Annotated in this window: 93 protein-coding genes, 7 tRNA genes, 1 pseudogene and 1 riboswitch; of the genes and pseudogenes, 14 read left to right on the top strand and 87 right to left on the bottom strand. The window is 49.4% G+C overall.

All coding sequences use genetic code 11. From position 1 onward, the window contains the following. Window positions 1-378: 378 nt before the first annotated feature. Window positions 379-822, bottom strand: coding sequence for a LytTR family transcriptional regulator DNA-binding domain-containing protein (locus FYJ65_RS05470; RefSeq protein ID WP_154554345.1), 444 nt, complete (start codon window positions 820-822; stop codon window positions 379-381). A gap of 177 nt (window positions 823-999) precedes the next feature. Further along, a riboswitch (THF riboswitch) is annotated at window positions 1,000-1,092 on the top strand. A gap of 91 nt (window positions 1,093-1,183) precedes the next feature. Between FYJ65_RS05470 and FYJ65_RS05465 the strand changes: the two genes are divergently transcribed. Next, window positions 1,184-1,696: a folate family ECF transporter S component gene (locus FYJ65_RS05465; RefSeq protein ID WP_154554344.1), complete on the top strand. Its 513-nt coding sequence runs from the start codon at window positions 1,184-1,186 to the stop codon at window positions 1,694-1,696. A 7-nt stretch (window positions 1,697-1,703) separates the two neighbouring features. On the opposite strand, the gene FYJ65_RS05460 is transcribed toward FYJ65_RS05465, so the two are convergent. From FYJ65_RS05460 to murC, 7 genes are read right to left on the bottom strand one after another with little or no spacing between them, the layout of a single operon-like run. Beyond that, entirely contained in the window at window positions 1,704-1,946 is a 243-nt protein-coding gene (locus FYJ65_RS05460; RefSeq protein WP_154554343.1) for an RNA-binding S4 domain-containing protein, read from the bottom strand. Between the two features lie 48 nt (window positions 1,947-1,994). Further along, window positions 1,995-3,302, bottom strand: a complete 1,308-nt coding sequence (locus tag FYJ65_RS05455) for an amidohydrolase (RefSeq protein WP_154554342.1) — start codon at window positions 3,300-3,302, stop codon at window positions 1,995-1,997. After that, a complete protein-coding gene (gene mfd / locus FYJ65_RS05450) occupies window positions 3,299-6,655 on the bottom strand; it encodes a transcription-repair coupling factor (RefSeq protein ID WP_154554341.1) in 3,357 nt (1,118 codons plus the stop codon). The genes FYJ65_RS05455 and mfd overlap by 4 nt, the downstream gene beginning before the upstream one ends. Further along, a complete protein-coding gene (pth, locus tag FYJ65_RS05445) occupies window positions 6,645-7,226 on the bottom strand; it encodes an aminoacyl-tRNA hydrolase (protein ID WP_154554340.1) in 582 nt (193 codons plus the stop codon). Before pth ends, mfd begins: the two co-directional genes overlap by 11 nt. Window positions 7,227-7,229: 3 nt before the next feature. Continuing rightward, window positions 7,230-8,180, bottom strand: coding sequence for a ribose-phosphate diphosphokinase (locus FYJ65_RS05440; protein WP_154554339.1), 951 nt, complete (start codon window positions 8,178-8,180; stop codon window positions 7,230-7,232). Between the two features lie 54 nt (window positions 8,181-8,234). After that, complete coding sequence (locus FYJ65_RS05435; protein WP_154554338.1) at window positions 8,235-8,936, bottom strand: DapH/DapD/GlmU-related protein; 702 nt, start codon at window positions 8,934-8,936, stop codon at window positions 8,235-8,237. Continuing rightward, entirely contained in the window at window positions 8,937-10,328 is a 1,392-nt protein-coding gene (gene murC, locus FYJ65_RS05430; RefSeq protein WP_154554337.1) for a UDP-N-acetylmuramate--L-alanine ligase, read from the bottom strand. It abuts the gene before it with no gap. Window positions 10,329-10,564: 236 nt separating this feature from the next. Between murC and spoVG the strand changes: the two genes are divergently transcribed. After that, entirely contained in the window at window positions 10,565-10,876 is a 312-nt protein-coding gene (gene spoVG / locus FYJ65_RS05425) for a septation regulator SpoVG (RefSeq protein WP_154554336.1), read from the top strand. A 104-nt stretch (window positions 10,877-10,980) separates the two neighbouring features. On the opposite strand, the gene FYJ65_RS05420 is transcribed toward spoVG, so the two are convergent. The 14 genes from FYJ65_RS05420 to FYJ65_RS05355 all read right to left on the bottom strand — a co-directional run bounded on the left by FYJ65_RS05420 (window position 10,981) and on the right by FYJ65_RS05355 (window position 20,723). Continuing rightward, window positions 10,981-11,604 carry a response regulator transcription factor gene (locus tag FYJ65_RS05420; RefSeq protein WP_154554335.1) on the bottom strand — a complete coding sequence of 208 codons (624 nt, stop codon included), beginning with the start codon at window positions 11,602-11,604 and terminating at the stop codon, window positions 10,981-10,983. Next, a complete protein-coding gene (locus tag FYJ65_RS05415; protein WP_154554334.1) occupies window positions 11,597-12,871 on the bottom strand; it encodes a sensor histidine kinase in 1,275 nt (424 codons plus the stop codon). The genes FYJ65_RS05420 and FYJ65_RS05415 overlap by 8 nt, the downstream gene beginning before the upstream one ends. Then, complete coding sequence (locus tag FYJ65_RS05410; RefSeq protein WP_154554333.1) at window positions 12,868-14,535, bottom strand: histidine kinase N-terminal 7TM domain-containing protein; 1,668 nt, start codon at window positions 14,533-14,535, stop codon at window positions 12,868-12,870. Before FYJ65_RS05410 ends, FYJ65_RS05415 begins: the two co-directional genes overlap by 4 nt. Before the next feature lie 38 nt (window positions 14,536-14,573). After that, the gene (locus FYJ65_RS05405) at window positions 14,574-15,914 is read right to left on the bottom strand and encodes a L,D-transpeptidase (protein ID WP_206157316.1); all 1,341 of its coding nucleotides are present in this window, start codon (window positions 15,912-15,914) and stop codon (window positions 14,574-14,576) included. A gap of 66 nt (window positions 15,915-15,980) precedes the next feature. Next, window positions 15,981-16,712 carry a DUF975 family protein gene (locus tag FYJ65_RS05400; protein WP_154554331.1) on the bottom strand — a complete coding sequence of 244 codons (732 nt, stop codon included), beginning with the start codon at window positions 16,710-16,712 and terminating at the stop codon, window positions 15,981-15,983. Between the two features lie 30 nt (window positions 16,713-16,742). Beyond that, window positions 16,743-17,855, bottom strand: coding sequence for an aminopeptidase (locus FYJ65_RS05395; protein ID WP_154554330.1), 1,113 nt, complete (start codon window positions 17,853-17,855; stop codon window positions 16,743-16,745). Between the two features lie 299 nt (window positions 17,856-18,154). After that, window positions 18,155-19,246, bottom strand: coding sequence for a redox-regulated ATPase YchF (ychF, locus tag FYJ65_RS05390; RefSeq protein ID WP_154554329.1), 1,092 nt, complete (start codon window positions 19,244-19,246; stop codon window positions 18,155-18,157). Between the two features lie 89 nt (window positions 19,247-19,335). Further along, complete coding sequence (gene lgt / locus FYJ65_RS05385) at window positions 19,336-20,082, bottom strand: prolipoprotein diacylglyceryl transferase (protein ID WP_154554328.1); 747 nt, start codon at window positions 20,080-20,082, stop codon at window positions 19,336-19,338. Window positions 20,083-20,210: 128 nt separating this feature from the next. Further along, a tRNA-Cys gene (locus FYJ65_RS05380) sits at window positions 20,211-20,284 on the bottom strand. A gap of 4 nt (window positions 20,285-20,288) precedes the next feature. Next, a tRNA-Gln gene (locus FYJ65_RS05375) sits at window positions 20,289-20,363 on the bottom strand. Between the two features lie 33 nt (window positions 20,364-20,396). Continuing rightward, window positions 20,397-20,472: transfer RNA gene (locus FYJ65_RS05370), tRNA-His, on the bottom strand. 7 nt (window positions 20,473-20,479) lie between these two features. Further along, a tRNA-Asp gene (locus FYJ65_RS05365) sits at window positions 20,480-20,556 on the bottom strand. Window positions 20,557-20,563: 7 nt separating this feature from the next. After that, window positions 20,564-20,639 (bottom strand) — tRNA-Val (locus FYJ65_RS05360). Between the two features lie 7 nt (window positions 20,640-20,646). Continuing rightward, a tRNA-Met gene (locus FYJ65_RS05355) sits at window positions 20,647-20,723 on the bottom strand. A 227-nt stretch (window positions 20,724-20,950) separates the two neighbouring features. Here FYJ65_RS05355 and FYJ65_RS05350 point away from each other — a divergent pair. Then, window positions 20,951-22,051, top strand: coding sequence for a ribonuclease H-like domain-containing protein (locus tag FYJ65_RS05350; protein ID WP_154554327.1), 1,101 nt, complete (start codon window positions 20,951-20,953; stop codon window positions 22,049-22,051). Window positions 22,052-22,084: 33 nt separating this feature from the next. On the opposite strand, the gene FYJ65_RS05345 is transcribed toward FYJ65_RS05350, so the two are convergent. The 7 genes from FYJ65_RS05345 to hslO form a co-directional block, all read right to left on the bottom strand. Then, the gene (locus FYJ65_RS05345; RefSeq protein WP_154554326.1) at window positions 22,085-22,984 is read right to left on the bottom strand and encodes a YitT family protein; all 900 of its coding nucleotides are present in this window, start codon (window positions 22,982-22,984) and stop codon (window positions 22,085-22,087) included. Continuing rightward, window positions 22,959-24,275, bottom strand: coding sequence for a DNA-methyltransferase (locus FYJ65_RS05340; RefSeq protein WP_154554325.1), 1,317 nt, complete (start codon window positions 24,273-24,275; stop codon window positions 22,959-22,961). Before FYJ65_RS05340 ends, FYJ65_RS05345 begins: the two co-directional genes overlap by 26 nt. Window positions 24,276-24,362: 87 nt before the next feature. Next, window positions 24,363-25,508 (bottom strand): bifunctional chorismate mutase/prephenate dehydratase, encoded by a 1,146-nt coding sequence (locus FYJ65_RS05335; RefSeq protein ID WP_235898206.1) that lies wholly within the window; start codon window positions 25,506-25,508, stop codon window positions 24,363-24,365. A gap of 4 nt (window positions 25,509-25,512) precedes the next feature. Further along, complete coding sequence (gene aroA, locus FYJ65_RS05330) at window positions 25,513-26,760, bottom strand: 3-phosphoshikimate 1-carboxyvinyltransferase (protein ID WP_154554324.1); 1,248 nt, start codon at window positions 26,758-26,760, stop codon at window positions 25,513-25,515. Continuing rightward, window positions 26,757-27,746: a 3-dehydroquinate synthase gene (gene aroB, locus FYJ65_RS05325; RefSeq protein WP_154554323.1), complete on the bottom strand. Its 990-nt coding sequence runs from the start codon at window positions 27,744-27,746 to the stop codon at window positions 26,757-26,759. The genes aroA and aroB overlap by 4 nt, the downstream gene beginning before the upstream one ends. A 1-nt stretch (window position 27,747) precedes the next feature. Then, window positions 27,748-28,758: a 3-deoxy-7-phosphoheptulonate synthase gene (gene aroF / locus FYJ65_RS05320; RefSeq protein ID WP_154554322.1), complete on the bottom strand. Its 1,011-nt coding sequence runs from the start codon at window positions 28,756-28,758 to the stop codon at window positions 27,748-27,750. 286 nt (window positions 28,759-29,044) lie between these two features. Next, window positions 29,045-29,932: an Hsp33 family molecular chaperone HslO gene (gene hslO, locus FYJ65_RS05315; RefSeq protein WP_154554321.1), complete on the bottom strand. Its 888-nt coding sequence runs from the start codon at window positions 29,930-29,932 to the stop codon at window positions 29,045-29,047. A 129-nt stretch (window positions 29,933-30,061) separates the two neighbouring features. On the opposite strand from hslO, the gene FYJ65_RS05310 reads away from it, so the two are divergent. Continuing rightward, the gene (locus FYJ65_RS05310; protein WP_154554320.1) at window positions 30,062-31,474 is read left to right on the top strand and encodes a UDP-N-acetylmuramoyl-L-alanyl-D-glutamate--2,6-diaminopimelate ligase; all 1,413 of its coding nucleotides are present in this window, start codon (window positions 30,062-30,064) and stop codon (window positions 31,472-31,474) included. Between the two features lie 51 nt (window positions 31,475-31,525). Next, window positions 31,526-32,356, top strand: coding sequence for a hypothetical protein (locus tag FYJ65_RS05305; RefSeq protein ID WP_154554319.1), 831 nt, complete (start codon window positions 31,526-31,528; stop codon window positions 32,354-32,356). A 149-nt stretch (window positions 32,357-32,505) separates the two neighbouring features. Here FYJ65_RS05305 and FYJ65_RS05300 read toward each other — a convergent pair whose 3' ends face one another. From FYJ65_RS05300 to serC, 26 genes are all read right to left on the bottom strand, one after another. Beyond that, window positions 32,506-32,928: a hypothetical protein gene (locus FYJ65_RS05300; RefSeq protein ID WP_154554318.1), complete on the bottom strand. Its 423-nt coding sequence runs from the start codon at window positions 32,926-32,928 to the stop codon at window positions 32,506-32,508. A 106-nt stretch (window positions 32,929-33,034) separates the two neighbouring features. Next, complete coding sequence (gene glyA / locus FYJ65_RS05295) at window positions 33,035-34,300, bottom strand: serine hydroxymethyltransferase (RefSeq protein ID WP_154554317.1); 1,266 nt, start codon at window positions 34,298-34,300, stop codon at window positions 33,035-33,037. Between the two features lie 3 nt (window positions 34,301-34,303). Beyond that, window positions 34,304-35,623 carry a bifunctional folylpolyglutamate synthase/dihydrofolate synthase gene (locus FYJ65_RS05290; protein WP_154554316.1) on the bottom strand — a complete coding sequence of 440 codons (1,320 nt, stop codon included), beginning with the start codon at window positions 35,621-35,623 and terminating at the stop codon, window positions 34,304-34,306. Next, the gene (locus tag FYJ65_RS05285) at window positions 35,610-38,297 is read right to left on the bottom strand and encodes a valine--tRNA ligase (RefSeq protein ID WP_154554315.1); all 2,688 of its coding nucleotides are present in this window, start codon (window positions 38,295-38,297) and stop codon (window positions 35,610-35,612) included. Before FYJ65_RS05285 ends, FYJ65_RS05290 begins: the two co-directional genes overlap by 14 nt. A 65-nt stretch (window positions 38,298-38,362) precedes the next feature. Beyond that, window positions 38,363-39,040, bottom strand: coding sequence for a GTP pyrophosphokinase (locus FYJ65_RS05280; protein ID WP_154554314.1), 678 nt, complete (start codon window positions 39,038-39,040; stop codon window positions 38,363-38,365). 20 nt (window positions 39,041-39,060) lie between these two features. Then, window positions 39,061-39,969: a bifunctional 5,10-methylenetetrahydrofolate dehydrogenase/5,10-methenyltetrahydrofolate cyclohydrolase gene (locus FYJ65_RS05275; RefSeq protein WP_154554313.1), complete on the bottom strand. Its 909-nt coding sequence runs from the start codon at window positions 39,967-39,969 to the stop codon at window positions 39,061-39,063. A gap of 58 nt (window positions 39,970-40,027) precedes the next feature. Then, entirely contained in the window at window positions 40,028-41,332 is a 1,305-nt protein-coding gene (locus FYJ65_RS05270; protein ID WP_154554312.1) for a ribonuclease HII, read from the bottom strand. Continuing rightward, on the bottom strand, window positions 41,325-42,188 hold the full coding sequence (gene ylqF / locus FYJ65_RS05265; protein WP_154554311.1) for a ribosome biogenesis GTPase YlqF: 864 nt from the start codon (window positions 42,186-42,188) through the stop codon (window positions 41,325-41,327). Before ylqF ends, FYJ65_RS05270 begins: the two co-directional genes overlap by 8 nt. A gap of 103 nt (window positions 42,189-42,291) precedes the next feature. Further along, the gene (rplS, locus tag FYJ65_RS05260) at window positions 42,292-42,633 is read right to left on the bottom strand and encodes a 50S ribosomal protein L19 (RefSeq protein WP_154554310.1); all 342 of its coding nucleotides are present in this window, start codon (window positions 42,631-42,633) and stop codon (window positions 42,292-42,294) included. A 171-nt stretch (window positions 42,634-42,804) separates the two neighbouring features. Beyond that, window positions 42,805-43,683, bottom strand: coding sequence for a tyrosine-type recombinase/integrase (locus FYJ65_RS05255; protein WP_154554309.1), 879 nt, complete (start codon window positions 43,681-43,683; stop codon window positions 42,805-42,807). 18 nt (window positions 43,684-43,701) lie between these two features. Further along, window positions 43,702-44,238 (bottom strand): NUDIX hydrolase, encoded by a 537-nt coding sequence (locus FYJ65_RS05250; protein ID WP_154554308.1) that lies wholly within the window; start codon window positions 44,236-44,238, stop codon window positions 43,702-43,704. 259 nt (window positions 44,239-44,497) lie between these two features. Continuing rightward, a complete protein-coding gene (locus tag FYJ65_RS05245; RefSeq protein WP_154554307.1) occupies window positions 44,498-44,881 on the bottom strand; it encodes a hypothetical protein in 384 nt (127 codons plus the stop codon). A gap of 120 nt (window positions 44,882-45,001) precedes the next feature. Continuing rightward, the gene (locus FYJ65_RS05240; protein WP_154554306.1) at window positions 45,002-46,675 is read right to left on the bottom strand and encodes an MBL fold metallo-hydrolase RNA specificity domain-containing protein; all 1,674 of its coding nucleotides are present in this window, start codon (window positions 46,673-46,675) and stop codon (window positions 45,002-45,004) included. A gap of 37 nt (window positions 46,676-46,712) precedes the next feature. Then, complete coding sequence (gene hpt / locus FYJ65_RS05235) at window positions 46,713-47,255, bottom strand: hypoxanthine phosphoribosyltransferase (protein ID WP_154554305.1); 543 nt, start codon at window positions 47,253-47,255, stop codon at window positions 46,713-46,715. Continuing rightward, complete coding sequence (yihA, locus tag FYJ65_RS05230; protein WP_154554304.1) at window positions 47,242-47,853, bottom strand: ribosome biogenesis GTP-binding protein YihA/YsxC; 612 nt, start codon at window positions 47,851-47,853, stop codon at window positions 47,242-47,244. The genes hpt and yihA overlap by 14 nt, the downstream gene beginning before the upstream one ends. 1 nt (window position 47,854) lies before the next feature. After that, a complete protein-coding gene (gene lon, locus FYJ65_RS05225; RefSeq protein ID WP_154554303.1) occupies window positions 47,855-50,194 on the bottom strand; it encodes an endopeptidase La in 2,340 nt (779 codons plus the stop codon). 85 nt (window positions 50,195-50,279) lie between these two features. Beyond that, the gene (gene clpX / locus FYJ65_RS05220) at window positions 50,280-51,518 is read right to left on the bottom strand and encodes an ATP-dependent Clp protease ATP-binding subunit ClpX (RefSeq protein ID WP_328603039.1); all 1,239 of its coding nucleotides are present in this window, start codon (window positions 51,516-51,518) and stop codon (window positions 50,280-50,282) included. Between the two features lie 13 nt (window positions 51,519-51,531). Then, complete coding sequence (gene clpP, locus FYJ65_RS05215) at window positions 51,532-52,110, bottom strand: ATP-dependent Clp endopeptidase proteolytic subunit ClpP (protein WP_154554302.1); 579 nt, start codon at window positions 52,108-52,110, stop codon at window positions 51,532-51,534. A 3-nt stretch (window positions 52,111-52,113) separates the two neighbouring features. Further along, window positions 52,114-53,421, bottom strand: coding sequence for a trigger factor (tig, locus tag FYJ65_RS05210; protein ID WP_154554301.1), 1,308 nt, complete (start codon window positions 53,419-53,421; stop codon window positions 52,114-52,116). A gap of 34 nt (window positions 53,422-53,455) precedes the next feature. Continuing rightward, window positions 53,456-54,088 (bottom strand): CYTH domain-containing protein, encoded by a 633-nt coding sequence (locus tag FYJ65_RS05205; protein WP_206157315.1) that lies wholly within the window; start codon window positions 54,086-54,088, stop codon window positions 53,456-53,458. Window positions 54,089-54,229: 141 nt separating this feature from the next. Further along, window positions 54,230-55,030 carry a glutamate racemase gene (gene murI, locus FYJ65_RS05200; RefSeq protein WP_154554299.1) on the bottom strand — a complete coding sequence of 267 codons (801 nt, stop codon included), beginning with the start codon at window positions 55,028-55,030 and terminating at the stop codon, window positions 54,230-54,232. A gap of 61 nt (window positions 55,031-55,091) precedes the next feature. Beyond that, window positions 55,092-55,177, bottom strand: a tRNA-Leu gene (locus tag FYJ65_RS05195). A gap of 131 nt (window positions 55,178-55,308) precedes the next feature. Next, window positions 55,309-55,590, bottom strand: a complete 282-nt coding sequence (locus FYJ65_RS05190) for a DUF1292 domain-containing protein (RefSeq protein WP_154554298.1) — start codon at window positions 55,588-55,590, stop codon at window positions 55,309-55,311. Between the two features lie 108 nt (window positions 55,591-55,698). Then, window positions 55,699-57,594, bottom strand: a complete 1,896-nt coding sequence (gene uvrC, locus FYJ65_RS05185) for an excinuclease ABC subunit UvrC (protein ID WP_154554297.1) — start codon at window positions 57,592-57,594, stop codon at window positions 55,699-55,701. A gap of 32 nt (window positions 57,595-57,626) precedes the next feature. Beyond that, a complete protein-coding gene (locus FYJ65_RS05180; protein WP_154554296.1) occupies window positions 57,627-58,991 on the bottom strand; it encodes a D-alanyl-D-alanine carboxypeptidase family protein in 1,365 nt (454 codons plus the stop codon). Next, window positions 58,978-60,063, bottom strand: a complete 1,086-nt coding sequence (gene serC, locus FYJ65_RS05175; protein ID WP_154554295.1) for a 3-phosphoserine/phosphohydroxythreonine transaminase — start codon at window positions 60,061-60,063, stop codon at window positions 58,978-58,980. The genes FYJ65_RS05180 and serC overlap by 14 nt, the downstream gene beginning before the upstream one ends. Before the next feature lie 164 nt (window positions 60,064-60,227). Here serC and FYJ65_RS05170 point away from each other — a divergent pair, with 164 nt between their 5' ends. Then, window positions 60,228-61,370 (top strand): 3-phosphoglycerate dehydrogenase, encoded by a 1,143-nt coding sequence (locus tag FYJ65_RS05170; protein ID WP_154554294.1) that lies wholly within the window; start codon window positions 60,228-60,230, stop codon window positions 61,368-61,370. Window positions 61,371-62,437: 1,067 nt separating this feature from the next. Here FYJ65_RS05170 and FYJ65_RS05160 read toward each other — a convergent pair. The 12 genes from FYJ65_RS05160 to nhaC all read right to left on the bottom strand — a co-directional run bounded on the left by FYJ65_RS05160 (window position 62,438) and on the right by nhaC (window position 75,102). Then, a complete protein-coding gene (locus FYJ65_RS05160) occupies window positions 62,438-63,355 on the bottom strand; it encodes a diacylglycerol/lipid kinase family protein (RefSeq protein ID WP_154554292.1) in 918 nt (305 codons plus the stop codon). Beyond that, window positions 63,348-64,421, bottom strand: a complete 1,074-nt coding sequence (locus tag FYJ65_RS05155) for a YihY/virulence factor BrkB family protein (RefSeq protein ID WP_154554291.1) — start codon at window positions 64,419-64,421, stop codon at window positions 63,348-63,350. Before FYJ65_RS05155 ends, FYJ65_RS05160 begins: the two co-directional genes overlap by 8 nt. A 25-nt stretch (window positions 64,422-64,446) precedes the next feature. Then, window positions 64,447-65,049 carry an XTP/dITP diphosphatase gene (locus FYJ65_RS05150; RefSeq protein WP_154554290.1) on the bottom strand — a complete coding sequence of 201 codons (603 nt, stop codon included), beginning with the start codon at window positions 65,047-65,049 and terminating at the stop codon, window positions 64,447-64,449. 28 nt (window positions 65,050-65,077) lie between these two features. Continuing rightward, a complete protein-coding gene (gene scfB / locus FYJ65_RS05145) occupies window positions 65,078-66,463 on the bottom strand; it encodes a thioether cross-link-forming SCIFF peptide maturase (protein WP_154554289.1) in 1,386 nt (461 codons plus the stop codon). A gap of 112 nt (window positions 66,464-66,575) precedes the next feature. Beyond that, entirely contained in the window at window positions 66,576-66,725 is a 150-nt protein-coding gene (scfA, locus tag FYJ65_RS05140) for a six-cysteine ranthipeptide SCIFF (RefSeq protein WP_154554288.1), read from the bottom strand. A 63-nt stretch (window positions 66,726-66,788) separates the two neighbouring features. After that, complete coding sequence (locus FYJ65_RS05135) at window positions 66,789-67,589, bottom strand: universal stress protein (RefSeq protein ID WP_154554287.1); 801 nt, start codon at window positions 67,587-67,589, stop codon at window positions 66,789-66,791. 21 nt (window positions 67,590-67,610) lie between these two features. Further along, window positions 67,611-68,675 carry an LURP-one-related/scramblase family protein gene (locus FYJ65_RS05130; protein WP_154554286.1) on the bottom strand — a complete coding sequence of 355 codons (1,065 nt, stop codon included), beginning with the start codon at window positions 68,673-68,675 and terminating at the stop codon, window positions 67,611-67,613. A 15-nt stretch (window positions 68,676-68,690) separates the two neighbouring features. Continuing rightward, window positions 68,691-70,142, bottom strand: a complete 1,452-nt coding sequence (locus FYJ65_RS05125) for an acetate--CoA ligase family protein (RefSeq protein WP_154554285.1) — start codon at window positions 70,140-70,142, stop codon at window positions 68,691-68,693. A gap of 39 nt (window positions 70,143-70,181) precedes the next feature. Next, complete coding sequence (gene gap, locus FYJ65_RS05120; RefSeq protein ID WP_154554284.1) at window positions 70,182-71,195, bottom strand: type I glyceraldehyde-3-phosphate dehydrogenase; 1,014 nt, start codon at window positions 71,193-71,195, stop codon at window positions 70,182-70,184. Between the two features lie 59 nt (window positions 71,196-71,254). Beyond that, on the bottom strand, window positions 71,255-72,367 hold the full coding sequence (locus tag FYJ65_RS05115) for an Ldh family oxidoreductase (RefSeq protein WP_154554283.1): 1,113 nt from the start codon (window positions 72,365-72,367) through the stop codon (window positions 71,255-71,257). Between the two features lie 12 nt (window positions 72,368-72,379). After that, a complete protein-coding gene (hydE, locus tag FYJ65_RS05110; RefSeq protein WP_330636929.1) occupies window positions 72,380-73,420 on the bottom strand; it encodes a [FeFe] hydrogenase H-cluster radical SAM maturase HydE in 1,041 nt (346 codons plus the stop codon). A gap of 200 nt (window positions 73,421-73,620) precedes the next feature. Beyond that, on the bottom strand, window positions 73,621-75,102 hold the full coding sequence (gene nhaC, locus FYJ65_RS05105) for a Na+/H+ antiporter NhaC (protein WP_154554281.1): 1,482 nt from the start codon (window positions 75,100-75,102) through the stop codon (window positions 73,621-73,623). Window positions 75,103-75,330: 228 nt separating this feature from the next. Between nhaC and FYJ65_RS05100 the strand changes: the two genes are divergently transcribed. Further along, a complete protein-coding gene (locus FYJ65_RS05100) occupies window positions 75,331-75,741 on the top strand; it encodes a helix-turn-helix transcriptional regulator (protein ID WP_154554280.1) in 411 nt (136 codons plus the stop codon). An 89-nt stretch (window positions 75,742-75,830) separates the two neighbouring features. Here the strand turns inward: FYJ65_RS05100 and FYJ65_RS05095 are convergent, their stop codons facing one another. From FYJ65_RS05095 to FYJ65_RS05070, 6 genes are read right to left on the bottom strand one after another with little or no spacing between them, the layout of a single operon-like run. Next, window positions 75,831-77,081 (bottom strand): glucose-6-phosphate isomerase, encoded by a 1,251-nt coding sequence (locus tag FYJ65_RS05095; protein ID WP_154554279.1) that lies wholly within the window; start codon window positions 77,079-77,081, stop codon window positions 75,831-75,833. A gap of 17 nt (window positions 77,082-77,098) precedes the next feature. Beyond that, window positions 77,099-78,826, bottom strand: coding sequence for a phospho-sugar mutase (locus tag FYJ65_RS05090; protein WP_154554278.1), 1,728 nt, complete (start codon window positions 78,824-78,826; stop codon window positions 77,099-77,101). A 39-nt stretch (window positions 78,827-78,865) separates the two neighbouring features. Continuing rightward, window positions 78,866-79,345 carry a YfcE family phosphodiesterase gene (locus FYJ65_RS05085; protein WP_154554277.1) on the bottom strand — a complete coding sequence of 160 codons (480 nt, stop codon included), beginning with the start codon at window positions 79,343-79,345 and terminating at the stop codon, window positions 78,866-78,868. Between the two features lie 33 nt (window positions 79,346-79,378). Further along, entirely contained in the window at window positions 79,379-79,897 is a 519-nt protein-coding gene (locus FYJ65_RS05080; protein ID WP_154554276.1) for an NUDIX hydrolase, read from the bottom strand. Between the two features lie 3 nt (window positions 79,898-79,900). Further along, window positions 79,901-80,587, bottom strand: coding sequence for a GntR family transcriptional regulator (locus FYJ65_RS05075; RefSeq protein ID WP_154554275.1), 687 nt, complete (start codon window positions 80,585-80,587; stop codon window positions 79,901-79,903). A 27-nt stretch (window positions 80,588-80,614) separates the two neighbouring features. Then, on the bottom strand, window positions 80,615-81,952 hold the full coding sequence (locus FYJ65_RS05070) for a TIGR04283 family arsenosugar biosynthesis glycosyltransferase (protein WP_154554274.1): 1,338 nt from the start codon (window positions 81,950-81,952) through the stop codon (window positions 80,615-80,617). Window positions 81,953-82,304: 352 nt separating this feature from the next. On the opposite strand from FYJ65_RS05070, the gene FYJ65_RS05065 reads away from it, so the two are divergent. Genes FYJ65_RS05065 through FYJ65_RS05055 form a run of 3 tightly spaced genes read left to right on the top strand, consistent with a single transcriptional unit; the run spans window position 82,305 to window position 85,802 of the window. Next, on the top strand, window positions 82,305-83,210 hold the full coding sequence (locus tag FYJ65_RS05065) for a nucleotidyltransferase family protein (protein ID WP_154554273.1): 906 nt from the start codon (window positions 82,305-82,307) through the stop codon (window positions 83,208-83,210). A 35-nt stretch (window positions 83,211-83,245) separates the two neighbouring features. Next, entirely contained in the window at window positions 83,246-84,718 is a 1,473-nt protein-coding gene (locus FYJ65_RS05060) for a nucleotide sugar dehydrogenase (protein ID WP_154554272.1), read from the top strand. Window positions 84,719-84,731: 13 nt separating this feature from the next. Further along, window positions 84,732-85,802, top strand: coding sequence for an NAD-dependent epimerase/dehydratase family protein (locus FYJ65_RS05055; RefSeq protein ID WP_154554271.1), 1,071 nt, complete (start codon window positions 84,732-84,734; stop codon window positions 85,800-85,802). Window positions 85,803-85,904: 102 nt separating this feature from the next. Here the strand turns inward: FYJ65_RS05055 and FYJ65_RS05050 are convergent, their stop codons facing one another. Further along, window positions 85,905-87,233 (bottom strand): ATP-binding protein, encoded by a 1,329-nt coding sequence (locus FYJ65_RS05050; protein WP_154554270.1) that lies wholly within the window; start codon window positions 87,231-87,233, stop codon window positions 85,905-85,907. A 310-nt stretch (window positions 87,234-87,543) separates the two neighbouring features. Here FYJ65_RS05050 and FYJ65_RS05045 point away from each other — a divergent pair, with 310 nt between their 5' ends. Next, a complete protein-coding gene (locus FYJ65_RS05045; RefSeq protein WP_154554269.1) occupies window positions 87,544-87,765 on the top strand; it encodes a transposase in 222 nt (73 codons plus the stop codon). A gap of 26 nt (window positions 87,766-87,791) precedes the next feature. Here the strand turns inward: FYJ65_RS05045 and FYJ65_RS09850 are convergent, their stop codons facing one another. From FYJ65_RS09850 to FYJ65_RS05025, 4 genes are all read right to left on the bottom strand, one after another. Next, on the bottom strand, window positions 87,792-88,154 hold the full coding sequence (locus FYJ65_RS09850; RefSeq protein WP_288823434.1) for an ATP-binding protein: 363 nt from the start codon (window positions 88,152-88,154) through the stop codon (window positions 87,792-87,794). Window positions 88,155-88,638: 484 nt separating this feature from the next. After that, window positions 88,639-89,853 (bottom strand): ATP-binding protein, encoded by a 1,215-nt coding sequence (locus tag FYJ65_RS09795; RefSeq protein ID WP_328603040.1) that lies wholly within the window; start codon window positions 89,851-89,853, stop codon window positions 88,639-88,641. A gap of 155 nt (window positions 89,854-90,008) precedes the next feature. After that, entirely contained in the window at window positions 90,009-91,016 is a 1,008-nt protein-coding gene (locus FYJ65_RS05030; protein ID WP_154554267.1) for a nucleotidyl transferase AbiEii/AbiGii toxin family protein, read from the bottom strand. 16 nt (window positions 91,017-91,032) lie between these two features. After that, window positions 91,033-91,638: a DUF6088 family protein gene (locus FYJ65_RS05025; RefSeq protein WP_154554266.1), complete on the bottom strand. Its 606-nt coding sequence runs from the start codon at window positions 91,636-91,638 to the stop codon at window positions 91,033-91,035. Window positions 91,639-92,209: 571 nt separating this feature from the next. On the opposite strand from FYJ65_RS05025, the gene FYJ65_RS05020 reads away from it, so the two are divergent. The 3 genes and pseudogenes from FYJ65_RS05020 to FYJ65_RS10040 all read left to right on the top strand — a co-directional run. Further along, window positions 92,210-93,088: an SMODS domain-containing nucleotidyltransferase gene (locus FYJ65_RS05020; protein WP_154554265.1), complete on the top strand. Its 879-nt coding sequence runs from the start codon at window positions 92,210-92,212 to the stop codon at window positions 93,086-93,088. Further along, the gene (locus FYJ65_RS05015) at window positions 93,066-93,647 is read left to right on the top strand and encodes an SLATT domain-containing protein (protein WP_154554346.1); all 582 of its coding nucleotides are present in this window, start codon (window positions 93,066-93,068) and stop codon (window positions 93,645-93,647) included. Before FYJ65_RS05020 ends, FYJ65_RS05015 begins: the two co-directional genes overlap by 23 nt. 36 nt (window positions 93,648-93,683) lie before the next feature. Next, window positions 93,684-93,911 (top strand): annotated as a pseudogene (locus FYJ65_RS10040) (IS1634 family transposase); the annotation flags it as partial. Between the two features lie 127 nt (window positions 93,912-94,038). Here the strand turns inward: FYJ65_RS10040 and FYJ65_RS09845 are convergent. The 9 genes from FYJ65_RS09845 to FYJ65_RS09495 form a co-directional block, all read right to left on the bottom strand. Next, entirely contained in the window at window positions 94,039-94,428 is a 390-nt protein-coding gene (locus tag FYJ65_RS09845; protein ID WP_331469433.1) for a hypothetical protein, read from the bottom strand. Between the two features lie 9 nt (window positions 94,429-94,437). Beyond that, window positions 94,438-94,812, bottom strand: a complete 375-nt coding sequence (locus tag FYJ65_RS09840; RefSeq protein ID WP_331469432.1) for a sigma factor-like helix-turn-helix DNA-binding protein — start codon at window positions 94,810-94,812, stop codon at window positions 94,438-94,440. A 369-nt stretch (window positions 94,813-95,181) separates the two neighbouring features. After that, window positions 95,182-95,454, bottom strand: a complete 273-nt coding sequence (locus tag FYJ65_RS05005) for a YdbC family protein (protein ID WP_154554264.1) — start codon at window positions 95,452-95,454, stop codon at window positions 95,182-95,184. 72 nt (window positions 95,455-95,526) lie between these two features. Continuing rightward, the gene (locus FYJ65_RS09670; RefSeq protein ID WP_154554263.1) at window positions 95,527-96,390 is read right to left on the bottom strand and encodes an SEC-C metal-binding domain-containing protein; all 864 of its coding nucleotides are present in this window, start codon (window positions 96,388-96,390) and stop codon (window positions 95,527-95,529) included. A 6-nt stretch (window positions 96,391-96,396) separates the two neighbouring features. Further along, window positions 96,397-96,861 carry a hypothetical protein gene (locus tag FYJ65_RS04995; protein WP_154554262.1) on the bottom strand — a complete coding sequence of 155 codons (465 nt, stop codon included), beginning with the start codon at window positions 96,859-96,861 and terminating at the stop codon, window positions 96,397-96,399. Between the two features lie 21 nt (window positions 96,862-96,882). Next, the gene (locus tag FYJ65_RS04990) at window positions 96,883-97,443 is read right to left on the bottom strand and encodes an SLATT domain-containing protein (RefSeq protein ID WP_154554261.1); all 561 of its coding nucleotides are present in this window, start codon (window positions 97,441-97,443) and stop codon (window positions 96,883-96,885) included. 13 nt (window positions 97,444-97,456) lie between these two features. After that, on the bottom strand, window positions 97,457-98,275 hold the full coding sequence (locus tag FYJ65_RS04985) for an SMODS domain-containing nucleotidyltransferase (protein WP_154554260.1): 819 nt from the start codon (window positions 98,273-98,275) through the stop codon (window positions 97,457-97,459). A gap of 198 nt (window positions 98,276-98,473) precedes the next feature. Further along, window positions 98,474-98,566 carry a hypothetical protein gene (locus FYJ65_RS09995; protein ID WP_416388863.1) on the bottom strand — a complete coding sequence of 31 codons (93 nt, stop codon included), beginning with the start codon at window positions 98,564-98,566 and terminating at the stop codon, window positions 98,474-98,476. Then, on the bottom strand, window positions 98,548-98,763 hold a 216-nt coding region (locus tag FYJ65_RS09495), incomplete at its 5' end, for a hypothetical protein (RefSeq protein WP_206157314.1). The genes FYJ65_RS09495 and FYJ65_RS09995, both read right to left, overlap by 19 nt.

Genomic DNA, 98,763 nt, shown 5'->3' with positions numbered 1-98,763 from the left:
CGCGTTCGCGTCTCGACTCGTTTCCGAATCATTATTGTTTGTGTTTAGAATTGTACAGGGACATCCGATTACAGTGTATGACTTAAAGTCATTTGTACATCGTTTGTCTCTTATACTGATCTTAGACAGAATCTCCATCGAAATGTGTTCCGTCTTTGACCGGTTCTGCACTATGAAGTTTTCAAGGTTCTCGCTGTCTCAAGTGAAACAGCTCATTTAGTATATCGCACCTTCAAGGCGTTGTCAAGCACTTTTTAAATTTTTTTTTAAAAAGTTTTGTTTCAGCCTTTCAGCGCTTCTCTCATGAACATTTTTCCTGAGAGCTTTTTTATTATACTGCTGCTGCAACCAAAAAGCAAGAACTTTTTTAATTTTATTTTATTCCTCCTCCATATCCTCCTCTCTACCTTGATATTCAAAGGTTTCCGCTACATTGCTCCCGTGACGTTCTTCCCTTCCCAGAAACGGCGGATACCCATACAGATAGTTTTTATATGCCCGCCGAGCCTTCAGAAAATTGTTCCGTCCGATTCCGTACGTAATTCCGGAGACGAAATTCATAGTGCTTTTACCCATGTTCTGTACATTATCAAAATTCACCACCAGCTTCTTCATCACCCGATAGAAGCTTTTCCCGGAAATAATCGGCACAATGTCCTCTATTTTTCCCCGGAAGATGTACTCCTGATGCTCAATAGTCATGATATGGAGCATGCTCTCAATCTGTTCGATGAATTCAATTTCATCCACCTTTATCTTGCAGTATCGCTCTTTCGTTATAATCGGGATTACGTCCTTGCTTCCATTACCGTCTTTTTCCATATTTCTCCCCCCTGGAATATCATCACTCTACACTCTCTTTTCCTGCTTCATGAAGTATTTTCATTCTAATACGAAAGAGGATAAAATCATATCCCTAAAAAATCGAGAAAAATCGAGATTTTCGAAAATGCAATTTTGCGGTTGTTCTATTGTACCTTTTGTGGTATATTCGAGGACGGTAGAGTAAATATCAAGCGTTAAGTTTCACAGAATGGGATGTTGTCTGTGACCGAAAACGACATGTTGCGGTTTGATATTGCATCCACTACTGCAAATATTATAGAGGAAATATAGAATCTCCTGATTATAATACCAGCAGTTTACGTTACTTCTTTTATTATAATCTTAAGGAGATTTTTTAATGGAAAGAAAAAGAACAAACACTGAAAAGCTCGTTATTACCGCCATTCTCATTGCGCTGGAAGTCATCTTGACCCGCTTCGTGGGCATCAGCACGCCGATGCTCCGAATCAGTTTCGGCTTTCTGCCGATGGTAATCGTCGCAATGTACTACGGTCCAATATGGGGCGGCGGCGCCTACGCGCTGGCCGACATTCTGGGAAGCCTCATTTTTCCAACCGGCGCCTACTTCCCGGGCTTCACGGTTTCCGCCTGCCTCACAGGCATCATCTACGGCCTTTTCCTGCACAAACGCAAGGTGACAGTGGGAACGAGTCTTGCAGCCGTCATCACAGTGGTATTGGGCATCAATCTTCTGGTGAATACCTTCTGGCTCACCATTATCCTGGGCAAAGGCTACATGGCAATGCTGCCGGCCAGATTCGTCAAAGAGCTCCTTTGCGTGCCAATCGACACCGCACTGATTCTCGTGCTGAGCAAAGCAACCCGGCAAATTTACCGACCGGCAGCTTAAAGGGCATTTAGCTGATTATTTCGTACATCCCTTCCGAGTCCTGTTTCTTGCAGGACTCGGTTAGTTTTTTGACCTGTACCGTCAATTCGCTGGTTCCAAAGGTTACCGTGATAAGGTCGTCCACCTTCACTTCCACCCCCGGCTTGGCCACTTTTCCGTTCACCTGAACGCGGCCCTGCTCGCAGGCTTCCTTCGCTACCGTTCTTCTTTTTATAATTCTAGAAATCTTCAAAAATTTATCCAGTCGCATTTTTTCTCCTATTCTTTTTCCGGTAAAAAAAGATTCGTTTGGCTCGGTCTACCGATTCAGGCTGTTCAGTATCTTTTTCCGAGCGTTATCGGTTTCCGTCATTACCTTTTCCAAGTCAATGGTGGTATATTCTCCATCCTGATACAGCACCTTTCCATCCACCATGGTGAGCCGCACATCTTTGCCGGACGCGGAGTACACAAGGTTGTTCAGCATGCTGTGCACCGGCTGCATGTTCGGCACATCCGCATCCACCACAATCAGGTCCGCCTTGAATCCTTCCTGAATCAGGCCGCAATCCTCCCGACCCTGAGACAGGGCGCCGGCTCTGGTGGCCGCATACAGCACATCTTCCGGCCGGACGATGGTATCCGCGCCGCCTTTTATTTTTTCCAGAAGGGCGAAGAGCTTCATCTCTTCGAAGAAGTCCAGATTGTTGTTGCTGGCAACGCTGTCGGTACCGAGAGCAAGCGACACCCCCGCCTTCAGGAGTTTTGGCGTGTCGCAAATTCCGCTGCCCAGTTTCAGATTGCTGGTGGCATTCACCGCAACCGTGGCTTTTCCCTCTGCCAGAATCTGCCGATCCTCGTCGTTCAGCCACACGCAATGGGCCGCCGTCACCGGAGAATCGAAGAATCCCATGTCTGACAGGTATTTTACCGGGGTGCGTCCGCCGTGGCGCTCCATGCATTCCCGCGTCTCTTTCTCCGTTTCCGACACGTGCACCTGAATCGGAACGCCGAACTCCCGGGCAACTTCCGCCACCGCCCGAACGGTCTGCTCATCGTTCGTGTATTCTGCATGAAGGCAGGCATCGGTGTGAATCCGACCATCTTCAAATCCGTCGTACATGAGAATCAAATCCTTCATGTTCTTGAAGGAAGGATTCTTTTCCGGCGCCGCTCCGGTGAAATTCGTTACGGAATGGCAGATGTTGCTCTTCATTCCGCTTTCCGAAATGCTGCGAATCATATCATCGCAGAACATATACATATCCGAGGTGGAAACGATGCCGTAACGGATGGATTCTGCCATGGTCAGGAGGGTGCTCCAATACACGCCCTTGCGGTACAACTTCGCCTCAAAAGGGAAAATCCGGTTGTTCAGCCACTCATCCAGCGGAAGGTTCTCTCCATAGCCTCGCATCAAACACATGGGGGAATGGCCGTGGGCATTGTAGAATCCCGGCAAAAGTACTTTTCCCGTTCCGTCATAGACCGGGCCGCCTTCACGGGTGATTTCCTCCGAAGGTTTTTCGGAACCGATATAGACAATCCGATTACCTTTGGTTACAACGGTCATATCCGACTGATACTGAAATGACGAATCGATCAATCCAATTTTTTCAAAAATCATCTGAGTTCCTCCTTTTGCTCTTCCGGTTCTTTTTTCTGCAGAATTCGAAGAAGCGTTAACACCTGCTTTAACACGTCGTTCGTACCCACGAACAGGCTCAGCGACGGTATTTTTCCGCTCTGAATCGTCAATTTTTTCCCCAGCGCCTGAGTGGCCATAACAAGCCCGTAGGCCGTTATGCGGTTCGTTTCGTAGAATGTGATCTGCACCCGATTACCCAGTTGTTTCAGGATTTCAATACCCAGGCGTTCCGATGCGCTTCGGATTTCCGCAATCCGAATCAGATTCACCATGACCTCCGGCATATCTCCATACCGATCCATCATCTCTTCCATTACATCATCTGCATCTTCTTCCGTCTCAATCTGGGCAATCTTTTTGTACGCCTGAAGCTTGAGGGTTTCGTCTCCGATATACTGCTTCGGAATCCGTGCCGGTACGTTGAACTCCAAGGTGCTCTCCGAACGGCTTTCGGTCACATCCTCCCCTTTCAAGCGGCTGACCGCCCGTTCGATTTCCTTGCAGTACAGCTCGTATCCGATACCTTCAATGTGACCGTGCTGCGCTTCTCCCAGCACGTTTCCGGCACCGCGAAGTTCCAGATCTCGCATGGCCAACTTGAAGCCCGCACCGAATTCCGTGAATTCCCGAATGGCCGCCAATCGTTTCCGGGCAATCTCCGTAAGGACCTTCTCCGGCTTATAAGTCAGATATGCGTACGCCAGGGTATCGGATCGGCCTACGCGGCCTCGGAGCTGATACAGCTGAGACAGACCCATTCGGTCCGCATCCAGGATGATGATGGTGTTGGCATTTGGAATGTCGATTCCCGTTTCGATAATCGTGGTGGATACCAGTACGTCCGTACGATGCTCCACGAAATCCACCATCACGTTCTCCAAGCTTCGCTCATCCAGCCGTCCGTGACCGACGCCAACCCGTGCCTGAGGCACCAATTCCTGAATGGTCTCCGCCACTTTTCGAATGCCTTTAATCCGATTGTAGATGACGAACACCTGACCGTTTCGATTCAGTTCCCGTTCGATGACTTCCTGAATCAGGGTTTCATCTTCCGGCGTCACGTAAGTCTGCACCGGAAGACGATCCTGCGGCGGTTCCTCGATGGTGCTGATATTCTTAATTCCGGTTAAAGACATGTTCAGCGTCCGCGGAATCGGTGTGGCCGACAGGGTCAGTACATCGATGTTCTTCCGCAGCATCTTGATTTTTTCCTTGTGCTTCACGCCGAAGCGCTGCTCTTCATCGATGACCAGCAATCCCAAATCCTTGTACTTCACATCATCGGACAGCACTCGGTGAGTTCCGATGACCAGATCCAAGGTTCCTTTTTTCAGCTTTTCGATAATCTTCGTCTGTTCCGCATCCGTTCGGAAACGGGAGAGCATTTCAATTTCAAAAGGGAATTTCTCAAAACGCGCCTTTAGGGTATGGTAATGCTGATCCGCCAACAAAGTGGTGGGTGCCAGCAGAACCGCCTGACGTCCTTCGGAAATGCACTTGAAAATCGCCCGAGCCGCCACTTCCGTCTTTCCGTACCCCACATCACCGCAAAGCAGGCGATCCATCGGCAGCGGTTTCTCCATATCTTCCTTGATTTCCGCAATGGCCTGCAGCTGATCTTCCGTTTCCGTGTACGGAAAATCATCCTCGAATTCCCGCTGCCACACCGTGTCTTTGGAAAAGGCATATCCACCGGCCGCTTCCCGCTCCGCATAGAGTTTCACTAGATCCTCCGCAATTTCCATGACGGATTTTCGAACCCGATCCCGGGTACGCCGCCATTCTCCGCCGGAAAGCTTCGACAGGCGCGGTGCATTTCCTTCATTTCCGATATACCGCTGAATGATATCCAGCTGCTCCGTCGGAATGTACAGCACATCCGATCCGGCGTAATGAATTTTCAGATAATCCTTCGCTTCTCCGTCCGTCTCCAGCGTCTTGATTCCTTCGAATCGACCGATTCCGTGAACCTCGTGTACCACGTAATCGCCCTTCTGAAGATCCGAGAAATCGATGGACGGAGATTTCTTTTTCTTTCGGCGAAGGGCTTTCTTCTGTCCCGGAAAAATATCATTTTCCGAAATATAACATAATCGTTCTTCTTCCAGAATTAGTCCGGCGCTTAAGTTTCCGGTATCGTATAAAAGATTTCCGTGAATGCCCCCTTCGTCCAGGTATTCCCGCAGCCGAGCTCCCCGTTCTTCCGTGGAGGACACCAGGTGCACTTCATAGCCCTTCTTCAGATACCCCTTGACAGAGGAGGCCAGCATCTGCAGCTGTCCGTTAAAGGGTGCCACCGGACGGCTTTCAATATTTTGAATTTCATCCAGCCGGTCCACGCCTTCGATACGCTCCGGAAAAGGAGTGGTAATCCGAATATTCTCACACTCCCGGTACATCCGAAGGAAGGAATCCTTGTCCTGATATTCCGGAATGGCTTCTCCGATTCGGGCCGGGTCGTACACCAGCACCAAACCGTTGTCCATATAGTTCCACATCCGGGTTTCCGGCACATCAAAATAGGATATGTATTCCGAAAAAATCGGCAGGTTGGTGCGGTTGCGGAACATCTCTCGGACGCGGCCCAACTCCTCTTCATACCGTTCGATTCGGCCGTCTTTCAGATTTTCTTTTTCCCGCTGCTCCTTCAGCTCGTCAATTCGCTTCCGGTACTCTTTTTCAATCCGCACTAAGGCTTTCTCCACCGCTTCCGGTTCCGGCATGAATTCCACCGCCGGGACGATTTGGAATTGCGAAATGGACTCTACGGATCGCTGGGAAACGGAATCGAAAGTTCGCAAGGAGTCGATTTCCGTATCGAAGAATTCGATTCGCACCGGGTTCTCCATGGAAGGGGAATATACATCAATGATATCGCCTCGTCCGCTGAATTCTCCGGGGGCGGAGGTAACGCTGTTGTACTCGTATCCGGCTTGAACCAGAAAGTTCTTCAGCTCATCCGGATCCACCTCATCCCCCAGCCGGAGCATTCGCCGATACTTCAGAAAATGCGCTTTTTCATCCACCGGCGGAAGCAAGGCGGAAATCGGCACGATAACAACATCGTGGGAAGTTCCCGCCAATGACTCCATGCCGCGAATTCGCCGCACCAATTCGTCCTTGTCTCGGGCTTCGTAGAGAAAATGAAAATCTTCTTTTTCCGGAAGTGCCTGAACCGAAATATCGGGTACAAAAAAAGAAATATCTTCCCTGAGCCTGTCCGCAACAAGGCCGGAAGATACCACGATTAATGTTGAGTTGTAATTCTTTATTTCTTTGGAAGCGAGGTAAGCGACACGACTGCCGCTTACCCCTGTGAAGTTAATGATCATCCTTTTTTTCGCTCTTTCTTGTATTATGGATGTTCATCGCATTTTCAATTCCAATGCGAATAATATCCGCTGCCGCAGATGCTGCTGCCTCTGCCGCTTCGTTCAGAATTTGCTGTTCATCCTTCCCCACTTTTCCAATGACAAATTGGATGGTGGAACCGTCACTGCTGCCAATTCCCACCCGAACCCGGGGGAATTTCCGAGATCCCAGTTCCTGAATCACGGACTTCATTCCATTATGTGTTCCGGGACCGCCGCTTTTTCGAACACGAATCGACCCGATGGGCAGATCGAAATCATCGTAAATTACGATTAAATTCTCTTCCGGGATTTTATAGAAATTCATAATCTCCCGAACCGACTGCCCGCTGAGGTTCATATAGGTCTGAGGCTTCAGTAAAATTACCTTTTCGCTTCCGATGCGTCCCTCTCCGATTAAGCCTTTGAATTTGGCCCGATTCACATCAATTCCGAATTCCGATGCCATGGCATCGATGGCCTTGAACCCCATATTGTGTCTTGTGTTCTCATACTTTGAGCCCGGATTACCTAGTCCTACAATGATATACATGGATTAGTTAAACATTGCACTGACAGAACCGTGCGTATATACTCTGGAAATCGTTTCAGCGAAAATCGGTGCAGCGGAGAGAATGGTCATCTTGTCAATTTTCTTCTCTTCCGGAATCGGCAATGTGTTCAGAATTACCAGTTCCTTAATCGCACTTTTTTCCAATCTCTCGATAGCCGGACCGGACAGTACGCCGTGGGTAGCACATGCGTATACTTCTTTTGCGCCCATGTCCTTGATGGCATTTGCCGCATTGGTGATGGTTCCTGCGGTATCGATCATATCATCGAGAATGATACAGTTCTTACCCTTGATATCTCCGATGATGTTCATGATTTCGCTCTTGTTCGGCTCCGGTCTTCTCTTGTCCACGATCGCAATCGGGCAGTTCATGCGCTCTGCCATGTTTCTTGCTCTCGGTACGCTTCCGTGGTCCGGAGATACGATAACGACGTCTTCCATCTCCTTCTTAATGAAGTATTCCGTCAGAGTCGGCAGTCCGATCATATGGTCTACCGGAATGTCGAAATATCCCTGAATCTGGTTTGCGTGAAGATCCATGGTGATCACCCGGTCCACACCGGCTGCTACCAGCAGGTCTGCCACCAGCTTTGCCGTAATCGGATCTCTGGCCTTTGCTTTTCTGTCCTGACGAGCATAACCGTAATACGGAATTACCGCATTGATGCTGCCTGCAGACGCTCTCTTCATGGCATCCACCATGATCAGGAGTTCCATCAGATTGTCGTTTACCGGATTTCCGGTAGACTGAATGATGAATACATCCTTGTCACGAACGGACTCCCAGATGCTGACAGAAATCTCACCGTCGCTGAACTTGCTAACGGTTGCCTTTCCCAGTTCTACGCCCATCAGATCTGCAATTTCCTTTGCCAACTCCGGATGCGAGTTGCATGCGAAAAGTTTCATGTTGGAAAAAGCCTTTGTTTCCATGTGTATATACCCCCTAAGCATATATTAGAAATAAAAAATTAAGTAACGATTGTCCTACTGGTCCTTCTTGAGAATCTTTCTCTTGGATACCCAGCCTTCTTTATTCTCCGCGCGAACGCGTCCAATGCAAAGCGCATCGGAAGGAACGTCTTCCGTTATGGTGGTTGCCGCTGCCACATAGACACCGTCGCCCACGTTTACCGGTGCAACCAGGTTCGAATTGCAGCCGATAAAGCTGTCATCTCCCACCTTTGAGCGATATTTCTTCGCGCCGTCGTAGTTCACGAATACCACGCCGCAACCCAGATTTACATTCTTTCCGACATCCGCATCACCGATATAGGTTAAATGAGAGGATTTGCTCCCGTCGCCGAAAGTGGAATTCTTCACTTCCACGAAGTCGCCCACCTTACATTCATTGCCGATTACGCTTCCCGGACGAATATAGGCAAAAGGTCCCACCGTGGTGTTCTCTCCCACCTTACTGTCCAGAATGTATGAGGTCTGAACCTTCGTTCCGGCACCGATTTCTGCATTCTCCAGGTAAGAGGACTGTCCGATAAATGCCTCCCGATGGATTACAGTATTTCCTTTCAGGGTAACATTGCAGGCGATAAAAGCTCCTTCTTCAATTACCACAGAGTCGTCGATATACGCGTTGTAAATATCTTGAAAAATGACTCCGTCTTCTTCCATACGTTTCCGGTTCGCCTGAATTCGCTCGCTTTCCCGGGAACGATACTCTTCAAAATTCATCTATTCTCCTTTGCTCTCATCGGTGCGCAGCATCTTTCCGATCTTGTAGACATCACCGGCACCCATCGTAATAATGATATCATCTTTTCCGGCATTTTTACCAACATATTCTGCAATGCTTTCAAAATCGCCCATGTATCGAATATCCTTATCCGGATGTTTCTCCTGCATGGCCTCCTCCAGCTTCTGAGAAGATACGTTGTAGACATCCTTCTCCCTCGCAGCGTAGATATCCGTAATAATCAGATGATCCACCATTCCGAAGGAATCCACGAAATCATCGAACAATGCTTTTGTTCTGGTGTACGTGTGAGGCTGGAAGATGCACCACAAATCGTTGTGGCGAATGTTCTTTGCCGCACTCAGTGTCGCCTTGATTTCCGTCGGGTGGTGAGCATAATCGTCGATTATTTTTGCACCGATTTCAGTATAGCCGGTAAAATCAAAACGGCGATGCGTTCCTCGATAGGAAAGCAGGGTGTCCGTAATGACCTCCGTATCCACGCCAAGGTAATGTGCCGTCGCAAAAGCGGCCATGGAATTCAGCACGTTGTGTTCGCCCGGCACGCTGAGATGCACGTGGCACAGCATCTCGCCCTTGTAGTGCAGGTCGTATTCCGGGAATCCGTTATCATCGAACTGAATGTTCACCGCGCAGTAATCACTGCTTTCCGTATATCCATAGGTGATTCGGTTTTCCATACCCTGAAGCACGTCCCGAACAAACGGATTTCCGTCAAAGGCAATTACCACGCCCTCTTTCGGAATCTGCTCCACGAACTGACGGAAGGACTTCTTGATATTATTGATGTTCTTGAAATAATCCAGATGATCGGAATCGATGTTCAGCAGCACCCCGATACGAGGACGCAGATGCAGGAAGCTGTCCATGTACTCACAGGCCTCTGTGACAAAGTACTCGTTCTCCCCGATTTCCACGTTTCCGTTAATCTCATCCAGATTTCCGCCAACCAAAATCGTCGGCTTGTACTTCGCGTTCCGCAGAATCAGGGAAGTCATGGATGTTACCGTGGTCTTTCCGTGAGTTCCACAAATCGCCACGCTGTTCTTGTAATGCTCCATAATCATTCCCAGAACCTCTGCACGGCTGAAACATGGAATGCCCAGTTCTTTCGCGCGAACCATTTCCGGCTTCTCTGCCGAAACCGCTGCGGAATACACGACGGCATCCACACCGTCCACATTGTCGGCACGATGCTCATACACCACGCGAATGCCCACGCTTTCCAAATGTCGGGTCACGTCGGTTTCATTTAAATCCGTTCCGGACACGATATGTCCGTTATTCTGTAGAATCTCGGCAACCGCAGAAAGTCCGATTCCGCCGATTCCGAGACAATGTATTCTTTTGTAATTTGAAATGCTCTCCAATCAACACACCTCCTGATGAATCATACAGAGTTATTATAGAGTATTTTTCACCGTAATACAAGAATACGGCTCCCCTTAATCCGGTCATTTTTTCAATTGTCATTTTAAAACCCCTTTTAAAAAAATGAACTGAGAAATATAACACTCTGATTAGAATTCCATTGATTTTTTTGTTCTGTCGTTATATAATATCGTTGGAAAACGTGTAGGAACAATCCATATTAGGAAGGCTATTGATGAAAATTACAGACGTACGCATACGAAAGATTACCGATGATGAGAAGATGAAGGCCGTCGTTTCCATTACAATCGACAACGAATTCGTCGTTCACGACATCAAGATCATCAACGGAAGCAATGGCGAATTTATCGCCATGCCCAATAAGAAGTTAGGAAATGGCGATTTCCGCGATATCGCTCACCCCCTCACTGCAAAGACTCGCGAAAAAATTTGCGACGCAATTTTTGAAGAATACCACCGGGTGTTGGAGGAACAGGAATCGGATCATCGATTCGAAGAATCCCTCTTGCAGGAAGATGAAAAATAATTTCATAACAAGAAACGAGAAAAGGCGCGTGCTTCCAGCTTTAAAGAGAGCTGAGGTACTCGCCTTTTATTATTCTTATAATTAATTTTTATGACGTTCTCTGTCTAAATTCCGCGAACCACAATCCCGCTCTCCAGCGCCATCACCGCAAGCTGAGTTCGGGTGGTACAGCCCGTCTTCTGAAACATGCTTTTTACGTGTTTTTTTATGGTATGTACCGACAGGTTCAACCGCTCTGCAATCATCTCATCCGTATCTCCGCTAATCAGTTCCCGAAGTACATCCAATTCCCTTTCTGTAAACTCCGAGCTAGTAGCTAGTCCCATATTGGAAGTAGGACTTTGATCCGGGTAGATGGATTCTCCCATCATAGTCCGATTCATAATATCCAGCAGTTTATTTTCAAAAGGATCTTTGTACCAGAAGCTGTCCACTCCGCCCTCTCGAGCGCGTTCTATGAAACTGCATTCCAGAAGGCTGGTGATGATAATAATCCGAATCTGCGGAAACAGCTTCTTAATCTTAATGGCTGCATCCAGTCCGCTGGCATGGAGAGCGGTGCACACATCCATCAGAATCAAATCGATGGCTTCCGTCATGCAATAGACTTCCGCAACGGAAGCACTTTCCACCGATACCGCCAAGTGATAGGACTCGTCGGAAGTTACCATAATTTCCAGAAGGCGCCTCGCCATCGGATCGTCTTCTACAATCATTACATTATACATAGTCGCGACCTCCTTTTGGCATAATAATTTCAACTTGGAAGTATTCTCCGGAAGCAACCGACATTATTCCGCCCAGTTCCTCCACCTTCTTTCGAAGCCCCGAAAGGCCGCCGCCCTCAACAACGTTGCCGGAACCGACCTTCGCTTCCTCCTTCACCTCGTTGTAGAAAAGCATTCGGTAATTCATGGGTTCATCTTCGATAATCACCCACAGTTCCCGGGCATCCGCATGGCGCACCGCATTGGTCAGCATTTGAATTCCGCTGGCGGCAATCAACTCCCGAACCGACGGTGTTTTCGGTATCGACCCATCCAGACGAACCGCAACGCCTACTTTTCGGGCCGCATCCAGGAAGTACTTCATCCCGTCATCCGGTTCCACCACATCCTCGTCGTACTGCAGCATTCTCACCGTTCTCTTCCAATTCTCGCGAATCGCTTCGCGCCGGGCCTCATCCCCCTTATCGTAGAACAGGTACTTAGTTACCATCAGATTCTGCCCGATTGTGTCATGAATCCGCATCTTCGTATCCAGCCATTCCTTTGCCGTCGCCAAAGATTCCACCGACGTTCCGTATTCCTGAAGTCTGTGATTGATTTCCTCTAATTCCCGGTTCTCATTCCTCCGCTTCTCCAGAAGCAGCTCCAGTTCCGTGGTATCGATTGCAACAATCTGCAGAATCTCTTCCCCATCGGTCTTCAACAGTTCCTTTTGAAAGCTCCATGTGCGGCCATCCGGGAATCGCAGCAAGGGAATTCCGTCTCTCTCCGTTCGGCAAATGCCCTCCCGGTTTCCCGCCTGCACCTGAGCAAAGAATTCGTTGGCATTCATCACCGGTTGATCGGCAATCCGATAGCTCAGTTCATCCATCCGGGCATTCACCAAATAGGGATGGCCATCCAGTCGGCTGAAGCACAAGCCGATTGGGAATTTATTGGTACTCTCCTGAATGGAGAACCGGCTGATTTTCTGATTCCTGGATTGGGCGGTGTAGAGATCGGTTTTCATGCTCATAAAAACCGCCAGCACAATCGGCATCAGTACCCACGCCTTGGGAAAATCCATGTCCACGCCTCCGGTAAACAGCAGCAGAAACCAGGAATCCACGGCGAAGAGCAGCAGTGCCATCAGCAAGTCCCGCATCATCCGCTTTCCCCGTGCCATCAATACACCGATTACGACGAAAAGGCTCGTCGCCCAGTTTAGAAACATGAAAATCAAATCCACCGACTGAACAATCGTGCCGAAGTCCCCGAAACCACTCATTGTTCCGTTCCTCCTGTTCCCACTTCCACTCGAATCCGAATATCCCTCTCCTGAATCTGGATATCGCAAGGCAAACCGAATTCTTCCATAAAAACAGTTTTCGCATCTCCCAGCACGTCCGGCGTTCCGTCTACGTTGAACGCCACATACCCAGCGTTGTCTTGAATTGCCACGGTAATGATAAACGCCCGAATGGTCTTCCAAACCTGTTCCAACAGCCATTCCGCCGCATCGTATAACCGCACCGCATTTTCTTTATCGATATATCCGGCACCTCGACAAATCATATTTCCCGGAACCCGACATAATTTCAAATTCTCCATGGATTCCTGCAGGGACAGTTCCAGCTCTCGGACCGGAATTTGACCCGATTCCTCTCCCAGAAGAATTAGATTGCTCCTCCGTTTAATATAGGTTCCCAGCACACAGATTTGCATCCACCCCTCAATGGAATCCACATCCATCTGTTCCAGCAGAGTCTCCAACTGACTGAGCTTTGGGTGGATTTCACTCCGAATGGAATCGTACAAACGAATCTGTTCGTTAATTCGCGCTTTTTCTTCCTGCAGTTTCACCTCGCTTTGCAACAGCCGGTTCTTCTCCCGCAACTGCTCCCGAATGCTCTGCAGTTCCTGCATCGTTTTCCGAACATCCGAAATATTCTCATTCCAGAATACGTATCCGCCTCGAATTTTCGTTCCCGCCAAACGAAATTTATCAAAGTTAATGGGACGAATCAGTGCCTGCAACAGCGTTTTTTTGTTGAGCACCCGAGCCCCTTCGGACCTGTAGATGATATTCAGCTGCGAATCCGTAATCTTGGCTCCCACCGTGGAATATCGGAACAGCATGGCGTGGTTGCTGTTGGACGGGATAATGGAGAGCGCAATGCAGAGCTCCCAAGTCGCCAGTATCATTACCGTCAATGCGGCCGTCATATCCCCCGCGAACCAATAGATGAAGCGCGCCTTCCGAATATAGAGGATGGAATATCCAATCATCACCAAAATCGGCAGGAATACAATACTGTTTCGCCATCTCAGCTTACTTCTGTGTCTCCTTAGAAATAAAATTGCAAAGAACAGTGTCACTTCCGCCAGAATCCAACCGATGACGCAGTAGTACGCCGGTCCATAGGTGTAATCCGCTAACGGATTTTCCGCTCCCGGAGGAAAGATAAACACCTTTTGATGAAAGGAATTGGTCAAAACCACAGCAATTGCGATGGTGGAAGGAATGTACAGAAGGCGATATCCCCACGGAATCCGGTAATCCTCCCTTTTGCCCAGACAACAGGCAACGAAAACCGCCATCTGAGGAATGAGTACCATCGGGATATAGAACCCGTACCAGCAGATGCAACTGCCGTTCATGCTGTGCACGTAATTGTACTTGCAGGTCCGCAATCCAAACCAGAACAGAAGCAGGAATCCGGTCATCATCAGATAGTTTCGAACCTGACTCTGACGAATCCGAAAGCGAATGGACAGCATCCACATATAGATTAGCGAAAGGTAAATTCCGGTGCGAAGCAGCGACAGGGCATTCCACACCAAGTCGCTGAGATCCTCTGTCTTAGTCAGATAACGGCAAACCATGGCCACCGCAATCATGGCCGCCGCAATTCCGAATTTCAGAATTCCGCGCCGATACTCCGACCTCATACCGCACTCCTTTCCGTCACCACCGTCACCGGGTTTTATCAGTCATACACGTATATCAGGGTTCCCGCATCGATGTATCCAAACAGCTGCTTTGCCTTTGCCGGAGGCATATTGACACAGCCATGAGATCCGCCGCTCTGATAAATGCTGCCTCCGAAGCTGCTCCGCCACGGCGCATCGTGCAGTCCGATGCCGCCGTTGAACGGCATCCAATAACTTACCTTAGACGCATAATCCGTTCCGTCTCCGTTGGATCCCTTCAGCGTTACATTGCGCTCCTTATACGCTAGCCGGAAGATTCCCCGAGGGGTCGCATGGTTCGGTCCTCCCGTTACCACCGACGTCTTCAGCTTCACCTTTCCGTTCTGAACGTAATAAACCTTCTGACCGGAGATACTCACCTCCACCCGGGTACTTAAATCTTGATTGGATGCTTTCAGATACAAAATTCCTTTTTCTTTGGACTTCGCAGCCTTCAGAATCGATTCCGCCGTTTTCTTCTCATCCACGCTGCTCTTGATTCCGTAATTGATAAGGCTCTTCGCCCCTTCTTCCGTCTCCACCGTGTACACGTCCTGGGAATAATTCTTCGCCAGTTCCTTTGCCACCTTCTGAGCGCCTTCTTCACTGTATTCCGGACCATCCTCCGTGTAAAGAATCACCTTCGACAGCTGTTTCGGTGTTATTTTCACCGTATCTCCGGAATCTGCCCGCAAAGTCAATCCATCGGCCAGATAGTATTTCGCAAACTTCAGCTCTTTCTGGAGATCGTCGAATTTCACCTTTGGCGTTGCGATGTAGTCTTTACTTTTAAATGTAAAAACAATTTCGTTCGGCGACTGTTCCCGGTTCTCTGCCACATCCTTCGTCAAGGCTTCCACATCCAGCGTATCCCCCTGAACTTCCCGTACAATCCGCATGGTCTCGTAGTCGATATAGGCATCCTTTGTTTCTACGGTTCCTTTGTGATCCGGAATCGCCTTCCGAATCCGCTTCGCCGTTTCCTTCTCTCCGCCGATCACCTTCAGGGGCACGGTATAATTTGCACCGCTGCCCATGTAATTTCTCGGATCCACCACGGACAGCGCCTGACGGTTCTTCAGCGTATCCTTGATTTCGTACTTAAATTGGGTTTTTACGGTTACCGCATCCCGATCATCTTCCTTTAATTCAACCTTATTTGCTTCCCGATTGATTTTTTCCTCTGCTTCCCGAACGGTCAATCCGCCAACGGATACCTCGTCCACCTTCGCATTGTTCGGAAATTCTTTTACCGTTGAAATTCGGTATGCGGCAAAGCCACCGATTACCAGAACGACTGCCAGAATGCCTCCGGCAATCTTCTTTTTTCGCCGGTTCTTTTTTTCGTCCTTCTTCACAGTCTCTTGTTCATTTCTCTCTGTTCGCATCACATTTACCTATCTACACACATTATTGATTGATTACTACAGTTCAAACGTATTCACATGGACATCTTCCGGCTCCTCCGAAGTGTCCCGTGTCTTGATTTCGCCGGAACGGATGGCCAGATACAGCTCTGCATCCGATGCATACTTGTACGGGTTCGCAAAGAAAATTCCCACGATGCCCAGGGTGCACATCGACAGCAGAATCCAGCCGATAAAGGAAAAGTCGTAGATGAACGCATTCAATTTGTGACCCTCCATCATTTTCTTGGAGTAATCCAACGCTTCCCTTGGTCCCAGTTCCGGCTTCTCGCTGAGAATATACGGAACCATTCGGTACTGGTAGGACATAATCACACCCGGAATGATAAAGAGAATCACTCCAAGTATCACGAACACATTCCGAAGCAGAATGGTGCCCACATTGTTTCCGTAATTGTGACTAAAGCCGTAGCCCATCTCCGAAACCGATGCCGGCTGAAGCTGATTCAGCAGGAAGAACCGGCTGCAGCCCACCTCTAATGCGCCGAACACCAGGATACCGATAGCCAGTCCCACCGCGGCGCCGCCGATAACCTTCGGCGTGGTGATGAATCCCAAGAGTGTGGCCGGGTCCATGTAATTCTCCTCAATCTGACGGGTAATTCGCTGTTCGTTGCCGCTAAGTCCGCCGCTTACCAACGTAAAAAGCAGCGATACCACGACGCAATTCCAATAATTTCTTTTGAATCCGGCTTTTCCTTTTGCTTTCACTTCAACGCGATTCCACATGTATTCTTTCCATCCTTCCGTATTTCAAAGTTATTGAAGATTTTCCGGATTCAGGCACCGTAAATCCTCCGGCAGGAAGATTCCGTCCTTCCGAATCAGCTCTCCGTCGAACCAGATCTCACCGCCGCCGTAATCCGCTCGCTGAATCAGCACCAAATCCCAGTGAACCGCCGATTCATTTCCATTGGGCGCATCCTCGTAACACATTCCGGGCGTCAGGTGGATGCTTCCGCAGATCTTTTCGTCAAACAGGGTTTCCTTCATGGGATGCAGCACGTATGGGTTGACCCCGATGGCAAATTCTCCAAAGTACCGTGCGCCCGCATCCGTATCTAGGATTCGGTTGATCCGCTCCTCATCGTTACAGGTGGCGTGAACAATCTTGCCATCTCTAATCTCAAAACGGATATTTTCAAAGGTGAATCCCTGTTCCTCCGACGGCGTATTGTAGGTAATCACGCCGTTCATGGAATCCTTTACCGGTGCGGTGTACACCTCACCGTCCGGGATATTGCACTCCCCGGCACACTTCACCGAAGGAATACCTTTAACGGAGAAGGTCACATCCGTTCCCGGTGCCACGATTCTCACTTGATCCGTCTCATCCATCCGCTTCTTCAGCGCATCCATGGCGCGATTCATTTTGGAATAATTCAGAGTGCACACGTTGTAGTAGAATTCCTCGAAAGCCTCCTGGCTCCGGTTCATGCGCTGCGCCATCGCCGGTGTCGGGTATCTCAGAATCACCCACTTTGTGTGGTCCACCCGTTCATTCAAGCTCGGTGCCGTGTATTTTTCATACAGGTGGTATTTCTCCGCCGGCACATCGCTGAACTCCGCCGCATTGGCCGCCGCCCGAATCCCGATATAGGCATCCATCTGTTTCATCAGATACAAATCCGCATCGTCCTGAATTTTCACCTGCTCCTCACTGCATCCCATCAGGAATTCACGAGTGACAATCGGATGATCGCATTTCACAAAAGGAACTCCCGCTGCAGCGTAGACTTCCCGCACAATTCTTTTTACCAGGGGAACGCACTCCTCCCCGGTGTAATCGATTAATACTTTTTCTCCCGGCTGAATCCGGACGGAATAATTCACAAGCATTTGTGCCAGTTTGTTATCCCTTGGATCGTTCATTTCCGGTCACCTCCCAGTTTTCTCTGTATACGTAAATTACCTTGTATTATACCATATCTGTTATTCCTTTTTATCAACTTGTGCTAAATTATTATTCACTTCAAGTTCACATTACGGAACGCAATAATTTCAAAAAATAAAACAGACTGCAGGGGAGCAGTCTGTTTCGTAAAAAGGGTATTGGGACTAGAGATTAAAGAGATTATTAAGGATAACCTCTACAGTCATTATACCAATCCTTTTGCAAAAATCAAGCAGTTTTGCAAATAATTTTCAGCAATCTTCTGTGTGTCGTCCGTTTACACGTTAAACAGGAAGTGGATGACGTCGCCGTCCTGTACCACATAATCCTTTCCTTCGGAGCGAATCAAGCCCTTTTCTCTGGCCTTTCCCAGATTGCCGCCGCATTCCACCAGCTGGTCGTAGGTGATGGTTTCCGCCCGAATAAATCCTTTCTCGAAATCCGTATGAATCTTTCCGGCTGCCTGTGGCGCTTTGGTGCCCCTCTTGATGGTCCACGCACGAACTTCCGGTTCGCCTGCCGTCAGGTAGGAAATGAGATCCAACAGCGAGTAGGATGCCTTGATCAGCTTGTCCAGACCGGACTCTTCGATACCAAGATCCTCCAGGAACGCCTCCCGTTCCTCATCCTCCAGCTCTGCCATTTCAGCCTCAATTTCCGCACAAATTTGTACGCAGCGTGCACCTTCTGCCGCCGCCAGTTCCGAAACCTGCTTCACATACGGATTGTCCGTATCTGCCACTTCATCCTCGGACACGTTGGCTACGTAGATGATTGGTTTCGAGGTCAGCAAATCGATTTCATCCAGCACCTCGTGATCGTCTTCATCCATTTCCATGGCACGGATATTCTTTCCGCTTTCCAGCCACTCCTTGGCCCGCTCCAGAATCGCCAGCTTGGATCCCAGCTTCTTGTCCGCCTTCATGTTCTTCTGCGTCCGGGCGATGGCTCTCTCCAGAACCTCCAGGTCTGCAAAAATCAGCTCCGTATTGATGGTATCGATATCCTCCAGCGGATCGATATGACCGTTCACATGAACGATATTGTCATTCTCAAAGCAGCGAACCACGTGCACGATTGCCGAAACCTCCCGGATATGGCCCAGGAACTTGTTTCCCAATCCTTCTCCTTTGGACGCACCTTTCACCAGACCTGCAATGTCGCAGAATTCGATGGTGGTGTAGATGGTCTTCTTCGAATTGTAAATATCGTGCAGCACCTGCAGTCTCTTATCCGGAACCGTCACCACGCCCACGTTCGGCTCGATGGTGCAGAACGGATAGTTCGCCGCTTCCGCACCGGCCTTCGTAATCGCATTGAACAGCGTACTTTTACCCACGTTTGGGAGACCCACAATACCTAATTTCATATTTCACCTCAAAATCTTTATTCGCATGTATTTCCGAAATCACTTCTCTTCCCGGCAAATACTTATTGTAACATCATACAGACTTAATTTCAATTTTCTTCTCGTCTCTTCAGGAAAACATAAAGAATGATGCTTCCCACAAAAACAAATGCGCTGAGCACCATGGCCTGCCGAAAAGGCCCAAGCATCAGGCTGTCCGTCCGCAGGGATTCCACAAAAAAACGTTCCGCCGAGTACAGGATTCCGTACAGGCACATAATCTGACCGGAAAATCGTCGATGCCGGTTATCCACATAGAGAAGGAACAGGCACAGAAGTCCGCACCAAACGGACTCGTACAAAAACGTAGGGTGCACGTGCTGCCCGTTCACCACAATCGCCCACGGCAGATTGGTGGGCCGGCCGTAGGCCTCACTGTTGAAGAAATTCCCCCAGCGGCCGATGCACTGTGCCAACGCCACTCCCGGCAGGATCAGATCCGCCATGGAGAGGAACGGAATGTTCTTTTTCCGGCAGATCGCCCAGGCGGTCACCAGGCCGAAAATCAGTCCGCCGTGAATCGCCAGTCCCCCTTCGCGGATGTTGAATGCCTCCATGGGATCGTATCGATACAGGGTATTCCACGAAAAGATCACATAATAAACCCGCGCACCGATGATTCCGATCGGCAGTGTCCACAGCACCAGATCCAGCACATCGTCCGGCTGTATCCCCCGCTTCGGCGCCCGCTTATACGCCAGCAGTGTCGCCAGCATGGCGCCTGTCGCAATCAGAATTCCATACCACCGTATCTCCATCGTGCCGATGGTAAAAGCAATTGGTCCGGGTGATTCCATACGCTTCCGTCCTTTCTTTTCATTCGTTTTTCTACATGTTATATTACGATTTCTGTTCTCGCATTTCCATACGGATTCTGTAAAAAATCGCAAAAAACAAAAGAAGCGATTTCTCGCTTCTTTTGTAGTGGAGGCGACACCCAGATTCGAACTGGGGATGAGGGTTTTGCAGACCCGAGCCTTACCACTTGGCTATGTCGCCGAATTGGCTAGGGTAGCAGGATTCGAACCTGCGCATGATGGAATCAGAATCCATTGCCTTACCACTTGGCTATACCCCAACAACACAATATTAATTTTTCATAGCCTCTATATGGGGTGGGTAGTGGGATTCGAACCCACGCATACAGGAGCCACAACCCTGGGTCTTAACCGCTTGACGATACCCACCATATTTTGGCGACCGGGAACGGGCTCGAACCGTCGACCTCCAGCGTGACAGGCTGGCATTCTAACCAACTGAACTACCCGGCCATAAAAGTGGTGGACGCTATAGGGCTCGAACCTATGACCCTCTGCTTGTAAGGCAGATGCTCTCCCAGCTGAGCTAAGCGTCCACATTAGTGGTGGCGGCGAGTGGACTCGAACCACTGACCTTTCGGGTATGAACCGAACGCTATAGCCAACTAAGCTACGCCGCCATCTCCATTGCTTTGTGAATTTCGTTCTCACTCACGTCGCCATATTATAATAGCAAAGTATCGGGCTCATGTCAATAACTTTTTCAAACTTTTTGTTTTCAAAATTTTGACCTATCCGCCCGCTGCAGATGTGTTATAATTCTCTGCAGAAAGCAACTCTGACATTATAGCACTTCATTCACCGGAAAGGAAGGGGTATTTTGAAAAAATTTTGCAGAAAATATAAAATGCCGGAACTGAGCGGTTCCCTGTACCGGCGATACTATGGTTCTCTCAAGCCCTGCATCTTCGATATCGAAACCACCGGTTTCGCCAACGGACGGAATACCAGCCGCGTCATCATGACGGCACTGCTTATTCCGTCGGGAGAAAATGAAATATCCGTAACTCAGTTTCTGGCGGAAGATCCCTATGAAGAGGACCGGGTTCTCCGGGCTACTTTGGATTTTCTGAATGAGCAGAAAACGGACTTCCTGATAACCTACAACGGTACGTCCTTCGATATTCCTTTTATGAACCGGCGACTGGAGGCCCTTCATTTTCCTTTTACACTTAAGATGTACAACCTGGATCTGTACTCCTGGATTCGGCGGAACACCGGACTTCCGGGACAGCTGTCCGCCCTCTCCCAGAAATCCGTGGAGAATTTTTTTCACATCGGAACCGACCGAATCGATGCCATCTCCGGCCGGGAAAGCGTTCGCCTTTATTACGAATACGTCACAAGCCACAGCGGGATGCTGGAGAAGGTTCTTCTCACCCACAACCGAGAGGACGTGGTGCAGCTCTACCGAATTCTGCGGCGTCTGTTTTCCGACGAAGGACAATCTCTCCTGCTTCACGGGGACTTTCATCAAGCCCAGGCCAACTACGGATTTCCGCTCCTCCCGGATGCCGGTCTGTCCCTGCGGCCGAAGATTTCCGGAAACAAACTGCAGCTGTCCGGCCTTCAGCATTGCTCCGTAGAGAAGATGACGGCGATGAATCCGGACGTGAACACCCGGGTGTATTACCGGGAAGAGGAACTGCCGTTCCCTCTGAACGCATCGATTTTCCCGGATGCCCACAATCCTCTCCAAGGGGAATTTCGGGCACGCACCGCCGACTACCGGATTACCCTGCCACTGGAATCCTACAATAATGCCCTGTATGCAGACGTCTCCGGCTTGAAGCTTCGAGACGCTCATCGGGAGGTTTTGGAACAGATGGGCGAATACGTGAACGGCTATCTAATCCTCAAAGAGGGGGACGATCTTTCCTACTCCGCTCTCAACATGCTGGCTCAGCTCACCGCCGAAGACATCGAAAAACGCATCCGTACATTCTAATCCCGTACGGATGCGTTTTTAATTCACGCTATTCTAGTTGTTGTCCACCTCGTGGATGTCGGAGAAGCCCCTTCCCAGCCCCCAGACGCTGCTCAGCTTTGTCACCGTCACAAAGGCGTGCTCATCGTGCTCCGCCAGAAAACTTTTAATCTGCAAGCTCTCCCGCGGAGAACAGATAATCTGCACCGACCTCCGTTCCGTTTTCGTATATTCTCCGGTGGAGGTATAGGTGGTCACACCGCGGTGCATCTCGTGCATCACGAAATCCACCAGCAGCTGCGGCTCATTCGTAATTACCGCTACGGACACCTGCACCCCAGAAATACCCAGAAGAATCGATTCCGTTATTTTACTGGTGATAAAAACAGTAATCAACGCATAGAAGGCCACGTTCCGGTCAAAGACGAAGGCGGACATCACGATGACCGATCCGTCCAGGAAAAGCATAATACGCCCGATTGGAACGTGTTTCATCAGCCGAAATTTGATGACCCGAGCGATAGAATCCGTGCCGCCGGAGGAAAACCCGTCGATGTAACCGATACCGGTGGCGGCGCCGTACAGCACACCCACCAGTACGGAAGCCAGGAACGGATCCTTGTGGGACAGCAGACTGAAATCCACCTGCTCCATGCCGTACATGATGACCGGATAGGCGATGGACAGGGCGATGATTTTCTGCACATCCTTCCACCCCAAGGTGAAGTACACCAATGCCACCACGGCCATGCCGAAGCAGTAGTACACCAGCGAATAGTTCCACGGCATAAAATGAGTGATGATTCGCACGATGCCCGGCAGTCCGCCGGAGGTCAGTCCGTTAGGAATCATCACGAAAATCTGGGCGGCAGAACCGGCAAAAGCGGAACATACCACCACAATCGCAGAACGCAAAAACTTCTTTCCCTTATCGCTTTTCTTTTCGTCCATCATAGAAATATTCCTTTCCGAACACGTCTACCAGAATTATTGCATAATTCCCATTTGATTGGAATTGGAATTGACTCGGAGTTTCACTGATAAGGTGTCGCCCCCGGAAGGTACCGTCGTAATCCGGATCCACCATCACATGGTCGATATATTGCTCCGGCGCTTCAATGCCTATTTTCATGGCCAAATCCCGATCCTTTAACGGAATATGACCGTAATCGATTTCCGGTCGGAACTGATTGACCTTGCACGTATACATGTTTTTGCCGTTTTCTAAAGGAACAGAATCCTCCACTTCTACCGAAAACCAACCGTATTTGTTGCCGGTCCGCTGGCGGAAGTAGTCGTATGTTCCCTCCAGAGCCTCCAGTCTTTTTCGAGTAGTGGAAATTGCCAAAGGCTCCGTATCGCAGCCCACCCAGTGGCGGTTCAGCGCCTCTGCCGTCTCCGGAAGGGTTCCGGAGCCGCAGAAGAAATCCGCACAGTAGTCTCCTTCTTCCGTGGTGGCTTCGATAATCCGCCGCAGCAGCTCCGTCGGCTTCTGGGTCGCGTACCCGTTTCGCTCCGCCGAGGTCCGCCCCACCATATCGATGGACCACACATCCTTCATGTTCACCATGGTATACCAGCCGTACTCATCTTTGTACTCCTTCACGCCTTTGAAACGGTACGGCTTCAGCCCTCGGTTGTAGGATTTTTCCTTCGGCACGTTCAAGTGGTAATAGGCGGTCTTGCTGTACACCAGGATGGTATCGTGTTTCCGAGAGAAATGCCTCTTTCCGCTGCCGCCGGATTTGTACTGCCAGATAATTTCGTTCTGAAAATTTTTCGTCCCGAACACCTCATCCATGATCAGCTTCATATAGTGGGCGGAGTGCCAATCCAGGTGCACCCAAATCAGTCCGTCCTCTGCCAGCAGCTTCCGCATGAGGATTAACCGTGCCGTCATATTCTCCACGTAGCATTCCAGGCTTCGCTCAAAGGTATCGTCGTACGCCAAATGCTTGATTTTGTGATTCTTCCCGGTTCGGTCCTTCAGGTCGATGGTGGCGTTGAATTTGCTTTTGGTAAAAAAAGGAGGATCGATGTAAATCAGACGAAACCGACCCTCATATCCATTTTCCAAAAGCCCCTGCATATAGGCCAAATTATCTCCCAGAACCAAGGCGTTTCGGCTCTCTTCATCGGGGATGGGATTGTGCTGCGCCACCCGGTCGAAGACGACATCCGCCTTCGCTCCCGCCAGCATCTTTCCCTGTTCCAGCCCATTCTGTAAATCCGTTAATATACTCATATTCTAATATCTTTCCTTAATCATTTGTTCTGTAGATATTATAAAACACCGGACTTACCTTGTCTATATATCAACTTTTTCAATTTTCTACACTTCAATGTAGCTTCCCAAATAGCGAAAATCCTTGCACACCCCTTCCAGATGATTCATCAGTCGGATGAACTGCTCTGTGTATACGGATTCTTCAAAGTCGAAATAGAAGCGGAAATCGAAATCACTTCCCGGAATCGGTCGGGACTCCAGCTTGGTGATATTGATTCCGCAGGCATTGATGGCGGAGAGCACTTTGTACAGGGAACCCGGCGTGTGCTCCGTGGTACACATGAAACTGGTCTTGTTTGCGCCCGGATAGATTTCCAGAGGTTTCGTGATACAGATAAAACGAGTGTAATTGTTATCGCTGTCCTGCACCGCCCGTTCCAGGCTTTCCAGGGAGTAATACGCTCCGTTGATTTCCGCACCCAGCGCCGCCGCATCCCTTCGGCCGGATTCCGACAGGTATTTCGCCGCCGCCGCTGTGTTTTCGCACACCGTAATCTTCGCTTCCGGGAATTCCCTCCGCAGGTACTCATCGCACTGCGACAGGGCCTGCTCCTGAGAAATGATTTCCTTGATATCCGCCTTCTGTACCCCTTTGTTCACCAGGAGGCTGTGCTCAATCTTGATTTTAATGCTCTTCACGATGTGAAAATCATAGGTCCGCATCAAATCATAGACACGGTTCACCGAACCGGCAGTGCTGTTCTCCACCGGAAGCACTCCGTATCGGCACAGACCCTCATCGATAGCCGCGAAAACCCCTTTAAAATTCTTTGTATAGATGATTTTCGGCATCTTGAAGAATCGCTCGCAGGCGTCCTGTGAATACGCGCCCTGCACGCCCTGACACGCCACTACCGCCATCTCCGGGAAAATCGGCGACGTGTCCTTCAGTGCCTGACGAATTTCTTTTACCACCCGAGACTCCGTGTGGGTCACCTGTCTCTGGTGATCCGCGCTCATCTCCATCAGCAGACTGAACAGCATCCGGTTGTAATACGCCATATCGCTGGCCGAATCCTCGGTAATCTTCTCCATCAGCGCCCGTTCCCGCAGCGGATCCACAATCTCCAGGTTGTTGGCCTGCTTGTATTTCGCAATGCCCTCCGCCACGCGCATCCGTTCATCCACCTTCTCAATCAGGGTGCGGTCAATTTCATCGATTTTCTCTCTGTACTCTTCCAAATTAGGCATCTCTCTATCTCCTCTCAAGGTTATTTCCCATTTTGTTCTCTTCCAATACGGTAAAAAAAGTCGGATAGGATTTGTTTACCGCCGCGCTGCCGGTCAGAATTACTTTATCGGTTGTAATCAGGGAGGCGATGGCCGCCATCATGACGATTCGATGGTCGTTATATCCATCCGCTCTTCCGCCAGAAAGAACGCCCCTTCCGGTAATCACCAATCCATCCGGCCGCTCTTCCACCCGGCCGCCTAAAGCGTTCAGTACTTCCGTAACAGACATCAGCCGGTCGCTTTCCTTCAGACGAAGCCGCTCCGCATGGCGGATTTCCGTTGTCCCATTTGCTGCCAATGCCACCAATGCCAGTGCCGGCACCATGTCCGGAATCTGGGACGCATCGATGACAATCCCCCGCAGAGACGGTCCGGAGGGATAGGCGGTAACCGTATCCTCTTGAACTTCTATTTTTGCGCCAAATCGGCGGAGCAGTTCCACTATTTTTCGGTCTCCCTGGGCCGAATTCGGATTCAGGCCGGTCACCTGAACCGCCTCCTCCCCCAGCACACCGGCGGTGAGCCAGAAGGCCGCATTGGACCAATCTCCTTCCACCTTGCAGGTTCCCGGGCTTCGATATTTCTGATTTCCCGGGATCCGATACACCAATTCCTCTCCCATTCGTTCTGTAATGATTTCAATACCGAATTCGCGCAATACCTGCAGGGTCAGATTCACATACCCCACAGACTGCCGTTCTCCGGTCACCCGAATGGTGCTGTCGTCCGCCAGCAGCGGCAGTGCCATCAGCAATCCGGTGATGTATTGAGAGGACACGTTTCCCGGGATGCGGAAAGCCCCCGGCTCCAGCTGCCCCTTCACATGAAATGGATTCGCACCTAAAGGTGAAAAGGTAACCCCCTTTTTCTCCAGTTCTTCCACCAGCGGCGACAGGGGGCGCTGAGAAAGTCGTCCCTCGGGATAGAATTTCGCGTCCATCCCAAGCGCCGCTACCAGTGGAATCAGAAAGCGGAAGGTGGACCCGCTCTCACCGCAGTGCAGCTGCGCTTCCTCTACCGCTTCGCCATTTCCTTCCGGCGTCGCCCCTTCCTTTCGCACCCGATGGATTTCCGCCAGGCAGTTTTCGGTGGCTTCTATATCCAGGGAACGTTCCGAAAGGATTACATCGCAGGGTTCCTCACAGAGCGCAGCGGCAATCAGCATTCGATGCGCTGCCGATTTGGACGGCAAGATATCAATTCTCTTCATAGCAGATCTTTCACCTCCCGGATGTGGAATTCCCGGATAGCGCATCTTCCCACTTCCTCCGGAATCACCATTCGGATGGTATCCCCTTGGCGCTTCTTGTCGGAACAGAGGATTCGGTAGATTTCTTCCCGATTCTCCGGCAATGTCAGATTAAAATCGTATTTCCGAAGCAGCTGCTCCAGCGCAGCCAGCGTCTCCCGACTGCACCAGCCCTGTTCTGCAGAAATTCGGGTTATCCAGTACATCCCCTTGGCCACCGCATCTCCGTGGCTCAACCGGTAACCCTCCGCCTGTTCCATGGCGTGTCCCAGGGTATGTCCGAAATTCAGCTTGTGCCGGAGACCTCGGTCGAATTCGTCCGCCTCCACGTATTCTTTTTTTATACCCACACAGGTTTCAATCACCTCGTCTAACGAATTTCGAACCTCCGTCGGATTCTCCAGCCTTTTGAACAGCTTTCGATCGTGAATCATCCCGTATTTGATGACTTCCGCCATACCCTCCCGGTAAACATCCGACGGCAAGGTGTTCAAGAGGCGACTGTCCTGTAAAACCAGTTTCGGCTGATGAAACGCTCCCGCCAGGTTCTTCCCGGAAGGAAGGTCGATGGCGGTCTTTCCGCCGACGGAAGAATCCACTGCCGCCAGCAAGGTGGTAGGCACCTGATACACGTTGATTCCCCGCATGTAGGTCGCCGCCGCGAATCCGGCCAGATCGCCCACCATGCCGCCGCCCAGCGCTACGATGCCGTCGCTTCGGGTGAAGGGCACCGCCGCCAGATATTCCAGAATCCGAAGATAATTCGTTCCGTTTTTGGAGGCTTCTCCCGGCGGAAGAACGTATTCCCACACACCATAGCCGGCCTCTTCCAGGCTCTCCCTGCAGATATCCATGTACAGCGACGCCACGTTGCGGTCGGAAATGATGCATATTTTTCCCCCTCGCTGAACCTCCGCGAGAGCGGTCCCTATTTGTCGTAACTCCATGTTAATTCTCCGTTCCCACCGCAGCACGCACCCTGCGGATTTTCTCCATCACTCCATCAAACTGATCCGGCGTGAGGGACTGGGGACCGTCACTTAAAGCATGGGCCGGGTCGTTGTGCACTTCAATCATGATGCCGTCCGCTCCGCAGGCCGCTGCCGCCGAAGCCATGGAATCCACGAAAGATGCCTTGCCCGTAGCATGGCTGGGATCCACCACCACCGGAAGGTGGGTCAGCTCGTGCAGCGCCGGAACGGCGGAGATGTCCAGTGTGTTCCGGGTATACGGTTCAAAGGTGCGGATGCCTCGCTCGCACAGGATGACGTTCTCGTTTCCTCCCGCCATGATGTATTCCGCACTCATCAGCAATTCCTTCAGGGTGTTGGCCAATCCCCGTTTCAGGAGAATCGGTTTCCGTGTCTTTCCCAATGCTTTCAGCAGTTCGAAATTCTGCATGTTCCGAGCCCCCACCTGAATCACATCGACCTCCTCAAACAGCGGGAGGTGATTCTCATTCATGATTTCCGTAACGATGGGAAGACCGGTGGCTTTCTTGGCCTTCACCAGCAGTTCGATGCCGTCGGCCTTCATTCCTTGAAACGCATAGGGGGACGTCCGGGGTTTAAAAGCACCGCCTCGCAGCATGGTGGCCCCGGCGGCTTTCACCCGTTTGGCAATTCCGATAATCTGCTCTTCGGATTCCACAGAGCAGGGTCCCGCAATTACGGAAAAATATCCCCCGCCAATTTTTGTACCGTGCACATCCACGACGGTATCCTTTGGGTGAAACAGGCGGTTGGCCTTCTTATAGGGTGCGGAAATCTTTCGCACGTTCTGCACCATGTTCAGCATTTCCACCATGCTCACATCCACTACGGATGTATCTCCAATCAGCCGCAGCAATTCATGGTCGTCCTCTTCCGATACATCAACCTCCAGTCCCCTTCCGGACAGCCAACGCATCAATTGATCTTTCTGCTCTTCCTCTGTATGAGGTTTCAGTGTGATAATCATTCATACCCTCCGTAACTAAAAAAAGCCTGCAGCAAGCTGCAGGCCATCATTCCAATTCAGAAAAAGAAACCACCTCTACCTGAATCTGCCGCAGCAAAAGACGTCTTTCTTGAAAAAGAAAAACCCAAAAAAGAAGAAAAATACTGCCGCAAAATACAGATTGTTCATGGTTTCGTATCTCCTTTCCCCAATAATTGTGAACGTGAGTATAATGATACCACCGCCCGCCGCATTTGTCCAGTATTTTTCACTAAATTCTATATTGCTTTTTGTTTATTTCAACAAACTATTTTTCTTCGTTTCGCTTTTCCAGGATTTCCTTCAACTCCTCCACCGAGAATTTATAGGTGGAATTGCAGAAGTGACACTTCACCTCGATATCTTCTCCGTCCTGAATCATTTGATCCAGCTCCCCGGTCTGAATAGTGGCCAGCGCGCCCGCCACTTTCTCCTTGGTGCATCCGCAGTGGAACCGAACCGGCACCGTCTCGAAAATTTCCGGATTCAAATCCCCCAGCAGGGCCTGAATCATATCCTCCGGTGTCATACCCGCCTCCATCATCTCGCTGACGGATTTGCTGTTCTGCAGCACCTTCTCGATGGCCGCGATGGTTTCCTCTTCCACGTCCGGCATCATCTGGATGATAAAACCGCCGGCATGGCGAACCGTGGAATCCGTATTAATCATTACGCCCAGTCCTACCGCGGACGGTGTCTGCTCCGAAGTGGTAAAATAATAGGCAAAATCGTCGCCGATTTCACCGGTCTGAAGTTCCACCTGACCATTGTACGGCTCCTTCAATCCCAAATCCATGCTTACGGTCATGGTACCGGCACCCACGGCAGCGCCTACATCCAATTTCCCCGCATATTTCAGCGGAATGTCCACACACGGATTCGCCGGAAAACCCTTTACGTTTCCGTGGCTGTCCACGGTGACGGTCATCTGGCCGATGGGACCGTCTCCTTTTATGGTCACCGTCAGCTTATCATCTTCTCCCTTCATCATGGAGCCCATCATCGCCGTTGCACCCATCAGCCGGCCCATGGCCGCAGTGACTACCGGAAAGGTATGATGCTTCTCTCTGGCGGTCGCCGTCATCTCCGTGGAATCGATGGCAAAGGCACGCACCGTTTCGTTTGCCGCAGTTGCTCGTACTATATAGTCTGACATTTTCGTCCTCCTGTATTCATTTAAATCCTTCCCCGTCCTCACAATAGAATCATGGAACAGGGGTGCATAGTGTGCTATAATACATTAGATATTGTACCATACATCTGAAATAAAGGAGTTAAAAATATTATGAATCTATGCATCGATTCCCGCAAGGTACAGGAAGGCGATATGTTTTTCTGCATCGACGGTTCTGCTCTGGACGGACACGATTTCGCAGAACAGGCGGTTGATAACGGGGCAAAAGTAATTATCTATGAACACGATATGCCGATGAAGGATCAAGAAGGTGTGATTTACATCAAGGTGCCAAGCACGCTGGATGCACTGAACGAGGCGGCGGCTTCTCTGAACGGATGGCCCAGCAAGCACCTCACCATGTTCGGCGTCACCGGAACCAACGGCAAATCTTCCATTTCCTATCTGATCAGCAAGATTTACACCAAATACAAGGGGGAGTGCGGATATCTGGGCACCATCGGCGGTCAGATGGAAGGAAAAAAATACGATGTTCCCCTAACCACGCCGGACATCATCCCACTGCAGCGGACGCTGGAGGAGATGCGCAGAGACGGAGCCGAGGCAGCGTCCATTGAGGTCAGCTCCCACGGTCTCATTCAGAAGCGCGTCGGTGCGGTGGATTTCGATTATGCCATCTTCACCAACCTCACCCGGGAGCACCTGGATTATTTCAAGAATATGGAAAACTACTTCCAGGCCAAATCCCTGTTCTTCCGGAATCTAAAGCCGACGGCCGTAGCGATGGTAAACATCGACGATCCGTACGGAAAGCGAATTGAAGAGCTGTGCACCGGCAAATTCATGTCCTATGCCATCGAACAGCCGGCGGATTACATGGCAAAAGATATCGTCTACAGTCCGGAAGGCATGTCCTTCACGCTGGTGCACGAGGGCAAGGAATATCCGGTCACTACCAACCTGCAGGTGACCTATAATCTGTACAACCTGCTGGCCGTTGCCGGCACACTGGATCAGGCCGGTCTGAATCTGGAGGATGTGATTCGGGAATTCGAGTACATCCCATCCATCCCGGGAAGAATGGACGAAATCCGTTTCGGTCAGGACTACCGGGTAATCGTGGACTACGCCCATACCGACGACAGCTACAACAAGCTGCTCCACTACGTGCGCCACGACCTGCCGGGCATTAAGCGAATTATCACCGTATCCGGTGCACCGGGAAAAAGAGATGCGGGCAACCGGGAGATTTTCGGACACTACTTCAGCCAGTACTGCGACTATTCCATCCTGACGGAGGAGGATTGCCGCGACGAAGCCCCGAAAAAGGTGGCAGATGAAATCGCCGCCGGCATGAAGGACGGATACCCTCACGAATACATCGAGAACCGCGCAGAAGCCATCCAGGCTGCCGTGGACATGGCGCAGCCGGGAGATATCGTTCTGGTGCTGGGCAAAGGTGCGGAAAAGTATCTGGACGGCACCACCGGAAAGCGCTACTGGGAAGGGGACGATGTGAGTGCCCGGAAGGCAGTGCAGAACCGCTTGGAGCGGGAGAAATAAGATAGGCAGAAAAAAAAAGGAGATGAGCCGCGGGCTCATCTCCTTTTTTGGTTGTGCGACAGCGGACTTGGTACAAGGAAACCCGCAAAGCCTTATTGTACCGTTTCGCTTGCACCAAGTTTCAGGGGCTTTTCGCCGCTGTGCGACAGCGGACTTGGTGCAAGGAAACCCGCAAAGCCTTATTGTACCGTTTCGCTTGCACCAAGTTTCAGGGGCTTTTCGCCGCTGTATGGTAGCGGACTTGGTGCAAGGAAACCTGCAAAGCCTTATTGTACCGTTTCGCTTGCACCAAGTTTCAGGGGCTTTTCGCCGCTGTGCGACAGCGGACTTGGTGCAAGGAAACCCGCAAAGCCTTATTGTACCGTTTCGCTTGCACCAAGTTTCAGGGGCTTTTCGCCGCTGTATGGTAGCGGACTTGGTGCAAGGAAACCTGCAAAGCCTTATTGTACCGTTTCGCTTGCACCAAGTTTCAGGGGCTTTTCGCCGCTGTGCGACAGCGGACTTGGTACAAGGAAACCCGCAAAGCCTTATTGTACCGTTTCGCTTGCACCAAGTTTCAGGGGCTTTTCGCCGCTGTGCACCTCTGCTATGGGCGTTTCCCCAAATTATCAAACAAAAGCAAATAAATATACAATTATTCCTGCAATTAATGAAATCAACAGTCTTATACTCACTAAGAATTTTGCAGGCACTAGTTTGCTGCTCCATATATACTGTATAAGTAGTGAAGCTAGCATACCAACTATCCAGGATAGAATAAATACAATAATCCCTGACTTATTTGTGGCATATGCAATTGCAAAAGAACATAACGTCATCACTACTACCGAGGTTATTATCTTATTTTTTTTCATTTATGCCTCCTCTATCGCTCGCTTGTAATATGACACTGCCTTTATTCTACACCAACACCATTTGAAAAAGAACCAAAAAACATCCTCTCTGCCGGTTTACCGGCAAGGAGGATGCAATCAAGTTTCCGCTATTCTATTTGAAGTTGTGAACCATCTTATTACCACAGTGCGACGATACTAGTTCAGAACCTCACACTCGTCAAAGTTGACACCAATCATCTCTTCCAGCTCTGCGCTGACACTTACAACGAAGTCGATTCCGTAATCCTTGGAAATCACTTTGATCTTCTCGATAAATTCAGGAAGTACTTCCAGAGAAATATCCGCATGCTTCATAATTCCATCCAGATAGAATTTCTCAATGTCGCTGTTGGAACTGATAATTCCGAAAATAAAACCGATGTACTCGCTTACATTTGTGATGTGAACGAAGTCCTCCATGCAGATAACACGAATGCGGTGATCCAGATCGTAAATCAGGCGGGAATTCTTGTTGATGAATACAACGCTTCCCTTGCACTCTTCCGCATCTCTATTCGCGAAATCAATCATGTTCTTTGTCTTTCCACTCCCCTTGTGTCCTACTAACAGTTTAACCATGGCAGTGTCCTCCTTAAATTTATTTTTGATGATTGAGTCATATGACAAATATGTCTTATGTTGCGTTAATTATACAACATCTTGTGTAGCGGTTCAATAACTCAAATTATTTTTCCGCTGCTTTTTCTGCATCCAGCTGCTTCACGACTTCGTCGATGCGGTGTGCCACCTTGATAAAGTCTTCTTCCTTGAATCCACGGGTTGTCATCGGTGCAGTACCTACACGAACACCACTGGTCTGCATCGGGGAACGCTTTTCGTTCGGAACGCAGTTCTTGTTCAGGGTAATGCCTACTTCATCCAGTGCGTTCTGCAGATCTCTTCCGGAGAATTCGTGATCCGACAGATCCAGCAAGAATACGTGGTTATCGGTTCCGCCGGTTACCACATTGTAACCCATCTTGATGAATTCCTCTGCAAAAGCCTTGCAGTTTACAACAACCTGATGAGCGTATTCCTTGAATTCCGGACGCAGTGCTTCTTCTGCGCAAACGGCTTTTCCGGCAATGATGTGCTCCAGCGGACCGCCCTGTGCATATGGGAATACGGCGCTGTCTACCTTCTTTGCCAGCTCTTCTCTGCAGAAAATCATTCCGCCACGAGGTCCTCTCAGGGTCTTATGAGTGGTGGTAGTGATGATGTCCGCATAACCGAATGGGCTGATGTGCTCACCACCGGCAACCAGACCGGCAATGTGTGCCATATCTACCATGAAGTATGCATCTACGCTCTTTGCGATTTCTGCGAATGCCGGGAAATCAATCGTTCTGGAATAAGCGCTGGCACCGGTGAGAATCAGCTTCGGGTGCAGCTCGTTTGCCTTCTTCTTCAGGTCTTCCATGTCGATGAATCCGTTTTCATCTACGTTATAGAAATGTACATCGTACAGCTTGCCGCTAAAGTTTACTGCGGATCCGTGAGTCAGGTGACCGCCGTTGTCCAGGTTCAGGGAAAGAATGGTGTCTCCCGGTTCCAGAACAGCCTTGTACGCTGCAAAGTTTGCCTGAGATCCACTGTGCGGCTGTACGTTTACGTGGTAGTCGGTATCAAATACCTTTCTCCACATGTCGCAGCAGTATTCTTCCAACTCATCAACGTAACGGGTTCCGCCGTAATATCTGCCCTTGTTTCCGGAATGTCTTTCAATCGGCTTTGCCGGATAACCTTCCGCATACTTCCAGGAGAGGCAGCTTCCGCATGCAGCCATTACCGCTTCAGAGCAGTAGTTCTCAGAAGCAATCAGCTCTACGTTGTTCTTCTGACGATTGTATTCCTTCTCAATCAGATCTGCGACTCTCGGGGAGGTCTTGCGGATTTCCGCAATGTTCTCCTGATTATAAGTGCTTGAATCGTTTCCGTTTCTGTCAAACATTTTTTACCATCCTTTCATTTGATACAGTATTCTCATATCTCCAATTAAGTATATCGATCCGATGAACAGTACAACATCATAGCAACCATTAACCGCTGTTGTGTATGCTTCCCTCTCATCAGGAATCGCAGTGCAATGGAACCCCTTCTCGGTCAGCTTCTCCGTCAGCACATCACACGAAAGTGCTCGCTCGCTGTGAGGCTCCGTAATGATGAAATCCGCATGAGCCGGTGCTTTTCCCAGCTCCTCTGCCATTTCATCGTATTCCTTGTCCTTGAAACATCCAAAGACAATCAAAACCTTTTTATCCTCGATTTCTTCTCCGTAATACTGCTTCAGCGCAGTAATTCCGGCCCGAATTCCGTCCGGATTGTGTCCGCCGTCGATGATGACCGCCGGGTTTTCCTTTTGAAGAAATTCAAATCTTCCCATGATTCGGGCCTTCTGCAGTCCGGCTCGAATATGCTCCTCGGAGACGGAGACCTTTCCTTCTTCACACGCTTTCAGCAGAGCCATCATCGCCGTAACCGCATTACGTACTTGATGGTCGCCCTGCATGGACAGGTGCAAATCCCGGTATTCTTTCTCTCCGATGGTCACATCGAACAGCATCTCCGGCCGCCGGGAAACAATCTTGTACTCCGAATCGGAGACGTCCAGAAATTCCGAACCTTTCTGTTCCGCCTTCCAACGGATGAATTCTTGCGTTTCCGGTTCCACACTTTCCGAAATCACCGGAATGCCAGCTTTAATAATTCCGGCCTTGTTCCAGGCAATTTCCCGAAGGGTATCTCCCAGAATGCCCGTGTGATCCCGTCCCACCTGCGTGATAACGGTGGAAACCGGATGCTCGATAGTATTGGTAGAATCGATGACGCCGCCCAGACCCACTTCGGAAATCATGTAGTCCACACCGTTGTCTGCAAAGAACAGGTAAGCAATCGCCGTCAGAATTTCGAACTCGGACAGGTATCCATATCCTTCCTGATTCAGCCATTCATTGTAGTTCAGAACCGCCTCCCCGTATCGGGTAAAGGCCTCATCGGAAATCAGGTGGTTGTTGATCATAAATCGCTCATTGTACACCATAACGTGCGGCGAAGTATGTACGCCCACCGTATATCCCGCTTCCTGCAAGATGGAAGAAAGGTACGTGGCCACGGATCCCTTTCCGTTGGTCCCGGCCACGTGAAAAATATTCAATTTTTCTTCCGGATTTCCCAGAAGGCTGAGAAGTCTTCTCATCCGGTCCAATCCCATCGGACCTTTTCGCGCAGTGCTGTCATGAATAGCATCAATAACCTTTTGACTATTCGTTGTCACTTTTCGCTCCCATAGATTCCAAACGGGCAACTACGGTTGCCAGCATTTCTTTATATTTTTCTTGTTTTTCCTTCTCCTGGTTTACGACCGCTTCCGGTGCCTTCTCCACGAAGCCCTTGTTGGACAATTTCTTCTCCACGCGGGTTACTTCGCCTTCCAGACGCTTCTTTTCTTTTTGAAGTCTTTCCAGCTCCGCCTCGAAGTCCACCAGATCTTCCAGCGGAATCAGGATTTCCGCACCGTCGATGACCGCGGACATTACATCTTTCGGCGCATCCCCGTCGGTGCCTTCCACGGTGATTTCCACCACGTTGGCAATCTTACGGATGATGTCTCCGGTACCTTCAATGGTATCCGCCAGGGAATCCGTCCGGACAATCATGTTCAGTTTCCGGCTCGGTGCCGCATCCGCTTCTACACGAATGTTACGAACCGCCTTGATGGCTGCGATTGCCGTTTCGATGCGAGCCGTCGCGTCCGGATATTCCAGATTCTCGTCGTACTGCGGCCAAGATGCCCGAATCAGCATCGCATCCGCACCGGTTTCCGATCCTTCTTTTGGAAGGAATCCCCAGATTTCCTCGGTAATGAACGGCATGAACGGATGGAGCAGCTTAATCAGATCCTTCAGCGTCTTCTGCAGGACATATCTCGCCGTCTTCTTATCCTCCTCGTCCTCCCCGTACAGTCTTCTCTTGACGATTTCGATGTACCAGTCGCAGTACTCATCCCAAATAACTTCATATACCTTCTGTCCGGCCAGGCCCAGCTCGAACTTATCCAGAGATTCGGTCACTGCTTTTGCGGCCGCATTCACTCTGGAAATCATCCACTTGTCCTCGTCCTGGAGAACGGCAGTCGCTTCATCTGCCATCGGCAGGAAATTGCCATCTTCATCCTGTAAATTCATAATGGTGAATCGGGATGCGTTCCACAGCTTATTGGCGAAGTTTCGGGAAGATTCCAGACGGCTGGTCAGGAATCGAGTATCGTTACCCGGAGAAATTCCGGTGCACAGCATGAATCTCAGTGCATCTGCACCGTACTGGTCGATGACAACCAGCGGATCGATTCCGTTGCCCAGGGATTTGCTCATCTTCCGTCCCTGTTCATCACGTACCAGACCATGCAGGAATACGTATTTGAACGGGATTTCGTGCATCGTTTCGCATGCGGAGAATACCATTCGGATAACCCAGAAGAACAGGATATCGTATCCGGTTACCATAACGGAAGTCGGATAGAAGTAATCCAGTTCCGGTGTCTTCTCCGGCCAGCCCAGTGTGGAGAATGGCCACAGAGCCGAACTGAACCAGGTATCCAGTACATCCTCGTCCTGATGGAAGTGGTGTCCGCCGCACTTCGGACATGTCTCCGGCATGTGGTCTGCCACCACCAGTTCACCGCATTCGTCGCAGTAGTATGCCGGAATCCGGTGTCCCCACCACAGCTGACGGGAAATGCACCAGTCATGAATATCGTTCAGCCAATTCAGATAGATCTTCTCAAATCTTGCCGGAATGTGCTCCAGCTCTCCGGAAGTTGCCGCCTCGATGGCCGGTTTTGCCAGCTCTTCCATCTTTACGAACCACTGATCCGACAGCATCGGTTCAATAGCGCTGTGGCAGCGGTAGCACTTACCCACCGGAATGACCATATCTTCCGTCTTAACCAGGTAACCTGCCTCTTCCAGCTCCTTTACCCACGCCTTCCGGCACTCGTACCGGTCCATACCTTCGTATTTGCCGGCCAGCTCGTTCATGGTGGCATCGTCATTCATGCAGCTCAGGATTTCAAGATCGTGACGGGCACCTACCTCGAAGTCGTTCGGGTCGTGTGCCGGCGTAATCTTCACCGCACCGGTTCCCTTTTCCGGATCCGGATACTCGTCTGCGATGACCGGAATCTCCCGGTTCAGAATCGGCAGGTATACGTTCTTGCCCACCAAATCCTTATATCTCTCATCACTCGGATGAACCGCAATGGCAATATCGCCGAACATGGTCTCCGGACGGGATGTCGCCACTACAATTCCCTCTCCGCCATCCACTGCCGGATAACGGAAATACCAATACTTTCCGTTTTCGTCCTCGTGCTCTACCTCTGCATCCGACAGGGACGTCTTGCAGCTCGGGCACCAGTTAATCAAGCGGTTTCCGCGATAAATCCAACCTTTGTTGTAAAGATCGATGAAGAATTTCGTTACGGCCTTGTTGCAGCCCTCATCCATGGTGAAGCGCTCTCTCCGCCAATCGCAGGAGTCGCCCAGCTTTCGGCACTGCTTCGTAATCCGGCTGCCGTACTCCTCTTTCCACGCCCAAGCGTACTCCAGAAACTCCTCTCGAGTGAATTCACTCTTGTGCTTGCCGGTATCTTCATAGAGCTTGTTTGCTACTTTTACCTCGGTGGCAATGCTGGCGTGATCGCTGCCCGGAAGCCACAGTGCGCTGTAGCCTTCCATACGCTTCCAACGGGTGAGCACGTCCTGAAGAGTCTGGTCCAAAGCGTGTCCCATGTGCAGCTGCCCCGTGATATTTGGCGGCGGCATTACGATGGTAAACGGTTTTTTGTCCGGATCCACTTCGGCGTTAAACGCACCGGACTCCTCCCAAGTCTCATAAATACGATCCTCAAAGTCCTTTGGATCGTATGTTTTCGCAAGATTCTTTTTCATTTAGTTCTCCTATCTTCAATCCGGCAAAAATAATTTCCGGTATTTCGCCATTTTTCGTACGGTCATCAGAAAACCTGATGCCGAATTCGCTCCATCTGTTCATCCACATCCGACAAGGTCTTCGCGCACTGGGTCAGCTGTTTCTGGATGTCCTCCGTCAGAGCACCTTTATTCTTATATTTCAATTCGTGTTCCAGGCTGGCCCAGGTATCCATGGCAATGCTTCGGAACTGGATTTCCACAGGTACGGTGGTCTTGCTGTTCACCAGGAACACCGGGATCGAAATGACCACGTGAAGGCTTCGATATCCGCTTGGTTTCGGATTCTTGCAATAATCCTTGATTTTAATCAAATCCACATCCGACTGCTTCAGGAGAAGTTCGGACATGGTGTAAATATCTTCCCGGTAGTTGCACACCACTCGGATTCCGGCGATGTCGAATACCTCCGCCCGAACCGTATCCAGGTTGTGAATCGGGTCCTCAATGCCGTAACGCTCCGCTTTATCCATCAAGCTTTCAAAGGACTTCAGCCGCGACTGCATGTGGTGAATCGGCACGTAGGAATGCTTCATCCGGAAATCATCACCCAGCACATCCAGCTTCGTGCTTACCTCGCGAATCGCCGCACTGTACAGCAGGTTGATGTCCATAATCTGCTGCTGAAGATCCTCATCTGTCTGGAGGTGTTCCGGCACGCTGGCGGACATATCGTCCGGTTTGTAATATTGGGTAAAGGTCATTGTATTTTACCTTTCCTTTTCTATTTGATATTTAAGTTTTTGATGTTCTCTTTCTTATAAAAATGCTTTGCGGCCTTCATTACATTCCGCAACAGCAGGGTGGTGGTCACCGTTCCCACGCCGCCCGGTACCGGTGTGTATGCCACATTTTCCGACCAATCGCAGGCAGTCAGTGCCTTGACATTCAGGTCCCCGGCCATCTTTCCGTCCGATCCGGTTCCCGCGCCGGCATCCACGATAATCTGTCCTTCCCGGAAAAATTCCGGTCCGTAGGATTCTATCTGTCCCGTCGCCAGAATCACGATGTCCGCCTCCTCACAGGCGGTCTTCAGGTCTTCCGGTTTCGTGCGGGTATGACACACCGTCACTGTCGCGTTGGCATTCAGCATCATCAGCATCAGCGGCTTTCCGATTCGAACGCTCCGTCCCACAATGGTCACTTTCTTTCCCTGCAGCTCCACATCATTCTTCTGCAGGATTTCCATGCAGGCCTCTGCAGTGCAGGCACAAAAATAATCATCCAAAGGTCTCTTCGCATCAAAAAGATTGGCATAGGATGCGTCCGTGATGGCATCGATATCCTTCTCCGGTGCCAGCAATCGTTTCATCCGAGCTTCATCCACAAACTTCGGGAAAGGCATCAGCATGATGATTCCGTGGATGGACGGGTCTCCGTTCAATTCCGCCAGTCCCTTCTCCAGCTCTTCCTGGGACGTTTCCTCCGTGTAGACTCGATTCACGCATTCAATACCGTATTTATCGGAGTTCTTCCGGATGGCATTCTCGTAATACACATCCCCGGAACGATCTCCCACTCGCAGGGTCGCCACCTTTGGACATACCCCATTTTCTTTTAACTTCGTCACATCACTTCGGAGCTGATCCGCGATGAGATCTCTCACCGGCGCTCCACGCAATAATTTGGCCATTTGTTCTACCCTTTCAGTGATTCTTCATAAAATAGACAGGACAATTATATCACACAGACTAAAAAAGTCCAATAGCGTCTTTTGCCAGACGGTCCGCCATCTCGTTATATTTTACCCCGGTATGGGCTTCCACCTTGATAAAAACAATCTTCATGTTTTTCCGGGCGTCCGCCACGAACTGCTTGTACTTTCGGGTCAGCGGGAGATTCGCCTTCCACTCGTCATCTCCCCACTTGCCGATTCCGTTGTAGTCGTGATAGATATACACCTCATCGATGTCGTGTTCTTGGCAATAGCGAATCGCGTTCACCGCTCCCATCACCTCGCCGGCAACGTTTCTCAGCTCCGCCGATGCCGGGTCGTCGTATCCGTGCTTCAAGGTAATTACTTCTCCTTTATACAGAATCACCACGCCGCATCCGAACTTGCCGGTGCGCACATCGAAGCTTCCGTCCACATAGATTTCCGCCGCTGTTTCCGGAATAGCCTGCACGTCCTGCTTCTTTCCCAGGTATTCCTCTGCTGCTTCCCAAGTGGTAAAGCTCTTGTACTCCGCACCGGGATATCCGGTAACCAGCCGCTGACACTCCTTCCAGGTCTGAAAGATGCCGGTCTCCCGGCCGGCCCGAACGGCATATACCTTCTTTCCGGTCATCTTCTTGGCCCCGATACGCTCCACCGCCTTGCCGCCGTGACGGCTTTCCAGATTCTTGAGAAAGCTCTTCCGATGAATCGGCGTAATGCCCTGCGCCCGAATTCCGTCGTAATGGGCAGCAGTGCCATACCCCTTGTTGCTTTCGAACGCATATCCGGGATATTTTTCTCCCATCTCCACCATGTAGGCATCTCGCGTGACCTTCGCCACGATGGATGCCGCCGCAATGGATACAGAACTGGCATCTCCGTGAACGATTCCCTCCTGAGGAACCGAAATGTCCGGCAATTCCAGGGCATCGATCAGCAAATGCTGAATTTCTGCGCCCGGAATCTTCCGGCCCAGCTTCTCATTGGCATCGTGAAAAGCCCGTACCATAGCACACTTGGTGGCCTCCAGTATGTTCATCTCATCGATTTCCTCCGGTGATGCGATGCCAATGCCGATGGCCAGCGCCCGATCTTGAATCTCTTGGTTCATGGCCAGCCGCCGCTTCTCCGTCAGTTTCTTGGAATCGTCCACCCCCGGCACGTGAAAATCCTCCGGAAGCACCACGCAAGCGGTGACCACCGGACCGGCCAACGGACCGCGGCCCACCTCGTCAATCCCCGCAACGTATTGAATTCCCTTTTCGTGCAGCACCTTTTCCTGACGGATCATCTCCTGAAAACGCTGCTCCATCTTTTCCAGGCGTTCTTGCTTAGTCATTCTCCGGCTCTCCTTCCGACGGCACCGTCTCCAGCGTAATGCGCCCCAGCTTTCCGCTCCGGAATTCGTCGATTACCGTCCGACCGGTGCGCTCGTAGTCAATTCTCTTTCCCGGCATCAGAAATCCCCGCTTAAAGGCAATGGCTTCCATATTGTCTAGTGTCTCTTCTTGTATTTCATCCAACTTATAGCGATTCTGCAATGATTCCGGATATCGCTTCTCCAGCACCTTAATCAGCTCGAATGCCAGATCCTGGGTGTCCAGAATTTCGTCCCGAATGCTTCCGCAGAAGGCCAGATACAGACCCACCCGCTGATCCTCGAACTTCGGCCACAGAATGCCCGGTGTATCCAGCAGCTGCATCCCGTTCTTCAGTGTCACCCACTGCTTACCTCGAGTCACACCTGCTTTATCTCCGGTCTTCGCACTCTTCTTTCCGATCAGCCGGTTGATGAGGGAGGATTTTCCAACGTTCGGCACGCCCACCACCATCATCCGGATGGAACGGTTCATCTGCCGCAGCTGATTCTGTTCTCGCTGCACGTCGTCCAAGATGCTGAACAGGCGATTGATATTCTCTCCGGAGCGGGCATCGATGGCCACGGTTTTATCCCCCTTCCGGCTAAAATAACGCTGCCACTTCTCGGTCTCTTCCGAATCCGCCAGATCGGATTTGCCCAGAAGTACGATTCTTCTTTTGTCCCCCACCAGTTCGTCAATAATCGGGTTCCGGCTGGAAATCGGAATCCGGCTGTCCAGCAGTTCGATGACCAGGTCCACCGCTTTGAGGTTTTCCTGAATCAGTTCCCGTGTCTTCTTCATATGCCCCGGATACCAGTTAATATTCTGAATCATTCATTTGCCTCCTTTTTCGTCGTCGCAATGGAAAATATCGGATAAAAAAGAGCATACCTTCGGCAATGCCAAGGTATGCTCTTTAATTTTCAGCAAATCGTTCTTATTTTGCAGACTTGATTCTTGCAGCCTTACCGGTTCTTTCACGCATGTAGTTCAGCTTCGCTCTTCTAACTCTTCCGCGCTTCAGCACCTCAATCTTTGCTACCTTCGGCGAATGCATTGGGAAAGTCTTCTCTACACCAATACCCTGAGCCAGTCTTCTTACTGTGAATGTTTCAGAAATTCCGCCGCTCTGCATCTTCAGGACATATCCTTCGAATACCTGAATTCTTTCTCTCTGACCCTCAACGATCTTAACGTGAACTCTTACGGTATCACCAACGTTGAATTCCGGAATATCGTTCTTCTTGTATTCCTTTGTGATCGAATCAATTACGTTCATTGTTATTCCTCCTTCCTTTCCAAGACGCTCGTGGTTTCTCTTTAAATAATAAATGTCGTTCCCGGCTTCTTAAGCCATGCTGTCAATTACCAGAGGACCGCCCGTAATAACTATCAAATTTTATCACAATGAGTGACTGATTTCAACACTTTTTTCAAAAAAATATTATTTCTATGCCCTCGGATGGGTCCGCTGGTACACGTCCCGAATCCGCACATTCAACACCGCCAGATACGCAATGCCTACGGACATATCTTCAAAGCCCATCAGTTCCTGAAGGGTCTTCAAATCCCCGCCGTTCTGAAGGATGTGTACCGCAAAGCTGTTCCGGAGAATCTGCGGTGTCATCCGCTCTTCGATATCCATCTCTTTACCGTATTCCTTCAGAATCTTCCAGATTCCCTGACGGGTCAGCGCCTGGCCTCGGAAGTTGATGAAAATGTAGTCGTCCTCTTCTCTCGGCTCGCCCTTGATTTCTTCGTAAGCTTCGTCCATATACTTCTTCATCGCGGCGTGAGCATAAGATCCAATCGGCACGATTCGGCTCTCTCCGTCGTTGTCCTTCAGCGTAACGAAGTTCATCCGCAGATTCATGTCCGAGAATCGCAGGCGCACCAGCTCCGTCACACGAGCGCCCGTTCCGTACATGAACTCCAGCAACGCCTTGTCCCGGATGCCCTTGGCAGAATCATCCGGAAGGGACAGCATATGATTCACCTCTTCCACCGTCAGAAACTCAATCTGGCGCTTATCGTTTTTCGCCGATTTGATTTTCTGAAAAGGATTGGTTTCTCGTTCCCCTTCATCGATTTTGTAATCGTAGAATGCACGCAGAGAAGAAATTTTTCGGTTAATCGTCGCCTTGGACTTACTTTCATTATTCAGTTCCAATATGTAAGCGGCTGCATCACTTTCCTTGCAGTCGTTCAAACTCTTTCCGCCGCGGCCCTCCAGGAAGACCTCGAAGGCTTTCAAATCCCGGCGATAGGCAACGAGAGTGTTTTCCGCCTTGTTTTTCGTATTCTTTAAATATTCAATGAAGGCATCCATCTTCGTCTCCTGTGTCTTCTATATTTCTCCTGCGGTTCGGGCAAAAAGAACTCCCACGATGGTCTTTGCGTCCTGAATTTCACCCTTCATAATCCGATCCACCAACTCGTCCGCCGTGTATTCATAAAGGTCCAAATCCTCTGTATCGTCGAAATGGGTCTCTCCCGGCGTCAAATCCTTGCAGAGGTAAATGTATAAAAGCTCGGTGGTGTATCCGCAGCTCGGGCTGATGGTGGTCAGATGCCGAATGCTCCCGGCCTGGTAGCCTGTTTCTTCCTTCAATTCCCGAAGTGCCGTGTCCATGGGATCCTCATCGCCGTCAATCTTTCCCGCCGGAAGTTCCAGCACCTCCCGCTCCAACGCCTTTCGAAACTGCCGCACCATGAGAATTCTGCCGTCTTCTTTTACCGCCAGAATCACCGCCCCACCGTTGTGCTCCAGAATATCCCGATAGGAGGTCTTTCCGCCCACTACCGTCACTTTATCTTTGCGAATTCGAAAAATCGGACCGTCATACACCACTTCCGATTGCAATGTTTTTTCCGGAAAAGCCATAAAACACTCCCTATATATATTAATCTCTTTACAAATAAGTTTTATCGTTTATTTAAATATTCTATCACTTTTTTATTCCGGAATAAAGCGTAAAACAAAAAAGTGGCGGCATTGCTGCCGCCGATACCCAGATGCACTCGCATCTTAAAATAATAGAAGTGAAAACAATAGAGACGTTACGTCATTCGCCAGTAATTTCGTATCGCCCTATCTGACAGCCCCATCATATCATAAAAAAAATTCCCCTTCAGTACACTTTTTACGGAATCAACCGCAGGTTTTCCGCCAGCATATAGATAAAACGCTGCTTCCATTTCTTCCAGGTATTTTCGTGGGCAGAACATGGATACCCGGTCCTTCGGGTCTGAATATTCTCGATGATCCCCTCCCTGTAAATCTCCGGAATCTCCATCAATGCCCGATGGATGCAGTCCAGTTTAAACATCGCCTCTGCCGCCACCGGACTTTCCTGCATTGCCGTATTTCCGTAGGTGAGCACATCCTCCGCCAGCATCTCCCGGCGAAATTCCATTCCGGCAATCTCTTGGAGCCGATTCATATCCTTTACCACCCATAGACACTGATAATACACTTCGCTGGGAAGAACTCGCTTCCGATCCTTCTGAATCTGATATTCCTTCATAACAAAACACCATCCTTTCGGCTCCATTGTATCGCCAAAGGATGGTGCTGTACATTCACTTGAAAAAGAAAGGACTGAAACCCTCAAAAAAAGTACTTTTTCCCGGGATTCTTAAACTTCTCATTCAGAAACTCGCCCTTCTTCCGCTTCCTCCAACAGCGTCGCTTTCAGGTTGGCTTCCGATTCCGCCAGTTCCTGAATGATGTTGTTGATTTCAATCAGCCGTTCCGGACTGATGTTCTTTCCGGTTTCCACCGCAGCGGTGTTCAGCAAATCTCCAATCGAACTGCTGAGTCCGGAAATCTTGTTCCGGAGGGCATTGATTTCATCCGCATCCAGCTGGAACGTGGATACCGGTTCCATATGAGTTCCTTCCGGCCGGCGTCCCGGAACCAGTTCAAACTCACTGTTCTGCTGTATCACAATCGGATGGATATCCAGATTCTCCCCCAGGTAAGCGGCAAAATCTTCCTTGGATTCCTTCTCGCCATGCACCAAGAATACCACCGGATGGGTAACGAAAGAGCCCACCCAATGCGCCAATCCGTCCCGATCCGCATGACCGGAGAAGCCTTCCAGATTCACGATTTCCGCATTGACCTGAATCTCCTCGCCAAAGAGGTTCACCGATTCCGCACCTTCCACCAATTTCCGGCCAAGGGTGCCTTCCGCCTGGTATCCCACGAACACGATGGAACACTTTGGGTTCCACAGGTTGTGCTTCAGGTGATGGCGAATTCGGCCGGCTTCGCACATGCCGCTGGCAGAAATGATGATCTTCGGTTTCCGATCGCTGTTCAGCGCCTGGGATTCCTCCGTGGACTGGGTAAAATGAAGATTTTTGAATTCCAGCGGATGATCGCCCTTATCCATAAACGCCTTGAAGTCATCGTCGAACACCGCCGTGTTCTTCTTAAAGACTTCCGTCGCCGCATTGGCCATCGGGCTGTCGATGTACACCGGAACGTTCTTCAGCTTTCCGTAAATCTCCGGATTCTCATCGTAAAGCATGTTCAGCTGGTAGATCATCTCCTGAGTTCGTCCTACGGCAAAGGACGGAATTACCACCGTTCCGCCCCGCTCCACCGTGCGGAGAATCACCTTTACCAATTTCTCGATGCTCATGGCGTTCTCCGGATGGAGACGGTTTCCATAGGTGCTCTCCATGATGACATAATCCGCATGGCGAATGATGGTAGGGTCCCGAAGAATCGGCCGGTGATTCACCCCCAGGTCCCCGGAGAAAACGATTTTCGTCTCCGCATCGCCCTCCTGCACCCAGAGCTCCGTTTCCGCCGATCCCAAAATATGGCCCGCATCGTTGAAGCAGACGTGAATGCCCTCACTCACCTCAATGAGCTGATCGTACAGAACCGGATGCACATAGCGAAGGGATTCCTCCGCGTCCGCCACCGTGTACAGCGGCTGAACCAGCGGCTGTCCTTTTCGTTCCGCCTTTTTGTTGGCCCACTCCGCTTCCTTCTCGTGGATATACCCGCTGTCCCGGAGCATGATCGGAAGAAGATCCGCCGTCGCTTTGGTGCAGAAGATGTTTCCGCGAAAACCTCTTTTTACCAGAAGGGGAATCCGCCCGCAGTGATCGATGTGTGCGTGACTCAGCACCAGACAATCGATTTCGGACGGTTCAAAGGGAAACTCCCGGTAGTTCAGGCGATCCTGGGCTTTCCCGCCCTGGAACTGCCCGCAATCCAACAGCACGTTTGCTTTATCCGTAATCAGAAGGTGACAGGATCCTGTAACGCCTTCGGTTGCTCCGCAAAATCTGATTTTCATTTCTCCGCCTCCTTGCAAGGTTGTCTGGAATTATTGTTTATTTTCCTTCGTTCTGAAGATAGCTGATGTACGGCAGGTTTCGGTACTTCTGGTCGTAATCCAGGCCGTAGCCGATGACGAACAGGTCTTCCACCTGGAAGCCGATGTAATCCGCATGGAAATCAGCGGTTCTCCGGGACGGCTTGTCCAGCATGGTGCATACCTTCAGGGTTTTCGGATGGCGCTCGTTCAGCTTCTCCAGCAGGTACTTGAGGGTGGTTCCCGTATCCACGATATCTTCCACCACCAGTACGTTCTTGTTGTACAGGTTCAGTTCCGTATCCATGGAAATCTTCACCACACCGGAGGTGGTGGTGCTGGAACCGTAGCTGCTGGCCTTTACAAAGTCGATGACGGTGTCCAGATCCAGGCACTTCATGAGGTCGCACAGCCACGGAATGGATCCCTTCAATGTGCCGATGACCACCAGCTCTTCGCCCTTGAATTCATTGCTGATTTCTTCACCCAGCTCTTCCGCTCTCTTCCGGATTTCCGCCTCCGTGAAGAGAATTTTTCCGATTACATGATCATTTGTGCTCATCTTCCGATCTCTCCTTGTTTAAAATCGACTCAATGACATCCAGCAGCTCCTCCTGTCCGGTGCGCTTCAGCGCCGACACCGGAATTACTGCATCTTCTTTTTTCATATTCAGCTTCTGCCGAATCTGCCGGATGGATTTCTGCTGCTGGTTCTTGGAAATCTTATCCGCCTTCGTGGCCACAACCACGCCGTCCAGACCGTAGTACCGAAGGTAATCGTACATCTGCACATCCTGCGCCGACGGCTCGTGGCGAATATCCACCAGCTGCACCACCTTCAGAAGACCCGGTCTCTTGCTGAGATACGCCTCCATCATGGCGCCCCACTTCTCCGTTTCGGAACGGGAGAGCTTGGCATACCCGTACCCCGGCAGGTCCACAATCCGGAAATCATCGTTCACCAAATAGAAGTTGATGGTACGCGTCTTTCCCGGACTTCCGCTGACCCTGGCAAGGGCCTTCCGGCCGGTGAGAAGATTCAGCAGGGAGGATTTCCCCACGTTGGACCGGCCCGCAAAGGCAATTTCATAGCGGTTCGCTTCCGGATACTGTGCCGGTTTTACCGCAACCGCTTCCAATTCTGATTTTGTGATTCTCATCCTAGTTCTCTTTCTCGCTTTCCTCCGAAATCAGCACCTCTCGGAACGCCTCCTCTGCTTTCTCCAGCAAGACGAATTCCAATCGGCTGCGCACGGATTTCGGAATTTCTTCGATGTCCGCCGCGTTATCCTTTGGCAGGAGGATTTTGCGAATCCCTTGCCGGTACGCAGCCAGCACCTTCTCCTTGATTCCGCCCACCGGAAGGATATTGCCTTGCAAGGTAATCTCTCCCGTCATGGCGATATCCCGCCGTGCCTTCTTTCCGGACAGCAGGGAGAACAGCGCCGTGCACATGGTCACGCCGGCCGACGGACCGTCCTTCGGGGTGGCACCCTCCGGAATGTGAATCTGAATATCGTTATCCTTAAAAACAGATGCGTCCAGACCGTACTTTTCCGACAGGGACTTGATGTATCCCATGGCGGTCTGCGCGGATTCCTTCATCACATCTCCCAGCTGTCCCGTGAGAATCAGATGACCGCTTCCCGGCATCCGCACGCTTTCAATCTGCAGGGTCACACCGCCCACTGCCGTCCAGGCCATGCCGGTGGTGACGCCGATTCCCGGTTCCAGATTCATCAAATCTTCCCGGAAAATCTTCGCTCCCAGATAATTTTCGAGATTCCTCTTATTTACAGTATACTTGTTTTTCTTTTCCGTTACAATTCGCTTTGCAACTTTTCTGCATACGGATGCAATCTGCCGTTCCAGATTCCGCACGCCGGACTCCCGGGTGTAGTACCGGATGATTTCCCGTATTGCGGATTCCGAGAAGGTGAGCTGGTTCTTCCGGATCGCATAGGACTTCAGAACCTTTGGAACCAAATAATCCTCAGCAATTCGAACCTTCTCCTCTTCAATATAACTGGAAAGTTCAATCACCTCCATCCGGTCCAGAAGCGGTCTCGGAATGGTCTGTGTGGTGTTGGCCGTGGTGATGAACATCACATTGGACAGATCGAACGGGATTTCCAGATAGTGATCCGTAAAGTCCTTGTTCTGTTCCGGATCCAGCACCTCCAGCAGTGCAGATGCCGGATCACCCCGGAAATCATTTCCCAGCTTATCCACCTCATCCAGCAGGAACAGCGGATTGTTGGTCCCCACCTCGCTGATGCTGTTGATGATTCGTCCGGGAATGGCACCCACGTAAGTGCGACGGTGTCCCCGAATTTCCGCTTCGTCCCGAACGCCGCCTAGGGACATTCGAATGAACTCCCGGTTGGTCGCTCTGGCGATGGAACGGGCGATGGACGTCTTTCCCACGCCCGGCGGCCCTACCAGGCAGAGAATCGGCCCCTGAATGGATTTGGTCAGGTGCATCACCGCCAAATGTTCCAGGATTCTTTCCTTCACCTTCTCCAGTCCGTAATGATCCTCGTTCAGAATCTTTTCTGCTCGTTTGATATTGATGTTGGTCTTGCTGGCCTCGTGCCACGGAAGCTCCAGAATCGTTTCGATATAGGTCCGGCTCACGTTGGCATCCGGACTCATGGCCGGCATTTTGGCAAAACGCTGGATTTCCTTTCGGATCTTCGCATCCGTCTTTTCTTCCAACTGCAGCTCATCCAGCTTCTTCAGCCACTGAGTCGCATCGTCATCCTCGCCGGTTTCCCGTCCCAGTTCGTCCTGCATTACCTTAATCTGTTCCCGAAGGTAATACTCCTGCTGGCTTCGATCCATATTCTTCATGACCTTGGTTTGAATCTTCTGAGACAACATCGCGATTCTCGTTTCGCCATTCAGAAGTTCAATCAGCTGTTCCAGCCGGCCGGGAATGTAATCGATTTCCAGCAGTGCTTGTTTTTCATCAAAGGAAACATCCAGATCCTCAGCGATGATGTTGGTGAGCACCGCCGGATCCTCCACGTCCTCTACCATGGCGCGGGCTTCCGCCGTACTTCCGGGATGAAGGACTTTGGCATACTGAATGAAGGCTTCTTTTACCGCCCGTACGTATGCTTCCAATTCCTCCTCATCATCTGCCGGCAAATCCTCCGCTTGCACGTAATCGCAGAACAGCGCACCGTTCTCCTCGTAAATATTCTCCAATCGGATCCGTTGACCGCATTCCGCCAGCACCCGAACGTAATCCGTGCGGCGAACAATCTGCTTAATTCGAATCAGCACACCGGTAAGGTAGCAATCCTCTCCGGACGGATCGTTTACTTCCGGGTTTCGCTGGGCGGACACCGCCACCAGACGCTCCCGGTTCATTGCAATTTCAATGGATTTCAGCGACTTATCCCGACCCACATCAAATCCTACCAAAGTATCCGGGAAAAAAGCCTTTCCCCGAAGTGCAATGTAAGGAATGTGCGTTCTATTTTCTCTCTCCATCTGCGCCTCCCTTTATCTATACAGAACAGGCGGCAAGAAATAACCCTGCCGCCTGATGTTTTCTTATTTCGCACCGTCTTCAGCGCTATTTTGTCTCTAATACCGGTTCCGCACCGTTCTCCACGGTATCCTTCGTGATAATGCACTTGGTCACATCATCCCGAGAAGGCAATTCGAACATGATGTCCGTCATCATCTTCTCGAAGATTCCCCGCAGACCTCTGGCTCCCGTATGCAGCTGAATGGCCTTGTTGGCAATGGCATTCACCGCATCGTCCTCGATTTCCAGCTCTACGCCGTCCATACGGAACAGCTCCTGATACTGGCGAATCAAGGAATTCTTCGGCTCCCGCATAATTCGAACCAATGCCTCTTCCGTCAGTTCCCGAAGGGATACGATCATCGGAAGACGACCGATCAGCTCCGGAATCAGTCCGAAACGGAGCAAGTCTTCCGGTTCCACCTTCAGCAGAATCTCATGGTCCTCCGTCAGGTCCACCCGATCCTCATCGGAATTGAAGCCGATGACCTTATTGCCCAACCGACGTTTGATGATGGTGGACAATCCGGTAAAAGCACCTCCGCAGATAAACAGCACATCCTTCGTATCGAAATGGATGAACTCCTGCAGCGGATGCTTCCGGCCGCCTTGCGGCGGAACGTTGGCAACGGTTCCTTCGATGATTTTCAGCAATGCCTGCTGAACGCCTTCTCCGCTAACGTCACGGGTGATGGACATGTTCTCGGATTTCCGGGCAATCTTGTCGATTTCATCCACGTAGATGATGCCCTTCTGTGCCCGTTCCAGGTCGCCGTCTGCCGCCTGGTACAGTCTCAGCAGAATGTTCTCTACGTCTTCGCCCACATATCCGGCTTCCGTCAATGCAGTGGCATCCACAATGGCAAACGGAACATCCAGAATTTTTGCCAGAGTCTGTGCCAGAAGCGTTTTACCGCTTCCCGTCGGTCCCAGCATCAGAATGTTGCTCTTCTGGATTTCCACGTTGTTCTTCTCATCGCCGGCATTCTCCTCCAAATGGCGGATTCTTTTGTAGTGATTGTACACCGCAACGGCCAGATTTTTCTTCGCCTCATCCTGTTCGATGACGTAGTCGCTCAGGAAATCCGCAATATCCTTTGGCTTCGGAAGTTCCTCCATGTGCTTCGGTTCCACGAACTCTTTCTCATCCAGAAGGGATTCGCACAGCTCGATGCACTCGTTGCAGATTGCTACATCCGGTCCCACGATAATTTTCTTGACTTGCGAGCTGGTCTTCCCGCAAAAGGAGCAGACCAGCTCATTGTTTTCGTTCTTTTTACTCACAGATTCTCCTCTATTACTTCTTCAATACCCGATCGATCAGTCCGTATTCCACCGCTTCATCTGCGTACATGAAATTATCTCTATCGGTATCCCGCTCGATAATGGAAAGATCTTTTCCCGTATTTTCAGCAAGAATATGGTTCAGACGTTCCTTGGTTTTCATCATCCAATCGGCCTGAATCTTAATATCGGAAGCTTGGCCCTGTGCGCCCCCCAGCGGCTGATGAATCATAATCTCCGCATTGGGCAGAGCATATCGTTTCCCTTTGGTTCCCGCCGAAAGCAGAACGGCCCCCATGCTGGCAGCCAGGCCCACACAGATGGTGGAAATATCCGGTTTTACGTAATTCATGGTATCCAGAATCGCCAAGCCGGCCGTCACCATTCCGCCCGGAGAGTTGATGTAGATATTAATATCCTTTTCCGGGTCTTCCGCTTCCAGGAACAAGAGCTGCGCCACCACAATGCTGGCCAGGTGCTCGTCCACCTGCTGGTCGATGAAAATGATTCGATCCTTCAGCAGTCTGGAATAAATATCGTAACTGCGCTCGCCGTTTCCGGTCTGTTCAACAACTACTGGAATTGTATTCATAGATTATTCTTCTTCCTTTGCCTTAGCAGCAACAAAATTTGCCTTCTCGAACATCATGTCGATGGCCTTCTTCATCTTAACATCCTCTTCGAAGTAGTGCAGGTCGTTTCCGATCATCTTCTTCACATCTTCTACAGACTGTCCGTACTGAGCAGCGAAATCTGCCATTTCCTTATCGATGTCCTCTTCGGTTGCTTCGATATTCTCCTGACGGATTACGGCCTTCAGCAGGATTCTGGATGCAACTCTCTTCTCTGCGTCCATACGAGCCTGGTCTCTCATTGCAGCCATATCCATTCCGGTGAACTTCTGATACTGCTCCAGAGACAGTCCCTGGTATGCCAGCTGCTGCTTCATTCCCTGAATCATGGTGTCGATTTCGGATTCTACCATGGATGCCGGAGTGTCTACGCTGTTCACGTCGATCAGCTTCTGAACCATGCTGTCCTTCATGATGCTGTCTGCTCTCTCGTCATCCTCTTTCTGCATTCTCTCACGGATGGAGTTCTTATACTCTTCCAGAGTCTCGAACTCGCTGACATCGCTTGCCAGCTCATCGTTAATTTCCGGCAGAACCTCTCTCTTAATCTCGTTAATCTTGCATTCAAAGAGCGCTTCCTTGCCTGCCAGATCCTCTGCCTGATAACCTTCCGGGAAAGTAACGTGAACGTCTACTTCCTCACCGGCTTCTTTTCCAACCAGCTGATCTTCAAAACCCGGGATGAACTGTCCGGAACCCAGCTTCAGGTCGAAGTTCTCTGCCTTGCCGCCGTCAAAGTGAACGCCGTCTACGGAACCGTCAAAGTCCAGAACAACGGTATCTCCCTCTTCCGTCTTGCGGTCGGTTACGGTTTCCATGCTGGAATGAGCCTTCTGAACTCTCTCCAGTTCTTTCTGGATATCCTCATCGGTTACTTCGTGCTCGATCTTCTCTACTTCCAGACCGAAGTAATCCTTTGCTTCAACTTCCGGGAAGCAAGCAACGGTTGCGGTGATTTCAACATCTTCGCCCTTCTTCAGCTCGCCCAGGTTCAGTTTCGGCTGATCGATAACTTCCAGCTCCAACTCGTTCAGAGCTGCCGGATAACCGCTCTGCAGCAGGTCGTTCAGCGCTTCATCGTAGAAGATATCTTCGCCATAGGTGTTCTCGATCATCTTTCTCGGAGCCTTTCCCTTACGGAAGCCCTTGATTTCGAAGCGATCCTTGTTGTTCTTATAAGCATTCACTACAGCATTTTCGAACTCTTCACCGGTAAAAACCATAGTAAACTTTGCATCGTTGCCTTCTTTTGCGATAAAAGTAGTTTTCATTAATATTCCTCCTGAAAAACGAACTTAATTTGTTTTATTTTTCCGGCTCGTCGTCCGGTAAAAATCCTCTTTGCAGCTTCGAGATGTTTTCCGGCTCCAGAGAATATTTCTCTGCCAGAGATTCTGCAATGTCCCGGAAATCTTCCGAATTTCCGTAGTACCATTCCAGCTCCATCTCCAATACGTCCTTGTCTCCGTTCAATCCGTGAATCACGCCCTCGTCGAAGGAAAGCGCACTGATGGAATTGCCGGTGTCCACCTTAATCAGCTTCCGGGTGAAATCCATTTCCACCTTCTTGTGAAGCTCCTTATGACCGGCTGCCTTCAGCAACACATCATACGCATCACTGGACTCAAATGCTTCAATGTTCGGATGCTCTGCGAAACGCTCATCCGTTATGACTAGATTAAATTCTTCTCTGGAATGACGTCCATTCTCCACGTGATTATCCCACTTAATCGTTGCTGTAATCCGATCGTTCTCATATCGAATTCGATACGCAATTCCGGATTGTCTCAAATCCATGTCGTCCGTATCAAAATACACGGCATGCATCCGAATCTTCTCCAAGGAATCCCGGTCTACATATTCATCCAGCATGGGATCGTCGATAATCTCCTGAATCAAAGATGCATCATCCAGACGATACTTGTATTCTGTTTCCATATTATCTCCCACTGGCCGCATCGCGGCAAAATATCAACAATATCAAGTAATTCTACATAAAAAAGCCATTATTGTCAATGGATAGGGCTCAATCTTGCACACATCCATTCCATAAAATGACTTTTTTGGGGATAATCCCCCTTATTCTTCCATTTTTTTCAGTTTTATCCTGGAATTTTTTCCCTCTGTCAGCCGATCCGTCATCCGGATAAAGTTATCCGACAGGTCACTGGCATAGAACCGGTCCTCCTCGGTCCGCTGCTCGGCAAACTGATCCCGAGCCGCCAGCACCTCCTCCACCTCATCGATGACCGCTTCGGAAGAGCTGATCAGATTCATGTTGGGGTAGATTCGCTTCAGATTATCCGCAATCATCGGATAATGGGTGCATCCCAGAATCAGATGATTAAATCCGTTTTCCCGAACGAAATCGTCCATGTAGTAGCGGATGGTCAAATCCATAATTTCGTTGTCGATGATGCCTTCTTCAATCAGCGGCACGAACGCCGGGCAAGCCAGGCTGCTGGTCCGAATGGACGGATCCAGGTTGTGCAGCAGCCGCGCATAGACATCACTCTGAATGGTCGCTTTGGTAGCGATGATTCCCACATTCGGACAGTGGCTCTGCACCACCTTCCGAACCGTCGGTTCGATGACGCCGATAATCGGCAGTTCCGGGTGCTGCTGCCGCAAATCATCCAACGCCAGGGAAGTCACGGTGTTGCAGGCAATCACCACCATTTTCACATCCTTGCTCACCAGATAGTCCACAATCTGGGAAGCGAACTTTCGAATTGTCTCCGGGGACTTGGATCCGTAAGGGGTTCTCGCCGTGTCCCCATAATATATCACCCGTTCTTTCGGCAGCCGGCTCTGCAGTGCAGATACGCTGGTAAGGCCGCCCAGTCCGGAGTCAAAAAAACCAATCGGTCTGTTATCCATTTATTTCTTATTTTCCTCCGATAAAAGTAAAAAGCGATATTCCGCAGAATATCGCTTTTCTTGGTGCGGATGGTGGGACTCGAACCCACATGATTTGTGGTCACACGGACCTGAACCGTGCGCGTCTGCCAATTCCGCCACATCCGCAGATTTATTTTTCTGAGTTGTTTCTTTCACAACTCACAATAGTTATTATACACACTTTAGGGTGGCTTGTAAACCCCTTTTTTAAAAAAGTTTTTTGCGCCGCTTTGAAACGGCGCAAAAGCCTTATTTCATTACTGCATCATCAGACGATCGAATTCCTCAACCGCTGCGCCGAACTCCTCTTCACTCTCGATTTCAACCAAATCGAACGTGTCGTCACCGTTGTCCTTATATCCGTAAATATATACATCATCGGTGCCATCATCCGGCTCCAGTGCAATGTATTCCTTTCCGTTCAGATCGAATACACCTGTAATGTAGCACTCCACTACTGTACCGTCATCAAATTCCAGTGTGATGAAATCATCTTCAGTTTCTTCTTCCAGCAGCTCTTTGTTCTGATCTTCCGCCATTTCGCTACTCTCCTTACCTTCAACATAAATGTAATTTCCCGATCCACCTTCCTTCCGGAGAGATAAATCGTAATTCAAAATATACCATGAATATCTTTAAATAGCAAGTTATTGCTGAAAGAATTCCAAAACACTTTCTGCCGCCTGGGAATTCATCCCTTCCGTTTCCATCAATTCTTCGTAGGAAGCCTTTCGAATCGCATCGATGCTGCGGAATTTCTCCATCAGTGCCTTCCGCCGCTTCGGCCCGATTTTCGGAATTTCTTCCAGCACGGAGTGTGTCATCTTCTTTCCTCGCGTACCTCGATGGAAGGTAATGGCGAAACGGTGCACTTCTTCCTGAATGTTTCCCGCATAGCTGAACAGCAGAGGTTCCGACTTCAAATCGATTTCACTTCCGTCGGTGAACACGACCGCGCGGGTTCGATGGGCATCGTCTTTTGCCAAGCCCACCACCGGAATCGTTAACCGGAACGCATCCATCACTGCTTTTACCGCATGCACCTGTCCCAGTCCTCCATCGATGAACATGATATCCGGATACCGGCTGAAACCCGGATCCCCTTCTCGGGCCCGCTTTAGCCTCCGGTACATCACTTCCTGCAGACTGCCGTAGTCGTCGCCCTCGGCAGTTCGAATCCGGAACTTTCGGTAATCGTTCCGCACCGGTCGGCTGCCCTCGTACACCACCATGGCGCCCACCGTATCCAGGCCGTTCATATTGGAGATATCGTAGGCTTCCACCCGATACTCCTCTTCATCGTCCTCCTCCAGCAGCCGGGGAATCGTCCCATCGATTTCCGCCGCTCGGCGAATCAGCTCCGAAATCTTCTGCCGCAGATTTTTCTTTCGTTCCTCGTCTCGATTGGCTCTCTCGTCCAGGGAACGGGCCAGCTCCACCGAGTCCGCCAGGGTCATGTCCAGGATGGCCTTTTTCTCCCCTCGCTCCGGTATGTACAGCCGGGTTTTGTGGGGCACATCCGTTCCCGCTTTCGCGTTCATCTCATCGATGTGGTTCAAAAGTTCGGAAATCAGGTCCTCTTCTTCCGGATGCACCGGCACAATCACCTCTTTGGGAATCCGGGATGTAGACAGGTAATACTGCTTCAGAAAAGCGCTGAGCAGCTCCTCCCGGGTGGATTCCGTCTCGTCGTTCATATAGATGATTTCCCGGCCGATCATCTTGCCTTCCCGCACCCGGTACTGCGCCACAATCTGATTGCGGTGGGTCCGAATCGGAATCAGGATATCGATATCGTGTTCCCGCACCATGGTGGCCCGCTGCTTCTCGCTGAGGGACCGCAGCGCCCGAATGTAGTCCCGGTATTTCGCCGCCTCCTCATACTTCAAAGCATCCGACGCTTCCATCATCTTTCTTTCCAGCTTCCGGATGACCCCCGCATCCCTTCCGCCCAGAATGCCCAGAATGTCCCGGATCATCTCCAGGTATTCCTCCCGGTCCGCTTTTCCCACGCAGATGCCCTTGCACTTTCCGATAAAATAATTCAGGCAGGGGCGGGTGTTTTCCGGAAAATGCAGGGTACTGCATTTCTTCAGGGGGTACATTTCATCAATCATTTTCAGAATTCGCCACACAGCGGTGCTATCGGAATAGGGCCCAAAATACCGATTCTCATCCCGCTTGACCTCCCGAGTGCGGATTACCCGGGGGAACTCTTCGCTCATGGTCACTTCGATGTAGGGATAGGTCTTATCATCCTTCAGGAGGATGTTGTACTTCGGCATGTATTTCTTGATCAGGTTGCATTCCAGAATCAGCGCTTCCATCTCCGTGCCGCAGGTGATATAGTCGAATTCCGCAATGTTGGACACCATGGACCGAACCTTCGGACTGTGCTGAGAAGAATTCCGGAAGTATTGCCGAACCCGGTTTCGCAGATTTACGGCTTTTCCCACATAGATTACCGTCCCCAGGCGATCCTTGTGCATATAGACGCCCGGACAGGTGGGGAGTTTTTTCAATTCTTCGTTGATGTCAAACATCTCTTTTCCCTCCTGCACACTCCCTCGGTTCTCTACCGATAGGTCCAGTTTCTTCTTTTCCGATCCTCTTCAATTTCGTATTCTCGCAGGGCAATTTCCCGGATTTTCTGCTTTCGCCGGCGTTCTGCCAGCAACCGTTTCCGTCTCCGAATTCGCCGAATGCGGAGCACGAAGTACAGCAGGCACAGCAGCACCGCAGCAATCAAAATCGTCAGCCCGTTGGAAATATACAGATAGGACGGAAACCATCCGGTTTTCACGTCTTCTTTTACCACCAGATCCACGGTGCCGGTCAGTTCATCCGCAACGTAGACCTGAAGTTCTCCCGCCTTCGTTCCGGCTTTTACCGGCGCTTCCAGCTTGTCGTAGATGATGGTCTGGGTGCGAATCAGGCTGTCGCTCCCTTCCTTTGGGACGTAGGCGTACGCTTTGCTTTTCGTATATACCGGAACCCGGGTACTTGCGCCGTGGCGAATTTTGATTTTACCCACCTTGGCCCCGGCCTTCCGAACCGCATGGCGAGCGACCTTCCCATAGCTGTAATCCAGAAGCTGTTTCTGTTGCGCATCCTTTTCTTTAGCAGCGGTTCCAAAAATCACGGAAATCAGCTTCATGCCGTCCTGCTCCGCGTACGCAAAAGAATTCACCGAATGCTTTGATGTGCCGCTCTCCACCGCTTTGGTCGCCACCAAACCGGAGTACCGGAAGGTATCGGAATGGCGCAGGGTTTTCGATGCGGTCTTGCCCACCGCCGTCGTGGTGCAGGCCTCCGTCGTAAGGTATTTCTCAATCAGGGAATACTTAAACGCCGCCTGAACCAGATATCCCATATCCTCCGTGGTGGTATACTGAAGGGTGTCATATTTGCCGGTCACCGTGGTGTAGTGGGTGTTCTCCAGCTCCAGCTCCTGCGCTTTGGTATTCATCGCTTCCACGAACGCCGGCACGTTCTCGGCAGAGTACACCGCCAGAGCCACGGCCGCCTCATCGGAATCCGCTACCAGCATAGCCGCCAGAAGATCTCGGACGGTAATTTGGTCGCCCTTCTTGAAGAGCTTCCCCTTCGATGCCACATCCCGGGTAACGGTAATCCGATTCCGAAGCTCTGCTCGGTCGTGCATGCGATCCAGCACCACCATGGCCGCCATGATTTTGGTAAAACCGCCCGGCGACAGCTTTCGGTCCGTATGCAGCCGATACACAGTCTGCCCCGTAGATGCGGACACCACAAAAGCAGAATCCGCCCCGATCTCCGGCTTAGATTCCGCAAACGTTTCATCTAAAAAGAGGGTGGTCACCCCAATCAACACCATCAGTGCCGACAAAATGACCACCATCACGCTCTTTCCGATATTATTCGATTTTTGAGTCCGGGTGTTTGCCCTATTTGTTCTCATCTTCGAATTCTTTCATGTATGCAATCAGTGCATCCACGCCTTCTTCCGGCATCGCATTATAGATGCTGGCTCTCATACCACCGGTTGTTCTGTGTCCGGCCAGGTTGAGCATGCCGCGCTCTCTTGCGCCGGCGACGAACTTCTTGTCCAGTTCCGGATCTCCGGTTACGAAGGTAACGTTCATCAGTGAACGGTCTTCCTTTGCAACGGTCGGTGTGAACATTTCGCTGTGATCCAGGTAATCATACAGCTTACCTGCCTTGCGAACGTCTCTCTCATGCATTTCCTTAACTCCGCCGATACTCTTCAGATACTTGAATACTTCGCCGGCCATGTAGATTGAATAGCAAGGAGGGGTATTGTACATAGAACCCTTCTTTGCATGAATTGCATAGTCCAAATAAATCGGAGTGTTCTCCGGTGCATGTCCTACCAGATCCTTCCGAACGATAACGATTGTTACACCTGCCGGAGCAACGTTTTTCTGTGCGCCTGCATAAATCAGACCGAACTTGGTAACGTCGATTTCTTCGGACAGAACGCAGGAAGACATATCTGCTACCAGCAGATGATCTCCTACATCCGGAACTTCGTTGTAGTGTGTTCCGTAAATGGTGTTGTTATAGCATACGTATACGTAATCTACATCTTCACGGATATCTTCCTTCTTGAACTTCGGAATGTAAGAGAAGTTCTTGTCTGCCGAACTTGCCAGTGCACGAATATCACCGAACTTCTGAGCTTCTTCATATGCTTTCTTCGCCCAGTTACCGGTAATGATATAGTCTGCCTTCTTGGAATTGGTCAGCAGGTTAATCGGAACCATGGAGAACTGCAGTGTACCGCCGCCCTGCAGGAACAGTACATAGTAGTCATCCGGAATGTTCATCAAATCTCTCAGATTCTGCTCCGCATCATCGATAATCTTCTGGAATTCCGCAGATCTGTGGCTCATCTCCATTACGGATTCGCCGGTTCCTTCATAGTTCAGCATCTCAGCAGCTGCCTTCTTCAGTACCTCTTCAGGAAGGGTAGACGGACCTGCAGAGAAATTAATTGCACGATAGCCCATTGGTATTTACCTCCAGTTAATTAAATATAGATTCATGTACAAGAATTATAACTCTTTCGCAATTGAAAGTAAAGTTCAATAATGATATACTAGCATGTAATGAGAGAGTTTTCTCATTAAATATCATAGAACACAATAATGGTTGTATCACAGGAGGTAACACAATGGCGAAGTACTCAATTGGTACTCTGAACAACATCTCTAAGGTAGGTCTGGATCGTCTTACCGATCAGTACGCACTCACTGAGGACATTAACGAAGCAAACGGAATCGTAGTCCGCAGCTACAAGATGCACGAAATGGATTTCTCCGACAATCTGCTGGCAATCGGTCGTGCCGGCGCCGGCGTTAACAACATTCCGCTGGATCGCTGTGCCGATGAAGGCATCGTTGTATTCAACACACCGGGCGCAAATTCCAACGCAGTTAAAGAGCTGGTAATCGCCGGTCTGATTATGGGTTCCAGAAACATGTACGAAGGAATCAGCTGGGCAAACACCCTGGAAGGTGATGTTTCCGGCCAGGTTGAGAAGGGCAAGAAGCAGTTCGCCGGAACCGAAATCGAAGGCAAGACTCTTGGTATCATCGGTCTGGGCGCCATCGGTGCAAAAGTTGCCAATGCAGCACACGCACTGGGCATGAACATTGTCGGCAACTCCGTAGTCGTTCACCCATTCCTGACCGCACCATGCAAAATGTATGATGACGTTGCAGAGATGGTAAAAGTATGTGACTATGTTTCCATCCACGTTCCGTCCCTGCCGGCAACAAAGGGCATGATTAACAAAGATCTGATTGCAAACATGAAGGACGGTGCCATCGTTCTGAACTACGCAAGACCGGACCTGGTTGTAGAAGAAGATATCATTGCCGCTCTGGAATCCGGCAAGCTGAGAAAGTACATGACCGACCTGGCAGACGAGAACCTGATCAACAAGCCGGGCATCGTATCCACTCCGCACCTGGGCGCATCCACCAAGGAAGCAGAAGACAACTGCGCATCCATGGCAGTAGATGAACTGATGGATTACATCGAAAACGGCAACATCAGAAACTCCGTAAACTTCCCGCCGGTATCCCTGGATGCAGAAGCCGGAACCACTCGCGTTGGTATCCTGTACAAGGGCGAAGTTGACGTAACCGCACTGCTGAACGAAGCAGTTGGCGCAGACAAGGTTGTCAAGGTTGAAATCGGCAAGAGCCGCACCGAATACGGATACGCTCTGGCACTGGTTAAAGAAGACGCTTGCAAGGATTGCCTGGCAGGCATCAAGGCAGATGGCGTAATCAAGGTTCGCGTTCTGTAATTAACCACTTTAATAATTCAAGTAGAGAAAAAGGGCTGCTCCGCTGTTGCGAAGCAGCCTTTTTGTGTAGGCGGACCGGGAACCGGACGCCTGCAGGCTAGCAGCCGCCACGGTTTGCGTACGACTCCCCGGAAACCCTTTGAATTCCGTTTTGATACGCAAACCGTGCGCCGGGCACTTTGAAAATTCCGGCCCGGCTGGCACCACGGTTTGCGTACGACTCCTCGGAAACCCTTTGATTTCGGTTTTGATGCGCAAACCGAGCGCTGGGATTTTTGAAAAAACAAGTCCGGTCGCCGCCACGGTTTGCGTACGACTCCCCGGAAACCCAATAAATTCGGTTTCCAAGCGCGAACTTCGGGCCTGGAGAAAGGGGCAAGCCGCCCCAGTCACCGCCACAGTTCGCGCTCTTCTCCCCGCAAAGCCATTATTTTCGGTTTCCGGGCGCGAACTTCGGGCCTAGATTTTTGAAAAATCATGTCCGGTCGCCGTCAGAGTTCGCGCTCGCCTCCCCACAAAGCCATTAATTTCGGTTTCCGGGCGCGAACCTCGGGCCGGGATTTTTGAAAAATCAAGTCCGGTTGCCGTCACAGTTCGCGCTCGATTCCCCGCAAAGCCATTGTTTTCGGTTTCCAAGCGCGAACCTCGGGCCGGAAGAAAGGAACAATGCGGCCCGGTCGCCGTCACAGTTCGCGCTCGATTCCCCGCAAGCCCATTGTTTTCGGTTTCCGTGCGCGAACCTCGGGCCTGGATTTTTGGAAAAGCCAGCCCGGCGGACACCAGAGTTCGCGCTCGATTCCCCGCAAACCCAATAAATTCGGTTTCCGGGCGCGAACTTCAGGGCGGAAAAAATGGGAAAGCCGGCCCGACCGCCGAGATAATGCAACACGTTCCTTCGGTTCTTCACAAATATTTGCGAAGAACTCTCTTTTTGACAAAAAAGTAACTCGCCGCGGCAGGGGCATGCCACGGCGAGTTCCCATTTTTTTCGTCAGGATTTATCAAGAAAACTATCTATCAGAGTTTTTCTCTTGATTTGCCAGGAGATCGCGAATTTCCGCGATTCTCTACACAATCAGTTCAATTGCACTCTGAAGGGTGTGAATCTCCACATGATCTGCGCCCTCCTCATATTCTCCGTCCAACGTCCAGTGAGTACCCGGCTCAATGTCCACCTCGATGTCTCGTGCACTGAAGAATTGGATGTTCGGTGCATCCAACGAGCCGTCCAGCAGCGCCCGCACCATTTCATTCAATTCGATGAGCGACGCCGGTGATTCAATCAGAAGCACCTCCATCATTCCATCGTTCATATCCACATCGAAAGTATCCAGTTTCAGCAGACCTCCCACTGAAGTAGAGTTACAAATCGCCCCGAATATATAATCCCCCTCGTGAATCTCCTCATTTGGCGTTCCATGATCCGTAACGATTTTTGCGTGGATTTTCTTGATGTTCACGATATCCCGAATGCCCTGAAGCACGTAAGCCGTATGGCCCATGATGTTCTTCAGGTTCTGGGGAACGCTGTATGACGTGCTGGTGAATGCCCCAAAAGAAGCCACGTAAGAAAAGTATCTTCCGTTAAAAGAACCCACATCGAAGGTCTGAGGTTTTCCGGTGAGAACCACTTCTGCCGCGTCCATGATGCTCTTCGGCAGACCCACGCTGGATGCGAAGTCATTGGTACTTCCCGATGGAATGTATCCGATTCGCACCGGGGTTTCCGCCGTAATCACTCCGTCAATCACTTCATTCAAGGTACCGTCTCCGCCGGAAACTACGATGGTCTCCACCTCCGACGCATACTGAATGGCAAACTCTCTCGCATCCCCGCTTGCCTGGGTCATCAGCACCGAAGTATAAAAACCGGCATCAGAATACATCTGTAACATTCCCGCTAAATACCGGAATGCCTGCATAGTTCCGGATTTCGGATTCATAATAAACAGAATCCGATCCCGCTTCTTCTCTAAATCACTCATCTAAGAATCCCCTGTCTCTTCTTTCAATATTTTGTTTCATCTCCGTGTAAAGCTCATCCGCTTTCGCATCGATGATCTGTTTTCTTCGAATCTCCTGCTGTTTCTTTTCGATTTCCTTTTCGAAACCGTCCACATACCGCTTGCTCATTTTCACCGCAACGGAATCCAGTTCCGGGTAAAGCAAATCATCCGGCCGCACGAAAAAGTTCTCATAGCTCTGACTGGATCCTTTGAGCTGTGCCTTCAGATATCCTCTCATCTTCGTCAGCGTCAGCCGATCCCGTTTCATCACTTCATCCCAGGCTTTGTTGAACATCATTCCGATGCAAAGCACCCAGGAAATCAGATAAAACCACAGCATCAACGCCACGATGTTGGCGAAGGTTCCGTACAGGATGTTGTAGTGGGCAATCTTATCGCTGTAGACAGAATATACCGCTGTCACAATCATGATGCCGATCCAGGCAAACAGCGCGCCGGGAAGCAGACAGCGAATCGGAACTTTAATTCGCGGAAGCAAATAATAATTCATGAGAATCATCAAGAAGAAAAGTCCCGCCGCAATTGGCAAACGCAATGCCACCAAATATTCGGTAAACCGGCTGTGGCGGAAGATCGTTTGAATAATATTCTCACCGTATACGTAGATTGCCAGCGAAAAGGCGATGGCCGCAATCGAAATAATCGCCGTCGGAATCGCTTTCATTCGCTCCGTCCAGAATTCAAACCGGTAGGTACCGTTGGTCAGCACATGACTCTCCAGCCGCCCCAGCGAAAACTCCAGGCTGGATGCAGACCAGAGGGCGACAATCACCATGACCGTATTGGTGAACTGCACCGACGTGGCACTGAACAAATCCATCACCAGGCTGTTCACATTGGAGCTCACATGGGTCTCCAGCCACACCTTAATGAAATCCAGCGATACGTCGAACAGACCCAGCACCTGGGACAACACGATCAGCGTCGGCATACTCGCCATGAAAAAGAAGTATGCAATCTGCGCCGCAAATCCGGTGTAATACGGGTCATCGAACTGCCGCCATACATGGAATGTGATATTCAAAAGATTCTTTTTGGTTAATCTCTCTTTAGCATGAACATTTTTCACGAATCATATCCTCAAGTTTCTCCAGCGCTCGAGCTCGATGGCTGATCCGGTTTTTCTCTTCCGGTGCCATTTCCGCAAAAGAACGATTCTCTCCTTCCGGGAGGAATAACGGGTCGTACCCGAATCCCTCCGTTCCGTGAATCTCTGTCAGAATCGTCCCTCTGCATTCCCCCCGAGCCACCAGCTTTCTCCCATCCGGGAAAAGCATGGTGATAACGGACACGAAAGCCGCTCCCCGTTTCTCCTCCGGAACACCTTCCAGTTCCTTCAGAAGCTTTCGATTGTTGTCTTCGAAAGTGCAGTTCTCCCCCGCAAAACGGGCGGAATAAACTCCGGGAGCACCCTCCAGCGCATCCACTTCCAACCCGCTGTCATCCGCAATGGTGATAGTATGGGCCTCATCCAGGATTGCCTGTGCCTTGAGAAGAGAGTTTTCTTCGAAAGTCGTTCCGGTCTCTTCCACCTCAAACTCCGGAATTCCCGCATCGTCCCGGGAAATGGTTTCCATGCCGAACTTTTCCAGGATTGCCTGAATCTCTTTCAATTTTCCTTTGTTTCTGGATGCCAGAATTACTTTTTCCATAATCTTCCCTCCTATTACGATACCTGAACTATTCCTCCAGTCCCAGCTCCTGCTCGGCCACCTTCAGCATAATCGCGCATTCGATTCTTTTACGGTGGAGTTCACACCCCAGTTCATATACTTTATCGATATCCCCGTTGGAATGATAGTTGTTGGCCGAACATCCGCCGGCACAGTACCGCTTCGCAAAGCAGTCCCGACATTTATCCCGGGTATATACGTTATTTCCCTTCAGAAACATTTCAACGATTTCCGGATGGGTGACACCTTCGTATACGTTGCCCATGAGCATCTCGTCGTTGCCTACGAACTGGTGGCACGGATACAGGTCGCCCGTCGGCGTTACCGCCTGATATTCCGTTCCTACTCCGCAGCCAGCCACTCTCTTGTAGATGCACGGACCGCCGGTGAGGTCGATGGTGTAATGGTAGAAGTTGAAGCCTTCCCCCTTCTTTTTCCGCTCCAGCATGCCTTCTGCCAGCTCTTCGTACTGCTCGCAGAGGAACGGCACATCCTCTTCGTGGAGCGCGTAGTCCACGTCCGGAGCGCTGACGACCGGCTCGATGCTGGTTTCCTTGAAGCCCATGTCCGCCATGTGAAGCACGTCCTTCGCAAAATCCTTGTTGTAAGCGGTATAAGTTCCCCGCATGTAGTAATTCTGCTGGTTCCGGGCATCCGCCAGGCGCTTGAACTTCTCGATAATTTTATCATAAGTTCCTTCCCCGGATTGTGTATGTCTCATGAAATCATGGACTTCCTTCCGGCCGTCCAGGCTCAGAACCACGTTTCCCATCTCCTTGTTGCAGAAATCGATGACTTCATCATCGATCAGCAATCCGTTTGTGGTGAGGGTAAAATTAAATTTCTTGTCGTATTTCTTTTCCAGCTCGCGACCGTACGCCACCAGCTCTTTACAGACATCCCAGTTCAGCAGCGGTTCTCCGCCAAAAAAATCCACTTCCAGATTCTTCCGGCTTCCGGACTGCTCTACCAGATAATCCAGCGCCTGCTTTCCCACTTCCAGTGGCATGATTCCCGCTTTTCCGCTGTAATCGCCCTTTCCGGCAAAGCAGTAGCGGCAATCCATGTTGCAACCGTGGGCCACGTGCAGGCAAATGGCCTTCAGCACCGATTGCTTTCTCTTAATCTTTGACGCCGCCTCTTCGAAAATATCCTCGGAGAAGAGGGTTCCCTCCTTCTGAAGCTCTTCCAGGTCATCCATCACATCCCGAATGTCCTGCTCCGTCAGATTTTCCGAAGCGTATTTCGGCAGGATTTCCTTGCAGATTTCATCAAAATCCGCATTTTCGTACATGCCGATGATGTCGTACGCCACGTCGTCCACCGAATGAACGGATCCGCTGTTGGCATCGATTACAATGTTGTATCCACCTAATTTGTACTGATGTACCATGTTCTTAATTCACTCCAATTCTATGAGTCTGCAAATAGACGAAAGCGACCTGTCAGGAGACAGACCGCCCTAAATGTCAGCAAAAAGCGCTGCGAACCGCAGCGCTTCACAATTAATTTTCCTTGCACTGTTCGCAATGCTGATTTGCTACGCTGCAAGAAGTCTTACTTGCAGACTGGCAAGAAGTCTGGCATTCGCCACAACCACCGGTAACAGATGATTTCTCTAAGTTTCTTGTGGAAATTGTCTTGATTCTTTTCATTGTCTTTTCCTCCTATAGTTTCATTTCAGAATAACAAAACATCGACGTTTTGTCAAATTTTTTTCATTCCGTCAGGTCCTCCTGAGCGGAATTACTGTCATCTTTTCGTATCTGGTAATGGAACACCGCTTCCGATTTCATGTTCCGGTTCACCACGCGAATCCGGTCAATGACATCGCCTTTTCCGGCGTTCACCGGTATTTCCATCGTCTCGCCGGTGGAGATATCGGTGACTTCTTCATCTCCGTTCTCCGGCGGAAGATCCCACTCCCGGGTCTCCGGATTGTAGGATCGATGAAGGAACCGCACCCGGCCCCGGGTTACATGAATCCGGTAGATGACATCTCCTTCTACGCTCGGGAGCAGGCATTCGCTCTGCTTCAGGCTGAGCGCACCGCGGAGATTCACCGTGCTCTCCACGTTCCGGTAAATCATTCCCCGATACTCTTCTTTCATATTTCGAGCCCGTTCCTGCACCACCAGCACGTTGCATCCGGCATGTCGGATAATATAGGAAGCGGTCATGCCGATAGTATTGCTGTGGTTCACCTTCGTGGATTTCATGATGACGATCATGCTGGCGCCGATTTCCTGAGCACACTCCACGATTCGCTGCCCCGGTTTTCCGATGGCGGTTTTTCGAACGACGGAATATCGCTCCAGATTCTTTGCGATGATTTCCAGCTGGGAATCCAGCTCATCCTGAATCTGTTGGATGGCCTCCTTATCCGTAATCATCATCAGGTTCTCGTGCACCATCATCAGCACGATTTCGAAAGCCTTCGGAGAGAAGGTGGTCTTAATGTGCTCCAGTGCAATCAGGCTCTTTGGCGATCCATCGATTGGAACAAGAATCCTATTCATGTTCTGCCTCCTAATTCTTTCCTATTTCACAAACCCGTTCAGCGCGGTGATGAGTTCCTGCAGAATCATGTACCACAGCAGGTACTCGTTATCCAAGCTGCAGATTACATCGTTTTCGATTAATCCGGTGGATTCAAAGCGAATTCGCGGTGAGGATGCCATCACCGCTTTTCGCTCTCCGTTCAGGGTCAGAATATAATTCATACCGATATTGCCCCGGCGAACCGCCCGGAAGGATTCCAGGCGGAATCGACCGTCGGGGCCATCCAAATAGAACGCATCGTTGTTCGACGACTTATCGTAATATACGGTACCGTACTTTTCTCCGGAGATTCGCACTTCGAATCCATCGGTCCGTTTCTTCTTATCTCCCGTCACCGTTGCCACTTCATTTCCGTCCATATCGTAGATGATAATGGACAGCGGTTCGAACACCACGGAGGTGCGGGCGTAGCAGTTCTCGTCCATATCCCGAACGGTGGTATCCGTACTGTTGTAATGGTACAGCGTGTACATGTCCATGGACTCCGGCATTTCACCGGATCCGGACATCTGAGCTTTCAGCAGTTCGGCCAAATCGTCCAGCAGCACGGCAGTCATCACCTTGTCGCCTGCAAAAGCCGAATACCGCTTCGGCGTAACCGCCAGATTCTCCGTATCCAGAAGCTGATCGAAACGCCACTGCTCCGATTCCGGCACAGCCAGATGATCCGTATCGGTTCCGGATACCAAACAGATTTCCTTTTCGTCGGCGGTTATCAAAATGTAATCCTTGAACAGGGCCGGTCCGAAAACAATGCATTTTTCGTTATTTTCTTTTTTTGACCCCATCCAACAAGTCCCCAGAGGTGTCTCCAAAGATCCCAGGCGCTTGCAGATTTCTTCCAAGGTCCAGCCGGCCGTGTTCTGCACCTTCTTTTCGTACAGGTTTCGATGATTAAAGTCTCCGCCTCCGGTATTCATGTGGATAGCCAGTGCCGCCAGAATGGCAATGCCGCTGTATGTCCACTTTCCTACCGAGAAAAACAGGATGGCCAGCAGGATTACCAGTGCCGTAAATATTCTGATAAGTTTGTCTTTATTCATTCTAACTCCGATATCTTACTTTTCTTCTTCTTCTGCGTGAGCCTGCTTCAGCAGCTCCTCTTTCCTGCTCATGATGTGACTGTACTCTCTCAGTGCCACCATGGCATTGACTGCCTGCTCCATGGTGGAGAAGGCCGGAATTCCGTGATCTCTCAGCTTCATGATTGCTTCACGGCACTCGTTTCCGCCCTGGCACTCCATGATGAACGGTTTGCCCAGCGTCTTGTATTGTTTGTGAATTTCGATGACCGTATCCGTAATCGCTTCCACGTCGGTAACAGCGGTCGGGCATACGGAAATCACGATTCCGTCCACATTTTCATCCCGATATGCGGTACGCAGTGCGCCGCCGTACATCTCGGATGTTGCAGTACCGCTGATGTCTACCGGATTCAGCGGAGAGCCGAAGGACGGCATGTATTTCCGGATGGCGCTGCGCAGGTTCTGAGAGATTTCTTTCAGTTCCTTCAGAGGCATTCCCAGTCGTTCAAAGTGATCGCAGGCCAGCAGTCCGGCTCCGCCGCCGTTGGTAATCATTACTACGTTGTCTCCGCGAAGCGGTGGGCACATTCCCAGCGCCAGAGAGGTGTCCAGGAATTCCTGCCAGGTTTCTTCTCTCATTACGCCGGATTCCTGAAACAGCTGATCGTATTCCGCATTGTTATGTCCGGTATTGTCGGAAGCGGTGTGGGCAAATGCTGCTTTTACACCGATTTTCGATGAGCCTACCTTGATAACGGTGATCGGCTTCTCGCACTCCAGGCATGCTTTCTTGAATGCTTCCGGGCTGTCCAGAGCTTCGATGTATACGGCGATGCACTTGGTGTGCTCTTCCTGCTCTGCATACTTAATGACTTCACTGAAGTCCACGTCTGCCTTGTTGCCCAGGCCGACGAACATACTGATGCCGAAGTGATCCAGCTGGGAAGAACCCAGTGCCGCCAGAAGGTTGGACCCGGACTGAGAAATCAGGGCAACCGGTCCCTTGTTCGGCAGATACGGTACGAAACCGCAGTTATAGTTGTGATACGGAGTTCCGATACCTACCAGGTTCGGTCCGATCAGAGGCAATCCATTCTCTCTGCAATACTCGGTAATCTCGTTCTGCAGGTTCTTATTTCCGATTTCTCCGAATCCGGAGGAAGAAACCACGGCGATTTTCACCTTCTTCTCCACACACTGTTCCAGAGCTTCGAAAACACCCGTTGCCGGAAGGGAAACAAATGCCAAATCCACGTCATCCGGAACATCCAGGATGGATTTGTATGCCGGCAAGCCGGCAACTTCCGTCGCCTTCACGTTAATCGGATAAATAATTCCTTCATACCCGCATCGACGCAGGCCCTGAATGACCTTAAAGCCAACTTTTTTCTCATTCCGGCTCGCGCCGATTACCGCTACGGACTTCGGTTTGAATGCGTAATTGAGTCGATCAATTACATATTGTCTTGCCTCTTTGATTTCCATTTCCTATATCTCCTTTCAGAAACAAGTTACAATAATGTATTAAAGAGATGCCATATAAGTCATGGTGCGAATCAGCTGACTCACATAACTCATCTCATTGTCATACCAGGAAACCACTCTAACCTCATAGATATTTGTACCGCACCGCTGCGCCAATGTCTGGGTCGCATCGAACAGAGAACCGTAACTCATGCCGATTACATCGGTGGACACAATTTCATCCTCATTATAGCCAAAAGATTCATTTTGTTCTGCCTTCATGGCCGCATTGATCCCTTCCACCGTCACGCTGTCCGTCGAATCCTTCAGTGTCGCATCCAGAATGGTGATGGAGCCGGTTGCTACCGGAACACGCTGTGCCGAACCGATTAGTTTTCCCGCCAGCTCCGGAATGACGTTTCCGATGGCCTGCGCCGCACCGGTCGTCGTCGGTACGATGTTGATTGCCGCCGCACGGGATCTCCGGAATTTGTCCCCTTTGTCCGGTGCATCCAGAATTTTTTGATTGCCGGTATACGCGTGAATCGTGGTCATGAAACCGGTTCTCACCTCACGGTAATCGTTCAATGCTTTTGCCATCGGCGCCAGGCAGTTGGTGGTGCAGGATGCACCGGAAACGATTCGGTCCTCTGCCGTCAGGGTTTCGTGATTGACCCCGTAGACAATGGTCTTCATATCATTTCCCGCAGGGGCAGAAATCAGCACCTTCCCTGCGCCGGCATCCAGATGTGCCTGAGCTTTTGCCTTCGATGTGTAGAAGCCGGTGCACTCCAGCACCAAATCGATATTCAGCTCCTTCCACGGAAGGTTCGAAGCATCCGGCTCCTTGTAAATCGTGATTTCGCTGCCGTCCACAACCAGGCTGTTCTCCGTGCTGTCCACCTGATGTCCCAAATACGCCCCCTGTACACTATCGTATTTGAGCAGGTACGCCAGCATCGACGGAGATGCCAAATCGTTAATCGCTACAACTTCAAAGTTCTCCAGTTCCATAGCTTTACGGAAAGCCAGTCGGCCGATTCGGCCAAATCCATTAATTGCTAATCGAATCATAGTGTCATCCCTTTTTAATGTAAACTATCCAAGCAATATGAATCAAATATTAAATTGTCTTATTCAAACGGGAAGGTAATGTCAATTCCGAATTCGTCCCGAACTTCGATGAATTCCTTCTGAACCGCTTCGCTCATCGGAACACCCTTGTCCGCACGGTATTCCTTCATAATCCATTCCTTCTCGCCCGCCGTATAGATGCGATCCTCGCCCGGTGCCTTCTGAGAATTTCTCAGTGCCCGAAGGATATCTCCGCAGGTCTTCTCAAAGGCTTCCCGACCCATGAATGCTTCCGGATCGATTACCACGAAGAAGTGTCCCAGATGATATGGCTTCAATCCGCCGTTTTCGTCATAGCAGGTCAGGCTCTTCAGGAAATTACCCTGTGCCAGCGCCGCCGACAGGATTTCAATGGCTGCTGCGTAGCTGTAGCCCTTATATCCGGCCATCTCCTCGCCGATGCCGCCCAAAGGTGCCAGTGCCGCATCTCCGGTGGTCAATGCCTTCAGAATGTAAGAAGTATCGGTCAGTGCGGAACCGTCTCTTCCGATAACCATGCCCGCCGGTGTATCCTTTCCGATGTGCTCGTAGTATTCCAGCTTGCCTCTCTGAGTGATGGAGGTTGCCGCATCGATCAGGAACGGATACTTCTCATCGCTGGGGAGACCGATGGTCAGCGGGTTGGTACCCATCATGTTCTCCACGCCGAACGTCGGTGCGATGGACGGACGCGCATTGGTACCGGTGATACCGATCATCCCCTGATCCGTCGCCATGGAAGCCCAATATCCGGCGATTCCGTAGTGAGAAGAATTGCGGACAGCCACGCAAGCGGTTCCGTACTTCTTCGCCTTCTCGATGGCCATATCCATAGCCTGCTTGCTGGCCACCATTCCCATTCCGTCATTGGCATCCAGCACGGCGGTGGTCGGAGATTCTCTCAGAATATCAATCTTCGTCACCGGATTCAGAATTCCCTTCTTAATGCGGTCCACATAAATCGGCTTGAATCGATTCACTCCGTGGCTCTCAATTCCCCGGCGATCGCTCTCCATCAGGACATCGGCACAGATTTTCGCATCCTCTTCCGGCACGCCCAGCTTCATGAAAGCCTGCGTCATAAAAGAACCTGCCATGTCCCAAGACATATACGGTCTTGTCTCAGTTATCATACATTCCTCCTTTTATTCTCTCGTCCATCCCGGATAATCCCCCCGGTCCGTGACTATTTGATATCCAATATATTTCATCCGATTCTCCAGGCAGGCGTGACATTCCGCTGCCTCCTCCCCGGTACAGATCTTTCCGTCGTACAGAAGGTACTTTCCCCGCACCTCCTTCGGCGAAAGGCTGGGCATGATGACATTCGCTCCGGCTTCCACGCCCAGCTCGCGCCCCCTTGGGTCAATGGTTCCAAGCGCCGTGGTGGCGGGTAAAAGCACGTTCGGAAACATCAGACGAAGTATGCTCAAGCAGTACAATGTCATCTCCAGGGTTCCGTCCGGACAATCCCGAAACGGCGTGTCCTGATGATGGATGAACGGCCCGATACCGATCATGTGCGGCTTCAGCTCCGCCAGATACAGAAAATCCTGCGCCAGATGTTCCACCGTCTGTCCCGGCGCGCCCACCATGAATCCGGCTCCCACCTGGAACCCGATATCCTTCAAGTCCCGCAAGCACCGCATCCGGTTGGCCAGCGTCAATTCTTTCGGATGGAGCTTCTCGTACAACGCCTCCGATGCCGTCTCATGACGAAGCAGATATCGCTCCGCTCCAGCCCGGTAGAACGCTTCGTAGCTTTCCCGGCTCCGTTCCCCCACCGAGAGGGTGATGGCGCAGTCCGGAAATTCCGTCCGAATGCTCTTCACGATATCGCAAATCGTCTCAGCGCTGAACCCCATATCCTCGCCGCTCTGAAGCACGAACGTCCGGAAACCGAACCCGTATCCGGCTCTGCAGCAAGCCAGAATTTCTTCCTTCGTCAGACGATACCGATCCGCCTTGGCATTGCTTCGGCGAATCCCGCAATACAAGCAATCGTTCCGACAATAATTTGAGAATTCAATCAATCCCCGCACGTAAATCCGATTGCCGAACACCTTCTGCGCCTCTTCCTGTGCCAGCTTTCTCATGAACTCCGTATCCTCCGGGTTCCGCTGTTCCAGAAGTTCCACATATTCCGTCGCCGACAAAATGTGATTCTCGTGCAATTTATCTATCAATGGCTGTAGTTTTCCCATATTTCTACCTCTACCGCTTCATTTTATCATACATGCATTCCATCTCCAATACATGGTATGAAAAATTGAACATTCGAGACAAATCGTTTATATTTTTTATGAAATATCACAACAGGTCCGGGCGCTTCCGCAATCCGAACCTGTTTTTTTATAGTCTATGAATGAGATATTTCGTAAAAATACTATACGATTTCGCCGGCATTGGCGCGCGCCTGTTCTTCCGGCGTCATCTTTGCAACGGTGATTCCGAAGAATGCCATTACGAAGCATACGAGTGGCATCATGTAGTTGAACACTGCCCATGGCAGATACTGTGCGGTGGTTACACCCAGCGTGGTGGCAATGAACATTCCGCAGGTGTTCCACGGAACGAGACAGGATGTAACCGTTCCGGCAGATTCCAGTGCGTTGGACAATGTCTTCGGGTGCAGGCCTTCCTTCCGGTATGCCGGTGCATACATTCTGCCCGGAACCAGGATGGAGATGTACTGTTCCGGCATCACGATATTGGACAGGAAGCAGGTGAGTTCCGTTACGCCCACCAGACCCGCTGCACTGTGAATTCTCTTGATAATCGCTTCGATTACTACCGCCAGCTGTCCGGTGCCTTCCATGATTCCTCCAAACATCATGGCGATGACGGTCATCAGAATGGAAGAAGCCATGTTCATCAGGCCTCCGGTGGTCAGCAGGCTGTTCAGCGCATCCACTTCCGTCTTGCAGAAGAAGCCGTTTCTGCCAACACTCAGAATATCACCAAAGGTAACGCCGGTATGCAGGTATTCCAGCGAATCACTGAAAATCTTCAGATTTCCCTGGAAAATCGGTGCCATCACCGCTGCGGAAAGCAGTCCTAACGTGATTCCCGGAATGGCCGGAATCTTCAATGCAATGGCCAGAATTACCACCAGCGGCGGCAGAAGCAATATCGGATTGATGTTGAAATTGTTTTTAAGTCCTTCCATCAGAATCTGTGCCTGGGAAGTATCAGCGGTTCCACCGGATGCAAATCGGAATCCGATAAATCCGAAGAATACCAGTGCGATTGCATAGGTGAATAGAGTGGAGCGAAGCATGAACTTCACGTGAGTGAACACGTCCGTTCCGGCCATTGCCGGTGCCAAGTTCGTGGTATCGGACAGCGGCGACATCTTATCGCCGAAATACGCTCCGGCCAGAATCGCTCCGGCAGTCGGTCCCACCGGCATTCCCAGCCCGTGACCGATTCCCATCAGTGCAAGACCCATGGTTCCCATGGTTCCCCAGGAAGTACCCGTTGCCAGAGAGGTGATGGAACAAATCAGCACCGCCGCAATCAGGAAGATGGACGGGCGGAGCAATGTCAGACCGTAATAAATCATGGTCGGAATGGTTCCGGACAACAGCCATACACCAATCATCATTCCAACGATTGCCAGAATTAAGATGGACTGCATGGCTTTGGAAATTCCATCCACCATCATATGTTCGATTTCACTCCAGCTAAATCCCAAGGAGAGGGATACAATTGCCGTAATAATCACTCCAATAAACATCGGAATATGGGGATCTACGCCAAATTTCACAATTCCTACAGACATCACAATAACGAGTCCTAGAAATGAGATAATTGCATGGTAAAGTTTCACCGGTTTTTTCTCCCGTTCAGCAGTAAATATATTCATATAATCGTTCCTCCGTTCTACGGATTGCCAGCCAGCTTCGTTTTTCTCAACTGCCAACATACACTAAAACTAATATTGCTATTATTATAACACACTGTTTCTTTTTATTATATAGATTTATTTGTAAATTTTGTGAGATTTTCTATTGCGTTTTTTTTTAAGAAAACATATAATAAGTTGAGAGTTTAACAAGCTAGTACTCTGGGGTAAACAAAAGGATGAGGACCTATGAAGACAATAGCAGACAACATTAAGGCATTAAGGAAGAATTATTCCTTAACACAAGGACAGCTCGGGGAAATTGCTGGTGTAACGGATAAGGCAGTCTCAACCTGGGAAAATGGTGTAGCCGTTCCACGGATGGCCGTAGCAAGAAGAATTTCGGAACATTTTGGTATCAGTCTTTCTGAAATTTTGGAAGAAAGCGATGAAGCAGCAAAATACGATGTTGATCCGAAGGCACTGGCCCTTGCAAAGACAATTGAGCAGAACCCGTCACTCAAGCAAGCGTTGCATGCATTGCAGAAACGACCGGAAACCATTCCGGTTGTTCAGAAAATCGGCATGCTCACTTCCGACGAAATCGTAATGCTGAACCAGCTTCTCAGCCGGTTCTACAGCGTACGCACAAAGAAGTAAACATTTCCGGTGGTAGGATTGTGAAATAGAAAAAGCAACTCGTTTTAGCGAGTTGCTTTTTTGCTTTTTGCGGCGCCGGCACACAGCACCTATTCCGCAAGTTCTCGAATGTGGGCCCGGGTCTCCCGCTTGTAGGCCTCCACGCCCGGCTGGTCGAAAGGACACACCTCCGCCAGCAGCGCCGACACGGCGCACTGCACTTCGAAGAAATACATCAGCATTCCCACGTGGTACGCATCCTGACTCGGCATGGAGATCTCGATGACCGGAATCCCCGCCTTCACGTGGGCATCGAAGACGCCCCGCTCCGCGCATTTATTGATCTGGTTCAGGGTTTTGCCCACCAGGTAATCCAGTGCCGTTTCCGGAATCGGGTAATCCATGGCCGCGCCGGTTCCCTCTTCTGAGAGGGTGAACAGCGTTTCGAAGAAGCAAGGGTGACCCTGCTGCAGGAACTGCCCCATGGAATGGAGGTCCCGGCTGAATATTAAAGTATACGGAAGTATTCCTTTTCCTTCTTTTCCTTCACTTTCCCCGAAGAGCTGTTTCAGCCACTCCCCGAAGTAATTGAAATAGGGATCGAAAGACTCAAAGACTTCCACGTTCCGTCCCCGGGCGTACAGTTCCTGCCGGGCAATGGCATAGTCCAGAGCATCTCCCTCAAAAGCCTCTGCCTTCGCCAGCGCCTTTCCACCGTTCAGGAATTCCCGAATGGAAATCCCCGCCACCGCAATCGGCAACAGCCCTACCGGCGAGAACACGGAATACCGTCCGCCGATGTTTTTCTCCAGGCTGAAGCAAGAAATGCCTTCTTCTTCCGCCTTGTTCCGGAGATAGTTGGACTCCTCCCCGGTAATCACGTAGATGCGGGAAACGGCTTCCGACCCGTACCGTTCCTTCATCCATTTTTCAAATATGCTGTACGCGGTCAGGGTTTCCATAGTGGTGCCGGATTTGGATATCACGCAAAGGGACACATCCCGGTCGCCTACCCGCCGCATGATCTCCATCACGTAGCGAGCGCTGAAATTGTATCCTGCGAAAATCACTTCCATGCCGGAATCCGGAGACTGCAGCAGATCGATCACTGCTTTTGCCCCCATAAAGGATCCGCCAGCCCCCAGAACCAGAAAAACCTCGCTGTTTCCGCGAATGCCATCCGCCGTCTCTTCCAGCCGGCGAATCTCTTCTTCGCTGCACCGCGCCGGGTAATCCACCCAACCGGTGTACTCCATTTCCCCGGACCACAGCGCCCGAAGTTTTTCTGCTGCCGCATCTCTTCCATTCTTAATTGCTTCTTCGTCGACTCCCGAATAATTCAGGTTCACGCGAATATCCATCCATTTATCCTTTCCGGTTAATTCTCTCGTTTCAGCATTTCCATTATGCCGTCTTCAATGCATCGGAGATTGGCCTCCGCCTTCTCCATGGAATCCCCCTGTGCCATCACATAGATTTTAATTTTCGGTTCCGTTCCGGATGGCCGAACCGCCAGGTTGCAGCGGTCCGCCAGCTCGTAGTAGAGCACGTTGGACGGTTCCATTCCGGTGGACACCCGTTCGCCGGTAGCCCGGTCCAGAATTTCCTGTTTCTCGTAATCCCGAATTCGAAGAACAGGAAGTCCGATTTCCGTCGGGACTTCTTCGCGGATTCGATCCATCCGGGCGCGCATCTTCTCGCCGGCATCAAATCCCTCGTACTGAACGGAAGAGGTATGTTCCCGATAGAACCCGTATTTTTCGTAGAGTGCCTGCAATGCCTGCACCAGATTCATATTCCGGTTTCGGTAGTAGCAAGCCATCTCCGCCACCAGCATGGAGGCCACCACCGCGTCCTTGTCCCGGGCATAGGTACCCGCCAGGAAGCCGATGCTCTCCTCGAATCCAAAGATGAAATTGTATTCGCCGGTCTCCCGGAACTCCTTGATTTTCTCCCCGATAAATTTAAATCCGGTGAAAACCTCGTGAATGGAGACGTCGTTCATTTCGCAGATTCGGTTCGCCATCGGCGTGGTGACAATGCTTTTCACCGCCGCCGCATTCTCCGGCAGAATCCCCTTGGCTTTGCGGACCGTAATCAGGTAGTCCAGCAAGAGCACACCGATCTGGTTCCCGGTGAGTGCCTGATACTCCTCGCCGTTCCGAACCACCACGCCGCAACGGTCCGCATCCGGATCCGTTCCGATGATCAGCTCCGAATCCTTCTCCTTCGCCAGAGCGATGGCCATCTTAAAGCCCTCCACATTCTCCGGGTTCGGCGACGCCACGGTGGGGAAGTTCCCGTCCACCACCATCTGCTCCGGCACCGGAATGATGTGCTTCATTCCGATTCGATGCAGTACCTCCGGCACCAGCCGATATCCGGCCCCGTGGAATGGGGTAAAAACAATTTCAAAATCATCCGGCGCCGCGGCCACGAACTCCCGGCCCACGGACTGAGCCAGCACCGCGCTCATGTATTTTTCGTCCATCTCCGCACCGATAATGGTGAGCAGCCCTCCGGAGGCCGCTTCCTCCAGGTCGATGAGCTGAATATCATCGAAAATATCGATGCGTGCCATCTCCTGAGACACCTTCTCGGCATGCTCCGGCGGCATCTGCGCCCCATCCGCCCAGTACGCCTTGTAACCATTGAATTCTTTGGTATTGTGGCTGGCGGTAATGTTGATGCCCGCAATGGAATCGGTCTCCCGGATGGCAAAAGACAGCTCCGGTGTCGGTCTCAGATCCTCGAAAAGATTCACGTGAATTCCGTTGGCCATCAACACGGACGCCGCTTCGCAGGCGAAGACCCTGGAATTGTTCCGGCAGTCGTGGGCGATGGTCACGCCGTCTCCGATGCTCTCTCCGCAATTCCGAATGATGTTGGCGAATGCCTGAGTGGCATGGCGCACCGTGTACACGTTCATGCCGTTCAATCCGGCCTGCATCACGCCTCGCAGTCCCGCCGTACCGAACTCCAGCATGGAAGTGAACCGGCTCTCGATTTCCTCCGGATTCCCCTGGATTTCCCGTAATTCTTTTTTTGTGTCCTCATCCACCGCGTCGCTTTCAAGCCAGCGGTAATAATTGTCCAAATAATTCATTCGTTCCAGATCTCCTTACTCTGCCTGATCCGGGCAGTTCTAATAGTTCACAATGGTGGCGGTCAGGTTTTTTTCCGTCGCCACAATCAAGGCGCAGGAAGGTTTGCTCCCGCCCCGTGGATTCGTCAGGCTCCCGGGATTCAACAGGTGAATGCCCGCCACAGTCTCGTTCACCGGCACGTGGGTGTGGCCAAAACAAACACACCGGCAATTGTACTCTTCCGCCAGATAGCACAGGTTCTGAAGGTGCCACTTGACGTTCTCCGTGTGCCCGTGAGTCACCGCGATTCGGCCGGCAGGGGTTTCCAGTACCTGTACCTCCCGCGTCATCTGACCATCGCAGTTTCCATGGACGCAGGTTACCGGTAGACCCAGCCGTTCCCCCAGTTTCAGGGCATCCGTGTAGTGGTCCCCGCAGTGAATCAGGGCATCGACAGTCATCCCTTCACTCAGCCGCCGGTACATCTCCTCTGCCCGGTCAATCGCGCCGTGCGTATCGCTTACAACTAAAATATTCATCAATCCGTCCCATCCTTCGGAAACTCCGCCGCGCTAGATTCGGTGCGTCTCCAGATATTCTTCATAATCCATTTCTTCTCCGTCCAGCGCTGCGTACTCCAAGGTGTCGTCCAAAGCGTACTGCAGCTTTAGAGAAAAGAACTCTTCCCGTTCGCACAGGAGGCTCAGAAAAATCCGGTCTCCCGTCCATAGCTCCAGCGTTCCGATTTCGTCCATGGGAACCCATTCCAGCACCCCTTCGTCGCAGGGAATTCCCTCGCCGTCAAAAGCCGTCGCGGTGAACAGGTGCATGTATTCCGTCACTTCATCGCCGTAGCAGAAGGTCACCAGCCCCCGGAATCGGTACTCCCGCAAGGTGTACCCCGTCTCCTCCCGGGTCTCCCGGAGAATGCATTCCTCCGGACTCTCTCCTTTTTCGAAATGACCTCCCACGCCGATCCACTTGTCGTGGTTGATATCGTTCTTCTTCGTCACCCGGTGCAGCATCAGGTAGGATTCCCGTCCCCGGACCTCCTGCTGAATGTAGCACAGAGTGCTCATCGCCGTCTTCATGGGTTACTCTTCCGCCTCCTCCGACTCTTCAAGCACGTCGAAGAGGTTGTTCATCCGCTGTTTGGACAGTTCGTTTCCCACAAAAAGAATCACGTCGTTCTCATGAATTCGTTCGTACGGTCCCGGGGAAATCACGTAATCCGTGCTTCTTTTGATCGCTACGATTGTGGCCCCGGTCTGCTGCCAAATATTCAGCTCGCCGATGGATTTGCCCAGATACGCACAGTGCTCATCGATGCGGATATCGTACGGTACGAAAGAAGCGGTGGAATGGCTTCGCTTCGTCTGTCCCACCAGGGTTTTCAGCAGCTTGGACAGATGGTCCAGCTCCTCCTGCTGCCGGTTCACGCAATCCGATATCTCCCGTCGAATCTCCTGCATGGATACCGTATTCTTATACCGCTCCACGAAGAGGTGGGCCTTCTCCCGGGAAGCCACATAGGTTCCGCTTCCCTGACGAATGGTCACGATGCCCAGATCCACCAGAATATTCACCGCTTTCCGCGCCGTCTCCGGAGAGACGTTGTAGTTGCTGGCCAGGGTGGAGCGAGCGCTGATTTTCTCCCCGACGGTGTACCAGCCGTCCGCGATTTTCTGCGCCAGCTCCACAGCAATCTGCTGATATCTGGATTCATAGATGTATTTTCGTTTTTTTCCGTTTGCGTCCACTTTGTTGTTCTTCACATCCATTACGGTCACCTCGTTTCTTCATCCCGACTAGCGGATATCCGGATATTCTTCAAACAGTTTCACCGGGTCTTCGCCCGCCCGGTAACGTTTCCGCAGGTCCGCCATATGCTTCATCACCATCAGTTTGCGGATGGTGCTTCCCCGGTAGCGCCGATCGGACACCAGCAAGGTGTTCTCCGTCATGGCCGTGGCAACGCCCATCTCCCGCAGCGTCAGGGCGAACTGATAATCTTCCATAATCGGGATCTCCGGGAACATGCCCGCTTCGTAGAACACCTCCCGCTTGATAAAGAGTCCCTGATCGCCGAAAATAATGCCTTTCGCCGCCCGCCGGTTGGAAATCACCCGGTTGGTCCACATGAAGAAGTTCCGGCTGCGGAAACGGATTCCGAAGCAGCCCGCGTCCACCTTCTCCATCACCGAAAGGATCTCTTCCACCGGATGTTCCGGCAGCTCCGCATCGATGTGCAAGAAGAACAGGATGTCCCCGTTGGCCGCCTCCGCACCGATATTCATCTGCATTCCCCGGCCCTTTGAACTTTCCAGGAAACGAATCTTTCCGCCGCTCTCGGCTTCCGCTTCTCGGAGCACCGCCCGGGTTCCGTCACTGCTGCCGCCGTCCACGAAGATGATCTCGCACCGGCCCTCCAGCCGCTCCAGATTCTTCACAAAAGGCTGCACCAGCGCCACCTCGTTGTACACGGGAACGATGACGGAAATGACATGGTGTTTTTTCAAGTACTCCCCGGAATGGCCTTTCGCACTTTCCCGGAACAGGAGCAAATCCTCGATGGTGTCGATATCCCACTTCTCCTCCAGAAGGCCGTAACCCTTCCAGCTTGGAATCATCTCCAGTGTATCCTGAAGCACTTCCGAATGGCTGTACTCGCCCAGGGAAAAAAGCGGCTTCATCATGCGCTCTTCTCCGGCCCGGGCTCCGATCAGCCAATATCCGCCGTCTTCCGTGGGTCCCAGCACGTAATCCTTCTCCCGAAGAATGGTGAAGGCACGGTTGAAATCCACTTTGTCCGCGTACGGGACATCCGTTCCGATGAGGATGCACCGCTCATATCCCACGGACATAGCCCGGCTCAGCGCATTGTACATCCGCTCCCCCAGACCGTCTCCTTCCTGTTCGAAGAACTGCGCCCCCGGGAACAGTTCTCGGAATGCCCCTTCGTTGGGTCCGCCACCGGTATATGCCACGAACACGTCTGCGATGGTGTCCGTCAAGGCCTCCGAAAGGTCCTGCAAGAACGCCATGTGCAGTCCGGCACACTCCTCCGGCTTCAAATAGGGCATCAATCTCGTTTTGGTTCTTCCCGCTTCCGGGATTCTGGTAAAAACAACTACTGCCTGATTCATACTAATCCGATTATCCTATTTCCTATCTGCTGTTCTTATCTCAAAAAAGATATAAAAAGTCATAATGTTTCATATTATTTTATCATAAACATTGCTTAATTTATATCGATTATTTGTTTTCTCGGTGACCGGCAAATTCATTTTTTGTATTTGCCACAGAATCGACACGTTGCCGAGTGCTATTATACCACAGTTTGCATTATTATTAATAGCATAATTTAATATTTTTTGTCAAAAACCGTTCGCTTTGTGCTATAATATATATACTTCGTGTGATATTAATAATATCCTTTGTGGTATTCTGAATATCATTTCTACTTATTTATGCAACACAAAGAACAGGAAAAAGACTATGAAAACATCACTCGTAATTATGGCGGCGGGTATCGGTTCTCGCTTCGGGGGCGGCATTAAACAGCTGGAACCGGTAGATACCAACGGCCACATCATTATGGATTATTCCATCCACGATGCCGTCGAAGCCGGCTTTAACAAAATTATTTTTATCATCCGAAAGGATATCGAAGCGGATTTCCGAGAAGTGATCGGAAACCGAATCGAAACCGTCTGCCGAAAGTGCGGCGTGGAAGTGCACTACGCCTTCCAGGATATCCGCGATATCCCGGGAGAGCTGCCGGAAGGCCGCACCAAACCTTGGGGCACCGGACAGGCGGTGCTGGCGGCCAAAGATCTGATTCGGGAACCTTTCATCGTGATCAATGCCGATGACTACTACGGCAAAGAGGGATTCCGCCGGATTCACGAGGCCCTCACCTCGGAGAACGGGGAGCACTGCATGGCGGGCTTCGTGCTGAAGAACACCCTGTCGGACAACGGGGGCGTCACCCGGGGCATCTGCCACATAAAGGATCACTATCTCACCCGGATCAAGGAAACCAAGAACATCCGAAAGACGCCGGAGGGCGCGGAAGCGGACGGCACCGCCATCGACATCGACTCTCCGGTCTCTATGAACATGTGGGGATTCCAGCCGGAGTACCTGCAGCAGCTGGAGCAGGGCTTCCGGGATTTCTTCCGCAAGGAAGTTCCCGAGAACCCGCTGAAATCCGAGTTCCTGATTCCCATCCACGTGGGCAATCTTCTGGAGGCGGACGGTATTACCGTCAAAGTTCTCCCCACCGACGACACGTGGTACGGCATGACCTATAAAGAAGACGTGCCGGAAGTCCGGAAGAGCTTCGCCAAGCTGATCCAAGGCGGAATCTATACGGAAGAGTTGTTCGACGATTTGGTGTAAAATATTTTTATGATTGATATATGAAAGGAATCGATATGAAGAAATTATCCATGGACAAGCTCATTTCCACCGTTCAGGCCCGGCGGGAGGCTTTGGGGATGACGAAGAAGGATCTGGCGGAGAAGTGCGGCATGAACCGAACCATGATCAGCCATATGGAGAACCACAACTACGTGCCTTCCATCAAGCAGCTGCAGAATCTGGCGGAGGCGCTGGAGTTCGACCCGACGGATGTTTTTGCGGAGGATCATGGGGCTCATGTAAAAGCAGACCGGAAGTACAAGATTGCCGTTGCGGGCACGGGTTACGTGGGGCTCAGCATAGCCACCCTGCTGGCGCAGCACAATCCGGTCACCTGCGTGGACATTTTGGAGGAACGGGTGGACAAAATCAACCGCCGGGAATCCACCATTCAGGACGATTACATCGAGGATTACCTGGCCCACAAAGACCTGGATATCACCGCCACCCTGGACGGAGAGGAGGCGTACCGAAACGCGGAATACGTCATCATCGCCACCCCGACCAACTACGACAGCAAGAAGAATTTCTTCGACTGCTCCGCCGTGGAAGCGGTCATCGAGCTGGTTCTGAAGGTGAACCCGGATGCCACGATGATCATCAAGTCCACCATTCCGGTGGGATTCACCGCCTCCGTTCGGGAGAAGTACCACACCAAAAACATCATTTTCAGCCCGGAGTTCCTGCGAGAATCCAAGGCGCTGTACGACAATCTGTACCCTTCCCGCATCATCGTTTCCTGCGATGAGGACAGCAAGGAGAAGGCCCGGACCTTTGCCACCCTCCTGCAGCAGGGCGCCATTAAGGAGAACATCGATACCCTGTTCATGGGCTTTACGGAGGCAGAGGCGGTAAAACTCTTCGCCAACACCTACCTGGCCCTGCGGGTTTCCTACTTCAACGAACTGGACACCTACGCGGAGATGAAGGGCCTGAGCACTCAGGAAATCATCAAGGGTGTGTGCCTCGATCCCCGCATCGGCGACCACTACAACAACCCGTCCTTCGGCTACGGCGGCTACTGCCTGCCAAAGGACACCAAGCAGCTGCTGGCCAACTACGCGGATGTGCCCCAGGAAATGATGACGGCCATCGTGGAATCCAACCGGACCCGGAAGGATTTCATCGCGGACCAGGTGCTGGAGATGGCGGGTGCATACGGTGCGAACAGCGAATACGATGCGGAACACGATGCAGAGAAGAACGTCACCATCGGTGTGTACCGCCTGACCATGAAGAGCAACTCGGATAACTTCCGGCAGTCTTCCATTCAGGGCGTTATGAAGCGAATCAAGGCCAAGGGCGCCAACGTGATTATCTACGAGCCAACCCTGGAAGACGGAACCACTTTCTACGGAAGCAAGGTGGTGAACAACCTGAAACGGTTCAAAAACAAGTCCCACGCCATCATCGCCAACCGGTACGATGAATGCCTGGACGATGTCGTGGAGAAGGTATATACTCGAGATATTTTCCAGAGAGACTAAGGGGGGGGCGAACATGCAGAATATCGATCTTACCGGAAAAACAATTCTCGTGACCGGTTCCGCCGGTTTCATCGGTTCGAACCTGGTGCTGGAGCTGCTGAAGTCCGAGTCGGAAGCCACCATCATCGGGCTGGATAACGTAAACGATTATTACGATGTAAGCATCAAGGAGTGGCGGCTTTCGGAAATTGAAAAAGCCGCTGCCGAGAGCAGCTGTTCCTATCATTTTATCAAGGGAGATCTGGCGGACCGCGCTGTAATCGATTGCCTCTTTGCGGATTACAAGCCGACGGTCGTTGTAAACCTCGCAGCGCAGGCGGGCGTAAGATATTCCATCACCAATCCGGATGCATACATTCAGAGTAACTTGATTGGTTTCTATAATATTCTGGAAGCCTGCCGGCATGCCGAACCGGCGGTGGAACATCTGGTATACGCCTCCTCTTCTTCGGTATACGGCTCCAACAAAAAAGTGCCGTACAGCACCGAAGACAAGGTGGACAACCCGGTTTCCCTCTACGCGGCTACAAAGAAGAGCAATGAACTGCTGGCTCATGCCTACAGCAAGCTGTATAATATTCCGTCTACCGGTCTCCGGTTCTTCACCGTATACGGACCGGCCGGACGACCGGACATGGCGTATTTTGGTTTTACCAATAAGCTGCGGAAGGGCGAAACCATTCAGATTTTCAACTACGGAAACTGCAAGCGGGACTTCACTTTCGTGGACGATATCGTGGAAGGCGTGAAGCGCGTGATGAAGGGTGCGCCGGAGAAAGCTGTCGGTGAGGACGGGCTTCCGATTCCGCCATATGCCGTATACAACATCGGAAACAGCAATCCGGAAAACCTGTTGGATTTCGTGACCATCCTTCAGGAGGAACTGATTCGCGCAGAGGTTCTTCCGGCCGACTATGATTTCGAGGCTCATAAAAAGCTGGTGCCGATGCAGCCGGGAGATGTTCCGGTGACCTATGCGGACACCGGTGCGCTGGAACGGGACTACGGCTTCAAGCCGAACACCGACCTGAGAGACGGACTGAGAAAGTTCGCCGAGTGGTATAAAGAATTCTATAAGGTATAAAATAACGAAACGCCCCGAGGGTTCGTCCGACGACGGATCCCGGGGCGTTTTGCGTAGGTGCAGCTTTTTCAAAGGAGTTTTGAGGGCAATGAAGGATTGCAGTTATTCCAACGCCAACCCAATCAATCGATCTGTCTGGTCGGCCATGAACAGCGGAATGTTCAGCACATCATCATCCAATTTGAGATTATTAAGAGAGAACCGGATGCGAAGTTTTACTTTGTCCGGGAACAACTCTTTAAATTTCTTCAGGCTCTTGCTGGATGTGTTGGCTTCCGATTTGACCTCAACAGGGAAAATATCATTTTCCCGTTGAATGAGGAAATCCACTTCATACGGCGGATTACTTTGGCTCCAGTACCGAGGAACTACCTCAAACTGTGTGATTAAGGTTTGAAGCACAAAGTTCTCGGTCAATGCCCCCTTAAATTCAGTGAATAGACGGTTTCCCTCCCCGAAAGCAGTCGGTGCCAACTGTGCAAGACGGCGAAGAAGACCGACATCTACCAAGTAGATCTTAAAGGCAGACAAGTCATCATAAGCTGACACCGGAAGACCGGGCGCTGAGCTGCGGTAAATCTTATGCACCAAGCGGGCATCTACCAACCACTGCAGAGCGTCTTCGTATTCACGGGCCCTGGCTCCTTCTTTGACAACCCTGTAAATGAACTTCTTGTTCTCCCTTGCCAGCTGAGAGGGAATGGATTTCCAGATCATCGAAATCTTTGGGAACTCGTTGATGTTGGGATGTTTTGCAAAATCACGTTCATAGGCTCCGATGATACCGGCCAATGCCTCCTGCATGGCAGCAACATCTCGCGCTTCTGTCCACATCTTAACAGATTCCGGCATTCCTCCGGTGACATAGTACATCTTTAATTTCTCATACAGCGGATTGAAGAATGCATCGGGGATTGGTTCAAGGGTATCTACCATTTCCAGATACTTAACCAAATTCTCATCCCCGTTCGCCAATAAGAACTCTGTAAAGGTCATCGGATCAATCTGCATGAAGTTAACCTTTCCCACCGGGAAAGAAGATGGCTTTGCCAGAGCAATACCCAGCAATGAACCCGCGCAAGCAATATGATACTGCGGTGCATTCTCGCAGAAATACTTCATGGAGTTGATAACCTTAGGGCAGTCCTGCACCTCATCGAAGATGATGAGGGTCTTTTCCGGCACAAGCTTCTGCCCGCTGGCCAGCATTAGGTTCTGCAGGATGCGATCAACATCTTTAGTGGTCTCGAAGAATTGTTTGTATTCTTCATTTTCATCAAAGTTAAAATAGGCGGTATTTTCATAATACCGCTTGCCGAATTCCTTCAAAACCCAAGTTTTTCCCACCTGCCGGACACCTTTCAAGATTAAAGGTTTGCGGTAGGGAGAGTTCTTCCAGTCCAGCAGTTTTTTTATAATCAATCGTTCCATAGATGCGCCTCTTCACACTTTTATTGGTAATTTCGTGTTATAAATCACACTTTTATTATATTTAAAAGACTGAAAAATGCAATACAAATCACAAAAGTATGCATATATCAATGAAAGAAGTCTGTAGAGCCCGCAGTCCCTCATATACACTTTATGAATAATCCGTGCCCAAATGAGCCACCTGTCCGGTGCGAGTGAGCCACAATTCCGTTTTACTATGAGCCATAATTCCGGTCACAATGAGCCACTTGTTTTATAATAGAATTATGCACAATTATTGTGTAAATCTATTATACAGGAGGTCACCATTATGACCAAATATCGTGAAATCCTAAGATTATCAAGCTTGGGATTTAGTAACCGGAACATAGCATTGAGTGTTCCGTGTTCAAGAAATACCGTAGCAAAGGTCTTAAAACGAGCGCAAGAATTAGATATCTCTTGGCCATTGGAAGACAATCAAACGGTTGAAGTTCTTGAAGGTTTATTTTATCCAAAGCAACGCGACCGCTCTCAAAAGCGTATGCCCTGAAATGATATGCTCTATAAATTTGTTGATTACAGTTTCAGACTGTTTTCGTCCAGCAGAAAATTCCTCAGTCCGATTGTAATAATTCCGTTTTCATCTCGGCGCACTTTAATATTATCCCCAACAACAACAATTTTTCTGAAGAAATCTGAAATCCGCAAAAGCCCTCGTTGTTCCTGATTTACTTTATCTGCGGTCGGAAGTGCAAAAGCAGATTGAATATAATACTTCTCGCTTCCTTTTGTGGCAACGAAATCCACCTCCAACTGCTTCTTTCCACGTTTTCCGTCGGCCTTGGTTTCATAATATTCCACCACACCGACATCCACATGATATCCTCGAACCCTTAGTTCATTGTAGATAATATTCTCCATCAAATGCGTTTCTTCAATCTGACGGAAGCCTAGTCTCGCATTTCTTAGTCCTACATCTTCAAAATAGTACTTTGCCAGCGCTCAACGATATCTGAGATATAAACCTTCTGAAATAGTGAATTAAGATATTCTGCCTTGTCCTCGGCTTCTTCCATTGTTAAGATGAGCGGCAGACCACCATAAACAAGATAGTCATCCCACGCTTCATCCTGTGAGCCCTGGTATACAGAAACGTATTCGGAAAAGCTTAAAGGATAGACGCGAATCTCGTCTCCTCGTCCACGGAACACAGATGATCATGAAAAAGATGAAACAGCAGATATGATTTCCCGCATCTTTTTACACCCGTCACTACTTTTATCAGTCCATTTTTCTTTTTCCGGATCAACTTATCCAGATAAACATCACGTTTAATTTCCATAAGGCACCCTCCATTCCGAAAACCGGTGCACTTGCACCTGGTATCGGAATAGACACATCACGAAGCAAAATCTGGATAAATCTATACTTCTGTAAGAAGAAATGCCATGTAGAGCGGAAGGGTAAGAATTTCACCGCTCTTGCCAACATTATAATCGCCCAACTTAATGGCCGAATTTACATGATATTTTTCCGGATGCGCCAGGATTGTCTTCGTGCTTTTCGTATTTCCGGAGGAAGCTTTTACTTCCACCAACGTGCACGCCCCTTTATATCGAATTACAAAATCCACTTCCAATCCGGAATTCTTGTGAAAATAGTACAGCTTTCGCCCCATCTTGGTGAACATATCTGCAATGAGGTTTTCAAAAATCGCCCCTTTATATCGAGCGAGGTTCCCTTGCAGGACATCAAATTGAGTTCCATCTTCCAACATGCTGATGAAAAGTCCGCAGTCCCTCATATACACTTTAAAGACATCGTCCTGCGCATTGCCATCCAGAGGCAACTCAGTAGCAGTGAGGTTGTAGCATCGAGATATAATTCCCGCATCTTCAATCCACTGCAGACTTCCGGCATATTTGGATGCGGTAGAACCTTTTTTTACGACGGAATATTGAAACTTCTTGTTTTCCTTGCTCAACTGTTTCGGGATGGATTGAAAACACTCGAGTATGTGGGACTTGTCCTTTTGATTCGCATACTTTATCATATCGTCTTCGTAGGAGCGAACAATGTCCCGCTGCATGTTCAGCACTTCATCCAATCGCTTGGTGTCAACAAAGGTCTGCACCACTTCCGGCATACCGCCCACAACCGTATATTGCAAAAGCAGCTGACGCATTTTTTTATGAAGCGCCGCCGGAACCGGAGTGACTCCGCGAATATTCTTTCGCAGCGAGTCAATGACAACTTCCGAGATTCCATTCGCCCACAAAAATTCTTCAAAATCCAACGGGCTCATGTCTATGGTTGTTTCGTATCCTACCGGGATTGACTTTGGTTCTTTTCCGTAACCTCTTACCCCTAACAGAGACCCTGTTCCGATTACATCGTAGCGACCATCCAAATGGAAGAACTTCAATGCAGTTCTTGCGTCCGGGCATTCCTGAATCTCATCCAATACAAGAATGGTGTTCCCCGGTTCAAATACCGCTTCACTCCCAAGCAACGCAGAGAGGAGCATCGTAATATTATCGATTTCCAACGATCCTTCAAAAACGGAACAGTAATCCGGGTTCTCGAAGAAGTTCAAATATACGACATGCTTGTAATTCTTTTTCGCAAAATCGCGAATTGAGCAACTTTTTCAAGGGAGTTTTTATGGAAGTCGCAACTTTTTCAAGGGAGTTTTTTGCGTTTTCGCAACTTTTTCAAGCGAGTTTGCATTTTTCAAAGGAGCACAAGTGGCTCAAAATCAAACGAGCACGTGGCTCACTTTCTAGTTGACATTCATAACTTGGTCAGCGAATTGATTTCTTTCTCTAAGTTACCTATGAATTTCATAAGTGTTTGGAAATCCGGATACTCGCCAAACAGCATATTTTTCATACTATTGTAGTCTTTCTGTAAATCCTCCATACGATACTCCGGCGGCAAGAGTTTCAGCGTACCTGGTACTGCAAGCTCATAATGCGCCCATTTCCGCGGATAAAATTTCATTTTGAAATCCGTCACACGCTTCAAAAGCGCAATATTGCTATACGCAGATTCTTTGATGTCAGAATGTGCAATGCAATAAAGGTCATAATAATGACGGGAGTATCTTCCCGGCATGGACAGATTCTCAGGGCGATTTGCCTCATGATGCAGGATGGTCGCTTTTTCCCAGAAAGTTCTCTCCGCGGAAGCAGTAAGGATTGTCGTATCAGGCCTTGAAAAAATCTTCGGATACGCTTCCGCAACATAAGGAGCAATTGTCTTGGCAACGGATGGCGTCCATGCTGCCAATGCCCCTATTTCAAGCCTGATGGTTTGCATCGTATTACTATCTTCAAATATCTTCGGATACTGGAAACATATCGTCTGAGGGTCTTCCGGGAGAATATAGAAGCTCGCTTCTTTCCCCAAAATTTTGCTCATATCCTCTTTCAGTACCGGAAGAAGCTGTTCAGACAGAAAGGTCTTTGCACGACTATTGGCTTCTTTGTTGAAAGCGTCCTGCTTTGTATTAGATCGCTGCTTCCAAGGCTCATTTAATCCATATCCCAATACACGCCAATCTAATATCAGGTCAATATCCTCGGAAAATCGCTTAATCAGACCGTAACATTTTGAGAGGCTCGTCCCGCCCTTGAATGTAAATGCTTCCTTCCAAGGGCAACTGTGAAAAAGATAGTCCAAGGTAAGGCAGACCCAAAAATCCTTCTCAACAATAGCCTCGTGCAAGCCAGTTTTCTGGGCTGTATTTCTAAACAGAATCCGAAGCTGATCCTCCGGCTGTTTTATCAGCTGGTACATTCATTTACACCTTCCTTTATTCACATATCTGTTTGATTAAGTCGTATACCCATACAGTAACTTGATGAGCCTCTTTCAGCATCGTAGCCTTATCTTCATCCGAAAGTCGACGTCTGATAATGTCCATCTGTGCATCGGTGACATTGTTCTTGCCGATGGCTTTCAATGCCTGGATAACAGTAGCTGTCTGCCTGGAGATTCCTGATATCTCGCGGTTGTTTCTATGCCTGAACTCTATCGTAAAGGCTCCGATTTGAAACTCATGATAGGGACCATCGCTGATATAACTCCATTTAGCTGTAACCTGCGTTGACAAACCAAGCTGATTAAGTGCAGTATCTGCACACGGGGCAATCGTCCAGCCAAACTTTCTCGCCAGTGTATCCGCAACCTTGCCCGGTGACGGAGCTTCGTATTCATCAATCAATTCACTGTATCGTGGGTAATAGTAAACGCCCCTCATGATTTTCTGAATTTTTCCAGCTTCATCTAACCGCAACAGCGCCTTGCGTACTGCATGATATTCACCCAAATCCAGAAAATCGCCGACAATGTAAATCTCGTCATGGCCAACTTCTTTGATTCGCTCATAAATTTGAGTGGTAATGCTATCCCTTTGCAAGTAATCACCTCCTTATTTTGTCTCAAATATTATATATTTTTTGAGACAAAATATCAAGACAAGGTTTGGACAACTTTCCTGGATTCCTGAAGGCTAGTGTGGGTTATTCGGGAATCCAGGTTTCAAGCGGAGCTGAATCAAAATTTTCTCGTCGTAAGAAAGATGTTTCCCTTTTGGTGTTCAGTTGTGGTAGAATGTACATGGTTCATAGTGATGACTCCTTTGGCGATTGTTGATATAGCACCTACATTCTACCACAGAAGCATGGCTATGGATTTTTTATTTTATTGTTCAACTTGATTATACAATCAACCAGTTTAAAGGATTTGATAGTATTGATGAGAAAATGAAAAGATGTCCAAATAATTTAAATGATACAAATGTTAGAATTGAGTACATTGAAAATCATATACAATGCTTTTTAAAAAATCATCTGGATGCTATTACAGAGTTTTTAGAGAAAGTAAAACAAAAATATTTAACAAAAATGATTGAAACTGGTCAAATATGGATTTTTTGATCAATATGGAATTACAATATAATAATTTTATTTGAAAGGAAGAGGTAGAGTATGTCAGTAAGTGATTATTTTTCAACATTTTGTTCGAATCTGAGAATGAGTTCTGATACCGTATCAACAATTCAATATAGGTATCATCAGATAACGAAAAGAATAAATCTGGACTATTGGAGTAGTTCATCGGAAACAACACACAGTTTATATGTAGGTTCATATGGGCGTGGAACGGAAATATGTACGAGCGATATAGATATTATTGTTCAGTTGCCATATTCTACCTATGAAAAATTTAATGCATACAAAAGTAATGGACAGTCAGCACTGTTACAGGAAGTTAAGGGAGTTTTGCAAAAGACTTATAGTACATCATATGTAAAGGGTGATGGACAGGTACTAGGGATTAACTTTTCGGATGGAATCAATTTTGAAATTGTACCTGCTTTTATAAATACAGATGGAAGTTATACTTATCCTGACTCTAATAATGGAGGAAGTTGGAGAACAACGGATCCAAAAAAAGAGATTGATGCAATGAATAGTAGAAATACGGATACAAACAAAAACTTGAAGCGTCTTTGTAGAATGGCGAGAGCATGGAAAGGGAAATGTAATGTACCGATGAGTGGAATACTTATAGATACGTTAGCTTATAAATTTATAAATGATTGGGAATATAAAGATAAATCGTATCTTTATTATGATTTTATGAGTAGAGATTTTTTCAAATATCTTGAAGAATTGGATGAAAATCAGAATTACTGGCTTGCACCAGGAAGTCAACGCTATGTATGGAAAAACGGAGAGTTTCATGCAAAAGCAAAAACAGCATATAATAATGCAGTTTCTGCAATATCATATGAAAACAGTAATTATTCATATTCAGCAAAACAGAAATGGAGAGAGATTTATGGAACGAAATTCCCGGAATAGTCAAGGGTATAAATTGGAATCACAAATTCGGGAGGCATATGGAAGAGTTACATATTCACAAACATGCCATGATAAGTTTATAAATCGGACGGTAAAATTAGAGGATAGAATAAAAGTAGCACAAATTGTATTGTCTGCACTCACCACAAGTGGCTTTGTAGTAGCAATATTTTCTGATGATAAGATTGCTAGTATTTTAGGAGCAATAGTTTCTTTAGCATTGTTTATACTAAACACATATATTAAAAATTCTGACCTTTCTGGAATAGCACAAGAACATAAAAAGGCTTCTGATTTATTATGGAAAATAAGAGAAGAGTATGTGTCGTTATTAACAGATTTTGAAATGCTGGATGCAAATGAAATTCGAAATAAGCGAGATGATCTGCAAGAAAGAACATCAGAAGTATACAGCAATTCGCCTAGAACGGATGCTAAGAGCTATACAGCAGCACAAAAAGCATTGAAAACAGAAGAGGAACAGACTTTTTCAGAAGAAGAGATAGATATAATGTTGCCTAATTCTATTCGACGATGTAATCGACAAATGGTAGAGTGATAAGAAGAAACATTTATGGAGGGATTTTAAAATACATACAAGCAGATACTCTCGATAGCATATTATTTGATCCTCGAAGATGAGAAACCCCTGTACAGGTTCAGCAAGTGAGCCGGGCTCCACAGACATCCGTATGGCAAAGATATCTCTTCCCAGAGGTCCAGTGAATTATTCCAAAGCATCACCGAGGAACAGAAGATGAAGTTCTTCCGCCTTCAGGGTGAACGCAAATCCGAGAAGGAATACTGGGCATACGACACGACATGGCGCAAGTAATGGCTTTTCATGTTCAAGGAATAATTCCAGCCGGCTGCCCTCTTTCTTTTAAAAGAGCCTTCGATTGAACTGTTCATTCCGAGAAGCGCTACTGTTATCCAGGTGGAAATATTTCTTACCGTTCCTTCAGCATTCGGCTTATCCTTTGATGTCCTGATACGGGCAGGGATGATAGCTGTGCCATAGTGTTCAGCCATTTCCTGATAGGTTTCATTGATCTGCTGGTCTTTCCATCCACCATTGTGGACAACTGCTGTCTTGCAGTTATCCGGTACAAGTATTCTGGCAACACCGCCAAAAACTCATACATATGGACATGGGCAGTAATCCAGGATTTCTGCTTCATATCCAGAAAGGCTTCTACAAATGCATACTGGCTGTAAGTCATTACACCTACAAATATGTAAGCCTTTAAAATTTCACCGGTATCCGGGTCAATAATTGTTGCAGGATCACCTTCCCAGTCAACTTCAACCTGCTCACCGGGTTTGCGATTGATGTGCATGGTAGCACGTCATTTCTGCTCATCCTGCTGGATGTGATAGCAGAATTGAGAATACATGAGCGGCTCGTCGCCGTTGGCTCGACAGTCCTCCATGTATTCAGTCCACAGGAGCTTTTTACTGACTCCATTGCGGAGCAACTCCTTACGAATGTAAGCGTAGTCAGGCATCCTCTTATTGGATGTGATTTGATTTACAGAAGGGAAAAACTTTTCTGCAAGTACAGCATCGGTATCGCTTTCATCAAGCGGCCAGGAAATATCTAATTCCTTAGCTCGCCTTAAAACGCGATTGACCGTCTTCTTGGAGACATTGCAGCTGTCGGCAATGCTCTGCTGACTGAGTCCCAGACTACTAAGTCTGAGAATCTCTCGATACTTGGTCATAGTCATGACCTCCTTTGAATGTATTTACACCTTGGTGCATAATTACATTCTAAAGGATTTATGATAAAGGTTTCCACTACCGGAATGGTGGTTTCCTTAAAAACGGATTTGCGGTTTCCTATCCCCGGACAGCAGGGACACGGAGGCCGGATTATTCAGATAATCGAGTGCTGATGCTCCGCCAATGTTCCTTGACCACCACATCCACTTGCCATTTGAGATTTTAAGAATGTCGTGCTCCCGAGTGCAGTAGACATTCCCATGCACTTTAACGAGATTTTCTGGCTCATAAAGTCTCAGATAGGTAAGCAAATCCATCTCTCTGGCCCTTGCAACTAATTCATCTGAATAGTAAATGACGAACACCTCCTATCGTTCATAGTCATTGACTCTAGGTGCGTTCATGTCATTCAGAAGTCCGACTGCATCTTTTGCCTGAACTGCATCGATAAATCTCTTTGTCTCATCTGCAGTCAGAGTGACACCTCTAGACATGTGCTCATGATCTTCAGACCAGTCACGAACATCTACCTTAGCTGCAGCACCATTCCAGGAAATGATATTGACTTCCTTCGTCCAGCCAGTAGGATACTTTGCAATCGTTCCTACATTAGCAAGAATCTTATGACTGATTTCGCTCATAATGTTTACCTCCTTGTTTCTGGGTATAAGAAAAGCCCCAGGCGTTATTGCCTGAGGCATGTAAAATCACTATTATAAGCTAAACAGTTTAATTCTCCCCGTAGGGCTAACAATATTATGTTCATTTCTATAGAACAAATTTCTTCCACAACATTTCTTATACTTTATACCACTACCACAAGGGCAAGTATCATTCCGACCTGCTTTTACATCTTTTTTCTTTAATTGAATGGTTGAAGAAATGTTAAAGCCATCCAGGAAATGCAAATTATAACCCAAAAACGTATTTAGCATTTTATACTTTTCTTCCTCATCAACATCATCCTGCACCTCCAAAACACATCGTTTATCTTCTGGATGCTTCACTAAACATATAGCTTGTAGTTCTTTAATTTCATCAACACACATAATCGCCGGTTCTCCCCAGTACAGATTCCCCTTTATATGTCTGCATTCTAGGCTTTGCATTGATTTCCCACATATACTACAATGGGATTTTTTAATTATAAACTCGCTACTCGAAAATAATCTATACGGATAAAGAGTTTCGTACTTCTTTAAGTGTACTACAATAGCATCCAAATCATATCTCTCATCTGAATACCTATTGATGAATTTTGCGATATCCAAGCAGTCTTGTAAAACATCCCAAGACTCTCTATATCTTCGCTCTTCTAGTAAGTGGAAATAATTGGCAAGCTTTAAGAAAAAAAGGAAGTACTCTCTAAATACATATTGTGCATTTGCCAAGCATTCATCTGTATTTGAAACAGCAATTTCTCTAACCTCTTTAAACAACTGGCTTACATCATTCATTGTAATTATTTCATTCAAATAATCGCCGCTAGAAATGCATCCTTTTATATCATTGAGTTTTTTACATATAGTGCGAATCTGATGGAGGTTCTCTTTGTGATTTAAAAATACATTAAGCATACTAATCTACAATTCATTAATATCGATTTTCTCGAAAGTTTCCTTAAAAGTGTCAGCGTCGCCTTTGTAATTCAATACTTTTTCTCCTTCAGCCGTTCTTACAACAAACGAGACTTCCACTTGAGCCTTCTCATCTTCTCGACCTTTTTTCTGTTCACTAATATAATTCGATACCATATTAATTGCGAAAGGTAGCAAAACATTTGATGCTACCCAAACAATCGGCAGCCAAATATCAAACGAATGCAATGAACGCACTTCGATATCATTCTGTTCCGCTATTGTCACCGAACAATCCTTTTGATATTGAGTACAGTATTTAACAAATTCAATCGTTTCCTTTGCATAGTAGTATTCGTTTTCTGAATACTTTTGGGGTAAAGCCACTATCTCTTTACCTAGAAAGATCTCATCATTTATCGCGCTATAATTTTCATAATACTTTTTCATATCGAAACTATTAGTTTCCATACAATCCTCCATTATATTTTATTATTCCTTTCTAAGATGGGCTGGCAGCATCTGCTCAGCCTCCCCTTCGTTAAAGAACTGTTCCTCTTCTTTTTTCAAAGCCTTTTGTGCTTTTTTATAACCCCTTCGTGAAGTTCCCTTGTACCTTTTATTAATATCCGAAATCAGATTTTGTATAGCCTCTCGCCTTTTTATAATCTCAGCATTGTCCAACACATTCAAATCAGTTATCAACGATATGTATTGTTCCCTAACAAGCCATAACTCGTCTGCAGCCGACTTGTGTTCCTGTGCATCTAAATGTGGCTTAAAGTCCTTTGTATATAGATTCAGTCCCAATGATACTGCTGCAGCAAGGCCTGCGATGATACACAGATACGCTTGATTGCCTATAATTGTAGCGAAGAAACCACTTGCGGATATAGCTGTTAAAATAATCTGAGAAATACGAAGAACATTATCTTTCGCTATTAAGTAATCTGCATCTTTGTGGTGAGCCGTGTATGTGTAAACAACTCTTGCATGCGCTTCAACTAACTGATGTTTAACGTCTGTTTTATAGTCATTTTCGGTTATATCCATTACTGTTTCCCCTTTATACCATTTTCCTTAGGATTTTGCCTAACACTTCCCAACCTTTCGAAGCATCGACCGGCATACCACTACCCGGTGCCAAAATATTCGGTGTAATTAACCCATTAAACGACACTCTATTATATTCATTTAACAGATGTTCTTCGAATGTATTTATGCTCCTTGTGGCATCTTCACCTTGTCTAGTAAAGTGCCATCCACCAATATGGTTATAGACAAACGAATCTATCAAAATCCCCGATAAATGATAGCTACTAAAATATTTATCCCTAATATATCTGATATGCTGACAAGTAGCTGTAAGTAACTTGTTAGTGCTATTTTCAGCATCCTTTTTATTCATGGCATCTATTTCAGCACGAGGATTAGTTGATAACCAGTTCCCACCCATATGCGTATCCGGATAAATATATGTTCCGTCCCAGCCCCATAAGCTCATTCTTTTAAACGCCGGGAGGATTTCAAACCTAATACCATCTGAAAAATCAACAGACACTATTTGCCCATCACCTTTTATTTTAGTTAGTGGATATGTAGCAAGTAATGCATCCTTAACAGCTTGTAACAATCTCGAAGGACCATTTCCGTTCAATGAATTAAAATGATTATACTCACTTTCAGGCAAGATAAACAAAACATCCAAGTCACTAGTATTTATAGCTGTTCCTCTTCCATACGATCCAACATACATACTGTGTTCTGTTTCACTCTCGCTATTCCAAAAGCTTCTATTAATTGCCCTCGTTATTCTTTTGTAACGACCAGAAATAACGCTTCTAGTTTCTTTATCAATACTGTGTTTTGTTACTTTAATGCTCATATAACCTCCTAAATTTATATATATTATACCATTACCATAATTGTTCAACAATGCAAACGAATGGGCAGTAGTGTGGCAATGTATCGGCACCTCATTACGAGATGCCATTGCAGTGAATATATGCAACAATGAAGATTGTTGTGAACTGAATTGTCAGTTCTATCGCTTTCGACATGAATATGTGAAGCATTATCTTTCCTAGTCTTTCCGGTGAAACGATGGCATCATTCCTTCTGATTTCATGCTGAACATATCGCCGGTTTCACCAGCAACTATAATATGATCCAGCATCTTAATGTCCAAGAATTCACCGCAGCCCCTAAATATGCATAATTACATTCTAAAGGATTTATGATAAAGGTGAAGATTCCTGCCAGAATTGCACCACTGTTCCAGTAAACGGGTACCGCAATTCCTGAGATATGGTACCGTTGTTCCTGCAACTGGATACCACATATATAAATCCTTAAAATGAATGTATGCATCTT

Origin of the sequence: Mogibacterium kristiansenii (assembly GCF_009695905.1) — a bacterium.
GTDB classification, from domain to species: domain Bacteria; phylum Bacillota; class Clostridia; order Peptostreptococcales; family Anaerovoracaceae; genus Mogibacterium_A; species Mogibacterium_A kristiansenii.
This window is presented reverse-complemented; position numbering and strand designations above follow the sequence as displayed.

What these genes read in the sequence shown, in the direction of transcription:
- FYJ65_RS05335 (WP_235898206.1), bottom strand. Translation starts at nt 25,508, where the DNA reads ATGCCTAATTTGGAAGAGTACAGAGAGAAAATCGATGAAATTGACCGC.
- lgt (WP_154554328.1), bottom strand. Translation starts at nt 20,082, where the DNA reads ATGGAATCACCCGGACCAATTGCTTTTACCATCGGCACGATGGAGATA.
- FYJ65_RS04995 (WP_154554262.1), bottom strand. Translation starts at nt 96,861, where the DNA reads ATGGAAACTAATAGTTTCGATATGAAAAAGTATTATGAAAATTATAGC.
- pth (WP_154554340.1), bottom strand. Translation starts at nt 7,226, where the DNA reads ATGTATATCATTGTAGGACTAGGTAATCCGGGCTCAAAGTATGAGAAC.
- hslO (WP_154554321.1), bottom strand. Translation starts at nt 29,932, where the DNA reads ATGTCAGACTATATAGTACGAGCAACTGCGGCAAACGAAACGGTGCGT.
- FYJ65_RS05340 (WP_154554325.1), bottom strand. Translation starts at nt 24,275, where the DNA reads ATGAGTATATTAACGGATTTACAGAATGGGCTGGAACAGGGAAAGATG.
- FYJ65_RS09995 (WP_416388863.1), bottom strand. Translation starts at nt 98,566, where the DNA reads ATGCTGGATCATATTATAGTTGCTGGTGAAACCGGCGATATGTTCAGC.
- serC (WP_154554295.1), bottom strand. Translation starts at nt 60,063, where the DNA reads ATGGGCTATCGTGCAATTAATTTCTCTGCAGGTCCGTCTACCCTTCCT.
- FYJ65_RS05015 (WP_154554346.1), top strand. Translation starts at nt 93,066, where the DNA reads ATGGAACGAAATTCCCGGAATAGTCAAGGGTATAAATTGGAATCACAA.
- FYJ65_RS05180 (WP_154554296.1), bottom strand. Translation starts at nt 58,991, where the DNA reads ATGAGAACAAATAGGGCAAACACCCGGACTCAAAAATCGAATAATATC.
- FYJ65_RS05205 (WP_206157315.1), bottom strand. Translation starts at nt 54,088, where the DNA reads ATGGAAACAGAATACAAGTATCGTCTGGATGATGCATCTTTGATTCAG.
- clpP (WP_154554302.1), bottom strand. Translation starts at nt 52,110, where the DNA reads ATGAATACAATTCCAGTAGTTGTTGAACAGACCGGAAACGGCGAGCGC.
- FYJ65_RS05115 (WP_154554283.1), bottom strand. Translation starts at nt 72,367, where the DNA reads ATGATAACTGAGACAAGACCGTATATGTCTTGGGACATGGCAGGTTCT.
- FYJ65_RS09845 (WP_331469433.1), bottom strand. Translation starts at nt 94,428, where the DNA reads ATGCACATCAATCGCAAACCCGGTGAGCAGGTTGAAGTTGACTGGGAA.
- FYJ65_RS05005 (WP_154554264.1), bottom strand. Translation starts at nt 95,454, where the DNA reads ATGAGCGAAATCAGTCATAAGATTCTTGCTAATGTAGGAACGATTGCA.
- scfA (WP_154554288.1), bottom strand. Translation starts at nt 66,725, where the DNA reads ATGAAAAGAATCAAGACAATTTCCACAAGAAACTTAGAGAAATCATCT.
- FYJ65_RS05345 (WP_154554326.1), bottom strand. Translation starts at nt 22,984, where the DNA reads ATGATGGACGAAAAGAAAAGCGATAAGGGAAAGAAGTTTTTGCGTTCT.
- gap (WP_154554284.1), bottom strand. Translation starts at nt 71,195, where the DNA reads ATGATTCGATTAGCAATTAATGGATTTGGCCGAATCGGCCGACTGGCT.
- FYJ65_RS04985 (WP_154554260.1), bottom strand. Translation starts at nt 98,275, where the DNA reads ATGAGCATTAAAGTAACAAAACACAGTATTGATAAAGAAACTAGAAGC.
- ylqF (WP_154554311.1), bottom strand. Translation starts at nt 42,188, where the DNA reads ATGATTCAGAATATTAACTGGTATCCGGGGCATATGAAGAAGACACGG.
- ychF (WP_154554329.1), bottom strand. Translation starts at nt 19,246, where the DNA reads ATGAAATTAGGTATTGTGGGTCTCCCAAACGTGGGTAAAAGTACGCTG.
- FYJ65_RS05250 (WP_154554308.1), bottom strand. Translation starts at nt 44,238, where the DNA reads ATGGCTTTTCCGGAAAAAACATTGCAATCGGAAGTGGTGTATGACGGT.
- FYJ65_RS05170 (WP_154554294.1), top strand. Translation starts at nt 60,228, where the DNA reads ATGGCGAAGTACTCAATTGGTACTCTGAACAACATCTCTAAGGTAGGT.
- FYJ65_RS05060 (WP_154554272.1), top strand. Translation starts at nt 83,246, where the DNA reads ATGAAGAAATTATCCATGGACAAGCTCATTTCCACCGTTCAGGCCCGG.
- hpt (WP_154554305.1), bottom strand. Translation starts at nt 47,255, where the DNA reads ATGAGCACAAATGATCATGTAATCGGAAAAATTCTCTTCACGGAGGCG.
- FYJ65_RS05085 (WP_154554277.1), bottom strand. Translation starts at nt 79,345, where the DNA reads ATGAATATTTTAGTTGTAAGCGATACGCACGGCGCGATTGACCGGGCA.
- FYJ65_RS05045 (WP_154554269.1), top strand. Translation starts at nt 87,544, where the DNA reads ATGACCAAATATCGTGAAATCCTAAGATTATCAAGCTTGGGATTTAGT.
- FYJ65_RS05455 (WP_154554342.1), bottom strand. Translation starts at nt 3,302, where the DNA reads ATGATTTTTGAAAAAATTGGATTGATCGATTCGTCATTTCAGTATCAG.
- FYJ65_RS09670 (WP_154554263.1), bottom strand. Translation starts at nt 96,390, where the DNA reads ATGCTTAATGTATTTTTAAATCACAAAGAGAACCTCCATCAGATTCGC.
- aroF (WP_154554322.1), bottom strand. Translation starts at nt 28,758, where the DNA reads ATGATTATCACACTGAAACCTCATACAGAGGAAGAGCAGAAAGATCAA.
- yihA (WP_154554304.1), bottom strand. Translation starts at nt 47,853, where the DNA reads ATGAGAATCACAAAATCAGAATTGGAAGCGGTTGCGGTAAAACCGGCA.
- FYJ65_RS05075 (WP_154554275.1), bottom strand. Translation starts at nt 80,587, where the DNA reads ATGGATGTGAAGAACAACAAAGTGGACGCAAACGGAAAAAAACGAAAA.
- FYJ65_RS05270 (WP_154554312.1), bottom strand. Translation starts at nt 41,332, where the DNA reads ATGACTAAGCAAGAACGCCTGGAAAAGATGGAGCAGCGTTTTCAGGAG.
- FYJ65_RS05080 (WP_154554276.1), bottom strand. Translation starts at nt 79,897, where the DNA reads ATGAAGACGGCGATGAGCACTCTGTGCTACATTCAGCAGGAGGTCCGG.
- mfd (WP_154554341.1), bottom strand. Translation starts at nt 6,655, where the DNA reads ATGATCATTAACTTCACAGGGGTAAGCGGCAGTCGTGTCGCTTACCTC.
- FYJ65_RS05300 (WP_154554318.1), bottom strand. Translation starts at nt 32,928, where the DNA reads ATGGTTAAACTGTTAGTAGGACACAAGGGGAGTGGAAAGACAAAGAAC.
- scfB (WP_154554289.1), bottom strand. Translation starts at nt 66,463, where the DNA reads ATGGTACATCAGTACAAATTAGGTGGATACAACATTGTAATCGATGCC.
- FYJ65_RS05095 (WP_154554279.1), bottom strand. Translation starts at nt 77,081, where the DNA reads ATGGATATTCGCGTGAACCTGAATTATTCGGGAGTCGACGAAGAAGCA.
- FYJ65_RS05160 (WP_154554292.1), bottom strand. Translation starts at nt 63,355, where the DNA reads ATGAGTGATTTAGAGAAGAAGCGGGATCGGATTCTGTTTATTATGAAT.
- FYJ65_RS05070 (WP_154554274.1), bottom strand. Translation starts at nt 81,952, where the DNA reads ATGAATCAGGCAGTAGTTGTTTTTACCAGAATCCCGGAAGCGGGAAGA.
- FYJ65_RS05030 (WP_154554267.1), bottom strand. Translation starts at nt 91,016, where the DNA reads ATGTACCAGCTGATAAAACAGCCGGAGGATCAGCTTCGGATTCTGTTT.
- FYJ65_RS05130 (WP_154554286.1), bottom strand. Translation starts at nt 68,675, where the DNA reads ATGAATAAAGACAAACTTATCAGAATATTTACGGCACTGGTAATCCTG.
- lon (WP_154554303.1), bottom strand. Translation starts at nt 50,194, where the DNA reads ATGGAGAGAGAAAATAGAACGCACATTCCTTACATTGCACTTCGGGGA.
- FYJ65_RS05150 (WP_154554290.1), bottom strand. Translation starts at nt 65,049, where the DNA reads ATGGAAAAAGTAATTCTGGCATCCAGAAACAAAGGAAAATTGAAAGAG.
- FYJ65_RS05285 (WP_154554315.1), bottom strand. Translation starts at nt 38,297, where the DNA reads ATGAAAAAGAATCTTGCGAAAACATACGATCCAAAGGACTTTGAGGAT.
- FYJ65_RS05410 (WP_154554333.1), bottom strand. Translation starts at nt 14,535, where the DNA reads ATGAGGTCGGAGTATCGGCGCGGAATTCTGAAATTCGGAATTGCGGCG.
- uvrC (WP_154554297.1), bottom strand. Translation starts at nt 57,594, where the DNA reads ATGTTTGACATCAACGAAGAATTGAAAAAACTCCCCACCTGTCCGGGC.
- aroB (WP_154554323.1), bottom strand. Translation starts at nt 27,746, where the DNA reads ATGGAGTTACGACAAATAGGGACCGCTCTCGCGGAGGTTCAGCGAGGG.
- FYJ65_RS05400 (WP_154554331.1), bottom strand. Translation starts at nt 16,712, where the DNA reads ATGTGGAATCGCGTTGAAGTGAAAGCAAAAGGAAAAGCCGGATTCAAA.
- rplS (WP_154554310.1), bottom strand. Translation starts at nt 42,633, where the DNA reads ATGAACGTAATTGATTCGATCACAAAGGAATACAAGAAGAACGATATT.
- aroA (WP_154554324.1), bottom strand. Translation starts at nt 26,760, where the DNA reads ATGAAGAGAATTGATATCTTGCCGTCCAAATCGGCAGCGCATCGAATG.
- spoVG (WP_154554336.1), top strand. Translation starts at nt 10,565, where the DNA reads ATGAAAATTACAGACGTACGCATACGAAAGATTACCGATGATGAGAAG.
- FYJ65_RS04990 (WP_154554261.1), bottom strand. Translation starts at nt 97,443, where the DNA reads ATGGATATAACCGAAAATGACTATAAAACAGACGTTAAACATCAGTTA.
- FYJ65_RS05420 (WP_154554335.1), bottom strand. Translation starts at nt 11,604, where the DNA reads ATGTATAATGTAATGATTGTAGAAGACGATCCGATGGCGAGGCGCCTT.
- FYJ65_RS05470 (WP_154554345.1), bottom strand. Translation starts at nt 822, where the DNA reads ATGGAAAAAGACGGTAATGGAAGCAAGGACGTAATCCCGATTATAACG.
- FYJ65_RS05415 (WP_154554334.1), bottom strand. Translation starts at nt 12,871, where the DNA reads ATGAGTGGTTTCGGGGACTTCGGCACGATTGTTCAGTCGGTGGATTTG.
- FYJ65_RS05465 (WP_154554344.1), top strand. Translation starts at nt 1,184, where the DNA reads ATGGAAAGAAAAAGAACAAACACTGAAAAGCTCGTTATTACCGCCATT.
- FYJ65_RS05460 (WP_154554343.1), bottom strand. Translation starts at nt 1,946, where the DNA reads ATGCGACTGGATAAATTTTTGAAGATTTCTAGAATTATAAAAAGAAGA.
- FYJ65_RS09840 (WP_331469432.1), bottom strand. Translation starts at nt 94,812, where the DNA reads ATGACCAAGTATCGAGAGATTCTCAGACTTAGTAGTCTGGGACTCAGT.
- FYJ65_RS05020 (WP_154554265.1), top strand. Translation starts at nt 92,210, where the DNA reads ATGTCAGTAAGTGATTATTTTTCAACATTTTGTTCGAATCTGAGAATG.
- FYJ65_RS05350 (WP_154554327.1), top strand. Translation starts at nt 20,951, where the DNA reads ATGCCGGAACTGAGCGGTTCCCTGTACCGGCGATACTATGGTTCTCTC.
- FYJ65_RS05100 (WP_154554280.1), top strand. Translation starts at nt 75,331, where the DNA reads ATGAAGACAATAGCAGACAACATTAAGGCATTAAGGAAGAATTATTCC.
- FYJ65_RS05190 (WP_154554298.1), bottom strand. Translation starts at nt 55,590, where the DNA reads ATGGCGGAAGATCAGAACAAAGAGCTGCTGGAAGAAGAAACTGAAGAT.
- nhaC (WP_154554281.1), bottom strand. Translation starts at nt 75,102, where the DNA reads ATGAATATATTTACTGCTGAACGGGAGAAAAAACCGGTGAAACTTTAC.
- FYJ65_RS05395 (WP_154554330.1), bottom strand. Translation starts at nt 17,855, where the DNA reads ATGAACGATCCAAGGGATAACAAACTGGCACAAATGCTTGTGAATTAT.
- FYJ65_RS05280 (WP_154554314.1), bottom strand. Translation starts at nt 39,040, where the DNA reads ATGACCTTTACCCAATATTACAAACCGGACGATATGTCCGCCAGCGTG.
- tig (WP_154554301.1), bottom strand. Translation starts at nt 53,421, where the DNA reads ATGAAAACTACTTTTATCGCAAAAGAAGGCAACGATGCAAAGTTTACT.
- FYJ65_RS05050 (WP_154554270.1), bottom strand. Translation starts at nt 87,233, where the DNA reads ATGGAACGATTGATTATAAAAAAACTGCTGGACTGGAAGAACTCTCCC.
- FYJ65_RS05055 (WP_154554271.1), top strand. Translation starts at nt 84,732, where the DNA reads ATGCAGAATATCGATCTTACCGGAAAAACAATTCTCGTGACCGGTTCC.
- FYJ65_RS05440 (WP_154554339.1), bottom strand. Translation starts at nt 8,180, where the DNA reads ATGGAAACAAAGGCTTTTTCCAACATGAAACTTTTCGCATGCAACTCG.
- FYJ65_RS05435 (WP_154554338.1), bottom strand. Translation starts at nt 8,936, where the DNA reads ATGAATTTTGAAGAGTATCGTTCCCGGGAAAGCGAGCGAATTCAGGCG.
- FYJ65_RS05255 (WP_154554309.1), bottom strand. Translation starts at nt 43,683, where the DNA reads ATGGATGCCTTCATTGAATATTTAAAGAATACGAAAAACAAGGCGGAA.
- FYJ65_RS05090 (WP_154554278.1), bottom strand. Translation starts at nt 78,826, where the DNA reads ATGAATTATTTGGACAATTATTACCGCTGGCTTGAAAGCGACGCGGTG.
- FYJ65_RS05065 (WP_154554273.1), top strand. Translation starts at nt 82,305, where the DNA reads ATGAAAACATCACTCGTAATTATGGCGGCGGGTATCGGTTCTCGCTTC.
- FYJ65_RS05275 (WP_154554313.1), bottom strand. Translation starts at nt 39,969, where the DNA reads ATGGCCAAATTATTGCGTGGAGCGCCGGTGAGAGATCTCATCGCGGAT.
- FYJ65_RS05240 (WP_154554306.1), bottom strand. Translation starts at nt 46,675, where the DNA reads ATGAAAATCAGATTTTGCGGAGCAACCGAAGGCGTTACAGGATCCTGT.
- glyA (WP_154554317.1), bottom strand. Translation starts at nt 34,300, where the DNA reads ATGTTTGACAGAAACGGAAACGATTCAAGCACTTATAATCAGGAGAAC.
- FYJ65_RS05310 (WP_154554320.1), top strand. Translation starts at nt 30,062, where the DNA reads ATGAATCTATGCATCGATTCCCGCAAGGTACAGGAAGGCGATATGTTT.
- murI (WP_154554299.1), bottom strand. Translation starts at nt 55,030, where the DNA reads ATGGATAACAGACCGATTGGTTTTTTTGACTCCGGACTGGGCGGCCTT.
- FYJ65_RS05135 (WP_154554287.1), bottom strand. Translation starts at nt 67,589, where the DNA reads ATGAATAGGATTCTTGTTCCAATCGATGGATCGCCAAAGAGCCTGATT.
- FYJ65_RS05125 (WP_154554285.1), bottom strand. Translation starts at nt 70,142, where the DNA reads ATGGAAATCAAAGAGGCAAGACAATATGTAATTGATCGACTCAATTAC.
- FYJ65_RS05245 (WP_154554307.1), bottom strand. Translation starts at nt 44,881, where the DNA reads ATGAAGGAATATCAGATTCAGAAGGATCGGAAGCGAGTTCTTCCCAGC.